The sequence below is a fragment of the Candidatus Acidiferrales bacterium genome, assembly GCA_036514995.1.
GTDB lineage: Bacteria > Acidobacteriota > Terriglobia > Acidiferrales > DATBWB01 > DATBWB01.
In genome coordinates, this window is the sequence record DATBWB010000062.1 from 1 (window position 1) to 98449 (window position 98449).

89 protein-coding genes, 1 tRNA gene and 1 pseudogene are annotated in these 98449 nt (G+C 58.8%); 51 read left to right on the forward strand and 40 right to left on the reverse strand.

The window, feature by feature from the left end; translation table 11 throughout:
* From VIH17_04345 to mdh, 4 genes are all read left to right on the forward strand, one after another.
* A partial coding sequence (locus VIH17_04345) for an aconitase family protein (protein ID HEY4682463.1) occupies positions 1-937 on the forward strand: 937 nt, incomplete at its 5' end.
* 145 nt (positions 938-1082) lie between these two features.
* Positions 1083-2351 carry an isocitrate dehydrogenase (NADP(+)) gene (icd, locus tag VIH17_04350; protein HEY4682464.1) on the forward strand — a complete coding sequence of 423 codons (1269 nt, stop codon included), beginning with the start codon at positions 1083-1085 and terminating at the stop codon, positions 2349-2351.
* Positions 2352-2384: 33 nt separating this feature from the next.
* On the forward strand, positions 2385-2840 hold the full coding sequence (locus VIH17_04355) for a hypothetical protein (protein HEY4682465.1): 456 nt from the start codon (positions 2385-2387) through the stop codon (positions 2838-2840).
* A 24-nt stretch (positions 2841-2864) separates the two neighbouring features.
* Positions 2865-3791, forward strand: coding sequence for a malate dehydrogenase (gene mdh, locus VIH17_04360; protein HEY4682466.1), 927 nt, complete (start codon positions 2865-2867; stop codon positions 3789-3791).
* A gap of 124 nt (positions 3792-3915) precedes the next feature.
* Here the strand turns inward: mdh and VIH17_04365 are convergent, their stop codons facing one another.
* The 3 genes from VIH17_04365 to VIH17_04375 all read right to left on the reverse strand — a co-directional run bounded on the left by VIH17_04365 (position 3916) and on the right by VIH17_04375 (position 7225).
* Complete coding sequence (locus tag VIH17_04365; protein ID HEY4682467.1) at positions 3916-4830, reverse strand: zinc ribbon domain-containing protein; 915 nt, start codon at positions 4828-4830, stop codon at positions 3916-3918.
* A 390-nt stretch (positions 4831-5220) separates the two neighbouring features.
* Positions 5221-5925: a peptidylprolyl isomerase gene (locus VIH17_04370; protein ID HEY4682468.1), complete on the reverse strand. Its 705-nt coding sequence runs from the start codon at positions 5923-5925 to the stop codon at positions 5221-5223.
* 82 nt (positions 5926-6007) lie between these two features.
* Entirely contained in the window at positions 6008-7225 is a 1218-nt protein-coding gene (locus VIH17_04375) for a dipeptidase (GenBank protein HEY4682469.1), read from the reverse strand.
* 427 nt (positions 7226-7652) lie between these two features.
* Between VIH17_04375 and sdhC the strand changes: the two genes are divergently transcribed.
* The 5 genes from sdhC (at position 7653) to VIH17_04400 (ending at position 12817) form a co-directional block, all read left to right on the forward strand.
* Positions 7653-8042: a succinate dehydrogenase, cytochrome b556 subunit gene (gene sdhC, locus VIH17_04380; protein ID HEY4682470.1), complete on the forward strand. Its 390-nt coding sequence runs from the start codon at positions 7653-7655 to the stop codon at positions 8040-8042.
* 119 nt (positions 8043-8161) lie between these two features.
* Positions 8162-8545: a succinate dehydrogenase hydrophobic membrane anchor subunit gene (locus VIH17_04385; protein ID HEY4682471.1), complete on the forward strand. Its 384-nt coding sequence runs from the start codon at positions 8162-8164 to the stop codon at positions 8543-8545.
* Positions 8546-8557: 12 nt separating this feature from the next.
* Positions 8558-10288: a succinate dehydrogenase flavoprotein subunit gene (sdhA, locus tag VIH17_04390; protein ID HEY4682472.1), complete on the forward strand. Its 1731-nt coding sequence runs from the start codon at positions 8558-8560 to the stop codon at positions 10286-10288.
* A gap of 31 nt (positions 10289-10319) precedes the next feature.
* Positions 10320-11018 carry a succinate dehydrogenase iron-sulfur subunit gene (locus tag VIH17_04395; protein HEY4682473.1) on the forward strand — a complete coding sequence of 233 codons (699 nt, stop codon included), beginning with the start codon at positions 10320-10322 and terminating at the stop codon, positions 11016-11018.
* Between the two features lie 11 nt (positions 11019-11029).
* A complete protein-coding gene (locus VIH17_04400; protein HEY4682474.1) occupies positions 11030-12817 on the forward strand; it encodes a 5'-nucleotidase C-terminal domain-containing protein in 1788 nt (595 codons plus the stop codon).
* 62 nt (positions 12818-12879) lie between these two features.
* Here VIH17_04400 and VIH17_04405 read toward each other — a convergent pair whose 3' ends face one another.
* The 7 genes from VIH17_04405 to VIH17_04435 all read right to left on the reverse strand — a co-directional run bounded on the left by VIH17_04405 (position 12880) and on the right by VIH17_04435 (position 19952).
* Positions 12880-13362, reverse strand: coding sequence for a DinB family protein (locus tag VIH17_04405; GenBank protein HEY4682475.1), 483 nt, complete (start codon positions 13360-13362; stop codon positions 12880-12882).
* A gap of 23 nt (positions 13363-13385) precedes the next feature.
* A complete protein-coding gene (locus tag VIH17_04410) occupies positions 13386-14699 on the reverse strand; it encodes an inositol-3-phosphate synthase (GenBank protein ID HEY4682476.1) in 1314 nt (437 codons plus the stop codon).
* Between the two features lie 302 nt (positions 14700-15001).
* Positions 15002-16735: a DNA polymerase/3'-5' exonuclease PolX gene (polX, locus tag VIH17_04415; protein HEY4682477.1), complete on the reverse strand. Its 1734-nt coding sequence runs from the start codon at positions 16733-16735 to the stop codon at positions 15002-15004.
* Positions 16736-16772: 37 nt separating this feature from the next.
* Entirely contained in the window at positions 16773-17789 is a 1017-nt protein-coding gene (locus VIH17_04420) for a GTPase (protein HEY4682478.1), read from the reverse strand.
* 249 nt (positions 17790-18038) lie between these two features.
* On the reverse strand, positions 18039-18245 hold the full coding sequence (locus VIH17_04425; protein HEY4682479.1) for a cold shock domain-containing protein: 207 nt from the start codon (positions 18243-18245) through the stop codon (positions 18039-18041).
* Positions 18246-18479: 234 nt separating this feature from the next.
* Positions 18480-19064, reverse strand: a complete 585-nt coding sequence (locus tag VIH17_04430) for an NUDIX hydrolase (protein ID HEY4682480.1) — start codon at positions 19062-19064, stop codon at positions 18480-18482.
* A gap of 108 nt (positions 19065-19172) precedes the next feature.
* The gene (locus tag VIH17_04435) at positions 19173-19952 is read right to left on the reverse strand and encodes a DUF169 domain-containing protein (protein ID HEY4682481.1); all 780 of its coding nucleotides are present in this window, start codon (positions 19950-19952) and stop codon (positions 19173-19175) included.
* 101 nt (positions 19953-20053) lie between these two features.
* Between VIH17_04435 and VIH17_04440 the strand changes: the two genes are divergently transcribed.
* A complete protein-coding gene (locus VIH17_04440; GenBank protein HEY4682482.1) occupies positions 20054-20842 on the forward strand; it encodes a LytTR family DNA-binding domain-containing protein in 789 nt (262 codons plus the stop codon).
* A gap of 98 nt (positions 20843-20940) precedes the next feature.
* On the forward strand, positions 20941-21876 hold the full coding sequence (locus VIH17_04445) for a hypothetical protein (protein ID HEY4682483.1): 936 nt from the start codon (positions 20941-20943) through the stop codon (positions 21874-21876).
* A 734-nt stretch (positions 21877-22610) separates the two neighbouring features.
* On the opposite strand, the gene cobA is transcribed toward VIH17_04445, so the two are convergent.
* Genes cobA through ccsA form a run of 4 tightly spaced genes read right to left on the reverse strand, consistent with a single transcriptional unit; the run spans position 22611 to position 27319 of the window.
* Entirely contained in the window at positions 22611-24233 is a 1623-nt protein-coding gene (cobA, locus tag VIH17_04450; protein HEY4682484.1) for a uroporphyrinogen-III C-methyltransferase, read from the reverse strand.
* Positions 24234-24240: 7 nt separating this feature from the next.
* The gene (hemC, locus tag VIH17_04455; protein HEY4682485.1) at positions 24241-25194 is read right to left on the reverse strand and encodes a hydroxymethylbilane synthase; all 954 of its coding nucleotides are present in this window, start codon (positions 25192-25194) and stop codon (positions 24241-24243) included.
* 4 nt (positions 25195-25198) lie between these two features.
* On the reverse strand, positions 25199-26464 hold the full coding sequence (gene hemA, locus VIH17_04460) for a glutamyl-tRNA reductase (GenBank protein ID HEY4682486.1): 1266 nt from the start codon (positions 26462-26464) through the stop codon (positions 25199-25201).
* A gap of 33 nt (positions 26465-26497) precedes the next feature.
* Positions 26498-27319, reverse strand: a complete 822-nt coding sequence (gene ccsA, locus VIH17_04465; GenBank protein HEY4682487.1) for a cytochrome c biogenesis protein CcsA — start codon at positions 27317-27319, stop codon at positions 26498-26500.
* Between the two features lie 264 nt (positions 27320-27583).
* Here ccsA and VIH17_04470 point away from each other — a divergent pair, with 264 nt between their 5' ends.
* The 6 genes from VIH17_04470 (at position 27584) to VIH17_04495 (ending at position 33107) form a co-directional block, all read left to right on the forward strand.
* The gene (locus VIH17_04470; GenBank protein ID HEY4682488.1) at positions 27584-28744 is read left to right on the forward strand and encodes an acyl-CoA dehydrogenase family protein; all 1161 of its coding nucleotides are present in this window, start codon (positions 27584-27586) and stop codon (positions 28742-28744) included.
* A gap of 6 nt (positions 28745-28750) precedes the next feature.
* Positions 28751-30016 carry a tryptophan--tRNA ligase gene (gene trpS / locus VIH17_04475; GenBank protein HEY4682489.1) on the forward strand — a complete coding sequence of 422 codons (1266 nt, stop codon included), beginning with the start codon at positions 28751-28753 and terminating at the stop codon, positions 30014-30016.
* A 5-nt stretch (positions 30017-30021) separates the two neighbouring features.
* Positions 30022-30807 carry a segregation/condensation protein A gene (locus tag VIH17_04480; GenBank protein HEY4682490.1) on the forward strand — a complete coding sequence of 262 codons (786 nt, stop codon included), beginning with the start codon at positions 30022-30024 and terminating at the stop codon, positions 30805-30807.
* 5 nt (positions 30808-30812) lie between these two features.
* Positions 30813-31460 (forward strand): SMC-Scp complex subunit ScpB, encoded by a 648-nt coding sequence (gene scpB / locus VIH17_04485; protein ID HEY4682491.1) that lies wholly within the window; start codon positions 30813-30815, stop codon positions 31458-31460.
* An 88-nt stretch (positions 31461-31548) separates the two neighbouring features.
* The gene (hisC, locus tag VIH17_04490) at positions 31549-32655 is read left to right on the forward strand and encodes a histidinol-phosphate transaminase (GenBank protein HEY4682492.1); all 1107 of its coding nucleotides are present in this window, start codon (positions 31549-31551) and stop codon (positions 32653-32655) included.
* A 35-nt stretch (positions 32656-32690) separates the two neighbouring features.
* Positions 32691-33107 (forward strand): CoA-binding protein, encoded by a 417-nt coding sequence (locus VIH17_04495; GenBank protein HEY4682493.1) that lies wholly within the window; start codon positions 32691-32693, stop codon positions 33105-33107.
* A gap of 206 nt (positions 33108-33313) precedes the next feature.
* Here VIH17_04495 and VIH17_04500 read toward each other — a convergent pair whose 3' ends face one another.
* Positions 33314-34246 carry a PHP-associated domain-containing protein gene (locus VIH17_04500; protein ID HEY4682494.1) on the reverse strand — a complete coding sequence of 311 codons (933 nt, stop codon included), beginning with the start codon at positions 34244-34246 and terminating at the stop codon, positions 33314-33316.
* Between the two features lie 134 nt (positions 34247-34380).
* Here VIH17_04500 and VIH17_04505 point away from each other — a divergent pair, with 134 nt between their 5' ends.
* The 4 genes from VIH17_04505 to VIH17_04520 are packed head-to-tail and all read left to right on the forward strand — an operon-like array spanning position 34381 to position 39267.
* Complete coding sequence (locus VIH17_04505; GenBank protein HEY4682495.1) at positions 34381-35265, forward strand: LD-carboxypeptidase; 885 nt, start codon at positions 34381-34383, stop codon at positions 35263-35265.
* Between the two features lie 3 nt (positions 35266-35268).
* Positions 35269-36687, forward strand: a complete 1419-nt coding sequence (gene mpl / locus VIH17_04510) for a UDP-N-acetylmuramate:L-alanyl-gamma-D-glutamyl-meso-diaminopimelate ligase (GenBank protein HEY4682496.1) — start codon at positions 35269-35271, stop codon at positions 36685-36687.
* Between the two features lie 16 nt (positions 36688-36703).
* Positions 36704-38518 carry a PDZ domain-containing protein gene (locus VIH17_04515; GenBank protein HEY4682497.1) on the forward strand — a complete coding sequence of 605 codons (1815 nt, stop codon included), beginning with the start codon at positions 36704-36706 and terminating at the stop codon, positions 38516-38518.
* Positions 38519-38553: 35 nt separating this feature from the next.
* Positions 38554-39267: a lysophospholipid acyltransferase family protein gene (locus tag VIH17_04520; GenBank protein ID HEY4682498.1), complete on the forward strand. Its 714-nt coding sequence runs from the start codon at positions 38554-38556 to the stop codon at positions 39265-39267.
* Positions 39268-39322: 55 nt separating this feature from the next.
* Here the strand turns inward: VIH17_04520 and lpxD are convergent, their stop codons facing one another.
* The gene (gene lpxD / locus VIH17_04525) at positions 39323-40336 is read right to left on the reverse strand and encodes a UDP-3-O-(3-hydroxymyristoyl)glucosamine N-acyltransferase (protein ID HEY4682499.1); all 1014 of its coding nucleotides are present in this window, start codon (positions 40334-40336) and stop codon (positions 39323-39325) included.
* Between the two features lie 450 nt (positions 40337-40786).
* On the opposite strand from lpxD, the gene murJ reads away from it, so the two are divergent.
* The 9 genes and pseudogenes from murJ to VIH17_04570 all read left to right on the forward strand — a co-directional run bounded on the left by murJ (position 40787) and on the right by VIH17_04570 (position 54588).
* Positions 40787-42388: a murein biosynthesis integral membrane protein MurJ gene (gene murJ, locus VIH17_04530; protein ID HEY4682500.1), complete on the forward strand. Its 1602-nt coding sequence runs from the start codon at positions 40787-40789 to the stop codon at positions 42386-42388.
* Positions 42389-42493: 105 nt separating this feature from the next.
* Positions 42494-43402, forward strand: a pseudogene (gene xerD / locus VIH17_04535) (site-specific tyrosine recombinase XerD).
* Between the two features lie 119 nt (positions 43403-43521).
* Complete coding sequence (locus tag VIH17_04540; protein ID HEY4682501.1) at positions 43522-45180, forward strand: hypothetical protein; 1659 nt, start codon at positions 43522-43524, stop codon at positions 45178-45180.
* A gap of 237 nt (positions 45181-45417) precedes the next feature.
* Positions 45418-48894 carry a DNA polymerase III subunit alpha gene (gene dnaE / locus VIH17_04545; GenBank protein HEY4682502.1) on the forward strand — a complete coding sequence of 1159 codons (3477 nt, stop codon included), beginning with the start codon at positions 45418-45420 and terminating at the stop codon, positions 48892-48894.
* Positions 48895-48918: 24 nt separating this feature from the next.
* Positions 48919-49878: an acetyl-CoA carboxylase carboxyltransferase subunit alpha gene (locus VIH17_04550; protein ID HEY4682503.1), complete on the forward strand. Its 960-nt coding sequence runs from the start codon at positions 48919-48921 to the stop codon at positions 49876-49878.
* A gap of 300 nt (positions 49879-50178) precedes the next feature.
* On the forward strand, positions 50179-51933 hold the full coding sequence (locus tag VIH17_04555) for a 2-oxoacid:acceptor oxidoreductase subunit alpha (protein ID HEY4682504.1): 1755 nt from the start codon (positions 50179-50181) through the stop codon (positions 51931-51933).
* The gene (locus VIH17_04560) at positions 51894-52736 is read left to right on the forward strand and encodes a 2-oxoacid:ferredoxin oxidoreductase subunit beta (GenBank protein HEY4682505.1); all 843 of its coding nucleotides are present in this window, start codon (positions 51894-51896) and stop codon (positions 52734-52736) included. Before VIH17_04555 ends, VIH17_04560 begins: the two co-directional genes overlap by 40 nt.
* Before the next feature lie 121 nt (positions 52737-52857).
* Entirely contained in the window at positions 52858-53178 is a 321-nt protein-coding gene (locus VIH17_04565) for a 2Fe-2S iron-sulfur cluster-binding protein (protein ID HEY4682506.1), read from the forward strand.
* 423 nt (positions 53179-53601) lie between these two features.
* Complete coding sequence (locus tag VIH17_04570; protein HEY4682507.1) at positions 53602-54588, forward strand: TerC family protein; 987 nt, start codon at positions 53602-53604, stop codon at positions 54586-54588.
* Positions 54589-54800: 212 nt separating this feature from the next.
* Here the strand turns inward: VIH17_04570 and VIH17_04575 are convergent, their stop codons facing one another.
* The 4 genes from VIH17_04575 to VIH17_04590 form a co-directional block, all read right to left on the reverse strand.
* Positions 54801-55181: a RidA family protein gene (locus tag VIH17_04575; protein ID HEY4682508.1), complete on the reverse strand. Its 381-nt coding sequence runs from the start codon at positions 55179-55181 to the stop codon at positions 54801-54803.
* 133 nt (positions 55182-55314) lie between these two features.
* A complete protein-coding gene (locus tag VIH17_04580) occupies positions 55315-57714 on the reverse strand; it encodes a penicillin acylase family protein (GenBank protein HEY4682509.1) in 2400 nt (799 codons plus the stop codon).
* Positions 57715-58046: 332 nt separating this feature from the next.
* Entirely contained in the window at positions 58047-58298 is a 252-nt protein-coding gene (locus VIH17_04585) for a hypothetical protein (protein ID HEY4682510.1), read from the reverse strand.
* 33 nt (positions 58299-58331) lie between these two features.
* The gene (locus tag VIH17_04590; protein HEY4682511.1) at positions 58332-59528 is read right to left on the reverse strand and encodes an efflux RND transporter periplasmic adaptor subunit; all 1197 of its coding nucleotides are present in this window, start codon (positions 59526-59528) and stop codon (positions 58332-58334) included.
* Between the two features lie 300 nt (positions 59529-59828).
* Between VIH17_04590 and VIH17_04595 the strand changes: the two genes are divergently transcribed.
* From VIH17_04595 to VIH17_04615, 5 genes are all read left to right on the forward strand, one after another.
* Complete coding sequence (locus tag VIH17_04595; GenBank protein ID HEY4682512.1) at positions 59829-61202, forward strand: hemolysin family protein; 1374 nt, start codon at positions 59829-59831, stop codon at positions 61200-61202.
* A complete protein-coding gene (gene nikB / locus VIH17_04600; protein HEY4682513.1) occupies positions 61199-62119 on the forward strand; it encodes a nickel ABC transporter permease in 921 nt (306 codons plus the stop codon). The genes VIH17_04595 and nikB overlap by 4 nt, the downstream gene beginning before the upstream one ends.
* Positions 62120-62123: 4 nt before the next feature.
* Positions 62124-62960, forward strand: a complete 837-nt coding sequence (locus tag VIH17_04605; GenBank protein HEY4682514.1) for an ABC transporter permease — start codon at positions 62124-62126, stop codon at positions 62958-62960.
* 79 nt (positions 62961-63039) lie between these two features.
* Positions 63040-64170 (forward strand): citrate synthase, encoded by a 1131-nt coding sequence (locus tag VIH17_04610; GenBank protein ID HEY4682515.1) that lies wholly within the window; start codon positions 63040-63042, stop codon positions 64168-64170.
* 190 nt (positions 64171-64360) lie between these two features.
* The gene (locus VIH17_04615; GenBank protein HEY4682516.1) at positions 64361-66406 is read left to right on the forward strand and encodes a S9 family peptidase; all 2046 of its coding nucleotides are present in this window, start codon (positions 64361-64363) and stop codon (positions 66404-66406) included.
* A gap of 92 nt (positions 66407-66498) precedes the next feature.
* Here VIH17_04615 and VIH17_04620 read toward each other — a convergent pair whose 3' ends face one another.
* Positions 66499-67302, reverse strand: coding sequence for an SAM-dependent chlorinase/fluorinase (locus VIH17_04620; protein HEY4682517.1), 804 nt, complete (start codon positions 67300-67302; stop codon positions 66499-66501).
* Between the two features lie 181 nt (positions 67303-67483).
* Here VIH17_04620 and VIH17_04625 point away from each other — a divergent pair, with 181 nt between their 5' ends.
* Both VIH17_04625 and mnmA read left to right on the forward strand, forming a co-directional pair.
* A complete protein-coding gene (locus VIH17_04625; GenBank protein ID HEY4682518.1) occupies positions 67484-68671 on the forward strand; it encodes a cysteine desulfurase family protein in 1188 nt (395 codons plus the stop codon).
* Complete coding sequence (gene mnmA, locus VIH17_04630) at positions 68664-69797, forward strand: tRNA 2-thiouridine(34) synthase MnmA (protein ID HEY4682519.1); 1134 nt, start codon at positions 68664-68666, stop codon at positions 69795-69797. Before VIH17_04625 ends, mnmA begins: the two co-directional genes overlap by 8 nt.
* Here the strand turns inward: mnmA and VIH17_04635 are convergent.
* The 4 genes from VIH17_04635 to uvrC form a co-directional block, all read right to left on the reverse strand.
* Entirely contained in the window at positions 69760-70485 is a 726-nt protein-coding gene (locus tag VIH17_04635) for a TIGR04282 family arsenosugar biosynthesis glycosyltransferase (GenBank protein ID HEY4682520.1), read from the reverse strand. The two genes, mnmA and VIH17_04635, sit on opposite strands and share 38 nt — an antisense overlap.
* Positions 70486-70547: 62 nt before the next feature.
* Positions 70548-71060, reverse strand: a complete 513-nt coding sequence (locus VIH17_04640) for a hypothetical protein (GenBank protein HEY4682521.1) — start codon at positions 71058-71060, stop codon at positions 70548-70550.
* 21 nt (positions 71061-71081) lie between these two features.
* On the reverse strand, positions 71082-71375 hold the full coding sequence (locus VIH17_04645; GenBank protein HEY4682522.1) for a YtxH domain-containing protein: 294 nt from the start codon (positions 71373-71375) through the stop codon (positions 71082-71084).
* Between the two features lie 76 nt (positions 71376-71451).
* Positions 71452-73293, reverse strand: a complete 1842-nt coding sequence (gene uvrC / locus VIH17_04650; protein HEY4682523.1) for an excinuclease ABC subunit UvrC — start codon at positions 73291-73293, stop codon at positions 71452-71454.
* 75 nt (positions 73294-73368) lie between these two features.
* Here uvrC and VIH17_04655 point away from each other — a divergent pair, with 75 nt between their 5' ends.
* Positions 73369-73761, forward strand: a complete 393-nt coding sequence (locus VIH17_04655) for a tetratricopeptide repeat protein (GenBank protein HEY4682524.1) — start codon at positions 73369-73371, stop codon at positions 73759-73761.
* Between the two features lie 127 nt (positions 73762-73888).
* Here the strand turns inward: VIH17_04655 and VIH17_04660 are convergent, their stop codons facing one another.
* Positions 73889-74593: a SprT-like domain-containing protein gene (locus VIH17_04660; protein HEY4682525.1), complete on the reverse strand. Its 705-nt coding sequence runs from the start codon at positions 74591-74593 to the stop codon at positions 73889-73891.
* Entirely contained in the window at positions 74590-75117 is a 528-nt protein-coding gene (locus VIH17_04665; protein HEY4682526.1) for a hypothetical protein, read from the reverse strand. Before VIH17_04665 ends, VIH17_04660 begins: the two co-directional genes overlap by 4 nt.
* 178 nt (positions 75118-75295) lie before the next feature.
* On the opposite strand from VIH17_04665, the gene VIH17_04670 reads away from it, so the two are divergent.
* Complete coding sequence (locus tag VIH17_04670; protein ID HEY4682527.1) at positions 75296-75460, forward strand: hypothetical protein; 165 nt, start codon at positions 75296-75298, stop codon at positions 75458-75460.
* A 165-nt stretch (positions 75461-75625) separates the two neighbouring features.
* On the opposite strand, the gene VIH17_04675 is transcribed toward VIH17_04670, so the two are convergent.
* Positions 75626-76981, reverse strand: a complete 1356-nt coding sequence (locus VIH17_04675) for a tetratricopeptide repeat protein (GenBank protein ID HEY4682528.1) — start codon at positions 76979-76981, stop codon at positions 75626-75628.
* A 123-nt stretch (positions 76982-77104) separates the two neighbouring features.
* Positions 77105-80038 (reverse strand): excinuclease ABC subunit UvrA, encoded by a 2934-nt coding sequence (gene uvrA, locus VIH17_04680; GenBank protein ID HEY4682529.1) that lies wholly within the window; start codon positions 80036-80038, stop codon positions 77105-77107.
* Positions 80039-80214: 176 nt separating this feature from the next.
* Between uvrA and VIH17_04685 the strand changes: the two genes are divergently transcribed.
* Positions 80215-81387: a phosphopentomutase gene (locus VIH17_04685; GenBank protein ID HEY4682530.1), complete on the forward strand. Its 1173-nt coding sequence runs from the start codon at positions 80215-80217 to the stop codon at positions 81385-81387.
* 11 nt (positions 81388-81398) lie between these two features.
* Here VIH17_04685 and VIH17_04690 read toward each other — a convergent pair whose 3' ends face one another.
* Positions 81399-82382, reverse strand: coding sequence for a VWA domain-containing protein (locus tag VIH17_04690; protein HEY4682531.1), 984 nt, complete (start codon positions 82380-82382; stop codon positions 81399-81401).
* Between the two features lie 37 nt (positions 82383-82419).
* The gene (locus VIH17_04695; GenBank protein HEY4682532.1) at positions 82420-83415 is read right to left on the reverse strand and encodes a VWA domain-containing protein; all 996 of its coding nucleotides are present in this window, start codon (positions 83413-83415) and stop codon (positions 82420-82422) included.
* Positions 83416-83565: 150 nt separating this feature from the next.
* On the opposite strand from VIH17_04695, the gene kdsB reads away from it, so the two are divergent.
* The 5 genes from kdsB (at position 83566) to VIH17_04720 (ending at position 87693) form a co-directional block, all read left to right on the forward strand.
* Positions 83566-84297, forward strand: a complete 732-nt coding sequence (gene kdsB / locus VIH17_04700) for a 3-deoxy-manno-octulosonate cytidylyltransferase (protein HEY4682533.1) — start codon at positions 83566-83568, stop codon at positions 84295-84297.
* A 64-nt stretch (positions 84298-84361) separates the two neighbouring features.
* A complete protein-coding gene (locus tag VIH17_04705; protein HEY4682534.1) occupies positions 84362-86044 on the forward strand; it encodes a CTP synthase in 1683 nt (560 codons plus the stop codon).
* 14 nt (positions 86045-86058) lie between these two features.
* Entirely contained in the window at positions 86059-86901 is an 843-nt protein-coding gene (kdsA, locus tag VIH17_04710; protein ID HEY4682535.1) for a 3-deoxy-8-phosphooctulonate synthase, read from the forward strand.
* Positions 86902-86987: 86 nt separating this feature from the next.
* Positions 86988-87560 carry an HAD family hydrolase gene (locus tag VIH17_04715; GenBank protein ID HEY4682536.1) on the forward strand — a complete coding sequence of 191 codons (573 nt, stop codon included), beginning with the start codon at positions 86988-86990 and terminating at the stop codon, positions 87558-87560.
* A gap of 58 nt (positions 87561-87618) precedes the next feature.
* Positions 87619-87693 (forward strand) — tRNA-Gly (locus tag VIH17_04720).
* A 4-nt stretch (positions 87694-87697) separates the two neighbouring features.
* Here the strand turns inward: VIH17_04720 and VIH17_04725 are convergent.
* Together VIH17_04725 and VIH17_04730 are read right to left on the reverse strand one after the other, a co-directional pair.
* Positions 87698-88222: an SRPBCC family protein gene (locus VIH17_04725; protein ID HEY4682537.1), complete on the reverse strand. Its 525-nt coding sequence runs from the start codon at positions 88220-88222 to the stop codon at positions 87698-87700.
* Between the two features lie 268 nt (positions 88223-88490).
* Positions 88491-89117: a hypothetical protein gene (locus tag VIH17_04730; protein HEY4682538.1), complete on the reverse strand. Its 627-nt coding sequence runs from the start codon at positions 89115-89117 to the stop codon at positions 88491-88493.
* A 177-nt stretch (positions 89118-89294) separates the two neighbouring features.
* On the opposite strand from VIH17_04730, the gene VIH17_04735 reads away from it, so the two are divergent.
* Positions 89295-89417, forward strand: a complete 123-nt coding sequence (locus tag VIH17_04735) for a hypothetical protein (protein HEY4682539.1) — start codon at positions 89295-89297, stop codon at positions 89415-89417.
* A gap of 117 nt (positions 89418-89534) precedes the next feature.
* Here VIH17_04735 and VIH17_04740 read toward each other — a convergent pair whose 3' ends face one another.
* From VIH17_04740 to VIH17_04750, 3 genes are all read right to left on the reverse strand, one after another.
* Positions 89535-90146 (reverse strand): CPBP family glutamic-type intramembrane protease, encoded by a 612-nt coding sequence (locus tag VIH17_04740; GenBank protein HEY4682540.1) that lies wholly within the window; start codon positions 90144-90146, stop codon positions 89535-89537.
* Positions 90147-90189: 43 nt separating this feature from the next.
* Entirely contained in the window at positions 90190-90408 is a 219-nt protein-coding gene (locus tag VIH17_04745; GenBank protein HEY4682541.1) for a hypothetical protein, read from the reverse strand.
* 118 nt (positions 90409-90526) lie between these two features.
* A complete protein-coding gene (locus VIH17_04750) occupies positions 90527-90889 on the reverse strand; it encodes a hypothetical protein (GenBank protein ID HEY4682542.1) in 363 nt (120 codons plus the stop codon).
* On the opposite strand from VIH17_04750, the gene VIH17_04755 reads away from it, so the two are divergent.
* Positions 90883-91116: a hypothetical protein gene (locus tag VIH17_04755; GenBank protein ID HEY4682543.1), complete on the forward strand. Its 234-nt coding sequence runs from the start codon at positions 90883-90885 to the stop codon at positions 91114-91116. The genes VIH17_04750 and VIH17_04755 overlap by 7 nt on opposite strands.
* Before the next feature lie 72 nt (positions 91117-91188).
* Here the strand turns inward: VIH17_04755 and VIH17_04760 are convergent, their stop codons facing one another.
* The 3 genes from VIH17_04760 to VIH17_04770 form a co-directional block, all read right to left on the reverse strand.
* Entirely contained in the window at positions 91189-91920 is a 732-nt protein-coding gene (locus VIH17_04760; protein HEY4682544.1) for a DUF2238 domain-containing protein, read from the reverse strand.
* Between the two features lie 41 nt (positions 91921-91961).
* Entirely contained in the window at positions 91962-92552 is a 591-nt protein-coding gene (locus VIH17_04765; protein HEY4682545.1) for a hypothetical protein, read from the reverse strand.
* 345 nt (positions 92553-92897) lie between these two features.
* A complete protein-coding gene (locus VIH17_04770; protein ID HEY4682546.1) occupies positions 92898-94214 on the reverse strand; it encodes a PLP-dependent transferase in 1317 nt (438 codons plus the stop codon).
* 135 nt (positions 94215-94349) lie between these two features.
* Here VIH17_04770 and VIH17_04775 point away from each other — a divergent pair, with 135 nt between their 5' ends.
* Both VIH17_04775 and VIH17_04780 read left to right on the forward strand, forming a co-directional pair.
* A complete protein-coding gene (locus tag VIH17_04775) occupies positions 94350-95165 on the forward strand; it encodes a hypothetical protein (protein HEY4682547.1) in 816 nt (271 codons plus the stop codon).
* 111 nt (positions 95166-95276) lie between these two features.
* Positions 95277-95666, forward strand: coding sequence for an ACT domain-containing protein (locus tag VIH17_04780; protein HEY4682548.1), 390 nt, complete (start codon positions 95277-95279; stop codon positions 95664-95666).
* Between the two features lie 18 nt (positions 95667-95684).
* On the opposite strand, the gene VIH17_04785 is transcribed toward VIH17_04780, so the two are convergent.
* The gene (locus VIH17_04785) at positions 95685-96341 is read right to left on the reverse strand and encodes an XRE family transcriptional regulator (protein ID HEY4682549.1); all 657 of its coding nucleotides are present in this window, start codon (positions 96339-96341) and stop codon (positions 95685-95687) included.
* 346 nt (positions 96342-96687) lie between these two features.
* Between VIH17_04785 and VIH17_04790 the strand changes: the two genes are divergently transcribed.
* Both VIH17_04790 and VIH17_04795 read left to right on the forward strand, forming a co-directional pair.
* Positions 96688-96861, forward strand: coding sequence for a hypothetical protein (locus tag VIH17_04790; protein ID HEY4682550.1), 174 nt, complete (start codon positions 96688-96690; stop codon positions 96859-96861).
* 598 nt (positions 96862-97459) lie between these two features.
* On the forward strand, positions 97460-97783 hold the full coding sequence (locus tag VIH17_04795) for a hypothetical protein (protein HEY4682551.1): 324 nt from the start codon (positions 97460-97462) through the stop codon (positions 97781-97783).
* Positions 97784-98449 lie beyond the last annotated feature (666 nt).

A 98449-nucleotide genomic window follows, 5' to 3' on the forward strand; every position in this document is an offset into this window, starting at 1 on the left:
CCCCGATTTCATCGGGGCGAGCGCGCTGACCAGCATGATTTCCGCGGGGGCGCGCATTCTGGAATCGGCCTGCGGGCCCTGCATCGGGATGGGCCAGGCGCCGCCCTCAGGCGGGGTTTCGGTGCGCAGTTTCAATCGGAACTTCGAGGGGCGGAGCGGAACGGCTGACGCGAAGGTCTATCTCACCAGCCCGGAGACTTGCGCGGCGACGGCGCTCTACGGCGTCATCACCGACCCGCGCAAACTCGGCGCGCCCGTTGACGTCGGGTTGCCGGACAAGTACTTGATCGATGACCGCATGATTCTTCCGCCCGCGGACAAGCCCGAAACCGTGGAAGTACTTCGGGGGCCCAACATCAAGCCGCTGCCCATCGCCCAGCCACTCGGCGAGCAGCTCGAAGGCGAGGTGCTCCTCAAAGTGGGCGACAATATCACGACCGACCACATCATGCCGGCGGGCGCCAAGATCCTGCCGTTGCGCTCGAACATTCCGGCGATTTCCCAGTTTGTGTTCGCCCGGGTGGATGAGAAATTCGCCGAGCGGGCCAAGGAGCGACACGGCGGCTTCGTCGTGGGAGGCTCCAATTACGGCCAGGGTTCGAGCCGCGAGCATGCTGCGCTCGCGCCGATGTACCTTGGCATCAAGTTTGTTTTGGCAAAGTCGTTCGCCCGCATCCATTGGAGTAACCTGGTCAATTTCGGGATTCTGCCGTTGCAGTTCACGAACGAGGCCGACTACGAGAAATTGGAACAGGGCGACCGCCTGCAAATCGCCGACGTTCGCAAATCGCTCGCTGAAGACAAGCCACTCGTCATCAAGAACCTGGCCAAGGGCACGACGTTCCCGGTCAAGCACGGGCTCAGCGAACGACAGCGGCAAATTGTGCTGGCTGGCGGGCTGCTGAACTACATCAAGCAGATGCATGCCGCCGGATAGCTTCCGCCGTCTGCGGCCGGGCATGCGCCGCCAGGAGAGTGGACGAAGCTCTTTTGATATCGGTTTTCGTGGTTTTTCGCGTTCCCCGAATTTCACGCCGCGCTTAATTTGGTATTCCCATTAAGATCGTGCCCGGGAGGATGTTGTGCCGAGAGATTCCTACAATCAAAACCCCGTACCCAAGGATGGCCAGCCGACCCTGTATGCCAACGGCAAGTTCAGCGTTCCGGATCGCCCGTTGATTCCCTTTATTGAAGGTGACGGAACCGGCCGCGATATCTGGAAAGCCGCCTCGCGTGTATTTGACGCGGCGGTGGAGAAGGCCTACGAAGGAAAACGACGAATAGTCTGGTATGAAATCTTTGCCGGAGAAAAGTCGTTCCAGAAGTTCAATACCTGGCTGCCGGACGACACGGTGGAAGCGATCCGCGATTTTCGCATCGCCATCAAGGGTCCGCTTACGACCCCGGTCGGCGGCGGGATCCGCAGCTTGAACGTCACCCTGCGCCAGGTGCTCGATCTATACGTTTGTTGGCGGCCTGTGCGTTACTTTGCGGGTGTGCCTTCGCCGGTGGTGCATCCGGAGAAAATGAATATCGTGGTCTTCCGCGAGAATACCGAGGACGTGTACGCCGGCATCGAATGGGCGTCCGGGAGCGAGGAGGCGAAGCGCATGATTGCATTTGTCGCCAGCCTCGGCAAGAAGATTCGTTCTGACTCAGGCGTTGGGGTCAAGCCGATGTCGCCATTCGGATCGAAGCGGTTGGTGCGGCGGGCCATTCAATATGCCCTGGAGACAGGCCGCAAGCGCGTCACCCTCATGCACAAAGGCAACATCATGAAATTTACCGAGGGCGCCTTCCGCCAGTGGGGCTATGAAGTGGCCAAAGAAGAATTCGCGAACGTCACCGTTATCGAAGAGGAGGTGACCAACAACCTGGGCGGGAAAATTCCAGAAGGGAAGATCCAAATCAACGATCGCATTGCCGATTCGATGTTTCAGCAGGTTTTGCTCCGCCCGGATGAATACGATATTCTGGCCACGCCCAATCTGAACGGCGACTACATCTCTGACGCCTGCGCGGCGCAGGTAGGCGGTCTCGGGATGGCGCCGGGCGGAAACATCGGCGACGGCTTTGGCGTCTTTGAGGCGACCCACGGCACCGCGCCCAAATACGCCGACAAGGACATGGTCAATCCCGGCTCGTTGATTCTTTCCGGGGCGATGATGTTCGAATACATGGGCTGGAAGGAAGTCGGCCGGCTTATCGAGCAGGGAATCGAGCGCACCATCCAACAGAAGCGCGTGACCTACGACCTCGAGCGGCAGATGCCGGGCGCCACAAAGCTCCGGACGAGCGAGTTTGCTTCTGCCATCGTCGAGAACATGCAGGAGGTTGTCGCCGCGCGGTAGTTCGAACTGTTCAGCTACAGGTATTTCTTATCCATGATTAGATTTGTTTTATGGGCTGTCGGCACCTACGTTGCGCTGGTAGTGGCAAACATGGTTTTACCACTTCCAATTGGCCTGCTCGCACAGAGGAAATCGGACAGGATAGTCGAGGTCGCTGAGAGCAGAGGCGAACTGTTCGGCGATGCGCTGCCTCGGCAGTTCTTCGCGACCATCGGATATGGAATAATCGCCGGCGCGATCCTTGCGCTGGGATTATCGCAAGTCACAGTCGCTTATGTGAGCGGTCATTGGATATACCAGGTCATCCTTGTTGGGATGTTTTTCTCAGCAACCCAACACGGCCAGCATTTGTATTTGGTTAAATCGAAGGTGGGATCCGGGATATTTGGAAGGACGGGGGACAAATTTGCGGGCGCAATGTTCGGTGGCTACTTTTGGGGCGCAATCATCTGTCTCATTATCCTCAACCTATTCCGGTGGCTGAAGTAGATTTCACTACTGAGGAGCGGATTTATGCGCAGAAAAGTGACAGTGGTTGGAGCAGGGCACGTGGGGGCGACGGTGGCGCAGCTCATTGCCAACAAAGAGCTAGCCGACGTCGTAATGACGGACATCATTGACGGGCTTCCTCAAGGGAAAGGCCTCGACATGCTCGAAACCGGGCCGATTGAGGGATACGATGCATTCATCCGGGGCACGAACGATTACAAGGACACGGCCAATTCAGACATTATCGTCATCACCGCCGGTTTTCCGCGCAAGCCGGGCATGAGCCGCGACGACCTCTTGATGAAGAACTACGAGGTCATCAAGGCGGTCGTCGAGCCATGCGTCAAGTATTCACCCAATAGCATTCTCGTCATGGTCACCAACCCGCTCGACGCCATGGCGCAAGCGGCGTGGAAGATCAGCGGTTTTTCCAAGAACCGCGTCCTCGGAATGGCCGGAGTGCTGGACACGGCTCGCTTCCGTGCTTTTATCGCCATGGAGCTGAACGTTTCTGTGGAAAACATTTTTGCGTTCGTTCTGGGCGGTCATGGCGACGACATGGTGCCGCTGGTCCGCTACACCAACGTGGCTGGCATCCCTCTGGCGGAACTCCTGCCGAAGGAGAAAATAGACGCCATTGTCGAGCGCACCCGCAAGGGCGGGGGCGAGATTGTTTCCTTGCTCAAGACGGGGAGCGCCTATTACGCTCCCGGGGCGGCGGTCGCCGAGATGGTGGAATCGATCCTCAAAGATAAGAAGAAAATCCTGCCCTGTTCGGTCTATCTGGAAGGTGAATACGGCATCCAAGGGGTCTTTGTGGGCGTGCCGGTGAAACTGGGAGCGAGGGGCGTCGAGCAAATCATCGAGATCAAATTGACGCCGGAAGAAGATGCCGCCCTCAAGAAATCGGCCGCGGGCGTCAAAGAATTGGTTGAGGTGATGAAACTGTAGCGCAGAGCTTCGGGCGGCGGTTGAAATCCGAAGCAAACAACGGGCTCCAATGGGCGGGCCGATCTGACCCGCCCATTATTGTTGATGCATGCCACCCACGCGAAAGTCTGGGCCGCCGCGCCGATCAGTGCGATCGGGTCATGGCCTCGCCTTTGCGCACGACCAGCGTGGAAAATTGCTGCCCGAGGAAGACGGCTGGTGTGCCGTTGACTTTGACGGTGACGTTGTCGGGGGTCTCGGCGGAGACGGTGAGTTTTTGTTTTGCCGAAAAGACCATGCTCTTGCCGGGTTCGAGAGCGCCGACAAATACCTTTTCCTCATCCGAGAACAATGCCACCCAGGTTGGAGTGGAGACAGCTACTTCCGCTTGAAAAAGTTCCGGCGCCGCTGCGGCCGCGCGCTGGCGCGAAGCGCGAACCAGCAACCCAATCCCGGTGAACATCAGGATTGCGACCAAAGTAAGCGCCGCGATCGTCGAAGGCTTTTTCCAGGGGGAAAGGGCGAGACGACGGGACTCGTCCTCGACAAGTCGCTCCTCCGGCCGGCCAGACGAAGCCACGGTGGCGGGCTCAGTCGCGGGTTGCGGCGCGCGCATCTTGACGACCTTGAGGGCGTCAGTGTGGACGGCGGTTGTTGCGGTGGCGGCTCGTCTCGCCTCAAAATCTTTTTGGGCCCTTGTGGCGACCCCAACCGGAGCTGGCTCAGCAACCTTGCTCGGCACGGAGGCTTCCGGCTGGATGGATGCCCGGGCCGAATCCTGCAGCCGTTCGGAGGCGCTTGGAATCCCCAGGCCGCAGTGCGGACAGATTTCCGTTTTGATCTTGACCACGTGCTGGCAAAAAGGACAGCGACGCGCCTTGCCGGCGCGGATCATTTTTTCCGGGTCACGAAAAAGCATCGCGAAGGGAAGGGCGAGGACGGGGCTGATGAGAAGCGAGACCGCAAAGAATTCAACGGCCGGCAATCCGCGACGAAGCGCCACCAACGACACCAGCCCGGACAGTGACAACCAAGCAAGCGCAACAGCGAGGACAAGCATGGCTCGACTCCATCTGTTCAAGGCTGGGCAAAAAACCAGGCTGGGGTGCCAAGGCAAGCAATTTTCTACGCCTATTCTACCCTAAAAGGCAAGAAGCTCATGCAACTTTGTTCTCAGTTCCTAACCCCCTGTCCTGACAGTCTGTTGCAAGTTTCTTGCAAATCTTTACGGCCCCGTCACACATGGCGGTCGGGAAGAGAGCTATGCTGGGGCGGCAAGGGTCGCCCTGGTTTCCACACTTCGAAGTGGATAGGGGAAACGAACACGTGCGCCGGGCACGACGCGACTAGCGCCGTTCCAACTTAATGAGCCTATACATCTCGATCCTGTATGATCAATAAAGGATGCCGTGTGGCTTGCGGAAAATGGCCCCAAATAGTTGGAACGGGACTAGGCGGGCTTCGTCTTGCGCGCCGTTGGCTTGGGCTTTTCCGGCTCCGGGCCGACACGCTCGATGACCACTCTCTTTAGATAAACAGGCGTAACCGGTGAGGCCATCTCCCCCATGCTGTTGCGCTTTTTCGGAACAGCGGCAATTTTTTCCGCGACTTCCTGGCCTTCGATGACTTGCCCAAAAATGGTGTGCTTGTAGTTGAGGGGCATGGTGGGGACAAGGGTGATGAAAAACTGGGAAGCGCCGGTGTTGGGTTGGCCGATGTTGGCCATGCCCAACCGCCCGGGACGGTCGTATTGGAGGCTGGGGTCGAATTCATCGGGAATGGTGAAGCCGACGTCTCCGGTGCCGTCGCCCTTGGGATCGCCGGTCTGGATCATAAAGCCCGGGATGACGCGGTGAAAAAGCACGTTCGAATAAAGCGGTTTGCCGACCATCTGCGCCCCGGTTTTTGGATTCGTCCAGGGCTTGGTGCCCTTGGAAAGAGCTACAAAGCTTCCGACGGTGGCGGGCGTCTCTTTTTCGAAAAGCCGCGCCACGATGTTTCCCAAAGAAGTCTCCAGGGTTGCGTAAAGGCCGTCCTCGCGCGCTGGTTGAGCGGGCGGGCTGGCGGGCGACGGCGCAGCCGGTTCTTGCGCCCAAAGGAAGGCAGTGACGAGAAGAGTCACGACAGCCGGGAGGCAAAACCACGTTCGATCCATGTTTGCATATCTCCGTTTTTTTGAAATACGATAACTCGAATCTGAAATTCCAAGTTTCCGAGCTGAGATCGAAATCCAATACTCAAGGCGCCGAGTGCTCGAGCCGGCTGACTTTATCTACCTTCGCCATGACGCGCAACACATTCCCACCCAGAATTTTCTTGATGTCCCCGTCGCTGTACCCGCGCCGCAGAAGTTCTTCCGTCAATTGCGGAAGGCGGGAGGCATCTTCCATTCCCTCCGGCATGTCAGCCCCGTCGAAGTCCGAACCGAGACCCACATGGTCCACACCGACAAGTTTCACGACGTGATCGATGTGATCCACGATGTCCGTCCAGGCCACCTTGGGAAGCGAACGGTGATTTTCGATGTCGAGCCGCCGGATCTCCTCCGCGCGTTTCTTGTGGTCGCTCGCATACTTCGCCTCAATGGCGTCGCGCCGTTTGCTGAATTGGTCTCGGTGCTTGCGGGATTCATCAAGATACTTTTGGTTCAGGAACCCGGCGTAAAAGTTGATTTGCATGACCCCGCCGTTTTTCGCGAGAGCGCGGATCATGTCGTCGCTGATGTTGCGCGGGTGGTCGTTCAAGGCGCGGCAGGAGGAATGGGAGGCGATGAGCGGCGCTTTCGAGGTGGCAACGGCATCGTAGAAGGTCTTGTCGGAAACATGGGAGATGTCCACCATCATGCCCAGCCGGTTCATTTCGCGCACGACCGCTTTGCCAAAGTCAGAAAGGCCATCGTGGGCCGGGGTGTCGGTAGAGCTGTCGGCCCAATCCGTGTTCTTGCTGTGCGTCAGGGTCATATACCGCACGCCAAGCGCGTGGTACGTCCGGAGCAAACGCAGGTCGCTGTCTATCATGTGCCCGCCTTCCAAGCCCATGAGCAACGCGATTTTTCCCTGGCGTTTGGCGCGGCGGATATCCTCAGCGGTGGTGGCGAGCATCAGCTTGTCCGGGTGACGCCGGGCCTGTTCGCGCACGGCATCGATGAGTTTGAGCGAGCGTTCGACAGCCGGGGCACCCTGGGTCCTGACGTTGACCCAGATGGATTGAAACGTCGCGTCCAACCCGCCCTCCCTCATGCGGGGGATGTCTATAGCACCTTCGGGGTCACGGTGATCCAAATCGAAATCTTCATCCAGCATGCGTTGCGGGGTATCGGCATGCGTATCCACGACAATCGCTTCGCGCTGGATCCTTTGCGCGCGCTCCTTCAAGTCTTGAGCTGGGCGAGACCCAAGCGGAATGGCCGCGAGTATAAGGAAACCGACAAACCCTGACGACAGAGCACGCGGCATGGTGAGGACCCTCCGGGATACGGGGAAGACAGAATGCCACAATATACCGCGCCGGGCAACGGTGCGCTCTTCATGTTCCTCGATGAAAGGATGCTCAGAACGAAGTTGAACGAGACTTTTGCTTTGTGTAGGATATGGATTCTCTCTAGTTCCGACGAGTCGGGACAAGGGAAGCGGGCGTATTCGATGGCCCCGCCTGACCGCATATAGAGAGGTTGTCCTTTCTATCCCGCCGCCCCGTTCGAAGAAGGATGTTTGTGCGCTACGTCCCCAGAAGACTGCCAAGAAAGTCCGCAGATGCTGAAGGCGGGAGGCCGTTGCGGCGGACCGGGGAATTCCTTTTGACCGAGGGCAGACGTTGGCTTCTGCCTTGAGTGCGGGCGCGGGTGCCGAGGCAACCGCAAGCTGTTTCCGGAGGAGGCTCGACATGGACGAAGGTCGCGGAGGAATTTTTGCCTGGCTCGGCTATCGCGGAGGCCCCGGCCAGTTGGCCTGGGTGCTGCACCGGGTGACGGGCATTGGCGTGTTGTTGTTTTTTGTCATCCACGTAGTGGACACGATGTTCATCTGCTATGGCCCTGAACTTTACAACAAGGTGATGGCGCTCTACCGGCTGCCGCTCTTTCGCTATGGAGAAATCGCCCTGGCGGCGGCGCTCCTCTATCACGCGATCAACGGCATCCGGATCACGATTTTGGATTTCTGGCCGGAGTTGGGGAGGAAGCAGCGGGCGCTTTTTTATGCTGAGATGGTTCTTTTCACCGTCATTTTTGTTCCCGGCGCGTTGTGGATGCTTAAGTCGTTTGTGAAATTCTAGCGCTGTTGGCGCGTTGCGGCGCGGCCGAATCCGGAGAGAATCGAAATGGCTGGCTTGGGACAAGATCGGCGGGAGTGATTCCAGGAGAGATGAATCGGAAGGGAACCAGGAGAACGACCATGGGAATCAGCGGAGCAGGTGGACATATTCGGCCGTTGGGGGGCTTGGAGTTGAGCGCATGGATTTTTATGCGCGTCTCGGGGGTTGTGCTGCTCTTCATGGCGCTCATTCATCTGGCCGTCATGCATATCATCAACAACGTGGATGTGATTGATTACGCTTTTGTCGCTCGGCGCTACGCGCTGCCCTTTTGGCGGATTTACGACTGGCTGATGCTCTCCCTGGCGCTGCTTCATGGCTTCAATGGGGCGCGTGTGCTGGTGGACGACTACTTTCGTCCGGGCGGCCGCCGCACCACCACCCTCGCTGTGCTTTATCTGCTCGCTTTCGTTATCTACATTCTAGGTTCGTACACGATCTTGACTTTCGTCCCGAAAGTCTAACGGGGTCAACCGGTGGCTGAAATTCATAGATATGATGCAGTGATCATCGGAGGCGGCGGCGCGGGGTTGATGGGCGCCGTGCAGCTTGCCGGCAAATGCAATCTGGCGGTCTTGAGCAAGCTTTACCCGATCCGCTCTCACACCGGCACCGCCCAGGGTGGAATTGGGGCGGCGCTCGGGAACATGGAAGAGGACCACCCCGAGTGGCACACCTTTGACACGGTAAAGGGAGGCGACTACCTGGTGGATCAGGACGCCGCCGAAATGATGTGCCGCGAGGCGGTTGAGACCGTCTATGACCTCGAGCATATGGGGCTACCCTTCTCCCGCACCGAGGACGGAAGGATTGCCCAGCGGCGGTTCGGCGGCCACACGAAAGAATTTGGCAAGGCACCTGTTCGCCGGTCCTGCTATGCGGCTGACCGTACCGGTCACATGATTCTCCAAACGCTCTACCAGCAGTGCATCAAGCAGCAAGTGCACTTCTTTGACGAATTCCAGGTGGTGGACGTCCTGCTGGAGAATGGTCGCGCGGTCGGGGTGGTCGCCATCCAGGCAGCCACGGGCGAGCTGCACCTCTTCCACGCCAAGGCGCTGCTCTTTGCCTCCGGGGGTTGCGGGCGCATCTATCAGATTACGTCCAACGGCCACGCGCTGACGGGCGACGGGATGGCCATTTGCCTTCGCCGGGGCATCCCGTTGGAGGACATGGAATTTTTCCAGTTCCACCCCACGGGCATCTACAAGATGGGCATCCTCATCACCGAGGGGGCGCGTGGGGAAGGCGGCATCCTGCGCAACCGCAAGGGCGAGCGCTTCATGCAGCGTTACTCGCCTACGCTGCTTGATCTGGCGCCTCGCGACATCATCTCCCGGGCCATGTACCTGGAAGCCCGCAACGGATTGGGGATCGACGGGAAAAACTATTTCCATCTGGATTTGACCCACCTTGACCGCAAAATCCTCGAGGAAAAATTGCCCGACGTCACCGACTTTGTGCGCACCTACCTTGGTATTGACCCGGTGAAGGAGCCGATTCCGGTGCAACCCACCGCGCATTATCCCATGGGGGGCATCCCGACCGACATGGACGGTCGGGTGCTGTGCGACGAGAAGAATACGGTCGTTCCGGGCATGTATGCTGCCGGGGAGGTGGCCTGTGTTTCCGTCCACGGCGCGAATCGTTTGGGGACGAACTCGTTGGTGGACATCCTGGTTTTTGGACGGCGCGCCGGCCGGGACATGCTGAAGCTGGTGAATGCCGCGGATTGGCCGCCACTTCCTCCCGAGCCGGACGGCTTCGCTCGGCAGCAGATTGAGGCGTTGCGGACCGCCAGCGGCAAGGAATCGGCCGCAGCCATCCGGGAGACACTCCAGAACGATATGATGGACAAGGCATCGGTCTTCCGCGACGCAACGCAGCTAAAGGCCATGCAGGCGAAGCTCGCCGAGCTGCGCGAGCGGTACAAGCAGGTTCGGGTGCGGGACAGAGGCTCGGTTTTCAACACCGAATTGCTGGAGGCCCTGGAGCTGGGGTATTTGATCGATCTGGCCGAAACGATCGTCGTCGGCGCCGTGGCGCGAGACGAGAGCCGCGGGGCGCACTATCGCGAGGATTTTCCCCAGCGCGACGACGCTCAGTGGCTCAAGCACACTCTCTTCTACCAGACGGACAAGGGACCACGATTGACCTATAAGCCGGTGGTCATTACGAAGTATCAGCCGCAGGAGCGGAAATATTGAATCTGTCCGGCGCGAAAGATAGGGAACCACGATGCAAATTACCCTGAAGATCAAGCGCTTCGACCCGGCCAGGGACAAGGAAGCTCACTTCGAGTCCTACACGGTCGAAGCCGAGCCCACCGACCGCCTCCTCGATGTCCTGAATACGGTCAAGTGGCATCAAGACGGAACGCTGGCTTACCGCCGCTCCTGTGGTCACGGCATTTGTGGTTCGGACGCGATGCTCCTCAATGGCCGGAACCGGCTGGCCTGCCGCGAGCTCATCAAAAACCTGGGTGGGCGCATCACCATCGAGCCCCTGCGCGGCTTCAAGGTCATCAAGGACCTAATTGTGGACATGGACGCTTTCTTTGCAAAATACCGCGGCATCAAGCCTTATCTGCAGCCGGGCGACCCTGACCCCGATAAGGAGCGCCGCCAAAGCATCCTCCAGCGCGAGCGTTTTGACGACACCACCAAATGCATTCTCTGTGCTTGCTGCACCACTGCCTGTCCCTCCTACTGGGCAAACCCGGACTATCTGGGACCGGCCGCGATCGTGCAGGGCCATCGCTTCCTCTTTGATAGCCGCGATGCAGCAAAGGAGGAGCGCCTGGCCATTCTCAATGGAGGCGACGGCGTTTGGCGCTGCCGGACGATCTTCAACTGCGTGGATGCCTGTCCTCGCGATATTGATGTCACGCGGGCCATTGGCGAGGTCAAGAAGGCCTTGCTGACGGGCAAAGTCTAGGGCTGAAGCCGATGCTCTCGCTGATCCAACCGTTCTCGTCCCATTGCCGCCCATCGTCGAACAGTGAGGGACACGGCCTTGCCCGTAAGGATCGCAGGTTCCGTCCGGTTGGAACGACGCTAGCTTTTTTCCGACGCTCCGCCATCCTGCTTCTGCTTTTCTTTTTTGCCGTCGCTCCCCTGGCAGCGGAAGAAGTACGGATCACCATCGCCGCCACCACCGATACGCACGCCAATATCTGGCCGCTGGACTATTATCGAAACCAGCCGGCCAATCGCGGCTTGGCCAAGGCCTTTACCATCATCCAGAGCATTCGCGCTCAGAATCCGAACACGCTGCTCGTGGATTGTGGCGATACGATTCAAGGGACGCCGCTGGGTTACTACTTCAGTCGCAGAGACCTGGAGCGGCCCAACCCGGTCGTCCTGGTGATGAACCGGATGGGCTATGACGCAATGGCTGTGGGAAATCACGAATTCAATTTTGGGCTGAAGGCGCTATGGAAGGCAAAGAAGGAATCAAGATTTCCCTGGCTCAGCGCCAATACCCGCGGGGTCTATGCCGACCCGGTGCGCGCCTTTCCGCCATACCTGGTCAAGGAGGTTGCCGGTGTGCGGGTGGGGATTCTGGGTCTCACCACACCCGGTATTCCTCGCTGGGAGCTGCCCCAACACTATACGGGCTATAAGTTTCAAGGCATTGTTTCCACGGCGCGCAAATTCGTCTCCATTTTGCGAAACCGGGAGAGAGCTGATGTCGTCATCCTGATTGTCCATTCGGGTTTGGACCGCGATACGGAGACGGGCCAGATTCATCCTGGGCAGGTTCCTGGGGAGAATGCCGTATGGGAACTCGCTCACAGCATTCCAGGGATTGACGCCATCATCTTCGGTCACACGCATCAGGAAGTGGAGGGACGGTTCGTCAAAGGGGTTCTGCTGACCCAGCCGAAGAATTGGGCGCAGTCAGTGGCGCAAGTGGATCTGAGTTTGAGCAGGCGCGACGGGCGCTGGAAGGTGGAAGCAAAACAGAGCAAGGTCATCCGGGTAACGGACGAGGTTGTTGCCGACCCCGAAATCCTGGTGATGACGAGGGAGCACGAAGAAGCCACGCAGAAGTATCTCGAGACGCCGATCGCGCGCGTGGACAAAACACTCAGCGCGCAGAATGCGCGCTATGAGGATAACCCCCTCGTGGATCTCATACTGAAGGCAGAGATGGAATACGGCAAGGCGGATGTGGCCTTGGCTTCCGTCTTCAATCCAGCCGCCAAAATCCCAGCGGGGCCTGTTACCGTGCGCCAGATCGCTTCGCTCTACTTTTACGAAAACACTCTCTACACCGTGGAAATGACCGGGAAGGCCCTGAAGCTGGCCCTGGAACATGCAGCCGAATATTTCCAAGGCTGGCCGGTTGCACCCGGGACTCCCCTGACCAGCGGAAAGCTGTTCGGCTACAACTACGACATGGCCGAGGGCGTCTCCTACAAAATTGATTTGCGCCGGCCGCCGGGCAGCCGCATCGTGGATTTGAAATTCCATGACCAGCCGCTCCAGCCGCAACAGAAACTACGACTCGCCGTCAACAGCTATCGTTATGCCGGCGGCGGACAGTACACCATGCTTCGGCATGCGCCGATTCTTTTTCAGTCGGCCGTGGAAGTCCGCGACCTGCTGATTGATTTCGTGACGCGGAATGGCACGCTCCCCACCAAGCCCACGGGCAATTGGGAAATTATTCCCCCGGAAGCTCGTGAAGCTCTCGTGCAGTCAGTTGCGTCCGGCGACGGAGCTCGATAGCCTCCGACTGCCGAAAATCGAAAAGCGAAAATCGAAGCGGGCCTCAGTGCTCCCCACTTCAGCTATTTACCAGGGTTTTGCTGTTTCAGGCGTTCGATTTGGCCGATGTGGTTGGCGTCGTGGTTGGCCAGGGTCTGAACCAGGTCACCAAGGGTGTAATGCTTTTGATATTCGGGATGAAAGCCTTTGCGTTCCATGTCCTCCGGTGCAGCAAGGTCGAGAAGGCTGAGCGTGGCCTTGCGCGCTGCCCGAAAAAGCTCGAGCTTGTCAGCAAGGGCAGCCTCCCGGTAGCGGAATCGTTTGGCCCAGGCATTCTGATCAATCGGAGCGAAGGTTGGATTCGCGTCAGCCAGCACCTGCCGCATGCGGTAGCCATAGACGAGCTCGACATCCGCCAGATGAGCGACGATTTGGATGGGCGACCATTTGTCAGGCTGTGGCGGAGTGCGCAGGGCAGCGTCGCTCATGTCTCGGGTAACGTGCTCGAGCAGCGCCGGGCCTCGCTTCAATGCGTCCACTTGGCGTTCAAATTCTTGGAAAGTCATTTTCGAACCTTCCTGGCAAGCGATTAGTCATAGTATTCCGTGCCCAGGTGCGTGATCAATTTCTCGCCCTTGAGCCAGCGGAGGGTGTTTTTGAGCTTCATGAGCTGGATGAAAAGGTCGTGCTCGGGATAAAGCTCAGGGGCGCACATGGGACTTTTGAAATAAAACGACAGCCACTCCTGGATGCCGCGCATCCGGGCGCGCTTGGCAAGATCGAGGAGGAGAACGAGATCGAGAACAATGGGCGCCGCCAGGATCGAATCGCGGCACAGGAAATCGATCTTGATCTGCATCGGGTAGCCCAGCCAGCCGAAAATATCAATGCTGTCCCAGCCTTCCTTGTTATCGCCCCGAGGCGGATAGTAATTGATGCGCACCTTGTGGTAGAGCTTGCCGTAAAGCTCCGGATAGACCTGCGGTTGAAGGATGTATTCGAGCACGCCTAACTTGGATTCTTCTTTCGTTTTGAAGGATTCCGGGTCGTCCAGCACCTCGCCGTCCCGGTTGCCCAAAATGTTGGTGGAGAACCAGCCGTCCACGCCAAGCATGCGCGCTTTGAGCCCGGGGGCGACGATGGTTTTCATGAGCGTCTGTCCGGTCTTGAAGTCCTTGCCGCAGATCGGCACGTTGTTCGATTGCGCGAGTTCAATCATGGCCGGGATGTCCACGGTCAAGTTGGGCGCGCCATTGGCAAAGGGGACGCCGCTCGTGATCGCCGCGTACGCGTAGATCATGCTGGGGGCAATGTCCTCGTGGTTTTCTTTGAGCGCGCGCACGAAGCTGGCGGCGTCCTTGTGGACCTCCGAGGGTTTGCGATACACCTCGGTGGAAGCGCACCAAACCATGATCAGGCGGTCGCACTTGTTCTTCTCCTTGAACTTCGCCATATCGTCCTTGAGCTTCAGGGCAAGATCCCACTTCGTTTTGGCTTTTTTGACGTTGGACCCGTCGAGCCTCTTGACGTAGTTTTTATGGAAGACCGCCTTCATGGGTCGGATGCTGTTCAAAAAGGGTTTCAACTGGTGCACGAGCGAGCGCTCGAGCACGCCGGCCTTGATCGCTGCCTGGTAGGCGCTATCCGGGAAAATATCCCAGCCGCCAAACACCAGATCGTCGAGAGAAGCAAGCGGCACAAATTCGCTGATCTTCGGTACGCGATTTTCCGTACGCTTGCCAAGCCGAATGGTACCCAACTGGGTCAACGAACCGAAAGGCTTGGCCAGGCCGCGGCGCACGGCTTCCACGCCGGCGAAAAAAGTGGTTGTCACCGCCCCCATGCCGGGTGTGAGGACTCCAATCTTGCCCTTGGCCGGAGGAATTTTGGCAGGACGCTCCATAAATTCAGGTTTCTCCTCGGCAATGGTTTGCCCCGTGCCATGTGGTAAGGGGCTTCGAAACGGTCGCCGCTGAGCGATGCGCTATGATGTCGAAAATGCTCTTGCCTTGCAACCCCTCTCTGGCACCACGGTCGGCATGCTGGAATGCTCGATGGAGGCCCCGGTCTTCTCAAAACAACTTGTTTACGTGCTTTAGGTGTATCCGAGCCGGCACAAGTGGTGCGATGTCGAGCCTGTCCAGCAGGCTTGAAAGGCCGCGGCGGCTTGCCGGCGAAACAGCCGGCACACTCTCTCGCCGCGGACTACGGCCCATTTCCCCTCAACTCCGCCATCATCTTGTCGAGGGGGAGGGTATTGAGGACATCCTTCTTTTCGAGCCAGCCGCGCCGGGCCATCTTCACACCGTATGGCATCCACTCCAGGTGGGTGGTGGCGTGGGCATCGGTGGAAATAACGATTTTCACTCCCCGCTCCTTGGCCATGCGAAGGTGAATGTCCTTCAAGTCCAGCCTGTCGGGAAAGGCATTCAGTTCCATCACCACGCCGCGCTTCTTGGCCTCGTCCAAAACCTTTTGGATATCAAAGGGGAAGGGATCGCGACGCAACAGCAGGCGTCCGGTGGGATGGGCCAGAATCTGAAGGCGCTTGTTCGCCATGGCGCGCAGCAGCCGGTCGGTCATGGCGGACGATTCCATGTTCATGTAGGAGTGGACAGAGCAAACGACAACGTCGAGCTGCGCCAAGACTTCGTCATCCAGATCGAGCGAGCCGTCTTTGTTGATGTCCACTTCCATCCCGGCCAAGAGCCGAATGCCGTCGGTGCGTTTTTGGGCCTCGCGAATTTTCTTGATCTGCTGGAGCGCGCGCTTCTCATCGAGGCCGTTCGCCACCGTGACCGCTTTGGAATGTTCGGTAAGTGCGATGTACTTGTAGCCGAGCCTCTTGGCGGCCTGTGCCATCTCCTCAATGGAGTTTTTGCCGTCGCTGGCGGTGGTGTGCATCTGAAGGTCGCCGCGAATGTCGTTGAGCGCAACCAGCCGGGGAAGCTTGTTTTTCAGCGCGGCCTCGATTTCGCCGGTGTTCTCTCGAAGTTCGGGTTCAATGTAGTGCAAGCCGAGGCGGTGGTAGATTTCTTCCTCGGTGCGGCTGGCCACTATGCGGTTGCCCTTGAGGGTGGATAGCCCGTATTCGTTCAGCGTATAGCCCAGTTTGTTGGCCAGGCCGCGGAGGGCGATATTATGCTCCTTGGAACCGGTGAAGTACATCAACGCCGCGCCAAAATTCTTCTTGTCCAAAATGCGCACGTCCACTTGCAGGGTATTTCTTAGCCGGAAACTGACCTTGTTCTCCCCGTGAGCCAGCACCTGGTCAATCTCGGGGTATTTCAAGGTGTGCTCGCTCACCGCTTTGCCGTTTTCGGAAATCAGCAGCAAGTCGAGATCGCCGATGGTCTCCTTGCCGCGGCGGAGAGAGCCAGCCGGGGTGATGCTCTCGACGCGGTCCCCGAGCCTTTCGATATAATCCACAAGCAATGCCGCCGTGCCGTCGGCCACGTGGATGTGGAACCGGCCGGCCGAACGTTTGTGGACTTCAACCGCCTTCAAAATGTTTTGCTCGGTCTTTTCGCCAAAGCCAGCCAGGTCGCGCAACTTGCCCTCGCGGGCAAGATTTTCAACGTCCGAGACAGTGCCCGCTTTGAAAGTTTTCCAGAGGACAGCAACCTTCTTGGGACCAAGCCCTTGCAGCGAGAGGACCTCCAGGATGGTCGGCGGATATTTCTTGAGCAGTTGCCGGTGAAGTTTGTAGCCGCCGGTGCTCACGATTTCCTGGATATGCTCGGCCATGCGATCGCCAATCGCGGGAAGCGCCGTCAAATCCCCGGCGGGGTCGCGGGCAATGTCTTCGATGCGCTCGGATAGGGATTCAATCACCTGGGCAGACTTCTCGTAGCTGCGGTAGCGGCCAATCTGAGCGCCATCGAGCTCGAGCAGGTTGGCGGTCTCGCGCAGGATCTTGGCAATCTCCCGATTTTCCATGCCGAACTCCGTCGAAGATTATAAGCGAAACCACGACCTAACAATGGAGCTCAATGACGTCGCGATCCACCAGCGCGTAGTCGCGCTGGACCATCTGGCCTTCAAACTTTCCGTGGCCCCAAACGCGAGCGTATCGAAAGGATTGGGCAAGATCCTTGTGGACGCGTTCGGCGAGGGTGACGACGGTGGCGCCGCGCTTCAGGACATAGGGCGCGGTGTAGTCCGCTTTCTTGCCGGGTGCTTTTGTGTAAACGCGCAGAATATCCAGCCGGGTGAAGATGGCGCGCTTCAAATCCTCAAGCCCCTCGCCCGAATCCGCAGACACAGAAATCATGGGGAACCGGCCGCGATAGAGTTCCTCAAGCGCCGAAGCATTTTCTCCGGCCCCGGGCATATCTCGCTTGTTGGCCACCAGGAGCGTTGGGAGCGCAATGCATCCGGCCGGAGTGGCCGTTCCGGCAGGGAGGCCTGCTGGCCGGTCAAGCAGAGGCTGGTGCCGCAGGAGGATCCTCGATTTTTCCAATTGGCCGACCGTGGTTTCAATCTCGTCCAGCAAATCGGGCGCACCCAGATCTACCACCAGCAAGGCTGCATCGGCGTAACGAATCACCTGCGGCAGCCAACTTTCCAAAGATTGCGGATGGACGGGCGGCAAATCAACAAGCTGAATTTGAATGTCTTCAAACGGCATCATGCCGGGACAGGGCAGGCGCGTGGTGAAGGGATACTCAGCCACCTCCGGCGTGGCGTGCGTCAGTTTCCGAACAAGAAGCGATTTGCCGGTGTTGGGGGCGCCGATCAAAACCACCTGGCCGGCGCCCTGCTTTTCGATATGGGGAACAGCAGCACCGCGGGCAGGCCCGCCCTTGTGCTGCAGCTCGCCGCGCACCTTGGCCATACGGCGCTTGATGTCCGCCTGCATTTTCTCGGTGCCTTTATGTTTGGGAATCGTCGCAAGCATCTCTTCGAGGGCGTCAAGTTTTTCGCTGCCCGTTTGTGCGGCTTTGAACCGCTTTTCGGCGTGGAGGTATTCAGGGGTGAGATTGGCCGGCATGCTGGCCCTCGTTCCCTCCCATTATCGCTCAGCCTAAAATGAAATGGGTAGCGAAGCCTGCTCTTCTTTGAAGGGTCTTGGTTTTTATCAGAAAAAAACGAAGCCCTAATCCCCATCCCTAAACTTCGGGGCAGTCCAATCTTTGCTACCGGAAAGGACGAGGGCGATTGGGGCGTGCCCATTCGAGGTGGGCAAACAAATGGAGGCCGCCGCTTCCGCGGAGGCCTCCGAAGTTGTCGTCGGTGAGGTTTATGATATCTTGACGACGTTGGCAGCCTGGGGTCCCTTCTGGCCCTGAACGATCTCGAACTCGACCAATTCCCCTTCTTGCAGGGTCTTGTAGCTATCACCGACGATCGCGGTGTAGTGCACAAAAACGTCGGTACCGTCGTCCTGGCCGATGAAGCCGTACCCCTTGCTGTTATTGAACCATTTTACGCGTCCTGTCGCTTTCACTTACCTTCCTCCTGAGAGACATTCAAGCTGTTGTGTGCCGTCATCCCGCCATGGCAGGAGTCGCCCTTGAATAGAAAAAAATCCGCCGCGCCCTGTGGTTCCGGTCGTTCGCGTACCATTCGGCAAGCCCGCAACAGCAGCGAATTCTACCAAAGGCGCTTGGACTGTCAAGTGGCAAGCCGGGCTGGCCTGCACTGGGGTTTTTTCGAAGCAGCCGAATGTTTTCATGCAGGTTCATGCCGGACGCCCCAACCGTGGCCCAAGCGTCGCATCAGCTCTTCGTTTGGAAAAGATCGCATAAAACAGGATGCCGGCGATGGACTTGGCGTCCGCAATCCTTCCGCGGCGGATCATCCGCAGCAATTGCGACAAGGAGAATTTCCGCGAGACGATCCTTTCGTCGTCCTCCGGCGCTGCCTGGCCCGGGCGCAAGCCTTCCAGGCGATAGAGAACCATCCTTTCGCTCACAAAGCCCGGAGTCGGGAAAAAGGCGAGTAGCCGGACACAGCGCGCGGCCCGGTATCCAGCTTCTTCCCTCAACTCACGGCGCGCAGCGGCGAGCGGCGATTCGCCCGGCTCGATGTGCCCGGCGACCAGTTCCCAGAGAGAACGCTTGACCGCGTGGCGATATTGCCGGACCATGAGAATCTTCCCGTCGGGAAAGATGGGCAGCAGGACAACCGAGCCACGGTGTTCCACCACGTCGCGGATGGCTTTGATATTTCCCGGTTCGACGACCAGGTCCCGCCGGACAGTAAAGATCGGGCCCCGGAAGATGACCCGAGAACCTTTGACCTTACACTTGGATGAAAGTTTCATTTTGGCGCTCATCTTCACGCACATGAGCGGGGCAGGCATGCCCGGCCTGGGCAACACAGAATCACAAAGCAGGCCGCCCATGCCCGGGCAGCCGCTCTTGCTCGAGGATTATTTCTTTTCCTCCGCCCACAACCGCGCCAGCTCGTTATACTTCTCCGGATACTGCGGGCTGTAACGCAAGAAGGTCGGAATCGGGTAGCGAATGCCGCCGGCGTAGGTACCTTTGAGGCCATCCACCAATTCTTCCATCTTCGATGCCGGCAAGGAGAAAGCCATTTCCCAATCCTCGGTGTGAGCGAACACGCGGTCGCCATAGCAGGGCAAGATCACCTGGTAGTCCTGGCTTTCGATCGTGCGAATGATCTCATCGGAGCAATCGAGGCGACCGGTGAAGGAAGAGGTGAGGGCGCCTCCGCGCTTCCACAGCGCCGCCGTGACAAGCCGCAACACCTGCGCCGAATTGCCGTACATGAGCAGAACATCGGGCGAATAGTCGGCTCGAGCGGCCGGCCCAACCAGGATGCGGTCGTATTTGCCGTGAGGAAATTTGTGCGTTGCGGCTTCCGTTTTCGCGCCGGCCGCTTTCGTTTCCGTGTACATGCCGCAGGCACAGTTGCCCTCGGAGTAGTAAGGAAGCTCTTTCTCAAAGCCAAATGCGGTTTTGGTGAGCACGCAATTCACGTCCTCGCGCCCGACAGCCAGCGTCCAACCGTACCGCCGCGCCATGCTGACCGCCTGGCACACGGCGATTTCAATGTTCAGGTCGCGCTTGGGCTGCTTGACTTTTGCCGGCGGAACTTCGCCCGGCGCGAGCATGCGAATGGCCAGCGGAAATGTGGCGGGCCGAAGGAAAGAATCAACGTGTTGCGCGAACTCTCTTGCCTCCATTCACCACCTCTCGGCTACTATAGCATATCGTCTGGCGCTGTCAGGTTGACCGTGGCGGCAGCGGTGTCTATACTTTTGGGCGTCGTCGGGGGGGTGCCGGGTTGGCGAGCGACCAAGAGATGCAGATTTCTGCCCTCATCGTTGATGATGAGAAGCCGGCTCGAGACGAGCTGGCCTTCCTGCTGAAAGCTTTTCCAGAAATCAATCTGATCGCGCAGGGCCGGAACGGCGTGGAGGCGGTTCAGCTTATCAAGGAACACGACCCGGACCTGGTTTTCCTGGACGTGCAGATGCCGGGACTCGATGGTTTTGGGGTGATCAAGAAGCTTGTGGACAGACATCTTCGTGTGCCCTACATCGTTTTCGCCACGGCGTACGATCATTACGCGGTGCATGCCTTTGAAGTGAACGCGGTGGACTATCTCCTCAAACCTTTCGACAAGCTTCGGGTGGGCAAAGCGGTGGCGCGGGCACGAAAGCTCCTGGAAGCGCGATCGTCGCCGGCCGAGCGCATTGAGTCGCTCATCCATCAGCTTGAGCGGAAGCCCGGCAAGAGGGTCAAGCTGCTCCTCAAAAGCGCTCAACGGCTGTTCCTGATTGACGCGGAAGAGATGATCTATTCCTCCATCGAGGACGGTCTCATTACGATTGTGACGCGAGAGTTGGAAGGCCAATCGAACTTCCGGACGATCGAAGAGTTGCAAGGCAGCCTCGACGCGAGCGTTTTCTGGCGCGCGCATCGCTCTTATCTGGTCAACATCAACCGGATCAAAGAGGTTGTGCCCTGGTTCAAGTCCTCCTACCAACTGCGCATGGACGACAAGAAACAAACCGAGATTCCGGTCAGCCGCGCCCAGACAAAACGCCTGCGCGAACTGCTCAAGCTGTAATTCGAAAACCGAAAGTCGAAAAGCGAAAATCGAAAAGTGGGAACGAGCTGACGCAGTTTCCACGAGACCGATTGTTCATTTGCTTAGTGGGGTGAAAGATGCGTGGGAAAGGTTGGATCATTGCCGTCTTCGTATTGCTGGTGCCAGTGGTTGCCGGTTATTTGCATCTTCGCCGGAGCCCTCCGCCAGCGGCCCCGGCGGCGAAAGCTGGCCCCGCCCTGGGGGAAGCGGAGTGGTTGAGGGTGGCGAGCGACGAATCTTTTGACGAGCGCTGGGCGGAAGCGCCGCTCTGGGACGATGGTCTGGCGGAAGTAGCCACTTACGCCGCCCGCCGCGTCCAGTACGGAAAGCCGCGCTCCTATGATGCGGTGCTCATTCTCGTCAAGGAAGAATTCACCGAGAAGCTGTACGTCAAAGCTGATCCGCCTTATGAGGGGAAGCCGCTTCTGCCGGTTCTGAAGCTCAACCAGATCCATGCCTATCCCACCGAAAATTATCCTTACCATTTTCTGACGAGTGTGTTCGTCCGGCGCGACCGCGCCCAACAAATGGTAAAGCTGACTGTGGGCAGCCAGGAATGGTGTGGGAATACGTTCAAGGAAGTTCGCGCCTGGGGGCCGAAAGCGGAAATAGAATTCCATTCCTACTTCGACGGCCAGGGCGATGGCGCCCAGCCACTCGATTTGCTGGCCGGTGATTTGCTCGAGGACCAATTGCCGGTGAGCCTGCGCGCGCTTAGCTTCCGCGAAGGTCTGAAGATCAGGACACGCCTTCTGCCCTCGCTTATCACTAACCGGGCGTCTCCGCTGGGATTTCAGGATGCCGAGATTGAGGTGGCGGGAACAGAAGCCGTGGCGACCCCGGCGGGAAAAATCATGTCGTGGAAAGTGATCGTACGCGTGCCCGATGGCCAGTCAGTTTACTGGATCGAGCGGGCTCCTCCGAACGCTCTGGTCAAGTTTGTCGCCTGGGACGGGCGCGGTTGGCTCCTCAAGTCCCGCGAGCGCCGAGCCTACTGGCAAAGACCCGGCTAGTGCATTGGTGGCGGCGCCGGTTGCCGTTCGTTGGCAACCTGCCGTCCTTCTTCCATCCAAACTCGAACTGCCGCAGGGCGCGAGGATCAGCCGCGGCCTGCGCTACCTTGTCCTTTGTCGGCTAGGGTTTGCGATGGCCAGCGCCGGAGTGAGCGGAGGCCTTGCCTGAGTTTCTCGTTGTTCTTGCCGCCGAAGCGCCTGCCGAACGCGCTGGTCTGGACGCTGACGTCCGGCCTGTCGCGCTGGCGTGGACGACGACAGAACTTGTGCCGGATTTCTTGGCCTGTCCGGGAGGTTCCGCTCCACCGCGCCAGCCGGTCTTCTTGCCCTGGCTCCAACCGGGTGGCGTTGAGCGTGGAGCGGCTGCCTTCTTACCCGGCATTGAAACGACGACACTCACCGAAGTGGATTTGCCTCTTTGCCCGGGACCGCCCGGATCCTTCTTGTTTCCGGGTCCCTTTGCAAACAGAAATGTGCCTGCTGACAAAGCAAAAAGCACTGTTAGCGCGGCGATGGCCCATGGACGCATGTTTTACTCCCCCCGCTGGGCATTGCGATTCTGCCTTGCGCAGCGAGCCAAGTGCAATGGTACTGGAGTACTTGTTCAGATTGTTGGGCTAGGTTTGCGGTTGTCAGCGCAGGTTGCCGGCTCTGCCAACCGGCGGTAGTTTCCGGGCAAGAAAATCGAAATCCGAGGGACCGCAGGCCGCGAAAACACCGCCACCCGCGCACCCTCAACTATGCTGGCGACTAAAGTATTCCTGGATCGCCTCCACCAGCGCAGGAATCGTGTAGTAATTTGCCTGGATGGCCGGACGGCAACCGAAGCGGCGAATGTTGCGGCTGGTGATGGGGCCGATGGAGGCAATTTTCACGCCGGCGAGAATCTTCTTGAGTGACCTCACGTCCAAAAGGGCAGCAAAATTCTCGACGGTCGATGAGCTTGTGAAAGTAATCATGTCCGGCCGTGAGTGAGAAAAGATTTCATGTGCCAGCTTTTTGTTTTCTCTCGGAATGACGGCGCGGTAGGCTTCGACGACATCTACCGTCGCGCCGAGCCGGCCGAGCTCCCTGGGAACCACATCCCGGGCGACGCGCGCTCGGGGCAATAGAATCTTTTTGCCGCGAAGATCATATCTTTTGAGCGCCTGAACGATACCTTCGGCGCGATACTCGTTGGGGACGATATCGGCTCGCAGGTGATATCCGGCCAGTTCCTTGGCCGTGGCGGGTCCGATGGCGCAGAGACGGGCGGAACCCATGGCTCGCACATCCTTTTGCGCCGCCGCAATCCGCTCAAAAAATTTTCGCACCCCGTTCGCGCTCGTAAAGAGAACCCAGTCGTATTGATCAAGCCGGCGGATGGCGCGGTCGAGGTCCCGCCAACTGCGGGGACGGGCGATGGCGATCGTCGGCAGTTCGATGACCTGAGCACCAAGTTCTTCCAGAGCGCGACGAAGCGCGCTTGCTTGGTGGCGGGCGCGGGTGATGACGATGCGCCGGCCGAAAAGCGCTTTCTTCTCGAACCAGCCGAGCTTCTCGCGCAGCGCGACGACGTCGCCCACCACGGTCAAGGCCGGGGGCTCGAGGCCTGCTTCTTCGACGCGAGCGGCGATGTCGGTCAGCGTCCCGGTAACCACCTGCTGGTCCGGCCGCGTCCCCCATCGGATCACCGCCACTGGCGTGCGCGACGGCCGGCCGTGAGTGATTAGCTTGCTGGCGATGACGGGAAGATTTCGCAGGCCCATAAAGAACACAAGCGTGTCTACCCCGGTGGCGAGCTCGGCCCAGTGGAGCGAAGACACCGCTCCGCCCAAGTCGGCCTGGGGTGAACGCTCACCGTCAACGGATGCGCCCCGCCGCGCGTCCACAACCAAGCCTCGGGCGCCTTTCTCGGGGTCTTCGTGTCCGGTGATAAAAGCAACGGAGGACGCAACGGCGCGATGCGTTACCGGGATGCCAGCGTAGGCAGGAGCGGCATAGCCGGAACTGACTCCCGGGATGATCTCAAAGGGAACCGCCGCCGCAGCCAGCGCCTCAGCCTCCTCGCCGCCACGACCAAAAATGAAGGGATCGCCGCCCTTGAGCCGGACGACAATCTTGCCGCGCTTTGCCTCGTTTGCGAGCAGACGATTGATCCTGTCCTGCGAAAGGGCATGCGCGCCAGCCTGTTTGCCCGCGTAAATGCGCTTCGCTTTTGGGGGAGCCAGAGCGAGCAGCTCTGGATTGGCAAGGTGGTCGAAGACAACAACGCCGGCGCGTTCGAGGATTTCGCGGGCACGCAGGGTCAGCAGCCCGGGATCGCCCGGCCCAGCGCCGACGAGATAGACCTTTCCGACGGAAGACTGCTTGGGCATGAGGTCGCTATCCGGCACCCGGTGGCGCAAGGGCTGAGTGCGAGTAAATCTCCGCCAAAATTTTGCCGGCGCCGCGCTCGAGAAGCTCCTCCGCCAGATGTTGGCCGATCTCCTCAGCGCTGCCCACCGGGCCAGACCTTGTCCCGCGCACCACGCAAGCCCCGTCCGGCGACGCGACCAGGGCAACCAGTCGCAAGGTATCGCTCTGGATGGCAGCGTTGGCGGCAATCGGCACCTGGCAACCGCCACCGAGCCTTCGGAGAAGGGAACGCTCGGCGAGCGTTGCCAGACGCGTCGAGAGGTGATCGAGGCAAGCAATGAACTGCCCTGTCCGCGTGTCTTGGTGGCGGATTTCGATGGCCAGCGCACCCTGGCCAACTGCCGGGATCATGCGCTCGGGGGAAAAGAACTCGGTGACGCGCGATTCAAGCCCCAGCCGCTTCAATCCCGCCGCGGCCAGCACGATGGCCTCGAACTGTCCTTCATCCAATTTCCGCAGGCGCGTGTCGAGATTGCCACGCAAGGGCCTAATTTCCAGGTCCGGGCGAAGAAGGCGCAACTGGCATGTCCGCCGAAGGCTGCTGGTGCCGACCCTGCCGCCCGGCAAATCCTTCAGCGTGGCGCCGGAACGAGAAATCCACGCATCGCGTGGATCTTCGCGCTCACTCACGGCGGCGATCACGAGCCCGGCGGGCAATTCGGTGGGCACATCTTTCATACTGTGTACAGCCAGGTCCACGCGATGGGCGAGGAGGGCCTCTTCAATTTCCTTGGTGAAGAGCGCTTTGCTGCCGCCCATCTGACCAAGAGGAACGTCGGTGATTTTGTCACCCGTCGTTTGGATCACCGCGATGCGGGCAGAGATGCTGTGTTGCTCTTCGAGCCTCGCCCTGGCCCAACCGGCTTGCCAGAGGGCGAGAGCACTGCCGCGGGAGCCGATCACAAGAGTATCGGGAGACAAAGCGTTAATCCTTCAGGTTAAAAACCTTTTTCACAAATTCGACCAGCCGCAACCCATCCGGCTGCCTGGCGACTGATTTCAGTTGCTGGATGGGCGAATGCAAAATCTTGTTGACCATGCTGCGAGTCACAAAATCCACCGCCTGCTCCTGTTCGGGGGTGAGTGGACCGAGCTTGGACCGGGCGCGTTCCAGCTCCTCGGCGCGCACTTCCTCCAGCCGCTGCTGCAAGGAAACAATCGTCGGCACCACGTCCAGAGCTTTGAGCCGGTGGATCAGCTTTTCCGCTTCTCGACTGACGATCTCTTCCGCAATCTGGGCCTCGCGGGCTCGCTCTTTCCGGTTTGCCTCGACGACCTGCTCGAGGTCGTCAATGTCGTAAAGGAAGATGTTGTCGAGCTGATTGATTTCGGGGTCGATGTCGCGCGGCACGGCAATGTCCACGAAAAACATGGGCCGATTCTTGCGCCGAGCGAGGAACTTCTGAGCGTCGGATTTCCGAATGATGTGGTGCGGGGCGCCTGTCGAGCTGATGATGATATCGGATTGCTCGATGTAGTCGGGCAGGTTTTCAAAGCGAATGGCCTTGCCGCCGAAGATCTGCGCCAGCTCGTGCGCCCGCTCGTGCGTCCGGTTGGCAACAAAAACGGTGGAAGCCCCCGAGCTGAGCAAATGCTTGGCCGCCAACTCGCTCATCTTGCCAGCGCCAATGACCAGAACCGTTTTGCCTTCCAATCGGCCAAAAATCTTCTTGGCCAGTTCGACGGCCGCGTAGCTGATGGAGACAGCCGCCGTACCGATCGCGGTTTCCGTGCGAACTCGCTTGGCGACGTGAAAAGCCCCGGTCAAAAGCTCCTCGAGCAAGGCGCCGACCGTTCCCGCTGTCTTGGCCATGGTAAAGGCGGCTTTGACCTGGCCGAGGATCTGCGGTTCGCCGAGAACCATCGAATCCAGGCTCGCGGCCACGCGGAAAATGTGGCGGATGGCGTCACGCTGCCGGTGCCGGTAGAGATGCTGTTCGAGATTGATCAGGGGAAAAGAGCGGTTTTCGGAGAGAAATCGCGCCAGGGCCGCGGCGACATCGCAGCCGTCTGCACCACTGGCCAGAAGCTCCACCCGATTGCAGGTGGAAAAGATGATCGCTTCCGTGATCCCATCCAAGGCACGCACTTGCTCGAGAGCCGACGGTAGTTCCTTTTCGGAAAAGCAAAGCTGTTCCCGAATTTCTACCGGAGCAGTCCGATGATTGAGACCCACGAGAGCGAGGTTCATCGTTGATTCCGCTCCCCGACCTGTCGGGCAAGCCTATCGCGGGGGAATGAACGAATGATGAGCACTCAAATAGTTACCCGCCCAGCTTGCCAGCGCCGCGACCAAGCCCACCATGGCAAAGTACGCTGCCTTGCGGCCGCGCCAACCGGCGGCTACCCGCGAATAAACCAGCATGACGTAGATGAACCAGAGAAGGAATGAGAGCAACACCTTGGCGTCTCGCATCCAGCTCGGACCCCATGTGGAAGAGGCGCCGAGCGCGCCGAGAATGATCGCCACGGTCAAGAACGGGAAGCCGACGGCCAGGGTCCGCGAAGCGATCCGGTCAATATCCTCAAGCGGCGGCAGCCGATAGTAGAACGTTCGCGGACGGTGGCGCTTTAGCTCGCGTTCCTGGATCAGATACATGATGCCAGCAAGAAAACTGATAACGAGAGCGGTGTAACCCACCAGGGCAAACGAGATATGAACAGGGACCCAAGTGGCGCGCAAGAGCGGGGAAGCGATGGGCCCGAGTGCCGGCTGGCTGGTGGCGGCGGCCAGCGTCATCACGAATACGATGGGGAAGACAAGAACGCTGAGCGAGTTGACGCCCGTCAGGGCATAGACGAGCAGAAACCCGGCAGTGATGATGAACGCGAACAGGGAAGTGGCCTCGGCGACCGTCGTCACCGGCCACCGATGGGTCAGGAAAGCGTGCTCGACGAGCGAAACCAGATGAAACACAAAGCCCAGCGAGAAAGCAAGCAAAGCCACGCGGAAAATGACTTGTCTTCGAGTGACGACGGTAATGATGGAGTGAACCAAACCCAGGGAATAGAGAAATAACGCGACCCAGAGCCAGAAGGAACTCAATTTCGCTCTCCTGCGCGGCGCAACAAACGAAAAGTATAGCATCGGGCTCCACTCTCAACAAGTTAGGCGCAAGGTGTGGGCTTGCGAAGATGCGCGATTTTCTTCGCACAGCACTGTTAGCGGCCACCCGGCGGGATCAGGGGAAGACGCCAAATGCCTGTTGCAGGTTGAACAACATTTCCATCCATTTCCACCAAGTGGCCTTTGCAAGGACCTTGTGCTAATATTCGCCGTTGACGTAAGCGTGCGTTCATCACTGATTACATGGATTTTTCTCTCACCGAAGATCAAAAACTGGTGCGCGATACTGTGCGCCAGTTCATGGAAACCGAGCTTCGCCCTCTCCTTCGACAACTGGAACGTGACGAACAATTTCCTGCCGAGCAGATTCGCAAGCTTGGCGAAATGGGATTTCTCGGCATGCTCGTTCCGGAAGAGTACGGCGGGAGCGGGAGCGATTCGCTGAGCTACGCCATTGCGCTGGAGGAGATGGCGCGCGTTTGCGCGACAACGGCGGTTACGGTGAGCGTGAACACCTCGGTTGTGTGCATGCCGATCTTTCGCCATGGCACGGAAGCGCAGAAGAAGAAATACCTGGTGCCCTGCGCCCGGGGCGAGATGCTGGGCGCCTTCTGCTTGACCGAACCGCAGGCCGGCTCCGATTCAGCGGGTATTCAAACTCGCGCGGAGCGGCGCGGGGATGACTACTTCCTGAACGGAACAAAGAGCTGGGTAACGAACGGCGGGGTGAGCGGCGTTTATCTCATCATGGCGGTTAGCGGACCCGGCCAAGGCGCTCGCGGCGTCAGCGCTTTTCTGGTGGAGCCTAACTTTCCCGGTTTCCGCATCGCCCGGTACGAAGACAAAATGGGCTTGCGCATGTCTCACTCGGCTGAAATTCTTCTGGCTGATTGCCAGGTTCCGGTTGAAAATCGTCTTGGTGACGAAGGCCAGGGACTGAAGATCGCGCTGGAGGCGCTCGATGGAGGCCGCGTAGGAATCGCGGCGCAGTGCGTGGGCATCGCTCAAGGAGCGTTTGAAGAAGCGGTGAAACATGCCCGCCAGCGAAAAGCGTTCGGCAAAAACATTGCCGAGTTCCAGGCGATTCAATGGATGCTGGCGGACATGGAGACGGAAATTCAGGCGGCGCGCATGCTGACCTACCAGGCGGCCCACGTGCGCGACCTCGGCGGGGGGCGACTCGGGGCTTACGCTTCGCGAGCAAAGCTTTATGCTTCCGAGATGGCGAACCGTGTCGCGGCCAAGGCTGTACAGATTCTGGGTAGTTCCGGATATTCGCGTGATTCAGACGTGGAACGAATGTACCGCGATGCCCGCGTCACCACGATTTACGAAGGCACCAGCGAAGTGCAGCGGATGATCATTGCCCGCGACCTTCTGGCTGCGAGCGGGAGCGGGGTCTAGCCAATCATGGCTCGCAAAAAGCGAGTGTTGAGTGGAATGCGCCCGACGGGGAAATTGCACCTCGGCAACCTTGTTGGGGCGCTGGAGAATTGGGTCAAGCTGCAGGACCAGTATGAATGCTACTACTTCATTGCCGACTGGCATGCGCTGACGACGGATTACGACGACACGTCGGAGGTAGCCCAGAACCGCCTTGAGGTGGCCACGGACTGGTTGGCAGCAGGCCTTGACCCGGCGCGCTCCGTACTCTTTGTACAGTCAGAAGTGCCCGAACATGCCGAGCTGCACCTGCTCCTTTCCATGGTGACCCCGCTTAGCTGGCTCGAGCGAGTGCCGACTTACAAAGAGCAGATCGAACAGATGAAGGAGAAAGATCTCGGGATGTACGGGTTTTTGGGCTACCCGCTGCTGCAAGCGGCTGACATCGTGATCTACGGGGCGAATTATGTGCCCGTCGGAGAAGATCAAGTTCCTCATGTTGAGCTCGCCCGGGAAATTGTGCGGCGTTTCAACGGCTTCTTCCCGGTGGTCACCGAAGGGGCGTGGCGGGCGGGAAAGCGCAGACAACTGCTTCGTATCGTGGAACTGGCAAATGCCGGGCAGGCTTTGAACCTTCGCGCCCTCGGCAAGGCAGAGATCAGCGGCGAAGATCGCACGATGATTCGCTCGGAAATTGTCAAATGGTTTCGCGGATTTGAGCCGGGCCATTGGCAGGAAGTCTTTCAACGGGAGAAGATTGATGGGCGAATGTTTTCGGTGTTGGTGGAGCCGGAAGCCTTGCTTACCCGGTCGCCACGGCTGCCCGGAACCGATGGCCGAAAAATGAGCAAGAGTTATAACAACGCGATCTTCATCGGCGAAGACGAGGGCTCCATTCGGGAAAAGATACGGACCATGGTGACGGACCCGGCGCGGGTTCGTCGCACCGACCCGGGCAATCCGGATGTTTGCCCGGTGTTCTATGGATTTCACAAGCTCTATTCGCCGCCCGACACGATTGCGCAAATCGACCGCGAGTGCCGTTCGGCCGCTATCGGTTGTATCGATTGCAAGAAAATAATGGCGGACAATTTGCTCAGAAATTTGGAGCCGATCCGCGAGCGGCGGAGCAACTACGAGCAGCGGCCCGACGATGTCCGGGCCATTCTGGTCGAGGGCTCCAAGCGAGCACGACGAGTGGCGAGAAAGACGATGGAGCATGTCCGGGAGGCCATGAAGCTGGTCTTTCGCCAGGAGCCAGCAAGAAAGTCATCCGTTGCTCCCGGGGATTGAGGCACGTGGGAACACCGTCAGCCTACAAAGTGCAGCTTCCGATCTATGAGGGTCCGCTCGATCTTTTGCTCGACCTTATCCGCCAGCAGGAAATCGACATCTACGACATTCCGATAGCGAAGATTACCGCGCAGTATCTCGACTACCTGCACCGGCTCGAGCAACTGAACATAGACATCGCCGGCGAGTTTGTCCTGACGGCAGCCACGCTCATCTACATCAAGTCCAGAATGTTGCTGCCGCCCGACCCGCTGGCGGGTCCGGAGGGGCAGATCGACCCACGGACGGAGCTCGTGCACCGGCTGCTGGAGCATGAGAAATTCAAGCAGGCGGCCCAGATGCTCCACCAAAAACAGCAGATCGAGGCGCACGTCTGGTCCAAGCCGGATCTGTCTCTATATGAGGTTGAAGAGGAGCAGGGCGAGATTGCGGTGTCGCTCTTTGACCTGGTGCGGGTGTTCCGAGAAGTATTGGAACGGGTCAAAGAGCCGCCGACGCTGGGTATAGCGGGAGAGCAGGTCACGGTCACGCAGATGATCGAAGCGCTGCGGCGGCGGTTGTTGGCTGCCACAGAGCCGGTTTCGCTGACCCAGTTTTTTTCATCCTGCCGGAGCCGCCAGGGGATGATTGTGGCCTTTTTGGCGGTGTTGGAGCTGGTGCGGCTGCAAGCGGTCGTGTTGACGCAGCCGAAAAGTTTTAGCGACATCTTTCTACGCAAGCATCGGATGTTTGACAGGGTCTTCAGCGAAGAGGGGCGGCTCATGCCGTCCATTGAACAGTCCTACCAGTAGGCGCTATGACGCGAGAAGAGATGAAGGCAATCCTGGAGGCGATTATCTATGTGACGGAGGACCCTGTCACGATCGACCAGATCGTAAGAGTCTTGCCCGAACAAGATCGCCGTGAAATTCGGGCGGCCATGGACGAGTTGATTGCGGCCAGCGCGGCGCCCGACCGAGGGATTGAAATCCGCGAGGTTGCCGGCGGATATCGCCTCTCGACCAAGCCGGAGCACCACGAGGTTCTGCGACAATTCATCAAGAGTCTGCAGGCGCCATTGCGCCTTTCGCTGCCAGCGCTGGAAACGCTCGCCGTCGTAGCTTACAAGCAACCGGTCACGCTCCCGGAAATCCAGGAAATCCGGGGGGTAAACACGAGCGGAGTGATCCATACGCTTCTTGAAAAGAAGCTGGTCACGACCGCTGGCCGCAAGCACTGCATCGGCCGGCCGATTTTGTATCGCACCTCCAGGGATTTCCTGGTTCGCTTTGGCCTCAAAGATGTGAGCGAGCTGCCGAGCCTCGAGGAATTTGAAGAGCTGGCGAAGAGCGCTTTGGGCAGCGAGGGACAGCCGCCTGAATCGCCAGCGGCGGTTGAGCCAACTGGTTCCATCGGGGAACAGGCCTCGACGGCAGCCGCAGGGCCGGCAGGAAAAACCGAGTAGGCGGCGGGAAACAGCTCGGGCAAAGCAAAAGATTTTGACCTAGCTCACTCTGAACAAAGGAGAGATGCAGTCATTCCGGCGCAATTCCATGAAGCGCACGCTCATTGATCTGATTCCTACTTACATCACCAAGCTGCGACCGTACGTGCCGGGGAAACCGGTAGAAGAAATCGAGCGCGAGCTGAAAGTCAAGGCCATCAAGCTGGCCTCGAACGAAAACCCGCTGGGCCCTTCGCCCAAAGCGGTGAATGCCATTATGCAATTTCTTCCTCTGGCGAATCGCTACCCGGACGGCAGCGGCTACTATCTGCGCGAAAAGCTGGCCGCCCGGCTGGGCGTATCCATGGACGAAATCATTCTCGGCGCCGGCTCGACCGAATTGATTGAGCTGGTGGCGCGGACCTTTGTTGCGCGCGAGGATGAAGTGCTGACCTCGGACGGGTCGTTCGCCATGTACTACATTGCCGCACAGGAGGTGGGCGCGCAGTTGGTGCGCGTTCCACTCAAGAACTCAGCGTATGACCTGGAGGCAATCTCGGGGGGGATTGGGGAGCGCACCAAAGCCATTTTCCTGGCCAATCCGAACAATCCAACCGGCACCATGTTCACGGCAACGGAGTTTGACCGGTTCTTCCAGCGGGTGCCGGAGCACGTGGTCGTGGTGCTTGACGAGGCGTACTTCGACTACGTACAGCGTGCGGACTATTCGCGTTCGCTTGGCTACGTGCGAGAGGGCAGGAATCTGCTGGTCTTGCGCACGTTCTCGAAGGCCCACGGGCTGGCTGGTTTGCGGATTGGTTATGGCATTGGCCGGCCTGAGCTGCTCGGCTACCTGAATCGCATCCGCTCGCCATTCAACACCTCGGCCATTGCGCAGGCTGCCGCGCTCGCTGCGTTGGACGATGGGGATCACATTCGGCGGTCGGTGGAGTCGAACAACCGCGGACTGAAGTTTCTTGGCGACGGTCTGACGCGGATGGGCGTGAAGTTTGTCCCATCGGTTACGAATTTTGTCTTGGTGGACGTGGGGTGCGACGGGGACGAGGTCTTTGAACTTCTCAAGCGCAAAGGGGTCATCGTGCGCCCCATGGCGTTCATGGGTTTTCCCACTGCCATACGCGTCACGGTTGGCACCCAGGAGGAAAATGAAATATTCTTGAAGGCCTTCGAAAAAGTAAGATCCACCTTCGTGTGAATGCATACGCCTTTCCCTTCAAGATGGGTTAGAGGATGGACGATCGAATCGGAGAAATTCTCAAAAACAGCAAGGTCATCGCTGTCGTGGGCCTGTCCGCCAAAGCTTACCGGCCCAGCTTTGGCGTGAGCCGCTACATGCAATCGGTCGGCTACCGGATTATTCCGGTCAACCCGAACGAAAAGGAAGTTCTCGGCGAGAAATCCTATCATCGGTTGGAGGATGTTCCGATGAAAGTGGACATCGTGAACGTCTTCCGCCGCTCCGACGAGGTTCCGCCGGTTGTCGCTTCAGCGATAGCGATCGGCGCGAAGACGGTGTGGATGCAAGAGGGAGTCCTTCATGAAGAAGCAGGGGAGGCCGCTCGCAAAGCCGGCCTGAATGTCGTAATGGACCGTTGCATCCTGAAGGAGCATGTCAAGCGCTTTCGCCTGCTGGAACAAGGCCGCTGAAGAGCCCTCCCAGGATTCCCGCAGACACGAGATTTTGAGTGTCGTTAATTCAGTTGGAGAGCAGCGAGTGAACTTGCCTTGCCGGGGCCGAGTTCAGGCAACAACGCCCACCCCACGCTGCGGGAGGCCAGTTCCATCCGGCGTCCTGAAGCTTTGGCCCCGATATATTGGGGCAAGGCAATGGCGGCGGGATTTTGAGCACGCAGCTAGGTGGCCGGGGAAGTCCGCTCACCGGGATAGAGTCTGGAAAGAGCTTGGCGAAGATGAGCGAGGTGTTGCCTTTCACGGCGGGCGTGCTTGAGGGCGATGACATAGGGAATGAACAGAAAGGGCGAGCAGCCCAGGCTAAGGGCGATGTTCTTGAGGCGTTCCCAAAAGCCGAATTCTTTCCGATTGGTCAGCACGTTGGGGTAGTAGCGGAGAACGACTCCGTAAATGTCGAGAGCGATAGCGAGGTGGGTAGCGTGCCTGCCGCGCACGAAGGTCCGGCCGTTGCGGATATCGCCCAGAAACTCTTCCCTGGTGCGAGCAAAGCTAGCGGTATAGGTCGTGCCGATGCGGCGGAGGGTGTGCGCATCGCTCCCGGCAATACACGAAAATTTCTTTCCCTGTTGGCTCAAGAATTCGAGGACTTCGGTGACCATCTCGTTGTGCTCGGCCTGCATGGCGCCATTCTGAACCTCGACCACGCCGAACAGATGGGCCATGGTATGAAGATATTCGCCCAGGCGACGGTGGTGGCGAAAATCGTGGAAAAAATGGTTCAGGGCGAAAAGGATCTGATGCTGTCGTAAATAGGCGACCAGCTCGGAAGCGTTGCCGGCCAGGTGTTGAAGGTCGCTGTGGTGGGCCTCGGTGATTCCATAGACAGCGATATGGATGGAATCGCCGAATTCGGGGACAAACGTCGTAACCTCTTCGCCGATGACAAAGTCGGGTAGATTCCCCATCTCATCCAGGAGCTGCCGACAGCCATCAATCGAATCATGGTCGGTGATGGTAACCAGGTTCATCCCGCGCCGCCTGGCGGTGAGATAGACGTCGCGCGGGGGCGAATAGCAATCGCGGGCGCCGATGAGCCGCATGTGTTTGGCGCGTCCGGAGAAATAGCTGTGGCAATGGAGATCAGCTTTGAACATAGGCCAAGAGATTGTATTGTGGGACATAGCTGCTATACTCAAGCGCCGATTGGCAGTAGAGACGCACTCCCCAGCCTCTTTCTCTAACCCAGATGAGTGTCGCCGTCAAGCCTGCTGCGTTAAAGGTTAATGATTTGATCGGAATCGTCGCGCCGGCGAGCTCGGCGGAACCGGAGCTGGTCGAGCGCGGGGAGGGTGAGCTGCGCAAGCTTGGCTTCCGCACACAGCGGCGCGTTGACCTCCTCGCCCAAGATCTGTTTTTCGCCGGGCCGGTCGAACGCCGCAGCAAGGAAATCATGGAGATGTTTGCGAACTCGGCTGTTGGGGGAGTGCTTTGCGTGCGCGGTGGATACGGGGCCGGCTATTTGCCGCCGACGTTGAACCTGGAATTTCTCAGGCCACATCCGAAGGTATTCATGGGTTACAGTGACATCACGATGCTGCAACAATTTTTCCGGCGCGAGTTGAACTGGGTGGTGTTTCAAGGGCCTATGGTGGCAAGCGGATTTTCCGAGGGCGACCGGGGCTATAACCGGGCATCGTTCGAGCTGGCGGTCATGCAGAATCGCTCCGGATGGACGCTGCCCTGGGAGGGAGAAATGATTCGGCCGGGAGAGGCCCAGGGAATTCTGGAAGGTGGGTGCCTCTCCTTGCTGGCGGCCGGCATCGGAACGGCGTGCGAGATTGAAACGAGCGGGGCCATCCTGTTTATGGAAGACACGGGGGTGAAGCCCTACCAAGTTGACCGGATGCTCCTGCAGTTGCGGGCGGCGGGAAAATTTCGGGACGTGCGTGGCATCGTTTTCGGAAAGATGCCGGACTGCAATCCCCCCGGGCAAAAGTACAATCTGCTCGATGTCTTGCGAAGATTTTTCCACGATTTTTCCGTCCCGGTCGGGTTCGGCCTTCCCGCTGGCCATGTAGATGGGCCGCAACTCACCTTGCCCCTGGGGGTGCCGGCACGGCTCACGGTGACGGACGAAATGAAACTCGAAATCCTTGAGCCGGCGGTGCGCTGACCGATGGAGGCGGTCCGGCACATTCACCTCATCGGGATCTGCGGAGCAGCGATGGCATCGTTGGCGGGAATGCTCCGCGACCGGGGCTTCGAGGTCACCGGCTCTGACTCCGGGACCTATCCGCCCATGTCCGATTTTCTCGACCGGCTTCAAATTCACTACGCCACCGGGTTTTCACCAGAGAATTTGCGGCCCCGACCGGACCTCGTCGTGGTCGGCAATGCCATCTCGCGCGGGAACGTCGAGCTGGAATACGTGCTGGACGAACGGATTGCTTATCGTTCCTTGCCGCAGGTGGTGGCCGAGCACTTTCTTGCGGGGAAACAGTCGCTCGTCGTGGCCGGCACGCACGGCAAGACTACGACTGCCGCGCTGCTCGCCTGGATTTTTCAGGTTGGAGGCCGCAAACCGAATTTCTTGATCGGTGGCATCGGGGAAAATGTTGGTTCGAGCTACGGGCTGGGCGGAGGGCCCGATTTCATCATCGAGGGGGACGAGTACGACTCGGCCTATTTCGACAAGTCCGCCAAGTTCTTCCATTACCGACCGGATGGCGTGATTTTGACGTCGGTCGAATATGACCACGCCGACATCTATGCCGACCTGGATGCAGTCAAGCTCGCCTTCAAACGACTGGTGAACCTGGTACCGAGCCGGGGATGGATTGTTGCCTGGGGGGAGGGGGAAGCGGTGCGCGAGTGCACGGCCAAGGCATTTTGTCCGGTCATAGCGTATGGCCTGAAGAAGTCCAGTGGATCCCGGTGGGTGGTACAGGGGCTCAAGCATTCGCCCGGGGGCATGAGCTTCGACGCGGAGAACGATAAGGGTGGCCGCGTCCGGTGTGAGACATCGCTTTCAGGAGAATGCAACGCGCTGAACGTCCTGGCGGCTACGGCGGCTGGCGTCGAATCCGGAATAGAAAGGGAAGTGATCGAGGAGGCGGTTCGCACGTTTCGCAGCGTGCGCCGGCGGATGGAGGTGAAGGGTGAAGTGGCCGGAGTCACCGTCATAGATGATTTCGCCCATCATCCGACCGCCATTCGAGCGACACTCGAGGGGATCACGGCGAAGTATCCTGGCCGGCGGATTTGGGCGCTCTTCGAGCCTCGCTCGAACACGCTGCGCCGGAGGGTCTTCGAGTCTGTCTTGCCGGAAGCGCTCAGCCTCGCCGATTGTATTTTGATTGCGCCGGTGAATCGCCCCCACCTGCTGAGTGACGCGGAGCGCCTTTCGCCTGAGAGTGTGGCCGTAGCTCTGGTGAAGCAAGGTAAGACGGCGGCAGCCATGCCGGACGTGGAAACGATCGTTCGGCGTGTAGCAACCGAGGCTCGCCGCGGAGATGTTGTCGTAGCGCTTTCGAACGGAGGATTTGAAAATCTTCCTGATCGGATCCTGGAAAGGTTGCGCGAGCGAAAGGCCTGAAGGATACCCCCAGACGATGAGAATGCCAGGTAAAAACCATATCGCCGTGCTGCTTGGCTGGTTATGCCTCCCGCTGGCCGGCGTCGCGCTGGCCAGCCAGCCCTCAGGCGGCCAAGGTTCCCCGATCGAATATCGCATCTCGCTCCGTGAGCCGGACAAACATTTTTTCCACGTAGAGATGCGAGTAGCTGAAGCTGGCCCGGAGCTGACGGTTCAAATGCCCGCCTGGAACGCGCTCTATCGGGTGCGGGACTTTGCCCAATACATCGTTGCGCTTCGCGCCACGGACAGCGCCGCCCAGCCGCTTCCGGTGCGCAAGCTTGACAAGCAGACGTGGCGCGTCATCACCTCCGGAACTTCCGTAACCGTGCGCTACGACATCTACTGGGATCAACCCGATGCCTACAGCTCGCAGCTCAACTCCCGTCATGCCTTCCTGAATCTGGCATCGGTGCTTTGCTATGTGGTGGGCCGGAAAGGCGAACCAGCCACGCTTGGGTTCGCCGACGTTCCCGAAAGTTGGCGGATTGCCACCACCCTGCGTTGGGACGACAGCACCAAGCGGTACGTCGCCCCAAACTACGACGAGCTTGCGGACGCTCCGGTGGAAATCGGCGATTTCGAGGAGACGGTGGTGCTGGTCGGCTCAGCCCGGTACCGGATCGTGATCGATGGGGATCCCGCCGTCTATCGGCTGGATCAAATCAAAACGACCATCGAGCGAATCGTCGCCTACCAAACCAAGCTGATGGGCGGAGTTCCCTTTGCCGAGTACCTCTTCCTCTACCACTTTTTGCCTGAGTCGGGCGGGGGAATGGAGCACAAGAACTCGACGGCAATTTTCCTACGCGCCGACGACATCAAGAACGACCCCGGCTCACTTGCGCCTGTCACCGCCCATGAATTCTTTCACCTCTGGAATGTGAAGCGCATACGGCCGCAATCGCTCGAGCCGGTGGACTACACGCAAGAGCAGTACAGCCGAGCGCTCTGGTTCGCCGAGGGCGTGACAAGCACCTATGCCGATTTGACGCTGGTGCGCACGGGGTTGTACAGCCGGGAGCACTTCTACTCGGAACTGGCGCGACAGATGGAGGTTCTTCAATCGCGCCCTGCTCGCGCCTGGAGGAGCGCGGAAGAAGCCTCGCTGGATGCGTGGCTCGAAAAATATCCCCACTATGCGCGACCGGAATTCAGCATCTCTTATTACAACAAGGGCGAGCTTCTTGGAATACTCCTCGACCTGGGCATTCGTCGTGCCACGGGCAATCGCCGAAGCCTCGATGATCTGATGAGGCAGCTCTATCAGCATTATGCGATCCAGAGCAAGTTTTACGACGATCAGCGTGACATCGAGACGGCATGCGAAGCGATAGGGGGCACGAGTTTCCGAGAATTCTTTGCCCGCTACGTTGCCGGCACGGATGAACTGCCCTATGGAACATATCTCGGTTACGCCGGGCTGGCCCTTCGATTGGAGAAGCGAGAAGCGTCCTGGCTCGGCTTTGACACTTATCGGCGTGGTGGAAAACACTACGTGACGGACATCACAGCGGATTCGCCGGCTGCGCAGGCCGGGGTGCAGGCTGGAGACGAGTTGATTGCTCTCGACGAGAAGAGTCTGCCGCGGGACATTGCACGGGCGGTGCGAAGCCGAAGACCCGGAGAGCGCGTCCGGCTGCGCGTGAAGCGAGGAGACACCGAGCATACGTGCCGTTTTCGGCTCGCAATCCGAAGCGTTGAGGAATTTGAGGTTTTTGAAAAGCCGGTTGCCAGCCTCCTCGAGCAGCGCATCCGGGAGGGACTTTTGAAGGGGATTACTGAGCCTTGAATCAGCTACGTGGGATTTTAGTCACCGGATTTCTCATGCTGTACTTGCTCATCCTTGGGCCGCCCATGATCCTCTATTCACTCGTGGTCGGATCGATCGAAGCGTTGTACGCCGTCAGTCTGGCCGGGGCGCGGGCAGGGTTGTGGCTGGCGCGCATCCGCATTGAGGTGTTCGGTGAAGAAAACGTTTTGCGCGGTCGGGCTTGCGTTTTCATGCCGAACCATACGAGCAACGTGGACCCGCCAGCACTCGTACCGTTGCTGCCGCGAGTTGCCATCCTCGGAAAAAAAGAATTTTTCCGCATTCCGATCCTGAATATTGCCATGCGCATGGCCGGATTCATTCCCCTGGACCGTAGCAATCGCGAGGCAGCGATCGCCAGCGCCGAGCGAGCCGTCGATGGGTTGAAATCGGGGCTTCCGTATCTCATTTACCCGGAAGGAACCCGCAGCCATGGCGGGGTGCTGGGTGTGTTCAAGAAGGGGCCATTTGTGCTGGCCATCAAGGCCGGCGTGCCCATTGTGCCGGTCACGATTGAAGGGGCGGAAAGATGTATGGCGAAAGGCGAGATGGCGTTGCGGCCGGGAGTGGTTCGAATTACATTCCATCGGCCGGTGGAGACGACCGGCTACGGGATCGAGGACCGGGATGTTCTGGCGCAAAAGGTTCGAGAGATCATCGCCTCCGCTTTACCGCTTGAGCTTCGCGGCGCCTCTCAAGGAATGGCGGAAGAGGGAGCAACGATCTGAGATAGAAAATAGAAAATAGAACATAGAAAATAGAACCAGCAGAAGAGTGCTGTTTTCAGTTCTGTCCCATCCATTTTTCCTTTAATTCCCGGACGGTTTTTTGGAGCTCAGGCAAGCGGGCGTAAACGGCAGCACATTTGCGCCAGAGTTTGTTTTCCATGGCTGGATAGCCGGAGACGATTTGGCCGGCCGGCACATCGTTGGGAATGCCGGTCTGAGCGGTGGCGATGGCGCCGTCGCCGACGGTCAAATGTCCGGCGCAGCCGACCTGGCCGGCGAGGATGACGCGATTGCCGATGTGGGTGCTGCCCGCCAAGCCGGCCTGGGCACAAAGCAGGGTGTCTTCCCCCACCGTGGAGGCATGGCCGACCTGGACGAGATTGTCAATCTTGGAGCCGCGACGGATCCGGGTTTCGCCGACGGTGGCGCGGTCAATGCAAGCGTTCGCCTGAATCTCAACGTCATCCTCAATGACGGTGGTGCCCGCCTGAACAATTTTGTGGTAGCTCGCATCGGCGCGGCGGGCAAAGCCAAAGCCATCCGGCCCGACCATGGCGCCGTTCTGGAGCGTGACGCGATGGCCGATTCGGCAGAATTCACGCACGACGGCATGCGAATGCGCGAAAAAGTCATCGCCCATCTTGGCGCCCCGGTAGATCGCGACGAAGCTGTGTAGCACAGCGTTCTTTCCGATGGTGACCTCTTCGTCCACAAAACAATAGGGACCGATGCTGGCATTCGGGCCAATCTGAGCCGATTTGGCAATGACCGCAGTGGGGTGGATGCCGGGAGCGGGACGGGGCAGCTGGTAGAACAATTCCACCGCCCGAGCAAAAGCGAGATAGGGATTGTCCGAGCGAAGACAGGGCAACCCGGGCGGCTCGGCCTCGCGCGCGACAATGATCGCCGAAGCGCGTGTTTGTTTGAGCCACGGTTTGTACCGCGGGTTGGTGAGGAAGGTAATCTCACCCGGTTGCGCCCGGTCAATTCCCGCAACGCCGGTGATTTCAAGGTCGCCGTCACCTTCGAGCTGACAGTCCAGCTTACGAGCCAGTTCCGCCAATTTCATGGCACTGCCTCACATGGTCGAGATTCAAAAACTGCCAGGCAAGAGTAGCAAACTCGGACGCTGATTGACTATGCGGTCGTTCCTCCCAGGGCTGCTCGTCTCCGGCAATGAGGCCAGAGGCGCATAAAGGTGTCCGGGAGGCCGTTGGCGAGCGACCAGTGGCCAGGGCCGGCGACCCTTCGGCTGCGCTGCTCAGGGCAAGGCAGTGCCCAGCGACCGGCGGCCCGTGACCAGTGCCGGCAAAAGGGCCGGAGCGAAGAGGAGTCCGAACAAGCAGATCCTTCGCTCCGCTCAGGATGACAGCTTGGGTGGAAGATGGCGCTCATGTTCGATTGACCCGGCGGCAATGCCAAGAGGGGCGGCACTTTGCCCGCTTTGGGGCTTATGCTAAGATGCGCTCGCTTCGCGCAGGAATGATCCCGCCACGGCGGGACTGAGGCGGAAGGCGATTTGACGGAAAAAAGACAGATCCTCAGGTCCGCTGGCGTCATCACCTTCATCACCATCATCAGTCGCATTCTCGGCTACATCCGGGAGCAGCGCATCGCCTTTGTCCTGGGAACCACACTGTCGGCGGACTCCTACTATCTCGCCTACGGCATCCCCAACCTTTTCCGGCGGTTGGTGGGCGAGGGATCGCTGACCGCTTCGTTCATTCCCATCTTCACTCAGTACCTCACCGCAAAGTCAAAAAAGGAGGTCTGGGAGTTTGCCAACCGTCTCTTTTGGACGCTGGCGATGGTGTTGGCGGTGATGACGGCCCTCGGGATTGTCTTTTCGCCCTATCTGGTGCGGGTGCTGACGATGTTTTCGGCAACGACAACAGAGTGGGAACTGGCCGTCCATCTGAATCGAATCATCTTCCCCTATCTGTTTTTCATCGGGTTGGCGGCGTTGTCCATGGCCATCCTGAATAGCTTTCACGTGTTCGGCTTACCCGCCGCCACGCCCATTCTGCTCAATCTGGCGATCATCGCCGCTTCGTTCCCTTTCTTTCTCCGGTACTTCCCTGAGCCGGGAGTGGCCCTGTCGCTCGGAGTCTTGCTTGGCGGAGCCCTTCAGTTTCTGATTCAGATGCCGCAACTGCGCGAGCGGGGAATGACCTTCGATTTCGGCGTGTCTTTTTCTCATCCCGGGATTCGAGCGGTGGGCAAGCTGATGGTTCCGGGGTTCTTCGGTATCGGGGTGTATCAAATCAATTTTCTCGTGGACAGGGTTTTTGCGACGGCGGCGAAGATGCCGGAGGGTAGCCTGGCATCGTTGAACTTTGCCGACCGGGTAACGGAGTTAGTCCTGGGGGGTTATGCGATTGCCGTGGCTACCGCGATTCTGCCGATCATGTCGCGGCAAGCGGCGGAGCGAGACGTCACCGGGCTGAAGCATACGCTGGCTTTCAGCCTGAGGATTGTCTCCTTCATCACCATTCCCGCCACGGTAGGGATGATGGTTCTGGCGCGACCGATTATCGAGGTGCTCTTCCAGCACGGGCGATTCACTGCGGAATCCACCGCGCTTACTTCCTGGGCGCTCTTTTTTTACGCCACTGGGCTCCCGGCATTCGCCGCTGTAAAGTTGGTGGTGCCGGCGTTCTATTCGACCAAGGACACAAAGACGCCGGTTGCGGTTGCAGCGTCAGCGGTGGTGGTCAATCTTCTGTTCAATGGGCTGTTCTACCGGCTGTTTTTTGACTTTTTCAGGAACGGTGGCCCGGCGTTCGCCACGGCTCTGGCGGCTTACTTCAATTGTTTGATCCTGCTATGGGTTTTTCGGCGGCGTTTCGGTGAATTTGCCGAGCGACCCATGCTGTCCTCGATCGCCAAGATTGGGTTGTGCTCGGCGGCCATGGGGATCTTTTGCTGGGCGATGCTCCGGGTGTTACACTTTGAGCAATTTGTGAGGCTGTGGCACCGGATCGGGATTTTTGTGTTTATTATCGGTGCTGCGACCGGCTTTTACCTGGCCCTGGCGTGGATGCTCCGCTGTGAAGAGCTGCATGATGTTTACGGTATTGCTTTGAGGCGGGACGCGGCCGGGCGGGGCATGGAGAGCTAGTAGCGTTCTTAAGGGAGTGTCGGGCCTTGAGCCCGACATATAGGCCGGGATGAATCCGGGCAGTCCCTGGGAAGCCAAGGGTAAAGACCCAAGGTGGAAGCACAAGTCCAATGGTTTCTTAATCATGCAAGGGTAGAGCGGGGGCTGGCGGAAAACAGCGTCCAGGCCTACCGGCGCGACCTGCTGAAATTTGCCCGCTACGCTCAAGAGCGCAAGTTGCCCTTCAAGAAGGTGACCCGCGGCGATGTCCTGGACTTTCTGGGCTGGCTCTACCAACAGAAGCTGGACTCGCGCTCGGTGGCGCGCCATTTGAGCGCGTTAAGAAACTTCTTCGGATTCTTGCGAAGGGAAGAGTATATCGCCGAGGATCCCACTCGCCATGTAGAATCACCGAAAACCTGGCGGACCCTGCCCAAGGCGTTGGCTATGGAAGAGGTGGAGAAACTCCTGGCGGCACCGACGGAACGAACACCGCTGGGCTTACGCGACAAGGCGATGTTGGAGCTGCTCTATTCTACCGGGATGCGGGTGAGCGAATTGACGGGGATCAAGACCGCTGACCTGCAAGCCGACATGGGTTATGTGCGTTGCCTGGGGAAGGGAGACAAAGAACGGCTAGTGCCTGTGGGGAAGGCGGCGCTTGCTGCGCTCGAGAGGTACTTGCGCCGGGGCCGGCCGAAGCTCCTGCGGCGTCGGATGGCGCCCGGTACAGGGCGCGAGAACCGGCAACGCGCGACCCCTTTTCTTTTCGTGAACCGCTTTGGCCGCAGGATAAGCCGCGTCGGATTGTGGAAAATTCTGGCAGCCCACGGACGGCGAGCGGGAATTCGCGGCCCGCTCGCGCCGCACAAGCTGCGGCATAGTTTTGCGACCCATCTGCTCGAGCGCGGCGCGGACCTGCGGTCGGTGCAATTGATGCTCGGCCACGCCGACATTTCGACGACCCAAATTTATACGCACGTGATGAAAGACCGTCTCAAGGAAGTTTATCGGGCGCACCATCCGCGCGCCTGAAGTTCATCTAGATGCGGAGACATGTTCATTGCCTGCCCGCCCGAGGAAGGATGGATCCCGAAGGATTCAACATGAGGGATTCCGGCCGCGGCGGGAAGGATTCACGCTGAAGGAGAGCAATGCCGGATTACGTCTTTCTTTTGGAGAGCCGGCTCACGCCCGACCAGCGCCGGGTCGTCTCGCGCTTGCAGGGCCTTGCGCAACAGATGGAGGTCAACATCTATCTGGTTGGGGGGGCTATCCGCGACTTGATTTGCGGCCAGCCGATCCGAGACCTGGATTTCGCGGTCGAGGGAAACGCGCTGCGCATTGTCAAGGAATTGGAGCCGGAAGAAACGGAGAGCGTGGAGATTGACGAGAATCTGCGCTCGGCTGAAGTTGTCTTTCGCAGCGGTGTTTTGGCCGAGATATCGTCAGCGCGCAGCGAGATATTTCCGCGGCCGGGCGACAAGCCCGAAATTCGCCCCGGAAGCATCTTTGATGATTTGCGCCGGCGAGATTTCTCGGTGAATGCCATCGCCCTGTCGCTTAACCCGGCTTCGCGCGGGTTGCTGCTTGACCCGGCCAACGGCTTGGCTGACATCGAAAAGCGGGAAATCCGTACCCTGACGACCCACAGCTTTACCAATGACCCGTTGCGCATCCTGCGGATTATCCGGTTCAGTTCGCGATTGGGATTCAAGCCCGATGAGCGAACCAGCGGGTTGCTGGATATCGCCATCGAGAGGAAATTGTACGGGACGATTTCGGGAGCGGGACTGGGTCGCGAGATGAAAGAACTGGCCAGGGAGGCCAAGCCGATTGGTGTGCTGAAGAAGTGGGAGGAGCGCGGGGTCATCAGCGTGATCCACCCGAACCTGGCGCGGCGGCATCCCGACTATTCCGGCTTGGCGCAACTCATCAAGATGCGCGACCTGCTTGCCGACTATGGCTGGCGGGGCAATCTTTTTGTGGCGGTCATGCACTACGTGCTCAGACGGCTCAAGGGACGCGAGCGTTCCACCGCGGTGGGCAACTTTGGGCTGCGGGCGGCCGAAGTCGCGGAGCTTTTCGATCTGGAAGGCGAGGCGCAGCGGGTGGCCAAGATGCTGCTGGGGCCAAAAACTTCGCAGTTGCGGCCCTGCTACCAATATCTCGAAACGGTTCCTATCGGCTTGTTAACCTTTGTCTTGTGCGAGTTTGGACAAGTCAAGGTTCAGAGCAAGATCCGAAACCACCTCTTGAAGCATCGATTGTTTCAGAGAGAGCTACCCGTCGTCGAGCTTGAGGGCTACGGCATTCCGCGCGGGCCAAGATTCGACCAGATTCTGAAGGAATTCTTTTTCCAGGCGCTCGAGACGAAGAAGCGAAGCAAGAACGAGCAAAGCAAATTGCTCCGCAAGATCGCCGGCGTGCCAGAGCCGAAGAAGGCACGGAAACGGCCGCCAAAAGAAAAGGAAAAGGCGAAGCTGAAAACGAGGGCGGTCGCTCAAAAGGCAGCCGGCGCCAAAGCCGCGCGTACCCTCGCCGCGCCATCGGCGCACATGCCTGTCCCTGGCAGTCCGGCAGGCGAGCCGCGGGCAAGGCCGGAAGCGGCACCCGCTACGCGAGCAGAGCCCAAGCCGAAGCCAGCCGCGCCCGTTCGGTCACCGACGAAGTCGGCCGCCCACAAACCCAGAGCTCGGCGTCCCAGGGCACGGCCGAGATTGCCCGCCAAGAGTCTGGGATCCACGATTCGACATCGGGCGAAGCAGACAAGGCGGGGAAAACAGAGGCAAGAATCCAAGAAGCGCCACTGATCCTTACCCGCTTTTGCCGGGCGTTGCCATGGCTACGTGCTTTCTGTCCCCGTTGGAATCAGGCTTATCTTGGCCGAGGCTCGATGAAATCGGGCTGGCACGGGATTTCGCTTGCTGGCGAGCGACGGGCAACGGCGAAGGGAGCAGAGCGATGGAAGGGAAAAAGATGCCGGGTGGGTTTGGAATCATCCCCGGTAATTTTTGTCGCCTCAACTCGCTTCTGCTACAATGACGGAAATGCGGCACTCGAATTTTGTTCATCTCCATCTTCACACCGATTACAGCCTTCTCGACGGCGCTTGCGAAATCTCGGCGCTGGTGGAACACGCCGTCCGGCTGAAGATGCCGGCGGTGGCGGTGACCGACCACGGGAATCTTTTTGCCGCATCGCGCTTTTACCATGAGGCAGTCACCAAAGGGATCAAACCCATCATCGGGTGCGAGGTCTATGTTGCCAGGGCCTCACGGTTTGACCGCACGAGCAGCCAGGACGGCGAGCGGGCTCACCACCTTTTGATCCTTTGCGAATCGAACGAGGGCTATCGCAACCTGATCAAGCTCGTGTCGGCGGGCTTCCTCGAAGGGTTTTACTACAAGCCGCGCATCGACAAGGAGCTGCTGCGCCAGCACAGCCGCGGGTTGATTGCTACGTCGGGGTGCCTGCGCGGCGAAGTGGCTTCAGCGCTGGCCGAAGGCAATTACAAGGCGGCCAAAAGCGCTGCCTACGAGTTTCAGGAGATTTTCGGCAAAGGGAATTTCTATCTGGAAATCCAAGACCAGGGGGTTGACACCGAGCAGCGGATCAATCCGGAGCTGGTCCGGCTGTCGCGCGAGACAGGGATTACGCTGGTGGCGACGAATGACTGCCACTACCTCCACCGCGAAGACGCCCGGGCGCAGGACGTGCTGGTCTGTATCCAGACCGGCAAGACGCTCAGCGATCCCTCCCGCATGAAATTTGCTACCGAGGAGTTCTATTTCAAGACACGCGAAGAAATGATGAAGCCGTTCGGGGAAATTCCCGAAGTGCTCGACCGGACGGTCGAGGTTGCGGAGCGGTGTCACGTGAAGCTCGAACGAATCCGGAATCCCTTTCCGCACTTTGACGTGCCCGAGGGGCACTCGCCCGACAGCTATTTTGAAAAGATGGTGCGCGAGGGATTCGCCGCACGGGTACCGCGGCTGGAGGCGGCGGCCCAGAAAGGCTTGCTGCGGCACAAGCTGGCCGAATACGAGGCACGCCTCAGCCGCGAAATCCAGATGATCCAGAAGATGCGCTTTGCCGGCTACTTTCTGATCGTGTCCGATTTCATTGCCTACGCCCGCACCCAGGAGATTCCGGTGGGGCCGGGACGAGGATCGGCGGCCGGGTCGCTGGCAAGCTATTCTCTCGGGATTACGAACATTGATCCGCTGCAATACGGTTTGCTGTTTGAGCGTTTTCTGAATCCGGAGCGGGTGTCGCTGCCGGATATTGACATTGATTTCTGCATGCGCCGGCGGGATGAGGTGATTCGCTACGTGCGGGAGAAATATGGCCGCGACAACGTAGCCCAGATCATCACGTTCGGAACCATGGCAGCCAAGGCAGTCATCAAGGACACGGCTCGAGTCATGGAAATGCCGTATGCCGAGGCGGACCGGCTGGCAAAAATGGTGCCAGCCGAGTTGAACATTACGCTTGACGATGCGCTGGCAAAGTCGCCGCCCTTGAAAGCGGCGCAGGAGCGGGAAGGCCGGGTCAAGGAGTTGATTGAGGTTGCCCGAAAACTAGAGGGGCTTGTACGTCACGCATCGACGCACGCGGCCGGAGTTGTCATCTCCCCTGAGCCGCTGACCGAGATCGTTCCGCTCTACAAGACCAACCGCGAGGAAATTGTCACCCAGTATGACATGAACGAGCTGGAACGGCTGGGGCTGCTGAAGATGGACTTTCTGGCGTTGGCCACGCTCACCGTGCTGGACGACGCGGTGAAGCTCATTGAGGGCAACCGTGGCGTGAAGCTCGAGCTTGAGAATATTCCTTTGGATGACCCGGCAACCTACCGCCTGTTCGCCGAAGCAAACACGAGCGGCATCTTCCAGTTTGAATCACCGGGGATGCGCGAAATCCTCCGCCGGTACGAGCCGCAACGCATTGAGGACCTGACAGCGCTGAACGCGCTTTACCGCCCCGGGCCAATCCAGGGCGGGATGATTGACTACTTCATCCAGCGCAAACAGGGTGAAAAGAAGGTCGAATACGATTTGCCGGAGCTCGAAGACATACTGGCGGAGACGTACGGGGTGATTGTCTATCAGGAACAAGTGATGCAAATTGCCAACCGGCTGGCGGGTTTTTCGTTGGGCGATGCGGATTTACTGCGCCGGGCGATGGGGAAAAAGAAGCCGGAGGAAATGGCGGCGCAACGCGAGAGGTTCCTGGCAGGCTGCCGGTCGCACAAGGTTCCGGAAAAGAAAGCTTCGAAGATCTTTGACCTGATGGAACAATTTGCCGGATACGGCTTTGCCAAATCTCATTCGGCGGCGTATGCGCTGCTTGCCTACCAGACTGGCTATTTGAAGGTGCACTATCCGGTCGAGTTCATGGCGGCGCTGCTTACCTCGGAAATGGGCAAGACGGAGAAGATCGTCAAGTACATCAACGAGTGCCGCGAGATGAACATTACGGTATTGCCGCCGGACGTGAACAGTTCCTCCACAAACTTCACGCCGGCAGGGGAGGCGATTCGCTTCGGGCTGGCAGCCATCCGCAACGTGGGTGAGAACACGGTGGGCGGCATTTTGGAAGCGCGTCAGCGGTTGGGGAAATTCACGACTCTCTTCCAGTTCTGCGAAGAAATTGAGCTCCGGCTGCTGAACAAACGAGTACTCGAGAGTTTGGTGAAATCGGGAGCCCTAGATTCGCTCGGCGGCCACCGCGCGGAGCTATTTGCCGGACTTGATCGGGCTATCGAAAGAGCCCAGAAGAAGCAGCGAGACCGGCAAAGCGGCCAAGGGTCGTTTGGTCTTCTGGGCGACATCGAAAGGGAAATGGGCCAGTCGCGACCGGTGGGAATGCCCGAGGTCGATGAGTGGCCGGAACACAAACTTCTTGCCTACGAGAAGGAGACGCTGGGCTTCTACATTTCCGGCCATCCTCTGGCGAAATATGCCTCGCGGCTGGAGGAGCTGACGGTGAAGCGCGCGGAAAGCCTGGAAGAAGGGAACCACGGGGAAGAGGTGCGGTTGGCGGGTTTGGTCAGCGGCATTCGCATCATGCGCAGCAAGAAGGGTGACCGCTGGGCGATGGTCGAGCTGGAGGACATGACGGGAATCGTCGATCTACTGGTCTTCCCGGAAGCGTACAGCCGGCTCGAACATTTCATCAAGGCGGATGCGGCGCTGTTGATCAAAGGCAAGTTGAGCATCGAGGACGCGGGAACGAGGGTGATGGTTTCCGATGCCAAGCCGCTTGAAGATGCCGCCGAGCCAGCGCCGACCGTCATTCGCGTCCGGGTGGATCCTGACGCGCTGGGCATGGCCGGTGTGGATTTGCTGCGGGCTCTGTTTGCGCGCAAGCCGGGAAGTTGCCGGGTAGCTTTTGACCTGGAGGGCGACGGCTACCGGGCGACGATGGAGACGGGGAAGGAGTTGCGGGTCAACCCGGACCGGGAATTGGTCGAGCGGTTGCGCGAGATTTGCGGCAAGAATGCCGTCCACGTGATCCGGTAGCGTTTTGCAGGAGTGGGAAGAGAGATGGCCGACCTCAAAGAGCGCGGGAACATTGAGAAGCTCGAGCAGGAGATGGAGGAGCTGGCGAGGCTCGCCGGGAAAGGATCGGGTACGAGCGAGGAGCTGGAGCGGCTGCGGCGGGAAGTGCAGGAGTTAAAGCGCGAGTTTTTTGCGCACCTCTCGGCGTGGCAACGCACGCAACTCGCTCGCCATCCGCATCGTCCCTACACGCTCGACTACGTGCAACGGCTTTTTACCGATTTTAGCGAAGTCCACGGTGACCGGAGTTTTGCCGACGACGCAGCCATCGTCTGCGGCCTTGCCAAATTCCATGGGCGACCGGTCATGGTAGTTGGCCACCAGAAGGGCAGGGACACCAGACAGAAGCTGGCGCGGAACTTCGGGATGCCGAAGCCAGAAGGGTATCGCAAGGCGCTGCGAGCGATGCAAATGGCGGCCAAGTTCGACCGGGCAATCCTCTGCTTTGTGGATACCCCCGGCGCCTACCCGGGAATAGACGCCGAAGAACGGGGCCAGGCAGAAGCGATTGCGCGCAATTTGCGCGAAATTGTAAAACTGGCGGTGCCGATTGTGGTGAGTGTGACGGGTGAAGGGGGCTCGGGGGGGGCGCTGGCGATTGCCGTCGGCGACAAGGTAAACATGTCGGAGACCGCGATCTACTCGGTGATTTCACCGGAAGGATGCGCTTCGATCATGTGGCGCGATGCGGCCCGCGCCGAACTGGCTGCGGCGGCGTTGAAGTTGACGGCGGCCGACTTGCTGGCCATGCAACTGATCGATGAGATTGTCTCCGAGCCGGACGGAGGAGCCCATCGAGATCACGACCGGGCAGCGGCATTGCTCGATCCTGTCCTGCGGCGTTCGCTCGAGGAACTCGACCGGCTCGACAAGGATGAACTTTTGCGACGCCGCTACGAGAAATTCCGCCACCTGGGGCAGTTCTTCCGGTGGGAAGGCAGCTAGTGACGTCCTGTCAAGCGTGTTGCTGGGCACGTTCGGCGGCGTGTATGGACTTTGAGTCTTGATGTCGAGCGAGGGCGAACCCTACTACGGCCGAGCAGCCACCGCGTGAAAACATCCTGGGACCGGCCGTTGGAAGACTTGCCATCGCGAACCGCGATCGCAATCAAGAGCCAAGCATGAGCTTTCTGCTCCCGCTAGGGAAATCTCATGCGTCGAAGGAGACTGTGGAGAGCGTCTGTAATTGATTTGGGGACGGCTATCGGTTAGCATGGAATTTGGCGCAGGCTGGGGAGGAGTGAATTGGCCCGGCATGACATTGTGATCCGGATTGGCGGCGAATCAGGCGAAGGTGTTATTTCGACGGGAGAGCTACTTACGCTGGCTGCGGCTCGTGCCGGCTTCTATGTGTACACCTTCCGAACCTATCCTGCGGAAATCAAGGGCGGTCACGCCATATATCAGCTTCGGTTGAGTGATCATAATCTCTATTCTCATGGAGACGATCTGGATCTCCTCCTGGCTTTCAACCAAGAAGGCTACGACAAGCACTACCTGGAGTTGCGCGAGGGGGGTATGGTGCTCTACGACACCGAAAGCGTGAAGGCAAGCGCCATACCCTTCGCAAAAGTGGGCCTGCCGCTAACCGAGATCGCCAAGAACCAGATCAAGATGCCGCTGGCCAAGAACATGGTGGCGCTTGGGGCGCTGGGGCGACTCTTCTGGATTCCGAAAGACTACCTCGAAAAACTAGTGCGGGAAAAATTTGCAAAGAAGGGGCAGTCGGTCATTGACAAGAACGTCGATGCGGTGAAGGCAGGGTGCGACTACGTGGAGAAAAATTTTCCAGGTCTCGAATCGCTGCGCATTCCGGTGAAGCCATCGGACGAGCGAATAGTGATTTCCGGAAATGAAGCGGTCGGGTTGGGAGCGGTGGTTGCGGGGTGCCGGCACTATTTCGGCTATCCGATCACGCCGGCGAGCGACATCATGGAGTATCTGGCCGGGGTGCTGCCGCAGTTGGGAGGGGTGGTGATCCAAGCGGAAGACGAAATTGCTTCGGTGGCGATGGCGATCGGGGCGTCGTTTGCCGGGCACCGGGCGATGAGCGCCACGGCCGGGCCCGGACTTTCGTTGATGACGGAGCTGCTCGGTTTGGCGGGGATGGCGGAAATTCCCCTGGTCATTGCGGACATCCAGCGAGCCGGTCCCTCCACCGGCATGCCCACGAAAACGGAGCAATCGGATCTCAACCTAGCGGTCTATGGAAATCACGGCGAGGCGCCGCGGATTGTCATCGCACCCTACAATGTAGAAGACTGTTTCTACTCGACAGTGACCGCTTTCAATTTGGCCGAAAAGTACCAGATACCGGTGCTCTTGCTCTCCGACCAGTCGCTTTCCAACCGAACCGAGTCCATCCCGAAGCCCGACTTGAGCAAGGTCAGGGTTGTCGAGCGGGTCAAGTGGGCGGGCAACGGCGGCGAGCGCTACAAGCGGTATCAGTTGACGGAATCGGGCGTGTCGCCCATGGCCCATCCAGGCACCGCGGACGGGATCCACGTGGCCTGCGGGCTGGAGCATACCGAATCCGGCCGGCCCAACTACGACCCGGCGAATCATATGAACATGGTGGACAAACGCTTTCGCAAGCTGCGGGCAGCGTTGGCTGATTTTCCGCCAGTCGAGATCTATGGAGATCGAGCGTCCGAACTGGGGATTATCAGTTGGGGTTCGACATTGGGGGCGGTTCGCGAAGCGACCGAGCGAGCGCTCGAAAAGGGCATCAAGATTTGCTCGTTCTATCCGCGAGTTCTCTATCCGCTTGGGGACGGATACCTGGACCGGACGCTAGAGAACGTCAAGACATTGATTGTGCCAGAAGTAAACTCGCAGGGGCAATTTGCCACGCTGCTGCGCCGCGTCTATAGCGGCGCCATCGTCCGTCAGAATATCTACGGGGGACTGCCGTTCCGTCCACAAACGATCCTGGAAAAGATTGAGGAGGTTGCCGAAACATGCCAGAAACCGCAGTTATCGACTACAAGAGCGAGGTAAAGCCGACGTGGTGCCCGGGCTGCGGCGATTTTGGGGTGCTACGGGCTGTTTATGAGGCATTTGAAGCCAAGGGTTACGAGACGAAGGATTTGGTGTTGGTTTCCGGCATCGGCTGTTCCAGCCGCATCCCGTATTTCGTAAACAGTTACGGCTTCCACGGCGTGCACGGGCGAGTGCTTCCCCTGGCGACAGGTATCAAGCTGGCCAACCCGCGACTGCACGTTGTGGGAATGGGGGGCGACGGCGACGGGTTTTCGATTGGCGCGGGCCACATGCCGCACGCCATCCGCCGCAACCCGGACATCACCTACATCATCATGGACAACAACATCTACGGGTTGACAAAAGGGCAGACTTCTCCGACCAGCGCGTTTCAGTTTGTGACGAAGTCCACGCCCTACGGAAACATCGAAGACCCGATCAACCCGATGGCATTTGCCATTGTTTACGGCGCGACATTTGTGGCCAAGGGCTTTTCCGGGAAGGCGAGGGAACTGACCGAACTGTTCATCAAGGCAATCGATCACAAAGGGTTTTCTTTTGTGGATGTGCTGAGTCCGTGCCCGACGTTCAACAAGGTGGATACGTTCAAGTATTACGCGGAGCACCTTTCGCCCGTGCCAGCCGATCACGAGGTAAAAGACAGGGTGAAAGCGCTCGAGCTGGCCTACCGGACCGACCGACACTACGTCGGCGTCTATTACGAGGAAGACAAGCTGACCATGGAGGAGCGGGTGAAGGCGGTTCAGCAGAAGGTGCCGGCGAGCACCGGGCTCGAGGAACTGATGGCGCGTTTTGTCTGAGCCCTTGTAGCGGGACGAACTTGCGACCCCCGCAAACGCCGGTCAGGAGACCGTCCGGCGACGGCAGATTGGCTTGTTAGATTGCCCCCACCCCGATAATTTCGGGGTGTTTTTGTATCGGATGACGGAACCGTCGCTCTATCGGCCTTATGAGAAACTGGTAGAAATCCGTGTCCTCGGCAAGAAGTTCCGCGTGCCGGAGAACAACACGATCCTGCGATGCCTTCAATACTTGAGCCCGGAGACGATTCCGTACGGGCGATTCTGCTGGAATCAGGAGTGCCAGACATGCCGCATCAACTACCGCCTGCCGGGGCAGGGGGAGATTTCGCTGGCGCTGTCCTGCAAGGTGCTGGTCGTTCCAGGGATGGAAATTACCGAGCTATCGGCGGAACTGATGTGGAATTTGGGGAGCGCGCTGAGCCTGAAACGCTCCGGATAAGCTCTGCGGTTGGCACAGCGAACCCGCGCGGCGGAAGCATCATCAACCTGTCCTCCATCTACGGCCTTGTAAGTGCGCCGGATATTCCCTCCTATCACGCATCCAAGGGGGCTGTGAGGCTGATGAGCAAGACCGATGCCCTTCTCTACGCAAAGGGCAACATCAGAGTCAACTCCGTGCATCCCGGCTACATTTGGACTCCAGTGGTTGAGGAGCTGGGAAGGAGATCTCCACAGGAGGTCGAGTCATTCAGGAGGTAACTCGATAGTCTCCGTCCAAGTTGACATGTCCGGGAGTCGGACGATATTGCCTACGGTATTCTTTACCTTGCATCCGACGAATCCAAGTTCGTCACTGGCAGCAAGTTGGTCATAGACGGAGGTTATACAGCTCGCTGAGATCAGAAAAGACAAAGGAGTCTTGATGTCCAGTCAAGTCGTACTGTGGGTTTTGTTCAATGTTTTCGTGCTTGCGATGCTGGCGTTGGATCTGGGAGTTTTCCATCGCAAAGCTCATGTGATCAAATTCAAAGAAGCCCTCGCGTGGTGTGCGGTTTGGATTACATTGGCGCTTTTGTTCAATCTGGGAGTTTACTTCTGGCGGGGCCCGGTGAGGGCGCTTGAATTCCTGACCGGTTATCTCATCGAATATTCTCTCAGCGTGGACAACATCTTTGTCTTTTTGCTGATCTTCTCCTACTTCCGTGTGCCTTCGCTATACAGGCATAAGGTACTTTTCTGGGGGATTCTCGGCGCGCTGATCATGCGAGCGATTTTCATCCTCGCGGGCGTGACGCTGATCCAGAAGTTTCATTGGATCATCTATGTTTTCGGGGCATTCCTGGTTTTTACGGGCATCAAGATGGCGTTGCAGAAGGAAACAGAAATCCACCCGGAAAGGAACCCGGTGCTGAAACTCTTCCGGAGGTTCATGCCTGTTACGGACCGCTATGAAGAGGGCAAGTTCTTCGCACAGAGAAGCGGGAAGTACCTTGCCACGCCGTTGTTCGTCGTGCTGCTGGTGGTTGAAACGACGGATGTGGTCTTTGCAGTCGATTCGATTCCGGCCGTCCTTGCCATCACGCTCGATCCGTTTATTGTGTACACCTCGAATGTGTTCGCTATTTTGGGATTGCGGTCGCTCTATTTTGCATTGGCCGGGATTATGGAGCTGTTTCGCTATCTCCATTACGGGCTTTCTGCCATCCTCGTCTTTGTGGGGACGAAAATGCTCCTTGCCGACATCTACAAGATTCCCATTAGCATTGCCCTAGGTGTGGTGGCGAGCATCCTGCTTATCTCCGTGATAGGCTCCGTTGTACGACCGCGCAAGGTCGAGATCTTCCCACCGGAAGCTAATCCTCCAGGAATGAGAAGTGAGCCGAAGCGCGCTCATCGGGGTGAGGGTTAACCATGGGCCGGCCGTTATGGCCAAAATGTGCTTTGCCGATTTCTTTTAGCGGCCGCCCGATGAGTCGAACTTCTATGGAACCACTCTAGAAAATCTTTTCAGCATATGAAGGTCCTAGCTTCCTGCTGCTTTTGGGACGGTGGGAGCGACTTCAGGAACCATTCTTCTATCGGTTTCTGCCCAAACATGGGTTAACGATCCGACTCACTGTGTTACTCGACGATCACGGCATCCGCTTCAATCTCGACCAGGATCTCAGGAGCGATCAAGCGGCTCACTTCCACCATGCTGGTGGCCGGGTGAATTTCGCGGAAGAACTCGCCGTGCGCCCGGCCGATTTTTTTCCAATCATCAATATTCGTGACGTAGATACGCGTGCGAACCACGTCCTTCAGGGTGGCGCCGGCTGCGTGCAGTGCCGCTTCAATGTTTCGCAGGGCCTGTACGGCTTGTGCGTAAGGATCGCCGTGGCCTACGATCTTCCCGGTTTGGTCGGTGGCAGTGGTTCCAGAGACGAAAACAAAGGATCCGACACGGACGGCCCGCGAGTAACCCACGATGGGTTCCCAGGGTGTTCCGGTAGCGATCTTCATTCTGGGCATCTTGAATATCACCTCAGCAGCGTCCGGCCGCAGGTGAGTTATAAGCGCTTTTCTCGCCCTTTGACATAGGGAATGCGAGCATTCTCAACGTTCTTGGCCTCTAGCACAAGCGGCTGGGACCGTCCTAGCGGGCAGCCGGCAAGAGCTGCAACCGCCGGGTGGTCTCGCGCTCCAAGCTGGGGTTGCTGAACGGCCAGCGCTGCGGCAGGCCTTGGGCCCAACCTGAATATTGGTCCGCATAGTGAGGGCTGTAGATCTGACCCGATTCGCCGACCGTAAGGTTCAGCAAGGAACGGTCGAGGTTGGAAAGATCGGCGACAAAGCGCATCGCGGGACCAAACATCGGCCCGGTCGCGCGGACGGAGTAGCCCATCCCCGCCTGCGAGCCTGCTGGCGCGCGAAAAACCCTGCCGATGATCGGCAGCAAAACCAAGGGATGCTGGCGGCGCAAACGATTGAACGGGCCCCACTGCCAGGACTTCAATTCGGTCGAGCGAGTCTGTTGCTCGATCGACCAGAAGGCTTCCTTGAGGCTTTCGAGAAGGAGTTGGTCGTAGTCTTTGAATCCCGGTGGGAGCCACCGAGCCGGCCGTTTGTGAAGTACGTTCTCCACGAAGACAGGCGAGCGAAACCAGCGATACTCGGGCCAGTCCGCGCCTGCCTTTGCTTCGAGCAATTTCGTGAGGAAACGGCGGCGAGCCTGGTCCGTCAGGGTCGGCGCAATCGAATCAAGGGTGGCGCGGCCGTCCCAGCCATCGAGCGCCTGAATCGCCTGCTGGATGCGGGCATCGGTTGGGGGATGAACTTTGGCGGTGGCGACGAGTTGGCCGGCAAACCATCGGTGGAAGTAGCTGAAACTGTCTGTCTGGAGAGCGAGCAGATCTTCCGGGGCGGCGCGCTTGTCAAGCTGATTGATTTGGTCGTAGATGCGAGCCGTGCGATAGGGCGCTTCCCAGCGATCGGTGACGTAGAACGGATAGCCGGCAGGCGTAATCCTGGCATTCGCGGTGGCAATCACACCGCCCGGGGGATTAAAAGCCTGGGGGAGCTCATCGAAGGGAATGGTTCCGATCCATTCGCCGGCATCTGTCGAGGCCGAGACAGGCATGGCGCCGTCGCCGCTACGACGGAGTGGAATGCGTCCGGCGGCGTGATAGCCGATATTGCCCTGGTCATCGGCATAGACAAAATTCTGCGATGGAGAGGTCCAATCCCGCAGCGCTTCCAGAAATTGCTGCCAGTTTGCCGCCTGATTGATTGAGAGGAGGTGATTGCTGAGCGCGCCGGGATCGTAGAGCGTCCAGCGAAGCGCCAGCATGCGGTTGCCGTCTTTTCTTATGCCTGGCCCGTGATGCGTAGCGAGAACGTCAAACGAGACATCCGGTTTGCCTTTGACCTTGATGAGTTCGCGATAGCGGGTGGCTTGCTTCCATCCGCCCCGCGGGGCGGTGCGGTAGTAGTCCGGCCGCTCGGGATCAAATTCCTCGACAAAAAGGTCCTGGACGTCAGCGCCGACATTGGTTACACCCCAGGCAATATGTTCATTGTGGCCGAGAACGACCCAAGGAATTCCGGGCAGGGCGAAGCCGCGAACGTTCAGCTCCGGACTCTTCAAGTGAACGAGATACCAAGTGTCGGGAACGGTAAGCTCGAGATGGGTGTCATTGGCGAGGAGCGGCTTGCCGGAATAGGTACGGGCGCCTGAAATGACCCAATTGTTGCTGCCGTTTAACGCTTCCGACAGGCCAACCTGGAAATCTGTGACGGATTGCCAAAGTTCGTACGGGGCGGCCCAGGAGCGGCGGGCTCCGGCAGGCCTAGCCTTGCGCGCCGGCCGGGCCACGACGGGACCTTCGCCCGCTGGGTGGTCAAGACGGGAATCGACCACGTACAGGTCACGGGCCAGCTCGGGACCGATCCTAGCGGTCAGCTTTTCGCGGGCCAGCTCCGACTGCCAACTGCTGGTCAACGCCTCAAACATGTTGCAGACGACGAGGAAGGTATCTGCCGGAGTCCACGGCCTAGGTTGGTAGCGAAGAAAAATGAACTCGATGGGCAGCCTATCGTGGTGTGAGGCGATGAAGGCGTTCACGCCGGCGGAGAATTGCTCCAGGCTGAGGGCGGCTCCCATGGGCAATTCCCTGAGAGCTTTTTGAGCGACGTGGCGGTAGAGATAGGTGCGACTCTCCTTGTCACGTTCGAGGGCTCGTTCCCCGAAGATTTCAGCGAGTTCGCCGGCCGCTACGCGGCGCGAGAGGTCCATCTGCCAAAGGCGATCCTGCGCCATGACGTAGCCCTGGGCGAAAAGGAGATCTTGGAGGTTGGCGGCTTGAATGTGAGGGACGCCGAGGCGGTCGCGGGTGATGGTAACGGGGTTGTTCAGGCCGGGAAGGGCGAGCGTGCCGGTCGTTTGCGGCAGGGCTGCCATAGCCAGGTACCAGAAAATAGCGTAAGCGATTCCAGCAAGACCTCCCAAAAGGACGATGATAGCAACGAGCATCCGAAGAGCGGCGCGCTTCGTCATAGTTCCTCGCTCGATGAGATGGGAAGCGGGCTGGAGAGCACAATCGGTTTGGCTGGCCCTGTACCATAAGGTGCAGGGCTGGCTTTCAGGGCAGGGGAATGGTAGCGCAGAAGGGATGGGCAAAGCAATTGGCGGAAGCGCTGGGGATTGGTCAGTACCCGAACAAGGATCCGTAGAGGCAAGCTTCAGCTTGCCCTGATCTTGGGGCGGTCTAAAGACCGGCCCCTACACAAGCGGACGAAGAGAAGCTCGCGGCAAAAACAGATTCCTCGCTTCGCTCGGAGTGAAAAGACAATGCCTGCGGCATCGAACAAGAAAGGGAACAGATGGGGCTAGGTGACGTGAGCGTAGGCGGCGGCAGTTTCAGCGTCCCAGACGGCGAGGAGGATCACGCGACGTCCGCCAGGCAAGAGGTCCACGTAGTAGCACTTGCCCTGCCAGGAGATTTCGTAGAAGCGCGGGCGCTTGGGGTCGGGGCAAGCTTGGGCGCCTTCGTGGAGAGCCCGTTCGAGCGAAGCGACTTGCTCGGTTGGCAGATTGCGGAGATTTTCGATTTCAATGCGGTCGCGGAACTGGATGGTCATGAACGCACCCAACTTTTTGCCAAACACAAGAACCTATTGCAGGACGACCTGCTGGCCTTCCTTCAAGCCGGAAAGAACTTCGGCGCGAGCGCCGTTGCTGATGCCGATGGCGACTGCCAGCTTGCGCTTGCCGTTTTTCAGGCTTGGTTCGGGAACTTCGACCGAAGTTTTCCGGTCCTTGTCGTAGATCACTGCTCCCTCGGGAATCGTCAAAACAGCCTTGTGCTCTTCCAGGATGATCTCGGCGTTGGCGGTCATCATGGTTTTGAGTTCACCGTCGAGATTCTGAATCGAGCAGCGAACCTCGAAGGTTGTCACGTTGTCTTTCTCGATGCCCATGGGCGAAATCCTGGTGACTTTTCCGGAGTACTTCTTATCTTTGAAGGATTCGAGCGTGATACGGGCAGGTTGGCCGAGGTAGATTTTTGCGACATCCACCTCGTCCACCTTGCCCTTAACGTACACCTCGCGGACATCGCCGAGGGTCATCATCAGGGTTGCGGCCGAGCCAAGCACCAGGATGGAACTCACCGCATCGCCTACTTCCACATCGCGGGAGAGGAGAACGCCAACAATGGGGGCGACAATGGTTGATTTGCGGAGGTCCTCGTCGGCGCGCTCGAGAGTTGCCCGCGCCTGGGCAACCAGCGCGGCGGCCTTCTGAATTTCCGCTCTGTTGACGGAGAGATTGGTGATGGCTGATTGCTGCTTGTTGCGGGCGAGCTGGTAGTTCTTTTCGGCGTCATCGAGGCTTTGCAGCGGGATCAAGCCGTCGGTGAAAAGCTTGCGCGAGCGGTCGAGATGTTTTTGCAGGAAGGGCACGTCAGGCCCCTCGGCATCTACCTTATTGCGTTCGTAGGTAGCCTGGGCGGCGGCGAGGTTCGCCTCGGCGGCTTCCAAATTGGCTTTGGCCTCGCGCACCTGGGCAACAAGGATTTCCTTGTCCAGTTCGGCGAGGACCTGTCCGCTGCGGACGGAGTCGCCCACGTTGACGTAAAGGGTTTTTACAATTCCGCTGGCCTTGGACTTGATCTGCACCTTGGACAGGGGCTCGATCTTTCCGGTGGCGACGACGGAGCGGGCAACATCGCCACGCTCGACCGTAGCCAGTTTCGACGGGTCGATTTTGGTTGAGTTGCGGAGGAGAGCTGAAGCGGCCAGGCTGGCAACAGCCGCAAAGACGACGAGCCCGATCAGCACCCCTCTCCGTTTGCGCTTCGGCTTTGCCATCTTGCTGTCTCCCGTGCTATCCAATAGCTATTACGGATAAGGATGACGTCAGGTTCCCCACCGGAGGCAACATTTTCGCCGCGGACAGCCGTGCTGGCTGCTCCTGATGCCAGGATATGGGCTTTGCTGGGTGTTATCGAGCCGATGCATCCGCCCACGGCCACCGAGGAGCATCTTGAGTACGGCTACCTGAACCTCCCAAAGCCGACCAAAACGTTAGACGTGTGGCTTTTGTAGCGGTGAGCAAGGCGAGGGGCTAGCTCACCGCAATGTGGTAGAATTCGCGTGGGAGCCTACCGGGTGATTGCAATCCAGATCTTCATTGTGATGTTTCTGGTGGCGGTCAACGCTTTCTTTGTAAGCGCGGAGTTTTCGCTCGTGGCGATACGCCATACCCGGGTGGAACAGTTGGTGGCCGAGAAAAGGCCCGGCGCCCGCGCGGTCGAGCGGCTCCTGGGGAACCTCGACCGAGTGATGTCGGGAACGCAACTCGGAATCACGATAGCCAGTCTGGGGCTTGGGTGGGTGGGTGAGCTGACCCTGGCTCAAATATTTATTCCTCTCTTCGACTACGCCGGATGGCCTTACTTTCGCGCGATCGGCCACACCGTAAGCCTGACGGTGGCTTTTCTGCTCATCACTTTTATGCATGTGGTTTTGGGCGAGGTGGTGCCCAAGAACCTGGCGTTGCAGCGGGTCGAAAGCGTTGCGCTTTCGATCGCGCGGCCGATGGAGATCTTCATTCGGATTTTCCGGCCCTTCATTGCGGTGCTGGACAGGTGTGCTGACCGAACGCTCAAATGGATGGGAGCGGCCGAAACTGACCCGCACAGGCTTGTCCACACACCGGAGGAGCTCTTGCTGTTGGTTGGGGACATCCAGGAGGGCGGGCTGCTCAATGTACGACAGGAGGAGATGATTCGGGCGGCGGTGGACCTGGGCAAAGTGGAAGTGCGCGAGGTGATGGTGTCGCGGCCGGACATGAAGTGTCTTCCGCTGACGGCCACGCTGGAGGAAGCGCTGGATAAGGTTCTACACGAAAAGAGATCGCGTCTGCCGGTTTACGACGGAACGATGGATCAGGTGGCCGGTATCTTGCACGCCAAGGATTTGCTGCGGGTGGTGATGGATAGGCAACGTCGCCAAGCGGAAGGCATTGCGCTGGCCCATTTCGACATGCGCCGCATCTTGAGGGAAGCGCTCATCGTGCCCGAGACGAAGCCGCTTGCCGATCTGCTGAATGAATTCCAGCGGCGGCACACTCAAATGGCTCTGGTGGTGGACGAATTCGGGAATATTCAGGGGCTGGTAACCGTGGCGGATTTGGTGGAACGGATCACCGGAAAGATCCATGACGAATTTGACGTGGAAGAGAAGCCACAGCGGTTGAGCGATGGTTCCATGCTCGTTGACGCCCTGATGAGCGTGTACGAATTGGAAAGCGAATTTGGCCTCTCTGTGCCCCGCGATCGTGGTTTTGAAACAGCGGCTGGATTTGTGTTGAGCCAGCTTGGGCGGATTCCGCGGCAGGGGGAATCGTTTGTGTACGACGGAGTGCGTTTCACGGTGGCGGAAATGGACGGCCGCCGGGTGGCCAAGATAAAAATCGAGCGGCTGAGCCAGCCCCGATTAGATGGGGGCCAGCCGAAATCCACCAAGTCTTCCAAGGCATGAGACGCTATTTGTTCGAGCGCCTTGTCTCGACCATACCCGCGTTGTGGCTGGTGGTCACGCTAGTCTTTCTGTTGATCCATCTTGTTCCAGGGGATCCCGTCCAACTCATGCTGGGAGAAGGCGCCCGGCCCGGCGATGTGGCGGCCTTGCGCGAGGAACTGGGTCTCAACGAACCGCTGGCAAGCCAATATATTCATTACTGGTGGGGTCTGGTAAGAGGCGAGTGGGGAGAGTCGCTGCGCTTCCACGAGCCGGTCTTGCATTTGATCGCCGAACGCTATCCGGCAACGCTGGCGTTGGCGCTCTCAAGCCTTCTTGTCTCGCTCGGTCTTGCCATCCCGGCGGGAGTGACGGCAGCCGCCCATCGCGGGAAATGGGCCGACCGGGCAATAGGAATGGTTTCGCTGGCGGGTCTTTCCTTTCCCAATTTCGCTCTGGGTCCGATTCTGATTCTGGTGGTATCGGTGAAACTGGGTTGGCTACCGGTTTCAGGCCGAGGCGGGATTTCGCACATGGTTCTTCCGGCGGTGACACTGGGAGCGGCACTGGCGGCGATTCTGACGCGAATGGTGCGGAGCGCCATGCTCGAAGAGCTCTCGAGCGATTACGTGCGGACGGCCCGGGCGAAGGGAGTGAGCGAGAAGTGGGTTTTTTATCGTCATGCGTTAAAGAATGCGCTCATCCCTATTCTGACGGTGATCGGGCTCCAGCTTGGCACGTTGCTGGCGGGGGCGATTGTGACAGAAATGATCTTTGCATGGCCTGGATTGGGGCGGCTGACGGTGCAGGCCATCAGCGCGCGAGATTACTCCCTGCTGCAGGGATGTGTGCTCGTGATCGGTCTGAGCTATGTGCTGGTCAATCTTCTGACCGACCTCGCTTACAGCGCGGTGGATCCGAGGATTCGGCGAAGGTAACGCTATGGCGAGTGTGATACACAATAATCCGATTGCTGCGCTGGCGCTTGCCATCGTTGTCCTTCTGCTTTTGACGGCCACGCTTGCTCCCTGGATAGCTCCGGCGAGTCCCACCGAGCAGCAGCTCTCCAAGCGGCTTGCCGCGCCCGGCGGAGGAAGCTGGTTGGGAAACGACGAGCTGGGCCGCGATATTCTTTCGCGAATCATCTATGGCTCGCGAGTGTCCATGAGCGTAAGCCTTTGCGTGGTGCTCGCGGCGGGGACTCTGGGACTGCTGATGGGTTCGGTCGCTGCCTATTTCGGCGGCTGGACGGACCGCATCATCAACGTGGTAGCCATCAACACGTTCTTGGCATTCCCCGGAATCTTGCTGGCGATTGCGCTGGCGGCATTCCTGGGGCCGGGCGTGGGCAGGGTGATTCTGGCGTTGACGGTAACGGGCTGGGCTGGGTACGCGCGACTGGCGAGGGCACAGGTGGCTAAAGTGCGCGAACTCGAATATGTGCAGGCGGCGCGAAGCCTGGGGGCCCAGGGATGGCGCATCTGGCGGGCGCACTTGTTGCCTAACATCATCCCGCCGTTGCTGGTGCAGGCGACAGTGGGGATGGCCACCGCGATTCTGGCAGAATCCACGCTCAGCTTTCTTGGGCTGGGCGTGCTCCAGCCGACGCCGAGTTGGGGCAGCATGTTGAGTGACGCCCGCAACCATCTCTTCGACGCTCCCCATCTGGTGGTCTCCCCGGCGCTCGCCATCATGCTGGCGGTTTTCTCCTTCAATTTGCTCGGCGACGCGCTGCGCGACTGGGCTGACCCGCAAACCAGAGCTGTGCTCGGGCGGTAATGCCGGGAGCGACAAAAAATGGCCATGCTATAATGGCGCGCGGCGAGATCGCACCAAGGCCGCAGAGGGGGTGGCCTCGATGCCAGAGGCGATTGAAGTCAAAGCTGGATTAGAAGGGGTCGTGGTTTCCAGCACAGCGCTCAGCTTCATTGACGGAAACGCGGGAACACTCCTGTATCGCGGTATCAATATCAACGAGCTGGCGGAGAAATCCAATTTTGAGGAGATTTGCTATCTTCTCTGGCACGGGCGATTGCCCAACAGGCCCGAATGGCAGCGCACCAGGGAAGAGATGGGACAGAGCCGGGCGCTACCGATGGCTGTGGTGGACCATCTTCGGCGGATCGGGGGCGCGGCAACGCCCATGGCTGCGCTGCGGACGGGCGTCTCCCTGCTGGCGGTTTTCGATCCGGAGGCCGAAGACAACTCACCCGAGGCGAACCTTCGCAAAGCCATGCGACTCACCGGCCAAATGGCCACGCTGGTGGCAGCATTCGACCGCATCCGAAACGGGAAGGAGCCGATTGCACCAGACCCAGCGCTCGATCATGCTTGCGATTTTCTGCGCATGCTTTCGGGTCGGACTCCCGACGAGGTGAGCACTCGCGCCATGGATATTGTTCTCGTGCTGCATGCCGACCACGGGTTCAATGCCTCCACTTTCGCGGCGCGAGTCACGGCATCCACGCTTTCCGACATCTACTCGGCGATTACGACGGCGATTGGAACTCTCAAGGGACCGCTCCACGGCGGGGCGAACGAAGCGGTGATGAAGATGTTGCTCGAAATCGGCTCGACCGAGAAAGTGTCCGATTATTTGCATCAAACGCTGGCGGCGAAGAAGCGAGTGATGGGCTTTGGTCACCGGGTGTACAAGACGTTTGACCCGCGCGCGGAGCACCTGCGCAAAGTGTCCCGCCAGCTCGGCAAGGGCAACGGCAACATGAAGTGGTACGAGATGACCAGCAAGATCGAAGAGTGGATGGTGAAGGAAAAGCATCTCTACCCGAACGTGGATCTCTACTCGGCGTCCTGCTTCTATTACATGGGGATAGAGACGGATTTGTATACGCCTATTTTCGCCGTCAGCCGCATCGCCGGCTGGTCAGCCCACGTGCTCGAGCAACTTCAAAATAACCGTCTCATTCGGCCCAATGCCCAATACGTCGGGCCCTTCGACGTGTCGTACACGCCCCTCGAAAAGCGGTAGCAGCCAAGACATTGGAGTGAATGGAAAGGGAAACGCCGCTGGCCAGCTTCCCGCCCCGTGTCGGGGTGGCGCGGATCGAGTTCTGTGGCTGGACCGGTCGGCCGGCGAGCTTCGCACGCTTGCGGCGATTCTCTTTCACAGGGGAACAACCGAAGAAGCTGACGAAAGTGTCTCTTTGAAGGAGGTTAAGGTGATTCGAACGAAGAAAATCACCCTGTTGAGTGTGTGGATTTTATTTGGCTTTCTGCTGGCTGCCAGGCCCGTCTTTGGCGTGGCTGGATTGACAGTGGAAGAGGTGATGAAAGACCGGGCGGCATCGCAGGTGCAAGTGTCGCCCGATGGCTCGAAGATTGTTTTTGTAGTAAGTTCGCCGGACTACAAGCTGGATGTCTATCGCCGCAACATCTTTCTGTCGGATGCGGCGTCCGGACAGACCCTGCAACTGACCAATGGCCCGCGATCGGATTTCTATCCTCGTTGGTCGCCAGACGGCAAACAGATAGCATTCCTGAGCGAGAGGAGCGAGGGGACGGAAGCAGAGGGCAAGAAGCCCAAGACGCAAATTTGGGTCATCTCGGTGGGTGGAGGCGAAGCACAAAAGCTTACGGACGCGGAAGAGGGAGTAAGCGCATTTGAATGGTCACCCGACGGGAAGAGCGTCGCCTACCTTTCCGCTGATCGGCCGACGGAGGATGAGAAGAAGCGAGAGAAGCGCAAGGATGACTGGATTGAGGTGGACAAAGCCTTCCGTTTCGCGCGTCTCTACGTCATTGCTGCCGGCGGGGGGAAACCACGACAGTTGGGCAAAGAGGACGCGCATGTGACCCGCCTGAGCTGGTCTCCCGATGGAAGCGCAATCGCTTATTCGGTTCAGCCAACTCCCAAAGTCCACGATGGGTTTCATTCCAAGATCCGGGCGATCAAGGTGGCTGACGAAACGACGCGCGACCTGGCGACCTGGGATGGCGCCAATACCGATCCGAGATGGTCACCGGACGGGAAGACAGTCGCCTTCCTTTCCACACGCGGCCAGGTGGATTGGATCGCCAACCGTTACCTCACGGTGGTTCCTGCGGCAGGGGGCGAACCGAAGATCGTATCGAAAGCATTTGACGAAGAGGTAAACGATTTCCGCTGGCTGCCGGATTCGCGCACTATCCTGTTTTCGGGCGACGCAAAAACGCAAGCTCACTTGTTTTCCCTCAGCGTCGAGGGAGGCGCAGTGCAACAGATCTCCGCAGGAGAATTTGTCTATTCGAGTTTTGACGTTGCCCGCGATGGGCGGAGCGTCGCGGCCGTTCGAGCTGCCCTGGCGACGCCACCAACCGTGATCCTTTCCACCGATACGGGAAAGAACTTCCGGGAGGTGAGCAAAGTCCAGCAGCCGTTTGAGGTGGCGGAGATGTCCTCCATGTCGGTCATCCGGTGGCCCAGCACGGATGGTTTTACCATCGAAGGCATTCTGGTCAAGCCAGCGAGATACGAGGAAGGACGCCGCTATCCGTTGCTGGTCATCGTCCACGGCGGGCCGGCGGGGGTGTTTAGCCAAGGTTTTACGGCGCGACGCTACGTTTACCCCGCGCAGGCTTTTGCGACCGAGGGGTACGTGGTGTTGTTGCCGAATCCTCGCGGCAGCGGCGGCTATGGCGAGGCCTTCCGCCGCGCGAACTTCCAGGATTGGGGTGGCGGGGACTATCGCGACATCATGGCCGGTGTGGACTACCTGATCGAGAAGGGAATGGCCGACGCGGACCGCATGGGAGTGATGGGTTGGAGCTACGGTGGCTACATGACCTCATGGATCATCACGCAGACAAAGAGATTCCGGGCGGCCTCGCCCGGGGCGGCGGTCACGAACCTCTACAGCTTTTTCGGCACGGCTGACATTCCGCCGTTCCTGCCCCAATATTTTGGCGGCTTTCCGTGGGAGCAGCAGTCGGCGTATCTCAAGCATTCGCCGATGTTCAACGTGAAGGGTGTGAGCACGCCAACACTTATCTTGCATGGGATGAGCGACGTGCGGGTTCCCCTTTCACAGGGGGAGGAGCTTTACGAAGCTCTGAAGGCACAGAACGTTCCCGTGCAAATGGTCAAATACCCGCGACAAGGGCACGGGTTCAACGAGCCTCGGTTCCAGCGCGATTGCGCCTATCGGCTGATGAACTGGTTCAATGAGCATGTGCGGGGGCAGAAGACGAAGCTCGAACCGCCGGCCGAGGAAGAGAAAGCGGAGTAGTCATAGCAGGGGCCCTCGATCGAGCGGCAGAAGCTCCAGAGTTTTTTGGTCAGCGCTCCCGGGATCAGGCTCCCCGAGCACAGCGAGAGAGACTATTCGAGGAAAATGGAAAGTTCCGTGCCGCGGCGGGCGCCGAGGAGTTGGGCGGCATGCGCGCGGTTGGTGGCAAGCTCCAGATAACCGGAGCTGCCGAGGATGGCAAAAGGCTCGTCCACGGGGCCGGCGGCATAGGAGAGGAAGAGCTTATTGATTTCTTTTTTTCCGGTGACGAGACGAAAAGGCGGGGGCGAGCTGGCGAAGAGTTCCGGCACATCCTCGGGCGTGATATTGGTCAGGCAATTGCCGAAATTGTCAACCTTGAGAATCACCCCCTTGATCTCCTTCTCGCCGACACGCTGAGCCCGCGGCAGCGGAACGCGGACGCACTCGGTAACAATCTCTCCGAAACGGGATGTATCCACCCCCTTGCTCAGATAGGCTGCGACGGGAGCAAAAACATCGCGTCCATGAAAGGTGTTGCTCACCGGACTCAGGAAGTAGTGCTCCGAGGTAATGTGGCGTACCGTGGCTCCGGGTTCGCGGTCGAGCACAACGGAAAGAACTCCGTTGTCGGGGGCAACAAAGTAGTGCTTGTCGCTGCTCACAAGGATGGGGCGTCGTTCGCTCCCCACGCCTGGATCCACCACAACAACGTGGATGCTGGCCGGCGGAAAATAAGGGTAGGCCTGGGCGATCGTGAGGGCGCCGTCGAGGAGGTCATAGGGCTGGATCTGATGCGAGATGTCCACAATAGAGGCTTGAGGATTGATACTCAGAATGACGCCCTTCATCACGCCGACAAAGTGATCGGAGCTGCCGAAGTCGGTGGTCAGGGTGATGATGGGTTGATGGGCCAACTCGACTCCTCAAGCAAGACGCAAAGGCAAAGTAACCAAACGGGAAGGGTGAAGTCAAGGGACGGCAAAAGCAGGCTTCGAGAGCAGACGGAACGGTACTTGTCGTCTTGACTTTGCCCGGGTCTCCGCGTAACGTGAATATTCAGCGGAAATAGAAGCAACTAGCGCGAGTGGACGAGAGATGCGCAGGGTTTACCTGGACAATAACGCGACGACCGCGATACGGCCGGAGGTGCTGGAAGCGCTGACGCCGTACCTGGCGGAGGAATACGGCAATGCGTCGTCCATCCATAGCTTTGGCCAGCGAGCCCGGGCGGGGGTCGAACGCGCTCGGGCAGAAGTGGCAGCGCTCGTCGGCGCTCAGCCGAAGGAGATTGTTTTTACGAGCGGCGGAACGGAATCCGACAACCTGGCGATCTTTGGCGTGGTGGGCGCTGCCAAGCTCGACCAGGGCGGGACGAAACACGTCATTACGTCGGCGATCGAACACCACGCGGTGTTGAATGCGTGCCAGCACGTGGAGAGAACGGGAGTGGACGTTACCTATGTCCCGGTGGGGAGCGACGGCATTGTGGACCCGGAAGATGTCCGCCGGGAGATCCGGCCGGAAACCGTCCTGATCACCGTGATGCATGCGAACAACGAGCTGGGGACCCTGCAACCGATCGAAGAGATCGGGAAGATTGCTCGAGAAGCTGACGTCTATTTCCACTCGGATGCGGTGCAGACGGCGGGGAAGCTGCCTCTGGATGTCAGGAAGCTCGGGGTGGATTTGCTTTCAATCTCCGGCCACAAGCTGCATGGGCCGAAGGGTGTCGGTGCGCTCTATGTTCACCGCGGTGTTCATCTCGAGCCGCTCTTCTACGGCGGCCACCATCAAGGCGATCTGCGTCCCGGAACGGAAAACGTTGCCGGAATTATCGGGCTGGGTAAGGCGGCTGAGCTGGCGAGGAGGGAGCAAGCTGGGGAAGCAGTGCGGATTGGCGGGCTGCGGGATCGGCTCGAAGAAGAAATCCTGGCAACGGTTCCCCAGACGGGCGTCAATGGAAGCCGGGAGCGCCGTTTGCCGAACACCACCAACATCTATTTTGAATTTATCGAAGGAGAAGCGCTCGTAATTGCTCTGGATCTGAAGAGGGTGGCGTGTTCGACGGGGGCAGCGTGCTCCTCCGGGGCGATTGAACCCTCCCATGTCTTGACGGCGATCGGCAAGCCGCCAGAGATTGCTCGCGCCAGCTTGAGATTCAGCCTCGGGCACCTTAACGTGGCGGGAGACGTTGCCTATGCCGTGGAGGTGCTACCCGAGACGGTGCACCGCTTGAGAGAACTCTCGCCGCTATACAGGAAGCCAACAACCGCAAATGTCTGAGGTAATGCAGCCCGAAATTGTCGTCGCCATGAGCGGCGGGGTGGATAGCTCCACCGCGGCAGCGATTTTGCGCGCGCAGGGCCGGCGCATCATCGGCCTGACGATGCAACTTTGGAACCAGCGACGCCTGGCCGGCCGCTACCACGTTCCGGACGGCGTGAGGGGACGTTGCTGCTCGATTGATGATGTCTATGATGCCCGCCGCGTGGCTGAGCACCTGAACATTCCTTACTACGTGGTGAATTTCGAGCGACAGTTTGAAGAAAAGGTGGTGCAGCCTTTTGTTCGCGACTATCTGGCCGGTCGCACGCCTATTCCTTGCACCCTCTGCAATAATTGGATCAAGTTTGATGAGCTTTTGGTCATGGCTTGTCAACTGGGCGCGGAAAAGCTGGCGACGGGCCACTACGCGCGCATCGGGTATGATGCCGGGACAGGCCGCTATCAGTTGCTGCGGGCGGTGGACAAAAGCAAGGATCAGTCCTACTTCCTTTTCGGGCTCTCGCAGGAGCAGCTTGGGCGGGCCATATTTCCTCTGGGAGAAATGACCAAGGAACGGGTCCGCGAGGTGGCCCGGGATCACCAAGTGCCGGTGGCGGACAAGCGGGAGAGTCAGGAGATTTGCTTCGTGCCGACGGGCGACTACGCGCAGTTCATTGAGGCTTACGTCGCCGAGCAGGGAAACGGCCAGCTCTTGCGGGGCGGAGGCGCGGTAGTGACGAAGGCGGGGGAGGTGCTGGGAAAGCACGGCGGCGTGCATCAATATACCGTTGGCCAGCGCAAAGGCCTTGGCATCGCCACTGGTCAGCCGCTCTACGTTGTTGGGGTGGACGCAGCCGCAGGACAGATAACAGTGGGCGAGGAGACAGATCTCTATCAGCAGAGTTGTATCGCACGCGAGGTCAACTGGATTTCTATAGCGCCACCGGAAGGACCTGTCAGGGTGGAAGCCAAGATCCGCCACAAGCATGTCCCGGCGCCGGCAAAGGTAGCACCGCTCGATGAGGGACGCGCCCGCATCGTGTTTGACGAACCGCAGCGAGCCATCACACCCGGTCAGGCGGCCGTCTTCTATGACGGGGAGAAAGTCATCGGGGGCGGCTGGGTGGAGACTGTTCCTGCCTGATCAAGCGCAACGTCTTGAAAAGAGCGGGAGCGGGTCTCTTTCCTCTTGCGCGGGGTAGAGAGAGTCTGCGCCGGCATTTTTCAAGGTCTTCCGGCCTGTCTAAATCAAAGTCCACAGGAAGCAGATGGCATGGGACGCCAAGCGTCCGCAACCGGATTTTTGTCTGCGCCATCACCCGGCTGGTGCCCCACGCAATGCCGGAGAACATTTCGGGGATGAGGCGGCGACATGCGATGAGATAGTAGCCGCCGTCTCCGGTGGGACCGAGAACCACCTCGGTCCGGGAGAGCAAGCGGAGAGCATAAAGAATCCGTTCGCGGCTCAGCCAGGGCGTATCGGTCCCGAGCACCACAATGCGTTTGACGCCAGAGCGGAAGAAACCCCGCAAGGCGATGACGAGCTTCCGCCCCAGGTCGCCACGCGACTGTGAACCAACGGAAATATTTTTTGGGAGAGTTCCAACCTTGAGCCGGCGAACGACAGAAGGCGAACCGGCAAAGAGAACACACTTTTCGATTCGATGAGGCAGGCTGGCGACGGTACACAGCACATCCGCCAAACAAGCTCGATGGACCGCTGCGGCCCTGGCGGCCGAGAGCTTGGGCATGAGGCGTGTTTTGACTTTTCCGGGCGCAGGCGCTTTGGCGAAAACCAACACCAGGGCGCGGCTGCCGGAGATGTTTTTCATGGGAGAGAGGAACCGGGCCGCACGCCGCCGGCAGGGGGGCAGGCCGGGAAGGCATTGCCAGGTCAAATAAAGAGTTCTTCGTCCTGATGTTGTTGCGCCCGCTCGACCGGGGAGGATTTGCGACGCGAAAGGATGAAGTCCAGACCGGTCTTGACGCCATGGATGAGCGCCGAGGCCTCTCGAATCGGGGCGAGCACATTTTGGCGCACAGTGGTGCCGGTTTCCTCAATGCGGCCGAGAGCGACCGACAACATCTGGTCCACGCGGATGATCTGCAAGCGGAGCCGATCGGCTGCGTCGGCCATCACCGAGTCAAAGCGGATGACCTGGTCGCGAGCGCGCTGACTGATGTCAGCAGCATTGGCGAGGATGCTGGAAATACCTCGCTGGGAATCGCTGACCACGGCGCGGATGCCACTCAGCACCGGGGTGACCTTTTCGTCGAAATCGGCGGAGAGCTTGCGAAACTCCCGGCTGAGGGCCTGGAGGTGGCGGTACATTCCCGCGAGGATCAACATTTGGAGAATGACGGCGAGCGCGGTTACCGCGATGAAGACTCCGAGCAGCGTATCCATGTCACGTCCTCAGGAGCAAGATCAAGAAGCCTTGGATTTTTCCTCGCGGTAGGCCTGCTTGCCGGCCTCGATGGCGGAGGAAATCTGATCCTTCTGCTTGCGAACCACGTCCTTGGCGCGCTCGACATACTCTTCGGCCTGCTCCCGCACGTCGCGGCTCTTGCGCAGCAGAGCATCCCTGCCTTCTTCCGTGCGCTCGGCGAGGAATTCGCGGGTTTCTTTCCCGGTACGTGGGGCAAAAAGGATGCCGATCATCGCGCCGATGCCAAGTCCGACGAGGAAGTAGCTGAACCTGGCGCCTGCATTTTCGCTCATGACAACACCTCCCTGGGCTGGCAACTTCATGCTAACACCGCTGGCCAGTGAGAGCAAGCAGAGGCAAGAGAGCGGGTCATTGACTTTCGTTCGGGCTGTCGCTCAAGCGAGCGGGAGGGATTAGCGGAGACAAGTAGTCGCGGACTTTTTCGGCCTGGCGGCGATTGAGGAAGCGCGAAAGATCGGCGGGTGATGCTCGCCGGATTCCGTCGAGGCTACCGAAGGCGCGGAGCAGCTTGAGGGCGGTCTGCTCGCCGATGCCGGGGATTTCGACCAACTTCGACCGAAGCTCGCGGCGGGAACGGCGCTGCCGATGGAAAGTTACGGCAAAGCGGTGGGTTTCGTCCCGGATCATCTGGAAGAGATGGAGTACCGGAGAATGGCGCTCCAAATGAATGGGCTCGCTTTCCTGGCCGAGAACGTAAAGGGTTTCTTCTTTTTTGGCGATGCTGGCCAATGGCTGGTTGATGACCTGGAGGTCTTCCAGGGCTTTGCTGGCAGCGTGGAGCTGGCCGAGGCCACCGTCGAGGAGAATCATGTCAGGGAAAGGCTTGTTCTCCGACTGTAAACGGCGATAGCGGCGAAATACCGCTTCGTGCATGCTGGCGAAATCATCATTTCCCGCTCTTTGGCGAATGATGAACTTTCGATAGTCCGACTTCTTCATCTTGCCGTTTTCCCAGACCACCATCGATGCGACCGTTTCGACGCCGTGGATGTGGGAAATGTCGAAGCTTTCGATGCGGCGCGGGGGCCGGGGAAGCATCAGGGCCGTCTGCAGCGCTTCCAAGATTACCCTGGCGGCGGGCTTCAAGACGCGAAAACGGTGATCAAAGGAGTATTGAGCATTCTTGGCGACGAGCTGAAGCAGCGCCCGCTTGGGGCCGCGCTGCGGGGTCACGATCCCGACTCGATGACCGGAGCGCGCGGTCAAAATCGTTTCCAGCAGATCCAGGTCTTCAAATTCCACCGGGATGTGAATGAAGCGAGGTACGTAAGCGGCATCGAGATAGATCTGCTTCAGCAAGCCGGAAAAGAATTCGGCAGGATCGAATTCATCCATATCCTCCCAGAAAAATTCCTGCCGGTCGACCACCCGCCCGCCGCGGAGGTGAAACAGATTGACGGCAGCCAGCGAACGCTCTTGGAAATACCCAAGAATGTCGGTATCGTCGCCATCGGCGCGGGCCATCTTTTGTCGCTCTGCCACCTGGCGAACGGTAGAAACCAGATCGCGATAGGCAGCGGCCTGCTCAAAGCGCTCGGCGTTGGAGGCCTGGAGCATCCTGGCTTCGAGGGCGGAGATGAGTTCGCTGAGACGTCCTTCCAGAAAGGCACGCAAATCCGTCACGGTTTCGGCGTAGCGCTGGTCAGCGGTGAGGCCCTGGACGCAGGGCCCCTGGCAACGCTTGATGTAGTACTGGAGGCAGGGCCGGGGGTGAAAGCGAGTGAGGTCCACGGTGCATGAAGGAATCTGGAAGTGGCGGTGGATGAGATGGACAATGCGATGGGCCAGGCGGCCGGGAAAGTACGGTCCAAAATATTGCGCGCCATCCTTCTTGATCCGGCGTGTTACGTAAACGCGAGGATATTTTTCTTGAACCGTCAGCTTAATATACGGATAGGTTTTGTCGTCGCGCAAAAGGACGTTGAATTTCGGCTTGTGCTGTTTGATGAGGTTGTGCTCGAGGGCAAGTGCCTCTCGTTCATTGTCCACTACGACATATTCCAGGTCGGCGATCTCCCTGCAAAGAGAGCCGGTCTTAGCATCGGGGACGCGCGATCCGAGGAAATAGGACCTGACCCGATGGCGGAGGATTTTTGCTTTGCCAACGTAGAGGACTTTGCCAAGGGCATCCCGAAACAGATAAACTCCGGGCTGGAGAGGGAGGGTTTCGGCTTTTTCGGGCAACTCCATGGCGGCAGAGCTTCATTCGCAGCCAACTTTTCACTATAGCAAACCATCGAAGCGTTCGCCAGAAAGGAAGCAGGGGTGACTTGCAGGCGCGTGCTGGCCATGGTGGTTTTCTGGACGTGCCTCGGCGGGAATGTGTTTGCGCAGGCGCAGCAAGAAGACGCGCCTTTTGATCCCTTGCGAGCAGCCAAGGCGGTGGAAGTTGGCGAGTTCTATATGAGGCGGAAGAACTATGACGCCGCGATCAGCCGTTTCGAGGAGGCGGTCTATTTCAAGCCGAACTATGCGCTGGCCTATTTTCGGCTCGGCCAATCGTATGAAAAAGCCCTCCGGCCGGTAGATGCCTTGCGCGCCTATCGGAAATACCTCGAAATTCTCCCCACGGGCAAGGAGGCGAGATGGGCGAAAAAGCGGATTGCCGAACTGGGACACGAGCAGGCAAAAAAGGCACCCGCGAAGGCACCCGAGTAAAGCGCAGACCAGCGATCATGCAGGCGGAAAGCTTGAGCCGACCATGCTTTCCTACGGATTTCCATTGGGTTGCAGCCTGAAAGCTGTCCCCGCCCTGCGGAAGTTTCCAACCAAGAGGGAGGGCACTTTAGCACATACGTCCAAGATAGGCTCGCGCCTCAGCGTAGCGGCGAAAGCGCCTTTCCTCCTTACGAAATTCTCGGGTATGGAAATACGAGCGACAAAGATTATGCTGGCCCGGGTGCGTCATATGAAGCATTTCATGAAACAGCACGAACTCGACGACATATCGGGGAACCGGTCGTCGGTCGAGGAAAGAACTGAGGGTGATTGCTTGGGGAATGGGATCGTAGCGGCCGAGCCGAGTGCAAGCCTGCCGGCCCGTCCAGCCAAGGCGCGGCCTCCTGAAGCGACCTTCGAAGTAGATGCGATTCAACCGGGAGAAGAGCTGCCGTAAATCATAAAATGTTCCAACCGGCTGGCAGACCTTGGAGGCGAATCGGCGCTTGTGATGAACTAACTTGCGTTGAAGAAGAAGCGAACGAACAAAGCTCAAGTAGGGCGTGGAAACCGCTTTTGGCACGCTGCGGCGGTAGAGCCGGTCGAGAAGCATGGCTGCCAGGGATTCCAGGACAGGCCGCGGCGCGTCTTGCATCAAGGTGGCAAGCCGGACGAAAGCCAATCCCCGTCGGAGACGAATGGTGTGGGTGAGATCGGAATAGGGAAAGAACTCGACCTCAAATGCCGGTATGGGTCGGCGGAGGCGCAGCTTGCGAAAAGTCCGACGAAAGATGGCAGGGCCGGCAGGGAAGGGGAGAGAGCAGCGGCTCAATTCTTATTATCCCCTCCCTTAGGTTTTTTAGGAGCTGGCTGCTCTTTGGCGGCTGTGTCCACCTGGGCAATCGCCTCCTGAGTAGCGATGATAGAATCCTCGAGGGTATCGCGCACGAGTTCCGCGTCCGGGGTCCCCCTCTGTTTGAACTCCTCGAGCTGTGCCAAGAAGCCGGGCAATTGCTGGCGAGCCACCTGAATCGCCTTTCTCAGGTCAATCCGGCGGCCGAGATTCAAATCAAAGGTATCGGTCGTTTCATCCACGCAGGATGAATAGGCACTCAGCAAGTCGTTTAGAGTAGCTGAGCGATCTCTTGTTTCCGAGGAAGCGGCGGCGGCCTGGAACTTCTGCAACCGGTCAGCAGCGAATTTGAGAAAGAGCTTAATGCGGGCGACAGGGTCGAGGCCGGTGGCGCGGATGAGGTCTTGCTCCTCGTCGGTCAGGTCCTCCTTCCGTGGAACCTGGCCGCCACCGGTGGCCGTCCCCAGGCCAAGCAGAACCAGCAGTACTACGACTTTTTTCACGTTCGTCTTTCTCTCAACGGGGCCTTTCTTTTTCTGTCCGGGGAGTTCGGGGAAAAAGTTTCGCGAACAGGTCAGAATGTATGCGTTCCAAACGGTCTATTTGTTTCTTCAATTGATCCCTGTCGCTAAATGGCAGGCTTGCGCTCACATCCCGCAATCTCAGAAGGGCGTTGCGGAGGTGAAGTTCCAACTGCTTGAAGCCGCCGACGTGGCGCTCCGGGTCCCGAACAGCGCGGTTCAATTCGTCGGAGAGATGGGCGACCTGTTCCACGTAGGATTGTACTCGGGCATTGGCGGCGTCCAGCGGGCCGGAGCGATAAAGGTCAGCGACTGCCGAAATTAGCGCCGGTCCCAGTTTCTTGCTGAAGAATTGCGCTCGTCGCACAGGATCCCTCTGAAGGCCAAATCTGCGTTGAAGCTCAGCCAATTGCTGGTCAGTGGCGAGCGCGGGCCAGATCAACAGGAGAAAGACAGGCAAGGCTGTTGGGCGACAAAGGAACACGCGGTATTACCTGCGCCTGAGTTCTCTTTCCAGAGCGATCAAGCGATGTCGAGCTTGGAATTCCTGGTCCGGGTGATTCCCGTCAGCCAGCGCCAAGAACTTTCGGTAGCTATCTATGGCTGCTTTGGTTTGCCGCAGATGATCGTAACAGCTCGCACGAACAAAGAACAGGATCGCGGGAAGAGGTTCGAGAGCGGCTAGAGAATCCAGTGCTGCGAGCGCGGCCGGGTAGTCGGCTGCCAAATAGTGGGCAGACACAAGATTTCGACGCGCTTCGCTGCCGACCTGCGGAGAAGGCTCCATACGCAGGGTGCGCTCAAGCACGCCGGCCGCGGCCTGAAACTGCCGGGCTTTCAGGAGAGCTTCCCCCAGGGCGGCAAAGGTGGCTGCGTCGTTGGGACGGGCGAGAGCAAGATCTTGATAAAGGCGAACGGCCTCAGGCCAGCGCTTGAGCATAGCGTAAGATCGGGCCGCTGTTTCCTTCCACGTCGGGCTGGCTTGCTGGTCGGCTGAAGCCGCAGGGAGTGTCTCCAAAGCCTTCTCTGGCTGAATGAGGTCAAGGTACAGGCCCGCCAAACGCAGCCGGGCATCGCCATCTTCCGGTTTAAGGGATAAGTAACGATCGAATTCGATGGCGGCAGCAGCGAGCTGATTTTGCGCGAGCAAGGTTTCGCCCAGGCCAAGTCTGGCCTCGGCCGAATCCTCCCGCAAAGCCTGCGCTGCCCGAAATTCCGATTCGGCCTTATTAAAATCTTTCAGCTCGTAGGCCACCCGACCCAAGGAAAGATGGAAGTCAAGGTTCTTCGGATCCTCCCGTGATCCGGCACGATAGTGTTCCGCAGCTTCCGCCAGCTTACCCGATTTTTCCAAGGCAAAGGCGAGCAGATAGCGACCACGGGCTTCAGCAGGATTGCTGGCCACGACTTTCTCGAATGGGGCCACAGCCGAGGAGAAATCCTGCTGCGCGAGCAGGATCAGACCCAGATTCAAATTGGCCTGATGAAGGCCTGGATCCCTCTTCAAGACTTCCCCATAGTTCTTGCGGGCATCGGCATAGCGCTTCAGCTCCGCATAAGAGTAGGCCAAATTGAACCGGGCAGGAACATGATCCGGATGGGTCGCCAGGAATTGCTCCAGCCATTCGACAGCGCGGGCAAAATCCTTGCTTTCCATAGCGGCTTGGGCTCGCTCGAGCAGTGGATGCGCAACGGGCGTGGCCTGTCCTGTCTGTAGTGGGGTAGCGGGCGTTGGCTGCTGCACCCGGTGCAGCACGGTAGGGGACAGGGTTAGGCTGTGCATCGGACAGACGCAGGCGAGCAGAAACCCTGCGAACGCCGCCAAAAGAGCTGAACGATTCAGCATTCCTGGTGCCTTCCCATCGGCCATGACCAACAGAGCGTGGAGAAAGATTTCAACCTCCCGGCGCCACTCCTCATTTGTGCGCCCTCCCCGGACTGGGTGGAAGGGCCTAGCAAGTCGCTGCTTTCATTTATGGTTCGTTGCCAGGGATACGTGCTGGTTATTGAGGGCGCGCGCCAGATACTTTGCGGTGTGGGAACGGTTGTTCTTGATGATTTGCTCAGGAGTTCCGCAGGCCACAAGATATCCGCCTCGCTCGCCGCCTTCCGGTCCAAGGTCAATGACCCAATCGGAAGCCTTGATGACCTCAAGGTTGTGTTCGATAATCAAGACCGAACCGCCCGCTTCGACCAGCCGGCGAAATGCAGCGAGCAATTTCTGGATGTCATCGAAATGCAAGCCGGTGGTCGGCTCATCGAACAAGTAGAGAACCTTCTCGCTCGTCTCATGGGTTAGATGAGCGGCGAGCTTCAAACGCTGCGCCTCACCGCCGGACAAGGTGGTGGCTGACTGGCCCAGGCGCAAATAGCCGAGGCCGACCTCATTGAGGATGCGAAGGCGGTGGACGACTTTCGGGACAATCGAAAAGAAGGCGAGAGCTTCTTTGACAGTGAGCTGAAGGACGTCGTGGATGTTTTTGCCGCGGTAGTGGACATCGAGAATGCCCGATTTGAAACGGGCGCCGCGGCACTCTTCGCAGACGAGTTCGACATCAGCCAGAAACTGCATCTCAACCGTCACGGTCCCGTCACCCTGACAGGTTTGGCACCGACCGCCCGGGATGTTGAAGGAAAAATGGCCGGCGGAGTAACCGCGCTTTTTGGCATCGGGAGTGGCGGCGAAAACCTCGCGAATGGAATCGAACGCCTTCAAATAGGTCACGGGATTCGAGCGGGGTGATCGCCCAATAGGCGATTGGTCCACCAGAACGACTTCTTGAACGAGCAAGTGGCCTTCCAAACGATCGCAGTCTATGGGGGCGATGCCGGTGAGTTTCTTGGCTTGCATGGCGCGGTAAAGGACATCGTGCACGAGGGTGGACTTGCCCGAGCCGGAGACACCGGTAATGGTCACCATGAGGTTGAGGGGGATGCTAATGTCGATGGTTTTGAGGTTGTGGCTGCGAGCGCCAAAGATGCGGAGGAAATTACCGTTGGGGCGGCGGCGGACGGAGGGGACGGGTATGCGCAAGTCGCCAGCCAGGTAGCGGCCGGTGAGAGAGCGCTGGTCGGCGACGATTTCCTGGAAGGAGCCATGGGCCACCAGTTCTCCGCCCAGTTCGCCGGCGCCCGGGCCGAGGTCGAGGATGTGGTCGGCGGCGCGAATGATGTCCGGATCGTGTTCCACCACGAGGATGGTGTTGCCGAGATCCCGGAGGCGGCGGAGGATTTCAATGAGGCGGCCGGTATCGCGTGGATGAAGGCCGATGGAGGGCTCGTCGAAAACGTAGAGAGCGCCGACAAGGTTGGAACCAAGCGATGTGGCGAGCTGGATGCGCTGGGCCTCGCCGCCCGATAGCGAGGAAGCCAAACGATCCAGCGTCAGGTATTCCACGCCGACGTCATCCAGGAAACGGAGGCGCTGGCGAATTTCCACCAGGACTTTGTCTGCGATTGTGGCCTGGGCGGGCGTCAGCTCCAGTTGATCAAAAAAGGCGCGCGCCTCTTCGACCGAGAGCTGACAGATTTCGGTGACGGTCTTTCCCGTTATCTTGACAGCCCGGGCTTCTGCGCGGAGACGGGTACCGTGACATTCCGGGCAGGTGGCGTAGCCGCGATATCGGCTCAAGAAGACGCGGACGTGAAGCTTGTATTTCTTGCGTTCGAGGAAGCCAAAAAAGCCCTTGATTCCGGGAAAAATGTCATCGCCTTCGATGACCCATCGTTGGTCCTTTGCTGAGAGACGGGAGAAAGGGAGATCGAGGGGAACGCCTCGCTGGCGGGCAGAGCGCTTCATTTCCGTGAACATGGAACGGTAACGAGGCTTGTTCCAGGGATCGACCGCGCCTTCAGCCAGCGATTTGCTCTTGTCGGGAATGACAAGGTCCAAATCAAAGTCAATCGTGTTCCCGAAGCCCTGGCAGCGGGGACAGGCTCCATAAGGGCTGTTGAAGGAGAAAAGCTGTGGCTCGGGCTCCTGATACGGCGTTCGGCAACACTTGCACTCGAAGCGGTCATTGAAAACGAGGCGTCGCGGACTGTCTGGTTGCTCAGGGCGGGGCACCAACTCGAGAATCGCTTCGCCGCGGCCCTCCTTATAGCAGATTTCAATCGAGTCGATCAGGCGGGCCCGTACATCGGGCGAGACGGCAAGCCTGTCCACAAGAACGAACAGAGGCTTACTGAAGTCGAGGTCGAGGAGAGATTCCGGGGTAGAAAACTCGAAGAGTTGGCCGTTCTGGAATAGCCGGTTGAAGCCGCGGTGGCGAAGCCGATCCAGGACCTCGGCCAGAGTTTCTGATTCAACCGGCGTCCCCGTTTTTCGCCGGGGACCCAGGGCGGAGGGTGCAGGGCGAAGTCCCGGCGGGCCTTGCCGTCCGGTGGAGGAATGACCGGCAGCCTTCCTGTCGGGCAAGAGCACGCCGAATAGGAGAGAAAAGCGGGTGCCTTCGGGCAAAGCCAAGACCACATCAGCTATTTCCTCGACGGTGTCCTTGCGGACCTCTGTACCGCATTTCAGGCAAAAGGTCTTTCCGATGCGGGCGTAGAGCAGGCGGAGATAGTCATAGATTTCCGTCGCGGTGGCAACGGTCGAGCGGGGATTTCGCGAGGTATTCTTTTGTTTGATGGCCACCGCCGGGGCGATGCCGGTAATTTCATCGACGTCTGGCTTCTCCATGCGCTCGAGGAACTGGCGGGCGTAGGCCGAGAGGGATTCGATGTATCGCCGTTGACCTTCGGCATAAATGGTGTCAAAGGCGAGGCTGGACTTGCCGGAACCAGAGACGCCGGTCACAACAGTGATGGCATCGTGGGGGATTTCGAAGTCGATGTTTTTCAGGTTATGGACACGGGCGCCCTTGACGACAATCGATTCGGTGGTGGGGCGTCGTTCCGGCACAGGAGCCACAAAGTTTGGGCTGCACGAGGATGCCGCTCCTCAGTGCGGTCAAGGGCACTATGCGAAAACATACGATTATAAGGTCAGGCTCCATCCAAGTCAAAGAGGGCCGGGTGGAATGACGGGCGCTTGTGGTAAATTGAAAGGGAATGCCATAGCGCGAAGGGGCAGCTTCGGTGGCCTTCAAGCGAGTGATCCTAATCGTGCTGGACAGCGTCGGCATCGGCGCGATGCCGGATGCGGCGGAATGGGGCGACGAGGGAAGCGACACGCTGGGCCATGTAGCGGCCTCGAGGCCGCTCCAAATACCCAACCTGGTGCGGTTGGGAATTGCCAACATTCGCCCGGTGCCCCACCTCGAGGCGCCTGCGGAGCCGGAAGGCTGCTACGGGCGGGCGGCGCTTCTTTCTCCCGGAAAAGACACGACCACCGGACACTGGGAGATGGCCGGGATCATTCTGAAGAAACCCTTTCCCATCTACAAACGAGGCTTCCCTCCAGAAGTGATCGAGAGATTCGAGAAGGCGATCGGCCGCAAGGTGCTGGGGAATCATCCGGCCTCCGGGACGGAAATCATCAAAGAATGGGGCGGGGAACACATGAAAACGGGGCGGCCGATTGTCTACACCTCGGCGGACAGCGTGTTTCAAATCGCCGCCCACGAGGAAGTCATTCCGGTGGAGGAGCTTTATCACATGTGCGAAATCGCCCGCGAGCAGCTCGACGGCCCGCACCGGGTTGGCCGAGTGATTGCCCGGCCTTTTTTGGGGAGGCCGGGCAACTTCACGCGCACCGAGCGGCGCAAGGACTACGCCATCGATCCGCCGGAACCGACGGTGCTGGACCGGCTGGTCGAAAAAGGGATAAGCACCTTTGGCGTCGGGAAAATACATGACATCTTCTGCGGCCACGGCCTCACCGGTTACGCGAAGATGAAAGGCAACGCGGACGGTCTCGAAAAGACGATGGAGGCTATCGAAAACCAGCCGGGGGGATTGATATTCACGAACCTGGTGGACTTCGATATGCTTTACGGCCACCGAAACGACATTGAAGGGTACGCCCGAGCGCTGGAAGAGTGTGACGATGGGCTGGGGCTGGTCATAGGCATACTCGAGGATGGCGACCTTCTGTTGCTAACTGCGGATCACGGGTGCGACCCGGGATTTCCCGGCACCGACCACACGCGGGAGTATGCTCCCGTGCTCGCCTACGGTCGCCGGGCAAAACGCGGCATCAATCTGGGGACACGAAACAGCTTAGCGGATATCGCGCAGACGATCGCAGCCAATTTTGGCCTGCAGATGCCCACCGGCAGAAGTTTCTTGAGTGAAATTTCAAGGCATTGAGCGAGGGCCGGCTACATACCGCCGGCGGATTGGCCGCGCTGGGCAAAGTAGCCGGTGCGGGTGCGGACAAACAACTTGCCCACTCCCTTCGGCGAGACGGTCACCACGTTGACGGTCCGAAAACTCCCGTCCTTTTTGGCGTTCGAAGGATAATAGGCGAGAGTGTACTGATTGCGGATATCGTGAGCCACCTGGCGGCAGATGGACTCCACCTGTTCCACCGAGTCAGGGAAGTAGGCAAGGCCGCCGGTGGCCTGGGTCAACTGAAGCAAGGCCTTGCGAGCGCGGTTGCGCTGGCGGGAAGTTTCCTCTCCGAAGAGGCCGATAGCGTAGATGACAGCATCGGATTGCTGGGCGAACTGAAGGGTTTTTTCCAAACTGTACCGGCTGGCGTTATCGGCGCCGTCGGTGATGGCCAGCAGAACCTTTTTGTCGCGATGACCTTTCCGGACGTGTTCGAGGGAGCCGATGGCGGCATCGAAAAAAGCGGTGGAGCCACGGGAGTCAATTTTCTCGAGTGCATCCTTCAGCTCACCAAGGTCGCTTGTGAAGTCCTTATCCAGGTCGAGGTAGTAGTCGTCATTGAAGTTGACCACAAAGACTTCGTCCTGCGGGTTGCTGGTCTTCACGAAGGTCAGGGCAGCAGCGGTCACGCGATCGCGCTTCTCGCGCATGCTGCCACTGTTGTCGATGACGAGCCCCATGGTCACTGGGATATCTTCGTGCCTGAAGACGCTAAGCTTTTGCTCGATGTTGTCCTCAAAGACCTTGAAATTGTTCTGGTCAAGGTTGGAAACGAGATGGCCCTTGTGATCGGTGACGGTGGCGTGAAGAACAACCAGGTCGACCTGGACGGCGATTTTGTAGTCCGAGTCGCCGCTGCTGCGGGGGAGAGCTTGCTGCAAGGGCCTGCTGGTTTGCGACTGTGCGGGGGCGCCGGCGACCATAAGGAAGCAGGCGGCGACGAGGAGGGATATGAAAATGCCCCGAGCCACGGACCTTTTGGATTTCCAAGGGCGCTGCCCAAGAAGGCTATTCTGTCGGTGCATAGTAACCTGTCTTCGCGTAGACGTTCAGGGGAGGCAGCCCAGGGGGTGGAAGTAGTTTAACCCGAATCTTACGCCATCGTCCATCCCTGGCGCGATTGTGTGGGCGATAGCCGATGACGTATTGGTTACGGAGTTCAATACTGATCTTGGTGGCCACGTCCGGGAGATCATCAATGTTCTGCACAGCAAAGCTTCTTCCGCCCGTCGTCTCCGTCAGGCTGCTGAGAAGCATCGGGCCGGTGACTTCTTCCGAGGTTGGTCGGGTCCCGATGGGATTGAAGATGCCAATGCTGTAGAGCTGCACGTCCGATTCCTTTACAAACCGCTTGATGTCGTTCTCATTGTAGCGGCTGTGGTTATCTCCCCCATCCGATATGATGAGGAGAGCGCGGCGGGCGTTGTGCGCGCTGCGCATCTGGTTGAGACCCAGGTAGATGCCGTCGAGCAAGGCGGTTCGGCCCTTTGCTCGAGTAAACATGAGCCTGCTTTGCACTTCTTCCACGCTGCTGGTGAAAGAGGTTTGCTGAACAGCTCGATCGGAAAAGGTGACGAGAAAGAACTCGTCGGCGGGATTGGCGGTCTTGAGAAATTGCAAAGCGGCCATGCGAGATTTATCGAGCTTATTGGACATGCTGCCACTTACATCGAAGATAACGCCCAGAGATATGGGCACGTCTTCGCTGCTAAAATGGAGAATGTCCTGCTCCCCCTGGTCTTCAAGAACCTTGAAATTTTCTTTTTCCAAGCCGGTCACCAAGCGGTTGAAAGGGTCAGTGACAGTCACATTGACGAGCACCAAGTCCACGTCCACGCGGATAGTGCGGCCAGAACGTGAAGACGACCTTTCCGAAAGAGGGCCGGGCATGGCCTGGACGGCTGCCGCGGGAGGATCATCAGCCAAAAGGAAAGGCGGCGTGAGGAGACAAACGAGAAGAAAGAAGGAGAGGCCAGCGAGCACAAAGACCGTTCGAGCTTTCATAGCGGGTGGCAGCTCGGCGGTCCGAGTGGCAAAATAGCGGCCAGTTGCCTGTCCGTGGCCCTCAGATTTCCGCTGCCAGCCGATTGTAGCACAACGAACTCGGGTGTGGTAGCATCTATTCCCGGATAAAATGCCTGTCAGGATGCAAGCGTGAGTCCGCTGACCGTCCTGGCCGTGATTCCGGCCCGCTACGATTCCTCCCGCTTTCCGGGGAAACCACTGGCTTCCATCTGCGGCAAGAGCATGATTCAGCGGGTCCATGAGAGGGTGGCCCGGGCCCGCCTGCCCAACCAGTTGCTTGTGGCCACGGACGATCTGAGGATCGCGCAGGAGGTAGAATCCTTTGGTGGAAGGGCGGTGATGACGAAGGCCACGCACCGATCGGGGAGCGAACGAGTGGCGGAGGTGGCGGCGACCCGCTCCTGCGACCTAGTCGTCAACATTCAAGGCGACGAACCGCTGATCAAGCCGGAAGCCATTGACCTGGCGATCGAGCGGCTTTTGCAAGGAAAGGAGTTTGAGGTCAGCACGCTCGTGACGCGGATGCGAAATATGGACGAAGTTCAAGCTCCGGGCGTGGTAAAAGTGGTGACGGATATAAGCGGTGGGGCTATCTATTTCTCCCGGTCGGCCATTCCGTATTCGCACTCAGGGAGCGGAATCTTCTTCAAGCATATTGGGCTGTACGTGTATCGCCGCGCTTTTCTGTTGCAATATCCCCAGCTTCCCCGCGGCAGACTGGAAGAGGAGGAAGGTCTTGAGCAACTGCGTATTCTGGAGAACGGATACCGCATCCTAGCGGTCGAGACCGATTGGGACGCGATCAGCGTAGATTCGCCGGAAGATTTGGCGCGAGTGGAAGAGCAGTTGAAGGGGGGTTGAGTGAGGAGGGGTGGGCGGTGGATTTCGAACTCGGTGTGAGGGGAGGTCGAAAAAGAGCATGAGTGTGAAGTACATTTTCATAACGGGCGGGGTGGTTTCCTCCTTGGGAAAGGGTCTGGCAGCGTCGTCACTCGGCGCGCTGCTGGAGAGCCGAGGGTTGCGCGTTACGCTTCAGAAGTTCGATCCGTATCTGAATGTTGATCCGGGGACGATGAGCCCGTATCAGCACGGCGAAGTCTATGTCACCGATGACGGTGCCGAGACGGACCTCGACCTCGGCCACTACGAGCGCTTCACCCACGCTCGGTTGACGCGGGAACACAATTGGACGACTGGCCGGATTTACGAAGCGATCATCGCCAAGGAACGGCGCGGAGACTATCTGGGCAACACGGTGCAGGTGATTCCCCACGTGACCAACGAAATCAAGGCGGCGATCAAGAAAGTGTCGCAAGACGTGGACGTGGTGATTGCTGAGATTGGAGGCACGGTGGGAGACATCGAATCACAACCCTTCCTTGAAGCCATCCGGCAGATGCGCCACGAGCTGGGAAGAGAGAATACGGCTTTCGTGCACGTCACGCTCGTGCCGCATATTCGCACTGCCGGGGAGCTGAAAACCAAGCCCACGCAACATAGCGTCAAGGAACTGCGCGCCATCGGCATCCAACCGGATATCCTGCTCTGTCGAACGGATCGGTCTATGCCGCGGGAGGTCAAGTCAAAGATCGCGCTGTTTTGCAACTTGGATGAAGAGGGTGTGATTACGGCAAAGGACGTTGGATCGATCTATGAGGTACCGCTGGTCCTGGCCGAGGAAGGCGTGGATGAGCAGCTCTTGAAGCTGCTGCGCATGGAAGCGGGCCCGCGTGACCTGAGGGCTTGGGAAGAACTTGCGCGCAACATTGGCAATCCCTCAGGTCGGGTGACGATCGGCGTGGTTGGCAAGTACGTTGAACTAAAAGACGCTTACAAGAGCCTGACGGAGGCGCTCATCCACGGTGGCGTGGCCCATCACCTGGCGACCGATATCGCCTGGATTGAAGCCGAGGGCGTCGAGGAAGGGAATTGGGAGCGACAACTGGAAGACCTTGATGGCATTCTGGTGCCCGGGGGCTTCGGCAAGCGCGGCATCGCCGGCATGATCAACGCCATTCAGTACGCCCGCGAGCAGAAGGTGCCCTTTTTCGGAATTTGCCTGGGAATGCAGTGTGCGGTGATCGAATACGCGCGCCACGTATGCGGGCTCAAAGGCGCGGATAGTTCTGAATTTGACCCGTCAACGCCGCATCGGGTGATCTACAAGTTGCGCGAATTGAGAGGCATTGACGATCTGGGTGGCACCATGCGATTGGGCGCGTGGCCATGCAAAATAGAGCACGGCTCGTTTGCCCACCGGGCATATGGGACATTGGAAATTTCGGAACGGCACCGTCACCGCTACGAATTCAACCGGGAGTACGAAGATACGCTGGTAGGGCAGGGGCTGAAAATTACCGGCGCGACGGCGGACGGGACGTACGTCGAGATTGTCGAGCTGGAAGACTCGCCCTGGTTTCTCGGATGTCAATTCCATCCCGAGTTCAAGTCCAAGCCCTTTGACCCGCATCCGCTCTTCAAGGCTTTTGTGGGGGCAGCGCGGGAATTCGGCAAGGGCAAATCTCTCGCCGCTGGATCGAAGATGTCCTTTCATCGACCGCAGAGAACGACAGCGTTCACCCAGCGTCCCGACCCAGCAAGATCCTAGCTGAGGAATGGAGAATGACGGAGGTCCGGGAAATCCGGGTGAGGAACGTCAGGATAGGAGGCGGGCAGCCTCTTTTCTTGATTGCGGGGCCTTGCGTGATCGAATCGGAAGCCCACGCGCGCATGGTTGCCGAGAACGTGGCGGAGATATCTGCCGAAGCGGGCATGCCTTTGATTTTCAAAGCATCGTATGACAAGGCGAATCGTTCTTCCATTCGTTCCTACCGGGGTCCCGGCCTGAAAGAAGGGTTAAGAATTCTCAAGGGGATCAAGCAATCTTTTGGTCTGCCGGTGCTTGCCGACGTGCACGAAGTTTGCCAAGTTGGTCCGGCGGCTGAAGTTTGTGACGTCATTCAGATACCCGCCTTCCTGTGCCGACAGACGGATCTTCTGCTGGCGGCAGGAAAGAGCGGCGCGGTGGTGAATATCAAGAAGGGCCAGTTTGTTTCCCCCTGGGAAATGAAATTGGCGGCTGAAAAAGTGAGCAGCACGGGGAATGACAAGATTATTTTGACGGAACGCGGCACAAGTTTCGGTTACCAAAATCTTGTGGTGGATGTGCGAGCGTTTCCGATTCTGCGACAGTTTGGCTATCCGGTTGTATTCGATGTGACGCACTCGCTACAACTTCCCGGGGGCGAAGTCGAGAGGAGCGGTGGCCAGCCGGAGTTTATTGAGCCCCTGGCGCGAGCGGGCGTGGCCGCCGGCGTGGACGGGCTTTTTTTGGAGGTGCACGACGCCCCGGCTGCCGCCCTCTCCGACGGGACCAGTGCATTGCCTCTTGGCCAGTTGCGAGGTCTGCTGGGGAAGCTGGTGGAGTTGGGCCGAACCGTGCGTGGCTGGGAGCGAGGGCAGTGAGGGAATGACCCCAGTGGCGGAAGGCCTCTCTTCCCTGTGCCCGAGAACGGCACGGTTAAGGCCGTGGCCTGAGAAGAAAGCAGGCAATGCCAAAGTCCAAAGCTAAAATCGCACGACGGGCGAAAGAAATCAAGCTGCTGCTGATGGATGCGGACGGCGTGCTGACTGACGGCCGCATTTACCTTGTGCCTCTTAGCGAGGGGAGGGTGGCGGAGGCAAAGGTCTTTCACTCGCTGGACGGAGCCGGTCTGAAGCTGATCCGACGAGCTGGCATCCGAACCGGGGTGATTACCGGCCGGCGCTCGGAGGCTATGGAACGGCGGGCACGCGAGTTGAAGATGGATTTTGTGAGCCAGGGTGTAGAAGACAAGACGAAGGCGCTCGGCGAGATTTTGCGGACGAGCGGGGTGACGCCAAAAGAGGTGGCCTATGTGGGGGACGATCTGGGCGATTTGGGGCCGATGAAGATTGTGGGTTTGCCCATGGCGGTGCCCAACGCGGTTCCAGAGGTAAGACGGGCGGCCGCCTACGTAACTCGTCTGGCAGGCGGGCAGGGAGCCTTGCGCGAAGTGGTCGAGCTAATTCTCCGAAGCCAGGGGAAGTGGAATAGGCTTGCGGCAGCGCTGTCGGGCCAGGATTCCAGGGGCCGCCTGCGCTAACGCTGGCGGGGTACAGGGTTGCTTTCCAGAATGATTTTCGCTTATGCTCAGACGCAGAGCGGGAGTAGTTCAGCGGTAGAACGCGAGCTTCCCAAGCTCGATGTCGCGGGTTCGATTCCCGTCTCCCGCTCCAAGGTCTATTTCTCGGGCTTCGGCTCTTCGCCAAACTTCTTCCCGACCATCGCAAGGTACCGATCAATCGTCGCCGTATGGCCGATGATGAAACGAGACACAAAGCGAAAGATCGGATTATAAACCTCGCCGTTCTCCATCACCGTAACCCTGCTGCCAGGATCGAATTTTTCGCGCTCAATAGTCCAACTGCCGCCGAACGGGAGGCTCTTATCGGCGATCCGCCTTACCAACCGGTGGGGCGGGATGGCCTCGACGGTCTCCAGTGTCATAACCTCTCCATTTTTGAAGACCTCGCGCCACAAGGCATGGCCGTTCACATCAGGGAGTTGTTCCACACGGGCCAAGTCGGAGCGCCAGGACGGCTCGGCGGGGTGGTTTGTCAAGAACTCCCAAAGCGTCTCTGGCGATTGGTTAAAGCGCACGGTGCGAGAAGCGAGGTGGTTCTTGGGGAGAAGGGCACCAATAAGGGCAACAACGGCAATGAGACCCACCGAAACGGCGACTGCAATCAAGACCCATTTTTTCATGGTTGGCTCCTCATGGAGACGGCTGCACGCGGTTCGGTGGCTGTGGTCATCTCCACTATCCGCTGGGGGAGACTGGAGAAGGATGGAACCGCGAGATCATACATTCGAAGCTCGAAAAGGGAAACGCGAAAGTCGAAAAGCGTCCGCCAGCGGATAACCCGGACAGGATTGCGGATGGAATTCTGCTGGGGACACGGTATCGATTGCAAAGCGATGGTTGCCCTCAGGGGTGCTGCCTTGTGATTTCACACACGAGATTTCAGGGTGGCTAAGGTTTGTTATCAGGCCGGGGTTCGATCGAGAAATCGAAGCCGCGGTCGCGGTTCATCTGCACCGTGGTATCGAGATCCACGAGGTCAAGCGGGACGGAGTTGAGGGCGCCGTAGGAAGTAACGTAGTAGATACGACCGTTCTGGATGCGGTAGTCGGTGAGACCGTAGATGGAATGATCCTTGAAGACGAGCAAGAAAAGAGGAGGAGAAGGTCGAGGTGCGGGATTGTAACCGGCTTGCGACCCTGGAGCAAAATTTGAGGCCACAAATTCGGTCGCAGCCAGCCTGCCAGGAGGCGAATCGTCAAGGATAAGGCCATTGTCGAAAAGAAAGGGCGAGCCGTTGATAAAGCCCGGGGTGAAGAAGACGATGCAGGTGGGGAAGAATGGGACGAACGGGAAAAAGGAATGGCGCCGGTGATGGAAGAAGAAGCCCTGTGAAACGAGAGGACCACCGAAGAAGCAGTGGCGGCAGGGGGAGAAGAAGGCATTAAAATGGAAAGCAAAAAAGTTCTGATGGGGGAAGCGTGTAAAAGGAAAGTCGCGATTAACGACAGCGGAATGGAAAGAGTCAAAGCCCAACCCGGGCGGGACAAAGGTGGTGATGCCACTGAATCCGGTCACTTGCGTCTGGGAGGGCAGAATGGTTCCGCCAGGATGCGCGGCAAAGATCCCAGAAGGGGCGCCGGCAAAGGAGCGCGAGGGAGCAGGCCGCGCTGCGAACTGGCGGGTGGAATGGGCACCGGGAGCTGGAACGCCTGAAAATCCCTGATGGCGAGAAAAAGCGCGAGGAGCGGAGAGGTGACCACGACTCTGGCTGCCAAGCGCCTGGCCGCCGGGGCGACCGCCGGAGCCCGTTATCCCACTGAAGCCCCGCCCCGAACCTTGACCGCTGGCGGGAGAGGCGGTCAGGAAAAGGAGTAAAGCGAGGGAGGATGCCAAAAATATCTTGCGCATCGCTGGCCTCCCGAGACGATTAGAGTGTGGCAGCGACGTGGAGCGTATGTCGAGTGAAGGAACCCCGCTCGAGTGTCGCCTGCCTTACAAGGGCCAGTAATAGCCCGGACCTACACGTAGATTATGATGCAAAGCGCGCGAAAAGCAAGACGGCACGGCTGAGCCGAGAAGAGCTTGCGCCGCGGCAAGAGGAATGATGTTGCGATGGCGGGCGAAGACGTCAGCCATGAAATAGCCGCCGACGAAGGTCAAAGGCAGCAGAACCGGATTTGGCCAATGAAAGGATGCAAAGAGGATTGCGATAAGGAAGGAAGAGAGACGGCGGTTTACCACCAGGAAAATCAGCCGGTTGTTAAAAAAGGATTGGAGGCCGAACTGCTGAAAGAGGCACCAAGCAAAGTAACGTCCCAGGCGGTGAAGTCCGGCCGAGTCAAGTGATGGAAGGTGGAGCGTGCCGAGCAGCGCGCCGACAACGACCTGAGCGCCAAGGAGGAGAAGAGTGGGCAAGAGAATAGCCCGGATGGCCGGCCAAAACATGAGGTGAGTGGTGCCCAGGGTAGCACCAGAGTCGTGATGAACGAGAATGGTCAGGAGGATAAACACAAGGATGTAAGCCGCGGAGAAGGGATAGCGGAACTGAAATTTCCAGATATAGAGGAGAAGGGCAACGTAAATGATCAGCAGCTCAGCGGCCACCAGGAGCTTCGAATGGCGGGCCTTTGTCAGAGGAACCGTAAGGTTAGTTCCGAGCATGGGAGGAATACCATTTGCGCAAGATCGCTTCGGCCGGTTTCCCCACCGGCGTATAGGAAGCGTCCGTCAGCCCGCCGCTACGGCCATGGGAAGGCCACTTCCACCAGAACATACCAGCAAACGAGGGACGTTCGAAGAAGGCACGGAAAATGGTCTCGTGGCAGTCAGCCTGCTCGCGGGACGCCCGGGGGTGATCCTCAGCCATGCCCTGCATGTCGGCAAGAGCTTTGCTGAGGGCCCTTTGAGAATAGACTACTCGAACGCTTCTCCGGTTGTATTCGCTCGAAAGATTTCCATGGAATCAACAACGCCAGAAGATTCCCTCACCGGAGGGTTGAATCAGGGCGTTCTTCACCGGCAGCAGAGACGCGGAGGGCGCGCATCAGTTCCACGGCTGCTTTGGCCGGGAGGTTATGAGGAGCCAAGAAAATCGAAACATCAACAGCCGGGAAGCCCTTGCGAATGAGGCGAACAGGCAATTGCTTCCGGATGATGTCAGGCCTATCGGTATTGATTTCGCGGAGCGTGTCGAAGACAATCTGGTGAATGACGTTCCGGAAGGGATAAGAGGCCAGAATGAGCATACCATCGTCCCAGACGGTGCGCTGGCGGGTGCCGGTGCACATCGCTTGGAGAACAGCACATTCGGTCCGAAGAAGGTATTCGGGAGGCTCGGGGGATGGCATGGGGGCTTCATAACATCCGACCGGGAGAAGCGTCAAACGAGGGGCGAAGGGAAGCGATGGGTGACGAGAAGGGCAGTTGCATGAAGTGCGGAGCGACAGAGGATTTGCGGCCGGATCCGAACATCGAAGGCATGTATTTCTGCGGGGAGTGCTGGAAAGAGAGGGAAAAGCTGGAGTGGGCACAAAAGCACGGATATGCCGACGAGTTCCAGGATGAGGATGGGTAGCCACGTGCGATGGGGGAAGCCGGTAGGATACCGAAACAGTGTCCGTTGACGCTCGCAGGCAGCCTCGCGCCTTTACTTTTCCCGGTCGCGCTCCTCGATCATCTCCCGCAACTTGACTTCCCCGAGCGGTTTTCCCTTGATAGCCAGGCTTTCCCGCCACTCCTCTCCAAAGCGACGGTTGAATTTCCAGTTGATTAACGCTACCACGCTCATCGAAGTCACCGCCCCCAGCGTCGCCATCGCCATATCTTTGTGTGCATCCCAGACGTCCCCCTGCGTGCCCAAGTAGGCTTGGCCGAGCTCACCGCCGAAGAGTCTGGCGGCGCCCCACTCAACCAGCTCGTAAAGCATGCTGAATGACATCGTCAGGTCCACCGGCAAGTAGTATCCCCAGAAGCCTTTCGCGCCGGCGATGCGCAGGAAGACTTCGCGGATGGGATAGGCGAGCAGCAGCCCGAACGAGAAGTGCACCAGCCGGTCGTAGTGGTTGCGCTCAAAGCCGAGCAGATCGTTCAGCCCGGTTCCGAACAGGCTTTGAAACCAGGCATCGTAAGGGACCAGCGCGTAGGTGTAGTGCGCACCAATGGTGTGCAAACAGAGGTGGATGAAGATGAGAGTGTAGGAGATGTTACTCAGGGGAAACCGCCGGAAGGTAAGAATGAGAAAGCCAACCCAAAGCACCGTCAGCACGTGCTCCAAGACCCAGTCTGTGAACACCCACGGCCGAATGGCCCAGGCCAGCCACCACGCCACATAGACTCCGAGCAGCCACCTGGGATAGCGCGGGTCATAGACAAATTTCACCAATTGCCCCCTCCCCAGGAAGCCAGTTACGGGCGGCACAGCTAGACCCTCTGCGGGGCCCGCCCCGCGCCTTTGGGCAGGGTGCGCGCCGCACGCCAGCAGCGCCACAACTCCTCGACGTAAGGAACCACCATCAGCGCGAACACCGCGCTGAAAATCCCGACGACGTAGTTCATGGGCAGAGGCAGCTGTTTCAGGCGAAGCGAGAAACTCTCTGCCGCGCTGCCGATACCCACGAGTGCGAGGAATTGGTCCCAGTGGAGACAAATGACCATCGAGACAATCATGAATGGGAGCACACCCAAATAGCTGTGCAGATGCCGCTCGACGACTAGAATCTGCCGCCGTGTCATCGCATAGTTGACATCCCAAATGGCCATTACCTCGTGCAGCAAGAAGGCGACGAGCATCGTCAGGATGACCAGTGCGTTGATGTTGAAGAACAATCCCAGCAGCATCGGGACTCCGATCAAAGTCAGCATAGTCGAGTGGATCAGGGATTCGGTCAGCCCACTCGTGATCTCAATGTTGGTCCGGCGGTGGCATAGGTAGTCGATGAAACCGAGCAGAATCCAAAAGGGAAGCAGGAAATAGAGGATAAAGTTTCTGCTGATCAGCGCCGTATCTTGCATTTCCCCCTCCTGTACGGCCTGGCTGCCCAGCCTTGCCCCTGGGCACGACGCCGGCCACTCCATCAGATAAGGTGTGAAAAGCTCGGATCCCCAGGAGCTGCCGCAGAGCACCTCCTAGCAGTAATGAGATTGAGCGACATAACCCCAGCAGGTTTAGAACCAGTATAGTCTCTTGCCGGAGCGGTGTAAAGCGCGATTCCCTGTGTTCAGATTCGATCCGCTCTACTCTTTTCTTTTTTCAGTTTCCAATTGTGTGCTCTTCGTCGGTCGGTCTGGGCATCGGGAATGCGAGCGAAACTCTGGCGCAGGCAGCGCAGAAAGCGAAGGCGTCGAGCTTGCGGTGTTTCAGCAGATGTGATCGAGGGCGGTGCGGATGTCCTCAATGATATCGTGCCAGTCTTCGAGGCCGAAGGAGATGCGAATGCCGCCGGGGTCGGTGCCGGTCTGAAGCTTCTCTTCGGCGGAAAGACCGGAGTGAGTCATGGAAAAAGGGATTTCGACAAGGGTTTTGATCTGGCCCAGGCTAACAGCGAGGGTCATGCAGTAGGAAAACTGGGCGACGTGGTTGGCAAAGCCATCGGCGGCCTTGCGGGCGGTTTCGTGGTCGCCCTTCAGGACAAAATAGAGCATGTGGCCGGGAGCAAACTTGCCGTCGTAGCTGACCATCTGGCGCCGAGCAAGATCGCGCTGGGGAAAACAATCGAGACCGGGATAGACGACGCGAGCAATCTTGGGGTGGGACTTCAAGAATTCGGCGACACGCATGGCGGTCTTTTGCTGGTTGACGATACGAGCGGCCAAAGTGGGAAGGCCGTAGACGAGAAAAGCCCAGGCAGCTTTGGGGGAGAGAACGCCACCGAAGTCGCGGCGGTACTGCATGAGCGGCACATAGAAAGGGGTGCCACCGATGACGACGCCACCCATGTCGGTGCCGAAGCCGCCGATGTTCTTGGTGAGACTGTGAACGACAAGATCGGCTCCGAGTTGGAGCGGGCGCTGGCAAAAAGGGGTAGCGAAGGTGTTATCGACAATGGTCGAGATGTGCCGGTCAGGCGGCCGCTTGGAATTGAATTCATCGACAACCTTGCGAACAGCGGAAATGTCGATCAGTTCCATGGTGGGATTGATAGGGGTTTCGAAATAGACGACGCGGGTACGGGGAGCGATGAGCTTGCGAAGCTGCGTGGGATGGAGGAGATCGCAATAGTCCACGGCAACGCGGAAGCGAGGCATCCAAAGGCGAAGGAGATTGTGGGTGCCACCATAGAGCATGCGATGAGCGAGGATGTGGTCGCCGGCTGAGATGTGGATGCCGAGAGCAGCGGAGATGGCGGCCATGCCGGAGGAGAAAGCGACGGCGCAGTCGCCGCCTTCGGCATAGGCAAGATTTTCTTCGAGCATGCCACGGGTAGGTTCGTCGTATCGGTCGTAAACGTAGATGGGATGCTTCACGCCAGGATCGAGCACAGCAGAGGGGAACTCAGAAAAACCCCTGGCGGCGCGCTCGACCGAGCTGAGACGGAAGGTGGTGCTGCTCGAAATGGGCGGGATGACGTGATGATCGTAGTCCCAACGTTTACTCTCGAAATTGCCGTGAATGAGATGAGTGCGCATGCGGTAGTCGCTCTTCTTGCCGCGACGAGTGCGGGCGGTTGTTTCCATGATGATCTCCCGGGCGAGGCTAGACGGGCGCGGAAGCAGAATAGCGCACCCGGTGCGAAAAGCAAACGGTAGCGACCTTGCACGTGGCGCTGGCTGCCGCTACAATTTTCTAAAAAAGAGATTTGGGAGCGGGGAGTGATCGAAAGCTTTCATCGGCTGCTACGGGGGGCGTTATGCGGCGAGGCAGCGGGCTGGCGCGGCTTGGCTGCACTGATGGGACCGACGGCCGGAGCCGTTGGGGCACACTACTTTCCTGGGATTTGGTCGAAGGAAGAGATGGCGGCAGAGGAGGTTCTGCTGGAACTTTACCGGAATGGGGCCAAGCGCCTCAGGGAGTTTCAGGGGACGGCCGAAAATGAGTTCTTGTTGTTCCTCAGGCAGATCATATGGGAGCTGGGGGAAGGGAAAGGAGGAGCGGGGGCGGCGGAGACGATGCGCCCGGAGCTATTTGAGAAATTGCTTGAGGGATTGGCCTATGTTCCAAGGCAAATCCTCGCGGTGAGCGCCAAGGGATACCAGACGAGGGAGATCGAAAAGATTCTAGAGATTGACAAGAAGCACGCCGAGGAGGTGATCGAGGCAGCCAAGGAAAAGCTAAGGGCGCTCGAAGGCGAGCGATATCGCGAGGATACGGTTTCCGGCGGATGGGCGGCACTGCGGGCAGCGCACGAAGAAGACAAGAAAGAAGGTTGTGTTTCTGACAAGACGTTTGTGAGAATCTCTGAGGGGCAAATCACGTGGCGAGAGAAGGAGGCCGCGGAGCAGCACATGGCGAGCTGTTTGTATTGTCTGGACCGCTGGACGAACTTTCAAGAGATGCGGATGTACTATTCGAGCCTGCCTCCGGCGGCCGACGGGTTTATAGAGAGCGTCGTTCGAAAGATGGGTTTCCCGACTCAGGAGAAGAAAAAATCGTTTTTAGCAAAGGTCAGCGGAATGCTCAAGAGATAACAGGGCGAGCTTGCGAAAAGGCCCAGGCGAATGTCAGATTCAAGATTTGCGGCTGCCGAGGGAATGCGTGATTCCGGGTGATGCGAGGGCTGAGCTGGAGCGGGAGGGAAGATGACGATTGCGAGGCAGCTTACGGTGATGCTTGAGAATCGGCCAGGGAAGCTGGCAGAACTGGCAAGCGAACTGGCGCGAGTGGCGGTAAACATCAGCGCCCTTATGTTGATTGACGTGAAGCCGGTGGGACCGGTGAGGATGGTGGTGAGCAACCCGGAAGCAGCACGGAAGGTTTGCGGCGTGCTTGGGTTGACGGTGGTGGAAGAGAACGTTCTCGCGATCAAGGTTTCTGACAAGCCGGGAGCGCTGGGGAAGATTACCCGAAAGCTGGCGGAGAAGGGAATCAACGTGGAGTATGCGTACGGCAGCATCGTAAAGGGGGCGGACCGGGCGTTGATTGTGCTGGGTGTTTCCGACTTGCCGGCGGCGGAAAAGGTACTGGGGTAGGCCAAGAAGGGCTGGAAATCAAGCCAACTCCCGGCCGATCCAGACGACCTGGCCCTGGATCAGATGGAGGACGTTACGACCCTTGAGCGAGACAGTGGTCGGGTCAAACCCGGCCGTGGGATTATCCGGGATGATCAAGAGGTGATCGGCCTCGAGTTTGCACCGCTTTAGAGTTCCCCCTTCATCCAAACTCACTGCGTAAATGTGGCGCAGAGAAGGTCGCCGGCGCTTGTCTTCGGCGCGGTCCACCAGGACCAAATCACCGGGGAAAATCGTCGGGAGCATGGAAGTCTCTCGTTTTCCGACACGAAGAAGGATGGGGCGAGAGAAGCGACGGAGGTACGCCCCAAGAAAGGCCCGCCAAGATTCCGGCTCATTCTCAATGGGGAGGGGTTGACCGGCAGCAACGGCGCCCCGGAGCAAAGGTACCTGGACGAAAGGCGAGTCGCGGAAGTCAGCGGGCGGGGGAGAGGCAGGCAGGTCGAGAAGGTCGTAGAGGGTAAGACCAAGGACCTCAGCGAGGCGCTGAGCATCGCGCCAGTGAAGACGAATCTCCCCGGCAAGGAGACGACTTATTCTGGACTGGGAACAATGCAGCCGGGAAGCGAGAGTGGTCTGGGACATGCGCTGGGCGGCAAGGCGAAGAAGGCGTTGCTCGAGGTCGGCGAATTTCACGGAAAGAGTGTATGCCAATCTGGCATAAATAGCAAGGGTATTCTTGCCAGAAAGGAATAGGGCGATCTATGCTATTCTGGCATTGACATCTATGCATAACTGGCATATAACAAAAACATGGCTGCTAACCGCACGGCATTGGATTGTTGGATAGCGGGGCAGGCGGGATTGAAGCTGACCGAACTGGCGAAAGAAGTGGGGATTAGCCAGGGGTACCTTTCGCGGTTGCGCTCGGGCAAAAGGCGACCGGGGCCGGGGCTGGCAGCAAGGTTAGCGGCAAGGACCGGAATCGGGGCGCTGGAACTGCTAGGACTTGGGGAGGAATGGCGGGAGAAGGGGCGGAGGAATGGCGATTGAAGGAACATGGTGCGCGGAATCAGAGGGTCCAGCGATGGCCGGGACCGGCGAGCGGACCAATGGTGTGGCAGGTGAATGCGAATGGAGCACGGAACTGGACTATCGCAGCTACGCGGCGGAGGAATTGCGGGAGCTGATAACAGGGAAAGAAGATGAAGAATGAGGTGAGGTGATGGGAATCCGGGAAGTGGCGGCGCGGCTCGGCGGGGTGCGAGTGTGGCGAGTGATGGGAAGGGCGAGCCGGAAATACTATGTGCAAAGGCAGCGGCATGCGTTCTGGTGCAATTGTGCCGACTTTTTCTTTCGGCGACGGCCGAAGAAAAGGAGCTGCAAGCACGTGAAGGCAGTGCGGCAACATTTGGCGACAACGGGGCGGGGCTGATGATCCCAAGGGGGTGGCGATGACGCCACTGAGTGCCGAGTGTCGGGTGCTGAGTAGCGAGTGAAAACTTCAACCCGACGGGCAGGACGGCGGGCAAGCGCCAAGGTTCGGGCCCCCGGCTGGCATGGGGCCGGTAGCAGGTCACGGCGATTTGTACCAAGGCGAGGAAGCGGCAAGGTCGGCGAGAAAAAGAATGCTGGCAGCGGCAATGGAACCCGTCACAGTGCTCGCGGTGGCGGGGTGCCCGGCATGTCATGGAACAGGCGAGCATTGGAACGCGCTCTGCGCTTGTGTTCTGCGCGGGGTCTTTGAAGACTGCTATAGAAGATTTCGGATTTGCGCACGGGCTAGTGGGTTCGAACGGCGAGTGAGTTTCCCCATGGTGCGCGGGCGAGACCGGCGGCGGACGTGGGAGAGGCGAACGGAGAACTACCTGTGTGACTTTGCCCTCACCGCCCGGCGCGTACTGGGGCAGGAGACAAGGCGGGGTCGGATCTTCCGCTGGCGGTACCTGTGCGGGGCGACGGTCGAGATGGTGCTCGAGCGAATCAACCGCGAGCCCCGATTGCATCGGGGCGAGCGACCGATGAGCCGCCGGGCCCTGTACGAGATGCTTGCGAAGATGGAGGCCCGGCTGGGTGAGGAATACCTGACGCTAAAGCCGCACCCGCTCTGGCCGACGTGGAAGTATTTTGGGGAGTGATGAGTGACCTCCGGCAAGAGGGCCCATATGCGATTGTCGATTTCAGAGTGGAAAGGGGAGAATCAGGATTGGGGTGTGATGCTTCCTGATGCCCTGTGCAGAAACATTTCGATGTAATTCAGGGAGATGCAAGGGGCAGGCGACGGAGGAAACGTCGGGCATGATAAGGTGGAGATAGAGGAGGCAAGGCGAGAGAAGAGAAGCCAGGCCCAGATTTGAGATTCCCGATTTCAGGTTTGCGCGGACGCGGGCGCAGGGGCCAGACGTTTATTCCGATTGGGCAGCCCGTTTGCGTCCGCAGGCAAGGCCTCACCGAGGAGAGAATTCCTCCAGCCAAAACCAAGGATGGTGCAAGCGGGAAGGAGGAGCCGTGTTGGCGAGCGAAGCGACGCGGTGCACACCGGAAGAATGGGGAGATCATCCAGGAAATCCGCGGCAGGGTTTGCCGCGGATTATGGTTTACGGGGCGAGAGGTCACGCGTGCGGACCAAGCCATAGTAGGTTTGCGAGCGGGTGTGAAGCGAGCGGACACCAGCCAAGCACGGAGGAGGATGTGGTGCGGCCGGCTGAATCGGGTGGCGGAAAGTCCTGGGAGGGGGATTGAGGACAAAGAGAGAGCAAAGCGACCGGAAGGCGGCGGGAACGCGGGCGAGGCGCAAGAAGTTC

What these genes read in the sequence shown, in the direction of transcription:
- VIH17_04745 (HEY4682541.1), bottom strand. Translation starts at nt 90,408, where the DNA reads ATGGCTGAGGATCACCCCCGGGCGTCCCGCGAGCAGGCTGACTGCCAC.
- VIH17_04515 (HEY4682497.1), top strand. Translation starts at nt 36,704, where the DNA reads ATGAGAATGCCAGGTAAAAACCATATCGCCGTGCTGCTTGGCTGGTTA.
- VIH17_04500 (HEY4682494.1), bottom strand. Translation starts at nt 34,246, where the DNA reads ATGTTCAAAGCTGATCTCCATTGCCACAGCTATTTCTCCGGACGCGCC.
- VIH17_04645 (HEY4682522.1), bottom strand. Translation starts at nt 71,375, where the DNA reads ATGAGCGAAAATGCAGGCGCCAGGTTCAGCTACTTCCTCGTCGGACTT.
- VIH17_04445 (HEY4682483.1), top strand. Translation starts at nt 20,941, where the DNA reads ATGCGTGGGAAAGGTTGGATCATTGCCGTCTTCGTATTGCTGGTGCCA.
- VIH17_04550 (HEY4682503.1), top strand. Translation starts at nt 48,919, where the DNA reads ATGGCCGACCTCAAAGAGCGCGGGAACATTGAGAAGCTCGAGCAGGAG.
- VIH17_04755 (HEY4682543.1), top strand. Translation starts at nt 90,883, where the DNA reads ATGGCATGGGGGCTTCATAACATCCGACCGGGAGAAGCGTCAAACGAG.
- VIH17_04570 (HEY4682507.1), top strand. Translation starts at nt 53,602, where the DNA reads ATGTCCAGTCAAGTCGTACTGTGGGTTTTGTTCAATGTTTTCGTGCTT.
- VIH17_04640 (HEY4682521.1), bottom strand. Translation starts at nt 71,060, where the DNA reads ATGGATACGCTGCTCGGAGTCTTCATCGCGGTAACCGCGCTCGCCGTC.
- mpl (HEY4682496.1), top strand. Translation starts at nt 35,269, where the DNA reads ATGGAGGCGGTCCGGCACATTCACCTCATCGGGATCTGCGGAGCAGCG.
- VIH17_04470 (HEY4682488.1), top strand. Translation starts at nt 27,584, where the DNA reads ATGGATTTTTCTCTCACCGAAGATCAAAAACTGGTGCGCGATACTGTG.
- VIH17_04395 (HEY4682473.1), top strand. Translation starts at nt 10,320, where the DNA reads ATGCAAATTACCCTGAAGATCAAGCGCTTCGACCCGGCCAGGGACAAG.
- polX (HEY4682477.1), bottom strand. Translation starts at nt 16,735, where the DNA reads ATGGAAAATCGGGAGATTGCCAAGATCCTGCGCGAGACCGCCAACCTG.
- VIH17_04520 (HEY4682498.1), top strand. Translation starts at nt 38,554, where the DNA reads ATGCTGTACTTGCTCATCCTTGGGCCGCCCATGATCCTCTATTCACTC.
- VIH17_04605 (HEY4682514.1), top strand. Translation starts at nt 62,124, where the DNA reads ATGGCGAGTGTGATACACAATAATCCGATTGCTGCGCTGGCGCTTGCC.
- VIH17_04430 (HEY4682480.1), bottom strand. Translation starts at nt 19,064, where the DNA reads ATGAAACTTTCATCCAAGTGTAAGGTCAAAGGTTCTCGGGTCATCTTC.
- VIH17_04675 (HEY4682528.1), bottom strand. Translation starts at nt 76,981, where the DNA reads ATGCTGAATCGTTCAGCTCTTTTGGCGGCGTTCGCAGGGTTTCTGCTC.
- VIH17_04370 (HEY4682468.1), bottom strand. Translation starts at nt 5,925, where the DNA reads ATGGATCGAACGTGGTTTTGCCTCCCGGCTGTCGTGACTCTTCTCGTC.
- VIH17_04580 (HEY4682509.1), bottom strand. Translation starts at nt 57,714, where the DNA reads ATGACGAAGCGCGCCGCTCTTCGGATGCTCGTTGCTATCATCGTCCTT.
- VIH17_04590 (HEY4682511.1), bottom strand. Translation starts at nt 59,528, where the DNA reads ATGGCAAAGCCGAAGCGCAAACGGAGAGGGGTGCTGATCGGGCTCGTC.
- VIH17_04400 (HEY4682474.1), top strand. Translation starts at nt 11,030, where the DNA reads ATGCTCTCGCTGATCCAACCGTTCTCGTCCCATTGCCGCCCATCGTCG.
- VIH17_04715 (HEY4682536.1), top strand. Translation starts at nt 86,988, where the DNA reads ATGCCAAAGTCCAAAGCTAAAATCGCACGACGGGCGAAAGAAATCAAG.
- VIH17_04420 (HEY4682478.1), bottom strand. Translation starts at nt 17,789, where the DNA reads ATGCCGGCCAATCTCACCCCTGAATACCTCCACGCCGAAAAGCGGTTC.
- mdh (HEY4682466.1), top strand. Translation starts at nt 2,865, where the DNA reads ATGCGCAGAAAAGTGACAGTGGTTGGAGCAGGGCACGTGGGGGCGACG.
- hisC (HEY4682492.1), top strand. Translation starts at nt 31,549, where the DNA reads ATGAAGCGCACGCTCATTGATCTGATTCCTACTTACATCACCAAGCTG.
- VIH17_04770 (HEY4682546.1), bottom strand. Translation starts at nt 94,214, where the DNA reads ATGGAAACAACCGCCCGCACTCGTCGCGGCAAGAAGAGCGACTACCGC.
- mnmA (HEY4682519.1), top strand. Translation starts at nt 68,664, where the DNA reads ATGTCTGAGGTAATGCAGCCCGAAATTGTCGTCGCCATGAGCGGCGGG.
- kdsA (HEY4682535.1), top strand. Translation starts at nt 86,059, where the DNA reads ATGACGGAGGTCCGGGAAATCCGGGTGAGGAACGTCAGGATAGGAGGC.
- VIH17_04780 (HEY4682548.1), top strand. Translation starts at nt 95,277, where the DNA reads ATGACGATTGCGAGGCAGCTTACGGTGATGCTTGAGAATCGGCCAGGG.
- VIH17_04610 (HEY4682515.1), top strand. Translation starts at nt 63,040, where the DNA reads ATGCCAGAGGCGATTGAAGTCAAAGCTGGATTAGAAGGGGTCGTGGTT.
- hemA (HEY4682486.1), bottom strand. Translation starts at nt 26,464, where the DNA reads ATGAACCTCGCTCTCGTGGGTCTCAATCATCGGACTGCTCCGGTAGAA.
- VIH17_04560 (HEY4682505.1), top strand. Translation starts at nt 51,894, where the DNA reads ATGCCAGAAACCGCAGTTATCGACTACAAGAGCGAGGTAAAGCCGACG.
- scpB (HEY4682491.1), top strand. Translation starts at nt 30,813, where the DNA reads ATGACGCGAGAAGAGATGAAGGCAATCCTGGAGGCGATTATCTATGTG.
- VIH17_04765 (HEY4682545.1), bottom strand. Translation starts at nt 92,552, where the DNA reads ATGCAAGATACGGCGCTGATCAGCAGAAACTTTATCCTCTATTTCCTG.
- VIH17_04575 (HEY4682508.1), bottom strand. Translation starts at nt 55,181, where the DNA reads ATGAAGATCGCTACCGGAACACCCTGGGAACCCATCGTGGGTTACTCG.
- VIH17_04635 (HEY4682520.1), bottom strand. Translation starts at nt 70,485, where the DNA reads ATGAAAAACATCTCCGGCAGCCGCGCCCTGGTGTTGGTTTTCGCCAAA.
- VIH17_04795 (HEY4682551.1), top strand. Translation starts at nt 97,460, where the DNA reads ATGGTGCGCGGGCGAGACCGGCGGCGGACGTGGGAGAGGCGAACGGAG.
- cobA (HEY4682484.1), bottom strand. Translation starts at nt 24,233, where the DNA reads ATGCCCAAGCAGTCTTCCGTCGGAAAGGTCTATCTCGTCGGCGCTGGG.
- nikB (HEY4682513.1), top strand. Translation starts at nt 61,199, where the DNA reads ATGAGACGCTATTTGTTCGAGCGCCTTGTCTCGACCATACCCGCGTTG.
- VIH17_04540 (HEY4682501.1), top strand. Translation starts at nt 43,522, where the DNA reads ATGCCGGATTACGTCTTTCTTTTGGAGAGCCGGCTCACGCCCGACCAG.
- VIH17_04435 (HEY4682481.1), bottom strand. Translation starts at nt 19,952, where the DNA reads ATGGAGGCAAGAGAGTTCGCGCAACACGTTGATTCTTTCCTTCGGCCC.
- VIH17_04405 (HEY4682475.1), bottom strand. Translation starts at nt 13,362, where the DNA reads ATGACTTTCCAAGAATTTGAACGCCAAGTGGACGCATTGAAGCGAGGC.
- VIH17_04790 (HEY4682550.1), top strand. Translation starts at nt 96,688, where the DNA reads ATGGCGATTGAAGGAACATGGTGCGCGGAATCAGAGGGTCCAGCGATG.
- VIH17_04585 (HEY4682510.1), bottom strand. Translation starts at nt 58,298, where the DNA reads ATGACCATCCAGTTCCGCGACCGCATTGAAATCGAAAATCTCCGCAAT.
- trpS (HEY4682489.1), top strand. Translation starts at nt 28,751, where the DNA reads ATGGCTCGCAAAAAGCGAGTGTTGAGTGGAATGCGCCCGACGGGGAAA.
- uvrC (HEY4682523.1), bottom strand. Translation starts at nt 73,293, where the DNA reads ATGGAGTTGCCCGAAAAAGCCGAAACCCTCCCTCTCCAGCCCGGAGTT.
- VIH17_04495 (HEY4682493.1), top strand. Translation starts at nt 32,691, where the DNA reads ATGGACGATCGAATCGGAGAAATTCTCAAAAACAGCAAGGTCATCGCT.
- VIH17_04355 (HEY4682465.1), top strand. Translation starts at nt 2,385, where the DNA reads ATGATTAGATTTGTTTTATGGGCTGTCGGCACCTACGTTGCGCTGGTA.
- VIH17_04725 (HEY4682537.1), bottom strand. Translation starts at nt 88,222, where the DNA reads ATGAAAAAATGGGTCTTGATTGCAGTCGCCGTTTCGGTGGGTCTCATT.
- dnaE (HEY4682502.1), top strand. Translation starts at nt 45,418, where the DNA reads ATGCGGCACTCGAATTTTGTTCATCTCCATCTTCACACCGATTACAGC.
- lpxD (HEY4682499.1), bottom strand. Translation starts at nt 40,336, where the DNA reads ATGAAATTGGCGGAACTGGCTCGTAAGCTGGACTGTCAGCTCGAAGGT.
- sdhC (HEY4682470.1), top strand. Translation starts at nt 7,653, where the DNA reads ATGGACGAAGGTCGCGGAGGAATTTTTGCCTGGCTCGGCTATCGCGGA.
- VIH17_04565 (HEY4682506.1), top strand. Translation starts at nt 52,858, where the DNA reads ATGACGGAACCGTCGCTCTATCGGCCTTATGAGAAACTGGTAGAAATC.
- VIH17_04750 (HEY4682542.1), bottom strand. Translation starts at nt 90,889, where the DNA reads ATGCCATCCCCCGAGCCTCCCGAATACCTTCTTCGGACCGAATGTGCT.
- VIH17_04365 (HEY4682467.1), bottom strand. Translation starts at nt 4,830, where the DNA reads ATGCTTGTCCTCGCTGTTGCGCTTGCTTGGTTGTCACTGTCCGGGCTG.
- VIH17_04410 (HEY4682476.1), bottom strand. Translation starts at nt 14,699, where the DNA reads ATGGAGCGTCCTGCCAAAATTCCTCCGGCCAAGGGCAAGATTGGAGTC.
- VIH17_04375 (HEY4682469.1), bottom strand. Translation starts at nt 7,225, where the DNA reads ATGCCGCGTGCTCTGTCGTCAGGGTTTGTCGGTTTCCTTATACTCGCG.
- VIH17_04625 (HEY4682518.1), top strand. Translation starts at nt 67,484, where the DNA reads ATGCGCAGGGTTTACCTGGACAATAACGCGACGACCGCGATACGGCCG.
- VIH17_04385 (HEY4682471.1), top strand. Translation starts at nt 8,162, where the DNA reads ATGGGAATCAGCGGAGCAGGTGGACATATTCGGCCGTTGGGGGGCTTG.
- VIH17_04695 (HEY4682532.1), bottom strand. Translation starts at nt 83,415, where the DNA reads ATGAAAGCTCGAACGGTCTTTGTGCTCGCTGGCCTCTCCTTCTTTCTT.